Here is a 115,343-nt window from a genome sequence, read left to right on the forward strand (position 1 = left end):
TGACAGGTCGTATTGTTGTCGCAAACTCATCCTGAATATAGAGTTGAGCCACCTCAGTTCCTTTGCGGTCTCCAACGTTCTTGATCTGCGCCGTTACCGTGATCGTCCCATCAACTGAGAAATTGTCGTTTATTTCAATCTGATCATACTCAAACGTTGTGTAACTAAGCCCAAAACCGAAGGGCCACAGTGGCTCATTAGGAGCATCTTGATAGTGAGAATTAAAAACAGTTCCTTCATTATAGTCCTTAGGCCTGCCCGTATTTTTATGGTTGTAATAGATGGGAACCTGACCTACATCGAATGGAAAACTCATGGGTAATTTACCAGATGGGTTGAAATCGCCATGAAGTACTTGTGCAATAGCGTGACCACTTTGAGATCCCAATTGCCATGCTTCAACAATTGCTGGAATATTTTTCTTTGCCCATGGTAATGCTAATGGCCGGCCGTTTGTAAGTACCAGAACTATGTTTTGGTTTACCGCATAAACCTGCTCTAGAAACTGCTGTTGTACACCTGGTAATCCTAGATCAGTCCTGCTACGTGCCTCACCGCTTTGGAGACCATGTTCTCCTAGCAACATGATGACAACATCTGCATTTTTAGCCGCATCTAAAGCTGCCTTAGTGCCTGTAGTATCAGTTTTATTATAGATTAATTCCTGGGAGAATTCTGCTTTGCTGGTGACGAAAGCTGGACCTCTTTCAAAATTAAAGTTACCTTTTGAATAGGTGGATAAGCCTTCCTGCAAACTAACGGCGGTGTTATCAATGGCTCCCAAACGCCAGTTGCCCAAAACACTATTCTTATCAAAAGCCAGATCTCCTAAAACAGCGATTTTTTGATCCCTTTTTAATGGCAATAAGTCACCCTCGTTTTTCAGTAAAACGATAGATTTTAGTGCCATGTCAAGAGCTCCTTCTTTGATCTCATTACTGTCTATGACTTTAGCTTCATCTTCTTCACTGCAATATCTGTAAGGGTCTTCAAAAAGTCCCAGCTCAAATTTGACCTTGAGAATTCGCTTGACTGCATCATCAATAGTCGCCATTGAAACAGTTCCATCTTCTACCAATTGCTCTAGATAATCCAGATAAACATATGATTCCATATCCATATCAATTCCAGCATTTACAGAAAGTCGTGCGGCAGCTATATCGTCTGGAGCATAGTTATGATTGATCATTTCTTTAATGGAAGCCCAATCAGAGACGACAAAACCTTCAAAATTCCATTTGTCTTTTAGTATGTCGCGGAACAAGAAATAATTTGCAGACGCTGGTATGCCGTTCAAGTCATTAAAGCTACTCATAAAAGTTCGTGCACCTGCGTCAACTGCAGCTTTAAAGGGTGGCAGTACGACATTATAAAGAGTTGAAGTACCTATATCAACCGTATTATATTCACGTCCAGATTCAGAAAACCCATAAGCAGCAAAGTGCTTAGCACAAGCAGCGATGGTAAAGCGGTTAGAAAGATCATCTCCTTGAAATCCCTTAACACGTGCCTTGGCAATCAAGCTACCCAAATATGGATCTTCACCAGCACCTTCCATCACACGTCCCCAACGGGCGTCTCGTGATATATCAACCATGGGTGCAAATGTCCAATTAAGTCCTGCGGCAGCTGCTTCTTTTGCCGCTAACCTTGATGAATTCTCAATCGCTTCCATATCCCAGCTTGCAGACTCTGCCAGTGGAATGGGTGCCATAGTCTGGTATCCATGAATCACGTCAAATCCAAAAATTAGTGGAATACCCAATCGAGTCTCCTCAACGGCAATTCTTTGAACTGCTCTAACATTCTTCACTCCGCGAACATTAAGCATGGAACCTACCAATCCATCTCTTATGTCTTGCGTTTTACTTTCTTCATCACTCGCTTTATTCACTGGTCCAGTAAAATCCCTAAAACCTGTATACTGGTTCATTTGACCTATTTTCTCACGTAAAGTCATTAATCCCAGTAGTGAATCTACTTTACGATCTAGGTCACTTTGAATCACTGTCGATTTATTTTCATTTGGTTTGATAGCGGTCTGGTTTGTCTTAGCGCCACAAGAATAAATGGATATAAATACCAGAAGTCCAATAATTATCTTAAAACTATATTTCATAAACATGAGTGGTCATTATATATTTTGGAGGAATAATATCCTTGAAGAACTGGCAAAATATCAATTAAGCCTGACTTGGGAAAGAGTCTCAAAATAAAAGATTTTGATCATTACCAAATCTCTAGTGTAATTCCGCTTTCGCGAAAGCGATATGTTTTAAAGTCAACATCAAATCGAAAGGTTTTCTAATAGTATAAGTTCTGAAACTGATGCAAATAAAAATGGATTGTCTTTTCAGACAATCCATTTTAAAAATTAAATTTTTTAAGATTTAGTTCTTAATCAACTTTATGGTAGTACTACCAGAAGCAGTATTTACTTTTGCTAAATAAACTCCAGTTGATAATGCAGAGTTGTCAATAGTTAAGGAACTACCTTCTACAACCTGACTAAATACTTTGCTACCTAAGATAGAGTAAACATCTACAGATTGAATAGTAACATCACTGGCAACTATATTCCATGAACCGCTTGATGGGTTAGGGAATATTCTGAAGTTATCTCTGTTAACTGAAGGATTGCTTGCGGTTGCCTCTTTTGAAAAATATAGGTTATCTACGAATACCGTTCCTGAACCAGCTGGGTTACCAGAAATAATATATTGAGTAATATTTGTAAAATCAGTCATTCCTTTAGCTTGGAAATCTGAAAGCGGCAAACTGAAATGAACCCACTCTCCTTGAGCTGGAGCTGGTCCAGATGCATTAGAAGCAGGCTCAGTTGTACCGAAAATCAGTTCTGCTTCGGTATCACCATTTGCTCCTGCAAAACCATCACCTTTAAAATCAACTAATTTAAATCTAAAGAGAGTCATATTAGGTGTCCATATATCAAAATTGATAAAATTCATATCAGCTACAGTGGCATTAATAGCGTTTCCACCGACGGTTTCAATACCAACAAAGTCTAAATTGGTGTATTTAAGGGTAGGATTAGACTCTATATTTACTTCCTCAAAATTTGCAGAACTAAAACCTGCTCTAAAAGTATTTACCGTAACGTCATTATAAGCTCCAGAAAATAATGATATTACATCTGCTTGAGCAGCTGTAGGCGTTGGAGCTGGAGTAGTAGGTTCCGTTGGTCCATTTGTACATGGTTGACAAGTTGGACCACCACAATCTACACCAGTTTCTTCACCGTTTTGAATATTATCTGAACAGGTATCTTGCTCTGGGTCAGAAGTTTTGGTAGCGGTAAATGTAATGTTATCAATATGAATCACGGTATTAGGATCTCTCTCAGCGGTATTCGCTTCAGATCTCCAATCTACATAAACTACCATTTGGGAAACGTTTGTAACATCTCCAGTAATCGTTACTTCGTAGGTTAAGGTTTGCCATTCGTCGACAATAGAATTATCTACATTTGGATTACTTGAAGAAATTGTCGCAGCATTACCGTCTGTCGTAAATGAAGTTCCTCCTGGTACAGTTCCCATCTTAATTCCTACCGTACCAACATAATTTTTGTTGATATCCATCGATAGAGTAAAAGTTTGACCTATAGCCGGTAATGACCACGTACCAAACTTAGCATCTGCGGCTACATTATTTACACCTGCATAGAATGCGTTACCAGGACCAACTTGAACCCGTAATACCTTAGATAACGTGGCATTTGTGCCATCAAGATCTGGATTATCGATAATAGTTGCTGGTGGTGGAGTGTTGTCAAAAGTTACCCAATTAGATGCAACTCCATCTGGCCCATCTGGTTCAAAATCAAATAAATATTGCTGCTCCTGAGCAAACCCAAGTTGTACTAGACATAATGCTAATACTAATAAAGTAATTTTTTTCATAATGATCTGTTTTAAATTAATAATTATTGTTATAAATGTAAATAATAAGAAATTAAAATAAGGATTTCACAACACTACAAATAATATACAGTCACAAAACTTTCTTTGAAAGAGAAAGTTCTGTCGAAATGCATGTTATGGCAGATATAAGGATAAATTTTGATAGATGGTTATTTAGCAAATAGATAATGTTGTAGTGATGTTGAGTTATTAATTAAGAGCAGAAACTCAACGCAAACGAAATAGTTCATTGTATTTCTCCATAATATGCTATTAGAACTTTAGATTTTCATGCTTATCCCAAAGACCCCAGAATGCTCCTACTTCACCTTCGTCAGTTTGTTTCCAGGATTCATCGAATGATGAAAAATAAAAGACATCAATTTCATTATCCTTGGACCATTGTTGTGTATCGATGAAGTATTTCATTGCATTAATTTCTGATGGATGTGAATCACGCAAACTCTCACCTCTACTAGGCCATCCTGTTTCTGACACGATGACTCTTTTGCCTTTGGAAACATTTAATACTCGATGGAACATATCATTCATGTGACCCAGAGAATATTCGATCGCTGTTCCTTCCCAAAATGGGTAACAATTCGTCAGTATGACATCAGAGTTCTCCACTAGCTCAGGATGAACCACAAATTCATAGTATGCGTCTACGTATCCCATAGGCACATTGGGGACGGAGTCTTTAAAGCGCTTCATGTATTCTAATAGTTGATCTTTAGAAAGATCATTGCGATACAAAACTTCATTGCCTATGGCAGCGATATCAACGAAACCTTTTTGAGCTAGATCAATGAGAGCTTCCATCTCTAGTTCATTTTTCTCAAGGTCATCACTCAACCAGGCACCTACAAGAGTTTTCATTCCCTGCTCATGCGCGATTTGTGGTACAAACTCGTTACCTTCAATACAAGAGAAAGAACGTACCCATTTAGCATACTTATTCAACTTCTTGATGCGTCGTTCCACTTGTTGCCTTGTTATGTTATGGCCAGGTTCCTGTCCATCTTCATACATACTAAAACATATACCATGCATTCCGCCTTCTAAGGTTTTGCGCCATAGTGCACGTAAAGCTTTGTCGTCATACTTGGCAGAATCTATTCCTTGAGTCTCTGTAAAGTTTCTACTATTCCCTTTTAAAAATTGTTCTTCTCTAAATGACATTTTAGTATTTTAAGTTTTCGTTTTTATCCCATATTCCCCAACGTGCTCCAACTTCTCCTTCTTGACGAGCCTTCCACGATTCATCAAATGAAGAAAAGTAAAAAGTCTCTACAGATTTTTGAGCAGACCAGTTATTCACGTTAATAAAGTATTTCATTGCATTCTCTTTTGAGGGAACAGCATCTTGGTTTGTTTTTCCAAGATTAGGCCATCCAGTCTCTGCTACAATAATAGGTTTACCCTTGGAAACACCAGAGACAGCATTATACATACCATCCAGATATACCGTAGCGGTATCAATATGACAGCCTTCCCAGAAAGGATAGCAATTTGCGAGTATCACATCAATCTCATCGATCAATTCTGGACTTTCTATAAATTTGTAGTAGGCATCTACATAACCTACTGGTATATTAGGAAGTTCATTTTTGACTCTTCGAATATATTCTAAAAGCTCAGCTGGTGAGAGTTCCTCCCTAAGTAAGACTTCATTACCAACAACGGCGATATCGACCATACCGCTTTTAGCTTGTTTAATTAGACCTTCAATTTCAAGTTCGTTGCGATCGCGATTATTACTTATCCATGCTCCAGCAATCGTTTTGATCCCTTTGGCTCTTGCAGACACAGGTATAAGCTCGTTACCTTCAGTACAAGAAAAAGATCGCACCCATTTCGTATAAGGCTCAATAACTTCCATCCTAACATCGATCTGGGTTCCAGAAAGTTGGTCACCAATATTTTGACCTTCCAAGTACGGACTGAAACACAAACCATGAACTCCAGCTTGAAGGCTGTTGTGAAATTTAGTAGTTAATGTGGCTTCATTAATTCTCGTCTCAACATCAGTTGAATACCTGCCATCGCTACTTATTGAAATGAGAGAATTGAGTTTGTTAAGGGCATAAAAGGATGATGTTGGTCGTATTGCCTTTTGAATTCTACGCTTTGCTAATTCTGCACTTATCACTTGAGATTTCTCTTCCGTTAATTCATATTTGCGCATAATCCACATAGCACCTAAAGTTCCCACTATGGGTAGCCCTGAATAGAAAACCCGTATTCCAGTAATAGAAGCTTCTGAATTTACTGCATCTGGTACAAAGCCAACAAGCGTCATAATGGCTCCCGTTAGAAGACCTGCAATTGCAAATCCAAATTTTACCATCCACCAATAAATTGCTCCAAAAACACCTTCTCTGCGCTTACCTGAATTAAGCTCATCCACATCGATTACATCAGAAGTCATTGACATCATTAAAGTAAATAAACTCCCAATACCAAATGAGAAGAAAGGCAATGCAAACAAGAATAAGTATGGCTTGCCTGGAACAAATAGGAACCACAACATGATGTATCCTATAATTGAAATTCCCTGCGATACCAAAAATGCTTTTTTCTTACCCAGCTTCTTAGACATTCTAGCTACAATTGGAATCACCAAAAATGTGGTGACTAACGCACCAACACTACCTAATAATGTAGGCCAGATCCCAGCAGCAGCAGCGTCTCCTGCAAACAAATAGTACACGACGATAAAGAATGAAAAACCTGCAACGGTATTAAATGCATTGAAGATTAAAAAAGTAGAATAACAGAGGCGTTTAAAGTCATCTATTTTAAAAGCTTCTTTAAAATTCTCTACAATTTCCTTCAAACTACCGCCAATCGTTTTGAAAGTCAAAGGTGTCAAGCTTTCATCATCCTTAGTTGATTTGCTATCCACAAAAAAGGCTGGAACCATGGCAAGTATGGCACATATGACCGCTACCCAAATAGCAATAGTTCGTGTAGCTACGGCACCATTTTCAAACCATTCTGGATCATACATAATCACCCAAAACCATGGAGCAATCACCCAGGCCCATTGACCTATCCATTGAGCTACGGCCATGATATCAGTACGCTCATGAAAATCATCGCTCATCTCATAACCCATCGCAACGTAAGGCACGCTAAAAATGGTCAGACCTAAATAAAAGACTAAAGACCACAGCAAAAAGTAAGTGAAATTGTAGCTCAAGCTATCCACTTCATACAGTTGCCACATCATGGCAAACGATACTCCCATAATGATCGCACCTAGAAAAACGTATTGCCTGCGACGACCCCAAACTGATCTTGTATTATCTGATATAAAACCCATTATAGGGTCTGTAATCGAATCAAAAACTCGAGGCAAAAAGAATAAAATTCCCCACATCCAGGTTGGGAATCCTAAGTTCTGTACAAGAACAACCATAAAAATACCTAGTGCTGCAGGAAACATCTGATTGGATAACATACCCAACCCAAATGCAACCTTTTGACCAAAATGAACTTTATTCTTAGCACTAGACATACAGGTGAGTTTTTAGTTAATAGTTGGAATTATCACAGTCTGCAAACTTTGCGGACCTAGTTTTATATTTACCTGGCTTTCGCGAAAGCGTAATACATAATCTTTCTCTTCCATTCCTTCATTGAATACCACAAAAGCGATGCTACCATCTGGATTCTTTGCAGCAGTAGCTACAATATCTGTATCTGGATTGCTCACATCAACGATTTGCGCACCAGGTCTGATGAACTTGCTAAAATGTGCCATCGTATAAAATAGCGGTGTGAAGTATACCTCATCTGCATCTGGATCAACGATAACAGGCGCCGCGCACCAATTCTCGAACCAGTTGGGACCACCTTGACGATCCAGCACCATATTCCAGTCCACCCAACCATCGACCCAGTTGTTGAGACAGCCTATGATATCACGAGCATACCTGTTCACAGGAGCATATTTGGGGTGTAGGTATTTCTCATCTTCTGCTGCCCAATCCCAGCCCCAATCTGTAGCTTCTTTTGACCAATACCAAGCGTCGTCTTTCCAAGCTGGAACTTCAGAGTCCACACAACCTTCTGTTTCAATTAAGAATTTTTCAGGTGCTTTATTATGCGCATATTGAAGCTCTTCAGGAAACACTTCATAAGTACTTTCATACCAGTGTATCGCAGTACCATCAAAGTATTTTGAAGTTTCTTCATTTTCATACATCACATCGACCCATTCTTTCAAACCAGCTCTATTCTGGTCGTAGCCTAAAATGAATTTATCTCCATGACCATCAGCTTCAAGCTTAGGACCTAAGTGAAATTGAACGAAATCTGTCATTTCTTTGGGAGAGAAATGCATGCTTTCCCAATTATTTCCATTACCATGTGGCTCATTTTCAACAGTGAAACCCCAAATTGGAATTCCCTCAGCTTCATAGGCCTCAATATATTTTGAAAAGAATAATGCCCAGGTATCATAGTATTTGGGAAGCAGTTTGCCGCCTACCCATTCATTATTGTCTTTCATCCATGGCGCTGCGGTCCATGGTGAGGCAAAGATTTTAAAACCATCTCCAGATGCTGCCATGGCATCTTTAATCATAGGTATCAAATCTGGCTGATCCTCTTCAATGGTAAAATGATCCAGGTTAACATCATCTGCAACTGGTGAGTACGAATATTGATCCAATGAAAAATCACAACTATTCATATGCGTTCTAGTCAGCGAATAATTTGCACCTTCACGGCCAAAGTAGGCATCAATAATAGTGTCTCTGTTTTTTTTGCTCAATCGATTGAGTAAGTAGGCAGAAGACTCTGTAAATGCGCCACCAAAACCAGTGATGGTCTGATAGGTCTTACTATCATCTATCGTTATCACTAAGTCGCTATTTGACTCAACTGCACCTTCAATTTTAGCTAAGTTGTTCCCAGCTGCAGAGGTTTCATAAATCTCTACTTGTAGTGTTTCCTCTTCTTGTTTCGTTTCCTTGCAGCTCATTGATGTGCTTATTAAAATAGCTACCAACAATCCTTGAAATATCTTTTTCAAATTATTCATAACCTCTAAAATTTATTTTAACTGGTGGTAATTTTACGTGGCTCATCAATTTCTTTTTATCTCCATCAAAGCTTTTTGTGATAGGGTTACCATTCCTGCTCAAGCCGTCAAATACTCCTTTATCCACGAGTTCCCACATGGCATACTTTGCCTCTCCATCAATATTGAACAATCCAAAATGATTTTCAGATCCCTGTGGATTGCCAGCATCTTTCCAATTCTCGTCAAAGGCTTCAAAGTAGAAGCAAGAAATATTGTTTTGAGTGGTCCATTTTCTCATTAAATGGTAAAATCTTCCAGATTTGAATTGGTCTGCAGCATGCGAACCCTCATCACCGTATAGATCGTTTGCATAAGTAGCCCAACCGGTCTCTCCTATGTGTATAGGTTTATCAACACCTATGGATGTCATGTAATCACGAACTCGATTGTATTGATCCTTAGCATAATTGACAGATCTAATCATGGCATTCTCAACCTTTTGCTCCTTAGACAGAAGCATGTTTGTAGCAGAAACTCCCCAAAATACCGGGTTGTAATGCGTATCGTGCATAGGATATGTGTGCATCGAGATGTAGTCAACAGCTTTAATTAATTCATTCAACTCTGGTACGTGATAAACGCCCTCGCCGCCACCCCAAGAAGCAAAATTGTCAGAGCTTGTGATCCACAAATTTTTATCCAGCTCTCCTTCTTTTTTGAGATCCTGCAGGTGGTTTACCCATTTTAGAATCACGTCAGGCTGGACGTAATAGCTCGTTGCCCACTTAACCATCGCCTCGTTCCCTACAGCGATGACCTTAATGATTTCAGGATATTGTTTAGTAAGCGCTACGGCTCGATCGATCTCTGCTTCATTGAACTCGCTTTCTACGTTATGGTCTGGTTCCATACCAGTCCATGCGTTTTTGCAATCAATCCACGCACCTAACATCACGTACATCTCAAAACTTGGTTGTTCTTTCTTAAGTTCTGCTATGGCTTTTACTACGTTAGAAGCATGTGGTAATTGCATATTATAGGTACGCAATATCCTAATTCCCATAGCCGAAAGAATTTTCAAGTCATCCTTGATCTGCTTGACGGTAGGTTGAATATCTCGCGTAGTATCGCGATAGGCACCATACGATATGGATAGGTACTCTGGATTTGATAAGATAGCACTTGCTGTCATTAACTTCTTTTCTGGGGCAGGTATTTGATCTTCATTTACACCTTTGCAAGCGGCCACTACAAGCAGCAACATTGCAATCATGGATGTTATTGAAACTCGCATACCTGATAATGTTTTGGAATGATGTTGAAGTGTTACGCTTTCGCGAAAGCGAACTTCTCTACAAACCCTTATTTTTTATTTAGAAATACCTCAATGTGTTTGATGTCCTGATAACGTTTGAATAGCTGTTCACTAGATTTCTTATCCAGTTTCAATTGATCCATCACCTGCTTGCTTCCATCCTTATGGGTTACTTCAACTTTTTCTTTATCTCCCAATGTGTAAATCACGGGAACTTGACAGTAGGTAAATGCCAAAGAATCTGGTTGAATAGTAATCGACTGATTGGTCTTATCCAGGTCCACATAATCGAAGGTCTGTGACGTTTTCAAAAATTCCTGTTTGCGTAGAAGACTAGGTTTGAAATTCAAAACGCCTTGATCGACTACTAATCCCAATTCTCCAAAGCGGCTCAAAATATCTTCTTTAACCTGACCTGTCATACCTGGCTGTTGGGCTCCTTTTGTGGCAGGTGTGTGCGAATATGGGTCTGTAGGTACCGCACCGTATAATTCAGGTGATTTGTGTGAACCTATTCCTGCTTGTATTTCATAGTAGTGATCCAACATTTTGCCTACAAGTTCATCGTCTGCACCGCTTTGAATTGCTGCTAGGCAACATTCTTGAACGGCAAGCAACAGTTTAGAAACCATGTGCCAATAGATAGAGCCTAATCCTTCATATCCAAAGAAAGTACCAGACCTACCGGTAAATGCCTTATGATTGAATACCGTTTCAAAGGTTTTCTCCAGTTGCTTTTGCTCTTTCTCAATCAACGATCCATAGGTGGATTGTGGTAATTGTTTAAGGGCAGTCTTCAAACTATTTGCATTATTGAAGTTTGCATTGAAATGGTAGTCACCATTGTTGTCTTGTACCACAATTTTATGGTTGCCTTCCTTCAACAATTTTTGCAATAATTCAGATTGCTGGATGTGTTCTTTTGGAATCACGTTCTTTTCCTCAAAACCTGGTAATTGTTTGTTGGGGTAAAGAATGTAACTGTATTGATCTTCTCTAAATAGCGCACTGGACTTTAATCCATCCATCACCTTTAGAGCTTGTTCTGGCTTCAAATATCCAGAACTCAACACAGCAACTTGCCCTTCAAGCATTTCAGATAGATAGGAAATGCTTACACCACCATTCTCTTGAATGGTCATAAGATTGTAAGCGTGATACATTCCATCTTGACGCAAGTTTGCATCAATACTTTGATCTAGATAGACCAAGGTGACCTTTGCAAACTCTAGCAAGCTCTTTTTGGAAACATCCTTTTTATTACCAGAAAAATTATGATCATAGATCTTTGATCGATAATCACTGGCTGGTTGAGCTAGACCATCCAAAATCTGTCTGCGTTGTGCATCACTAACTGATCCATCCAGTACACCTGCATTCTCAGTAAGCGTTTTGTGAACTGCTTGAAAAAATTCAAATAATTCGGTTGAAATGGAGGAGTTTTCAAAGTCAGAATCCTCAATGAATTCCTCGAAATAATCCATGAACCTTCTCAAATAATATAAGGTCACCATGGATACTCCATTACCAACTAACGCATTGTTAGCATCATTCCATTCTGGTCGTTGTGTGTTTAACCAGATACCGCCTTCTGGTATGAAGTTGGAGACTTTGGCAAGCACTGTGGCGAGCAACTTCTCTATCAAGTTGACACGATAAATATCACCCAATTGATTCTTAAGTAAAGCACCATCTGCCCCTAATTCCTTGCGACGCTCCTCTATAGTTTCCTGTAGTTCGTAATCAAAATCTATAGTGTCCTTAGGGTTCTTTTTGATATCATCATATTCCTTGATTTTATAGGGAACATTAGCATAAACAAAAAGATCCTCATTGACAAAACCTTCAAGCTTACCTGGATAATGCGCTTTTATAAATTCTAAAAATTTGAGCAGATAGATAATTTGATGATCGCCCCAATATCCTATGTATGACCACGGGTCATCTTCTTCAATCACTTCCCAGTCAAAACCAGCTTTAGTAACCCTATATGGATTGTATCCATCCAGCGTGGTTGCGTTGAGAAATTTGTGAATCATTCCTTCAATAAATTCTGGATAGGAATGTGCGAGTGCTTCCCAATTCTGGAAAATATCACGCCAGTTACCTTCATAATCCAAAATCTTGGAACCGTCTATCTCACTGCGTGTGTTGATGGAAAATTTATTCCAAGGACGACTAGGATCACCGTGTCTACGACTAAACTTAAGCGGTAGATATTCAATCACCAATCGTTTGAAATGCGGATTGTCGTGTGAGTTTGCGATGGCAACCAATTCCTGTTGATTGAAATCTGCTGGCAAACCTTCCAACCATTCTTTGGTCTGACTAAAGACCTCAACATTAGCTGCCTCTAGATATTCTATAAAATCTTCTTTTTCAACTACATAATTATCATCAAAAATCCCACCTCTCATGATGTTGAACATCGTGTTGGAATAATGACGATTATTAGTCAAAGGATCTGCAGTAAGTTGAAGACCATCTGATGCTGCGATAAGAGCATTTAGTTTTTCTGATCCCAACTCAATATCGTCATTGATCTTTTTGATCAGATCTTTGTCATTCTCAATTTGTGCTGAAATCTCATTGATGGAAACGATGTTCTGATTTACATCTGCCAGATAGTACCATTCTTTTGATTTTCCAGATGCTATGTCCATTTTAGAGACTGTGAAATAGGCACCTTTTTCTGCTTTGACATCAGTTTCCTGTTCAACGCTATATCCTTTTCTAAAGTCATCTAATTGAAGAGAAGAAACCAAATAAATAGGATCGTCTAAACCAAGAGACCATGCTATGTTTGCTTTAAGCGCCTCACTTGGCTCTGCTTTATCAACAATGACGGCACTAAGAGCGATGATACCAATTCCTGTTTCTTCCTTAAGCTCTGTTCTTTTATAAGCATCCACTAGATTGCTGGAAGCTTTTTGAAGATCTTCACCTACTGTTGCTGGCAACATATTCTGCAATCCATCGAGAACGGTCAAATTCACCTTTGCATCACTGTGATTGATTAACTGCGCTCGTTTCACAAATCCATAGACATCACTAGAATTCCAATGATATCTATACGTTAATTGTAAGTCTTCATTGATCTCTTCAAAAATAAGTTTGTCGCCGTGGACATTCTTGTAAAGGTTGCGAGACACTTTATAAATACCCATGTATCTATTAGAAAATGGCTCCCATAACTGATCACGATCAGCGGTATGAATTCTAATGATGGTCTTACTACCTGTTACATCAAAGGATTCTGTAATCTTATCATCTGTGTAATAAGGAAATAATGCGGAATCGCTATTCTTGCGGCCAGCGCTAAGCCCACCATTACTTGATACAAACATCCAGTGATTTGAATCGCTAACGATGCTCATGAAAAAAGGACGCATCGCATCCTGATTGCTTATCTTATAATACTTTTCTCCTTGAAAATCAACAAGTTCCCCTTTTACTTCTTTTTTTGAAAAAGTGGCCTTTTGTTCACCGAGATATGTTTTGCTTTTGGTCATTACTTTGGTTAGATTCTACTTTATTTAATTCACTGATGGAATTGTGGTTTCATGATGATGTGATTACGCTTTCGCGAAAGCGTAATACTTTACCATCCTATTCACAAATTATTTCATTTTTTACTCATAAACACGCACATAATCCACCAATAGTGTTTGTGGGAATACGGTGTTCTCATTAGGAGAGCCCACGAATGAACCTCCAACGGCTAGATTGATCAACAAATAAAACTCATTATCATTGAAAACCCATTCACCATTCACATCTGATGGTGTAATCTGATTGTACAGTACATCATCCACGTAATAGTTTACATAATCTGGACCCCATTCAATACCGAAAATGTGGAAACTGGTATCAAATCGATCATTGATCAGATTGTAGGATTTTGACTGTGCATTTGCTCCAGAATATCCCGGACCGTGAACTGTTCCCAAAACTTCTGTAGGGTTTTGACCACGATACTCCATGATATCGATCTCGCCCAATTGTGGCCAGACCAACGTCCCGTTTTGATCATCACCCAGCATCCAGAATGCTGGCCATATACCTTGGCTATAAGGCAACTTCATTCTTGCCTCAAAGCGACCAAATTTCTTTTGAAATTTACCTTGCGTCAATATTCTGGCAGATGTGTAATTTGAGTTTTCACGTCGCTCTTCTTTAGCAGTGATTTTAAGCATGCCATTTTCTACAACAATATTGTCAGATTCATCTGTATAAAACTGTAACTCGTTATTTCCCCAACCTACTAATCCTCTCACAGATCCATCGCCTAAATCATAACCCCAAAGGTTAGGGTCTGGCGCACCATCTACATCAAAATTATCTTCAAGAACCAGATTGTTAAGTGTTGTTACTGTTTGCTTATCATCTTCAGAACATGCTGATAAAATCAGCATTGCACCAAATAGAACTAAACTACCAAGCTTGTTCATTTTTCTATTTATCATTATCATATTTTTCATAGCAGCAGTATTAATTTAAAATTTTAATGTCATCAAAGTAATAAGTACTACCGTCACCAGGACGGCCATCGATAAACTCAAAGAATATTACAATTCGAACAAGATTGTTTCCTGGATTAAGCGCGGTAAAATCCCACTCTAATTCTTCCCATTCACCAGATGTTGTGGTATTGGCATCTAAAAACTTTCTAGCTCCTGCCGTGTTTCCAGCGTCTTCCAATTGTACTCTAATTGGAATACCTGACTTAGGCGAAAGAACCTTCATTCTAAATTTTCTAGAACCAGAGAAGGTAATAGGAGCGTCTAACTCAAGAACATTACCCGCAAAAAAGGCAGCTCCATTACTTTTCAATGATTCCCCAACATTAGCAGTTGGATTAATACCAGTTGGCATTGGGTTAGCAACTACTGCTGGTACGGCGCCTTCAAAACCAGTTAATCCATAATCAAGCGTTGGTGACTCAAATCCTACAGGTAGCGCTACTTGTGTAGCAGCAACATCATTAACATTGGGCGAAGGCTCTACTACTTCTTTATAATAATAGATATTATCAACAAATATGTTTGAGATTGTTGGAACGTTAGCGCTATTGTTAGATATGAAAAACATAAGTCCTATGGCATCACGTCTGCTTAACCCTGCAAATTCTCCTAGTGGTATATCAAATCCAACCCATTCGTTACTTCTCAAATTTGTACCGCTAATAACTCTACGTCCAGATATTTCATTTGCTGTTTGGACACCATTTAGTAATTGTAGTGTCAATTGATCACCTGGCTGAATCTCTTCTTGAACATTGATATCCACGTGGATATGTGTCATTTGTGAAGCATTTATCGGAGATACATCCATAAAGGTTCCTATACCGACAAAATTTAAATTAGTATAGTTTATTACTTGCTGACCACCTATGTTGATAGGCGGAGCACCACCTAAGGTCGTCTGTCCATCTCCATTAAAAAAGCCGTTGTAGTAATCTACAGGTACATTATTATAGGCATCGCTGAATACTGAAATAACATTTGCTTGATCCCTGTCAGGAGTAGGTGCTTGCTCAAAATCTCCTAAAGATTCTAAAGTGAGTGATCCCGCAGCATCAACACCATTTAATGATGCAGTGATCACTGTCGTCCCAGAACCTATCACATTTACATTTCCTGTTTCATCAATTACAGCCACTGATGAATCAGAGGAACTAAAGGTGAAGTAGGCTGGAGCGGCGATAACTGTGATATCCTCTCCATTTGCAGTATTTAGTGTTTGGGTTAATCCTGTAATAGCCGGCGAGGATCCTACAAACGTTTGTTGAACTACATCCTCACCGTTGAAGATTCTAGGTCTTGGCTGTGCTACTGTTCCTAAACTCTCAAATTGAACTGTGTCCAACCAAAAAGTATATCCATCACCATCTTCAGGTCCTTCTGCGTACCAAAGCAAGCCGCTTTCTTGGGTTAGTTTTGAAGCGTCTGGAATAGGAATTATATATTTTTTCCAATTTGTAGTTAATCGCAAGTTCTGACGAGTCACCAAATATTTTGCATCTCCAAAATCCTGCCCGAAGCCAATCTCATTTATGGTTCCAGCGGTTGTAGCTTTCGCGTAAAATGTTAAGGCATCGTACTTAGTCAAGTTCCTACCGCCATTAAGATCTTGAAATATCGCTCCTGCAAAGGCGCCATCTGGATCTCCAACATTAGGAACATCAAACCTCATGGATGCAGAACCTTCAAACACGGTTTGATTATCCACCGTAAAGGCGTCCAGCTTTGAACCTCCAAAAGGAAAGTATTCAAGGCCGACACTGAATCCATCAATGAATACGTCTGCGTTATCAGAGAAAAGAGCCTCTACGGCATCATCTGAAATCTCACGTTCGCAGGTCACTAAAGTAAAGGCAACCAGACAAATGGCGCTTAAACTTTTCCAATTTATATTATATATCTTTTTCATCATTGCTAATTTATTTTCCAATGTTTATATGAACATAAGTTCTTATTTCCCATTCAGATCCATTTGGGAATCCAACAGGGCTTATAGTAGGTTGATTGGCAAATTCTGCTGAGTTGTTAGGGCTATATCTTGGTGAGAATTGATCCAATGATCTCCAAGTTCCTCTTATACCCATCACTGTACTTGGTAGGATAAACCAGTCTGGTTTGCTTAAAGAATAAGAAAGGTCTAACATTAATTGAAGTGGGAAAGTCAGGTTAAAATCTCTATGATAATCGTATGGTCCCCAATCGTTCACCTTTACCTCAGAAATGAGCTTCATTTTGTTGTAAACGAGTCTCAAGTCACCACCGTATCGATAAATCAATCGTTCGCTATCACCATTAGGTTGACTTTTTCCGTAGTATAGATTTCCTATCAATGCTAACTCTGGAGAAATCTTAGAAACGATTCTACTATTTGCTTCCCATAAATCTTCTGCTGGAACTGAATCTGGGAATGGGAAGAAAGTTCTATTAGCATTAAAACCTATGTGAGCATCCTGCTTAGTTGGTAGGTGCCAAAAAACAAATCCTGCACTAAACGCCAGAGGAGCATCTTCTGTTCTATCATTTTCCCATTCATAAAACCAAGTTCCAGGAGTTGGATCAAATGTTAGCAACAATTCTCCTGCCGTAGTTTCACGGTTACCTCTTACGGCAAATGGATCGTCAATGACGTTTCTCAATCTTCCAGGTGCACCGGTATCACTAGGCATTGCCTCAACTAATGGTTTTTGATACAAAAAGTTGGGAGCTATTTGCCAATCGCCCATGGTGTATGTAAAACCTGTTAGGAAGTTGGACATATTACCGCTACCGATATCCTTAAGTCTCCAGCCTGTAAAGGTTTGAGTTTGATCAGCTCCACCTTGGGCAACTAATCCATTAACGCCACCTTGCGCATACCAATTGATTTTTCCACCTTGATAGGTGACTTTGGCTTTTGCACCCCAATTATCACTTGATTTTACTTTATCCTGAAATACAGTATAGTTTCCTGGCTCTCCTTTTACGTCCTGATAGGTCAATCCGTTTAATGGACTTCCAGCCCAAATACCACCCAACATGAATCCGAATTTTCCAACCTCTTTTTCGAGCACTAATGTTGCTCTTTCAGTAGGGAATGGTGGAATAATACCACTACGTAATTGGTTAGGATTAAGCTCTCTTCTACCATCATCTCCTAGAATAATTTCAGTTTCGACATCTCTGTGATAGATTCCCGTTACATCTATGCCAGATACATTTCTTCTGTATTTAAAGAGTGAGGTTGGATTTCCACCCCACCATAATTGTGGTCCAAAAGCGGCTTTTGCTCCATCCAAAACTCCTTTACCATCAATCTCGACTCCTAAAAACTCACCACCATAAATATCTAAGTTTGGTCCGTAGTTTGCTTCTGGATATAACCCAAAGAAATCCCCTTCATAACCCCAGTGGTAATGGCCTGTTCTGTAAAAACCACGAAGATCAAAGTCCTTTGCATTCCATTCAAACTCGGCATTGTAAACGTTCACTCTATTTACATCGTCAATAACAACGCGTTGGTTGGTATTATCAAGTGTGACAACCGGTCTTGCTCTATTTTCATAGAAGATTTCATTGATTGGGTTTTGAGCAACCCTTCCAATTACGTTGAAGTTTACTTCTGCCCTCATGTTCGCTGAAGGTTTTCCTTCAACTCCAATAAAATAAGATTGCATATGATCAAAACCTAATTCATCTGGGAATGCATTGGAATCAGGATCTGCTGTTTCAGGCGTCGTAATTAAAGAACCTCCTGTCGTAAATGTTGTAAATCTTGCCGACAAATTACTGATCGCCAATTTAGGGCCACTGCCTCCACCACCTAAGGCAGCTGCATCACCACGCGCTCTCAAAACTGCATCCATAATACTTATGCTGTCAAAGTAATTTTGCATCTTCTCTAGATTCATTCCATCAGCATATGGGTCTAATTGATGTACCTCCTTTAAAGCATAGTATGCAGCACGTGGATACAATTCATAAAGACCTCTTTCATTGGAATATCCTTTAGCAGCAATTCCAAACCACTCTTCATTCATATTTTTTGAAGTCCCATCAGTGTCCATGGCATAACCACCACTCAACCAACTGGCCTCTGTATTATGAATATCTAAATCTTCAGTTTGTCCACGTTTCCACCATCCATCGCTAAATTGAAAAGTAAATCCTCCTATGGAGTTTTCAGCTTTACCTAAACCAGCCGCGTTCTCATAAATTTCTTTCCAGTTATTAAACATGTAATAGGCCTGCATCTTTTGATCTTCCTTATTGTCAAGTGCATTGAACGCATCAGAACCAAATTCTGAAAACATCAATGGTTTACCCAACTCATTTTTAACTCTGTCAAAAGCATCTGCAAAAGAAACCCCACGATACATGTTTGTTGCGTATATATCTATGTCTGTACAATATTCTGCCACTAGATCCAGATAAAGTAAGTCACCATTACAAATAGCTACGGGATGTTGAGAATCCAACTTCTTCATTTCAAGAACGGCATCATTAAAAGTTTTGTACATAGCTCTAGCCCTAGTGATTACAGTACCTTCAGTTTCAATTGGAATATCCTCAGTTTCTGCACCACCCCAGGAAAGTCCGTAATTATTTTCATTTCCTAGCATGAATAACAATAATCCAGGGACATTTTTAAAGTCTTCAACCATGCTTTTTGTTTCCCTCATCAACAACTCCCTAGTTGCTGGATCATCATACTCTGTATTTGGGACCCATACTCCATCTATTGTCAATCCATAACGTCCAAAAGAGTGATTGATCATGGTGTAAATACCATAGTTCTCATAAATGTATTGAACCCATTTTGGTTGCATACCCACATAGACACGAATAGTATTTACACCCATGTTTTTGAGAAGACCCATTTCGCTATCTAGGGCTGCTCTTATAAAATCATCAGATTCTGCCCAGAAGTTGTAGGAATAATTTCTACCAATTGGAACATAATCCCAATTCATACCGTTGATAATAAAAGGTTTTCCATCGACTATCAATGTCTGACCATTTAAATCATCCATTATTGACACTTTCTGTACCTGCGAGTAACCCGCAAAAAATGAAAACATCAGTAAAATGCTAAATAGAATATTCTTCATGTGGTAAGTTGTTTTAGCGTTAGTAAAAATTAAATCTCTCAATATTGGTTTTTGAGCAATGAGTTCAATAGTTGAGTTGTATAAAGATAGCTTTAGCATAATTTTAAGAACAAATATGCACCACAACAAAAATCATACAAAAGAAAAATGCTGTAGTGATACTCTAAAAATAGCACACTTTAAATATATATATCGAATAAAGAGCGTAATAAAATTAAAGAGTCTCTAATAAAATTCTAAAAATCTAAATAATGTTGTGGTGATGTTGAGTTGAAATTCAACAGAAGTTCTGGTTTATATCTCAACAATGTAGCTTGTAAGACTTTCTTCTCGCGATAAATCCATTTTTTTACGCAAACGATATCGCTTTATTTCAACGCTTCTAGGAGATATATTTAATAACGGAGCGATTTCTTTTGAAGTTAAATTCAGTCTTAAATACACACACAATCTCAAGTCACCAGAAGTAAGGTTTGGATGTTTATCTTTAATCTTTTTGAAGAAATTCTTGTCAGCGTTATTAAAGGCTTCCTCGAACGCAATCCAATCTTGTTTGCTGTTCAAATTCTTGTCCAGCATTTTTTTCAATGACTTTGACTCGTTGGTAGTAGGCAGCGCTTCTAGCTCTCCTCGCAATTGATTGAGGCTCTCATTTTTCCTAATCATTGCCATTGTTTTGATCGCTAAATCACGATTTCTCGATTCAATGTCAGAATTGAGCTGTTTGTTTTTTAATTCGGCTATATCTTTTTGACTTTGTAATAGATCAAGCTCCATTTGTTGCCGTTGCTTCTCTAGCTCATAATCTCTTTTTCTATTGTAATACCATCTGAAAATCCGGCTTAATAAGAAAACCAAACCAATAATCAGGAATACATAAATTACAATAGCAACTTTAGATAAATAAAAAGGTGGGTTTATAGTGAATTGAAAACTAGATTCATCTTCTGCTTCAATGCCATTAATAACCGCTCTTATTCTAAAATTGTAATCACCATAACCTAAGTTTTCAAATAAAACAGAACCCTTCTCAAAAGGTTGGGACCAATTATCATCGTTGTTACCCTCAAGGATATATTGATATTTTAAATCACTGAATACATCATAGTCAGTAGTGTAAAAGAAAAATTCAATGGTACTTGTTGAGGGTTGTAGGCTATTAGGCTCTTGAAGTTGGAGTAACCTGTCCTCTCTTTTTCTGCTTTTTACCAATACCTTGCTAATTCTAATCTCATTGTTATTTTCTATCAAGTCTTTCCCTTCTAATATCAGGTAGCCTTGAGAAGTTGATATCAAATAATTTTGATTGGGTAACTGGATAAGGCTTTCATAACCTTTTGTTTCTGACCTATTGTAGTGAGGTATAAAAATGTTACTTGATTCATAAGAATCATTAATTGGTTCCTTGCTGAATTGCGTTAAAGACTTGTCAGAAAACATCCAGAATGAATCTTCTTTAGTTTTAATCATCTTGCCAGATGTATATCCATTACTATCAATCTGGGAGGACATAAATTCATTACGTATGAATTTATCAGTGCCTTTTGACTTAACGTAAATCCCTCGAGAATTCGAATAAACAATATCACCACCAAGTTGTATAACATCAGAATTGATTCCAATACCAACTGATTCTATAATTTTAATAGCGTTTACACTTCTAAAGTCGTCATCGACAAGAATTTCATAAAGTCCTTTATACTCATGGCCTACATATATAGTATTGTCGTCAACAACAATATCCTTTGAACTAATATCAAATCCTGCTACTTTATTTCTTTGTATCCATTCACCATTAATATTTTCTAACACATACAACCCAGTGTAATTGCCTTGAATTAAAAGATTGGGTTGATTTACTAAAGGCTGGATATCCCAAGTCCCAGCTTCACCTTCAATTTTGGTAGCAGTAGTACCATTAATAACAAACGTTCCCAAATTGTGAGCGCAAAACAGCGTGCCCTCTATATTCCTTAAATTCCAGACCTGACCATTAGTACCTTCTACAAATTGAAACTGCTCGCTGCCAGGCGGTTTTACATACAAACCTTGATTAGAGCCTAGATACAAATAGTCTTGGTAATAAATCGCATCATAGATAGTTCCCAATTTACCCGTACGATCAATAAAGGTTTTGATAGTGGAAGTAACGTTGATATAATCAATGCCGTTATCAAGTCCTAACCACAAGTTTTGATCTCTATCTAAAAAGACAGATAGAACGGTGTTATTTGACAACCCATTAGATTGATTAATTTGATATTCAATTGCTCCTTGATCATCAATTACAAGTAGTCCATTAGATATAGTTCCTAGTGCAAAACCACCATCCGGTAAAGTCACACTTGAATAAACTGTAACAGATTGTGAGAATTGGTTGGTGGAAATAATTTTTGGAATACCATCTTCTAGTTTATAAAGTGTATTGACATCTGTCACAAATGACAAACCGACATCTGTTTCGCTCATCCCAATAATAGCTCCGTCAATAGCCTCTTGACTTACAATAAGTCTGGGCTCACCACTTATGATCTGGTAAAGACCTTTATCAGATGCGTGAAAGAAAATTTGATTGCCAACCTTAAATAATTTGGTAATGCCTTCCATTTCAACTACCATTTTCAAGGTATTTTGAAGCGGATCGAAAGCGTAAATGCGGCTTAAGGATTGAATTAAAAGAATTGATTCACTGGACACAAGGTTCCAGAATTGCTCATCTTCCATTAGGGAAACTTGCAAATCCTCTACAATGGATTTGTAAGTTAAGGTACCATTCGCCTGTTTTTCCCAATACCCAAAATCCATATAGGCTCCAGAGTAAAGCCTACCGTCGTGCCATGCGACAGATCGCATGATACTCTCATTGGGAGTTGGATACAGATTCCACTGCTCTCCATTGTACTCTAGAAGACCTTGATTATTGGCAAAATACATTTTGCGATCTGCAGATTGCGCGACCATCCAGTTCTGGTTCTCTGCACCGTAGGCAGCAGGCGAGAAATTGCGAATGGGTGGCAATTCTTGACTTTGTACCGTCAAAAAGCTACAGCAAAAACAACATAGAAATAAAAATACCTTCAAGAAACAGTTTTGTCTAAAGCTAAGACAAATCTTAATATTTCAAGGTATTGGCAGATTCTACTGATTAAAACCTCTCAATTTAATGGCGGTCAGTACTTTCTTAGTATAAAGCGGGAAATCTGCATTTTGAATCCAACTATAATAACCTGGTTCAGATTCGAGAACATCGACAATTCGTTTTCCTTTATGCTTGCCAAAATTGAAGCACTCCTCACCTTTTTCATTATAGGCGAGCATTCCTGCAAAATCAACCGGCTTGCGCCTGGTAGAAAATTCGGCTAGGGATTTCATGTCATTGTCAAGTTCTGGATAGCGATCCAATTGCCCTTTTAAAACTTCATAAGTTGCGATTGTATCTGCCTCTGCGCTGTGAGCATCAGTAAGATCTTTGTCGCAATAGAATTTGTAAGCCGCGACGAGTGTGCGCTGCTCCATTTTATGGAATATATTCTGAATGTCGATCGCGTTACGATTTCCCATTTCAAAATCAACACCGGCACGCAGCATCTCTTCAGCGAGTAGTGGTATGTCAAAGCGATTGCTATTAAAACCAGCCAGGTCAGAATCCTTTATAATATTGTTTACCTCACGTGCAAGCTCCTTGAAAGTAGGCTCATCTTTGACCATATCATCTGTGATACCATGAACAGCAGTCGTTTCTGCAGGAATTGGAACCGTAGGATTTACTCTGTAAGTGAACGTTTTTTCAGCTCCATCAGGAAAAACCTTGTGAATGGAAATCTCAACAATTCTATCTTTTGAAATGTTGGTGCCAGTGGTTTCAAGATCAAAAAAACAGATGGGTCGGTTAAGGTTGAGTTTCATTTTGGTTATTTATTTTGGCTACTTTTAAAGGCTTGATGCTATTCAAATGATTTTTAATTGTGAGATCGATTGATAAATAGTTTGCTTTCGCGAAAGCGTACTCCACCAAAACCTCTCACCACTATTCAGGTTTTTAAACCTTTACAAAGATAACGGGTCTATTTGCTATATTGCAGTTAGCGCCAAAAAGATCCACAATGAAAAACATCATCGTCTGTTTTCTATTAATCTCCCAACTCATAGTCGCACAGGAAAAACCAAAAGAAACCGAAACAGCAACGGCAGAAAACACCGTCGAACTTAATACAACTTATTACAGTTTACCTAGCGGCGAGGTACTCACCGACTCTGGCCTGATCTATGTTACTGTTGGAAGTATGACGGGTTATTTGAGTGAATTCGAATTATTTTTTAGAAATCATCTCATCGACACTTATAACATAGGATACAAATTTTACGGTTGTTCCGTTACTGGATCTGAACTTGCGGAAATGACTAAAAGAAACAACGATATAAAAGATGTTTACGGTGAAAATTTTCTGAGCGTAGAGCGATCCAAAGCAAAAGAACTATTTGATAAAGGAATATAATGAGGCTTTTACTACTGACTTTTTTCATGTTATTCGCAACTAGCGATCAAGAACCTGATGGAATTGAAATAAGCGTGCGGCCAGAACATAAGAAAATCGTATACGTGGCTACTAATATTACTGACGAGCCACTTGATTTATTCTTCAAGGTACAAAGTGATGGTTTTAGAAGACGAGCAGATCGCCCTATTATTGCTACTATTCCGGCAAAATCATCCAAGGATCTGTTGACGCTGATTCCTAAAAAGGACGCAGATACTACACACACTTATATTGCAGTCGTCACTAAGCCACAGGATAATATTCAAATAAGAAAAACCGATTCTCTAGGACGTCAGATAAGACGTATTGAGCCTGATAGTTTGAAATCTAATTAATCGGTAAGTAACTCTTTGCGCAACATCACTAGTATAACCGCGAGATAGATCACGTAGCTCGCAAGATGTGCCATAACCACACCTTCACTACCATAGGTTCTAATTAGAAAATAATTGGCTACATAAAAAGATGCCAGGCTTACAACCTCTGCAATGGCATATCTTTTCAAGTCATTGATTGCTATAAAACGGAAGGCCAGCACCGTTGTCACCACTTTCACAAAATCACCAGCAAGTTGCCATTTAAACATAGGCAGCATTCCTGTAAATTCTTCTGAAAAGAGATAAGTCACGATTAGGTCTCTACTTAAATAGATCGCTATAAGTCCCAATGAAACAGGAATCAAAATTGTTTTATAAAAATGGAAAGCTGTGGCGCGATAGTTCTGGTGAGAGGCATCTTTACTCAACCGAGGTAAAACATACAGACTTACTAATGTGGTCACGAACATCATGTAATAGCCAGAGATACGTTGCAAACCTTCCCAATTCCCAGCGGTTACATCACCTAATGTAGAACGTACATCTTGTCTTACCGCAATAAAGGTTACTGGTATGAGCAAGGCGCTCAATAAAGCCATACTACTATAACTCATCAATGGTTTGAAACTGGAAATCGAAAATCCACCAGTCAGCAAACTTTTAAGTGAAATGTCCTTTTTCAATCTCCACCAGATGGTCATAGCAATGATGCATTGAATGACTGGCGTTACAACAATTGCAATCAACGCTCCATCTAACAAATAATTGGTTATCAAAATCACACTGGCTGCAAAAACAATCAGGTTGACTATAATATTGATAATCACAAACCGCTTATACCACTCAAAACCCTGCAACAAAGTACTAATCATGGTAAACAGAACATAAAAGGGCATTGTGATCGCAAGACCTCTGAAAACAAAACTATAGCTGCGGTCCAGGCCTATTAGATAGGCATCAAGTTGTGTTGCAGTGAAGAATACTAAGATCCCGATTATAAGTGTGGTGATCAAGGTAGCGATCCAGGCTGTAGAGAATATAGATTTGAGTTCTGCTGCTTCTGATTTATGCTGTGCCGCATAGCGTACCAGACCATTCTCCATTCCCAAAACGCTGAAGCTCTGTAGACCCTGAAAAAAATTGCGGAAATTCCCCATCACTGCCATTCCCGTGGTACCAAGAAAATTGGCGATAACCCATGACATCACGGCACCAGTTCCTATACGTATGACAATATGAATGGAATTAAATCCAGCTACCTTAAGCAATAGGTTGCGATTGAAGTATCGCAGCAACTGCCTCATGAAAACTCGTTTATGGCAATCACAATTTCTTGCACTTCATGATCTTCCAGCAATGGATGACAAGGTAAACTCACCTCTGTATTATGCAGGTATTGCGTTTGTGGGAAGCTTAGGTGATTGAATTCTTCAAATGCTTGCTGTTGATGCGGTGGTATCGCGTAATGGATGCTGGTTTGTATGCCTCGATCTGCTAGAAAGGTCACAAAAGCGTCCCGATCTTCAAGAAATACAGGGAAAACATGAATGGAATTTGATTCTAAAAAATCCGCAGCAGGAAGTTTTACTTTGGGATTTTCAATTTGTTCCATATAAACTCTGGCGATCTTTTTCCGTTTCTTGTTGTCATTATCGAGAAACAACAATCTGTTGTTGAGAAATGCGGCCTGCAGTGGATCCAGCCTGCTGTTGACTCCTTTGATATCATTCACAAATCTCGAAGTACGACCGTAGTTTGCCATACGCCGCGACATTACGGCAAGCTCTTCATCATTGGTAGTGATGGCGCCAGCATCGCCCAATGCTCCCAGATTTTTGGTTGGGTAAAAGGAAAAAGCGCTAGCCATACCACGGCTTCCAGATTTGTCACCATTTCTGGTGGTGGCACCTTGGGATTGTGCCGCGTCTGTGTAGATGGGTAGATTGTTCGCTTTCGCGAAAGCGTAAACCTCATCATCCACCAGCTTACCATAAATATCTACTACAACAGCAGCATCTATAGACTCCAGGTGGTTTTCAAGTACCTCCTTTGTGATAAGTAAATCGTGCACATCTACCGGCACTGGTTGCATGCCTGCTTCCACAATGCTTAAAAAAGTGGCTATATAGGTATGCGCCGGTACGAGTACACGTGCCTTTTCTGGAAGTCTGCCTAGTTGCTTTTCGGCGCGAAGGATAATAGTAAGGGCATCCATACCGTTACCGGTTCCTATACAGAAGTTGGTGCCGCAATACTGCGCATAATCCATTTCAAATCTCTTGACCGGTTCACCGCCTATGTAGATCCCGGCAGTTTGCAACTCCTGCAAAGCCTCCATGTCTCGCTGGGCAAAACGACTTTGCAAGGCCTTGAGATCCAGATATGGTATTTGAATGTCGATGAAGTATGGAATTAGGTTATCGTAAAAGTAATCAAGTATTTAGGAAAACGCCTGTGCGATACTGGATAGATTTTGTAGGGTATGATACCCTAGAAACAACGCGAGCCCAACATTAACGATCAATCCTATATATTTTTGAGTAGTTGCCGGCTCTCTAATGCTAAGTAAAGCCAAGACAAAACCTATAATCACCGTCACAAAAAATAGGGTGATCAGATACCCAACGATACTGTCAAGATCTGTGCTTCCATTTCTATTAACCACGGAAAGAATTAGAAAAACAACCATCAAAATGATGGAAAACACTGCGAAATGAAAACTACGTTTAGAGAAATTCATGAGCGCAAATCTAAGGTTAACTCGTGAACTGGTGTGGTAACAGCACCCAGCTGTTTTTTGAACCTCAACAATCCTTCATTAAGGCTGCCATCAGGGTGATTAACCGTTCCCAGGTCAACGTATTTCCTGCCTTGTTCTTTTGCTTCTTTAATGATTTCCAGATACAGAAAGTCCATGGCGTTCAACTCAAAACCTTTCTTATTTCCAGCAGCATATTGAATCTTGAGAATATGGTCAAAATCAAATAAGGTGATCCCAGCAACCAATTCTCTATTATACACAACACCGTATTGAAGTATCTTACTATTAAAATAGTCTTGTAACAATTGAATTTCTTCAATGTTATGGGTCGGCTTTGCTTGATGTCTCGACATCAGTTGAGGCTCTAGCAAATCGCTCCAAAAATCCTTTAGACTTAAATATTTGACCAACTTCAACTTTTCAAACTTCCCGTTGCGATAACCAATCGTTTTTTTACGACTAGGTTGCCAGTCATGAGTGAAATCAACCACTAGATCTACAGACTCCAAGCTAGTTTTAAAACCGCTGTTTTTGAGAATGGACCATTCCCAATCAAAATTAGCATTATAAAAGGGTGGCGGAAGTTTGAGTTCTAATGAATCAAACTGCTGCTGTCTTACATAATGGATAAGCTCTGCTAGTATTTGATCGAATTGGGATTCCTCTCTGTCGACCAATAGACTAGCATAGGTCAAACCGCGGTGGCTTTTCAAAACCTTATTTGATATATGTGCTGGGAAACAAGCTACTAATTCATCTTCATTCCAGATCATCAGACTGTGATCTACAAATCGGTCAGCGTGGTATTCCATAAAATCACGCTCATGAAGGAAACAGCCACTTGCCGATTTTCTTATAAAATCATCCCATTGGTTTTTGTAGACAGATGTGTAGCGAGTAATGTTCAACAAATGAGATTTGAAATACGAATATAACGGACTTCATATTAAAGCCCATCGATGCTACTACTTACATCTGATCTGGAACCTCAATACCCAACAATGCGCAACCGCTTTTGATTACACGGGCTGTTTTATAACACAGAAGAAGTCTGAAGTGCTTCAAGTCAGCATCGCTTTCTTCAACGATTTTTGGAACATTTTGATAAAAACTATTGAACTCTTTTACAAGATCGAAAAGATAGTTGGCTACTAGCGCCGGACTATAATTACGCGCTGCAGAGGCCACAGTTTCTGGATACTGCTGTAATAATTTAATCACTGCAAGATCTTTTTCGATCAGCGGCAAGTCCACAGCAGCTTGCAAAGCTTTATCGTTGAAATCTGCTTTCTTTAAAATGGATTGGATTCTGGCATGCGCATATTGAATGAAGGGACCTGTATTTCCTTGAAAATCTACTGATTCTTTAGGATCAAACACCATGCTTTTCTTGGGGTCTATCTTAAGCATGAAGTATTTCAATGCACCCAACCCTATTATGTGATACAATTTTTCTTTTTCCTCAGTAGATAAGCCTTCCAATTTACCTTGTTCCTGAGCAATCTCACGGGCTGTATCTGTCATTTCCTGAATCATATCATCAGCATCCACAACGGTTCCTTCACGGGATTTCATCTTACCAGATGGCAGTTCAATCATTCCGTAACTCAAGTGGTACAGGTTGTCTGCCCATTCGTAGCCCAGTTTCTTCATGATAAGAAACAACACCTTGAAATGATAATCCTGTTCATTTCCAACCGTGTAAACCATACCATCCACATCATGATCTCGCACACGCTGGATGGCAGTACCTATATCTTGCGTCATGTAAACTGCAGTACCATCACTACGTAAAACGATCTTTTCATCTAAACCATCGTCCGTAAGGTCGATCCATACTGATCCATCGTCTTTTCTATAAAATACGCCGGTATTAAGTCCATGAGCAATGACATCCTTGCCTAATAAATAGGTGTCACTCTCATAATACAAACTGTCAAAAGTTACTCCTAGACTGCGATACGTCTTGTCAAATCCAGCATAAACCCAACCGTTCATCATTTTCCAAAGCTTGACAACCTCATCGTCTCCATTCTCCCATTTACGCAACATTTCCTGCGCCTCTAGTATGGAAGGTGCTTGTTTTTTAGCCTCTTCTTCAGGAATGCCATCTTGTAATAATGCCGCTACTTCTTTCTTGTATTCCTGATCAAATTTCACATAATAATCACCCACTAATTTATCGCCTTTTACTCCGGCAGATTCTGGAGTGACTCCTTCACCGTATTTGAGCCATGCCAGCATGGATTTACAGATGTGGATACCTCGATCATTAATGATTTGGGTTTTAACGACATACTTACCTGTAGCTTCTAGAATCAAAGCCGTGGAATATCCCAGAACAATATTTCTAATGTGACCTAAGTGTAGAGGCTTGTTGGTATTGGGAGAACTATATTCTACCATCATACCAGGCACATCGCTATTTACAGGTGTAGTTCCATAATTAGGGTCCAGCAAAATTGTATTGAAATCCTGCAAAAAAGCTTTGTAGGACAAGGTCAGGTTCAAGAATCCTTTGATTACCTCAATATCAGACACCAATTCACTATCAGTTCTCAACCGCTCACCTATTTGCTTTCCTATGACCGCAGGATTACCTTTTATTTGCCGTAGCATTGGAAACACCATAACCGTATAATCGCCCTGCTGATCCTTTCGCGTAAGCGATATATCCACTTTTTCAAGTGTTACATCAAACAGCGATTTGACAATTTCAATCGTACTTTTTTCCAGTTGTTCCGGCAGTGTCATAGGTCAATTATAAGCGCACAAATATAACTATTATGAAAGGCTTGCCCACGCGCACAGACTAAGATTGTAACTTTGCCATATGCTTTACAACGTCTCCTATAACAATCCAAAAATCAATCGTGAAATACGGGAAAAAGTGGGGAATATGCTCACCTTAAAGGAACGCTGGAAAATTAAGGGTTCTGGATCGCCTAAACTGATCATGACCAGTTGTAGCATACAGATCCATAACCTGATGGTACTGGATAACAACGCAAATACCTGCAACGTCGAGATACGCGAGAAGGGAATTATCGTCAGGTTCAGGTCGTTGTTGGAAACCTACGCACTGCCCATTCCTTTTTATAAACTGACGCTATACAAGGGAAAAGCAGAAGAATACAGCATTTATCTGGACAACTATTTTATTAAAGTGCTTGCAAACCGCAAGAGCATTCACAACTACTTCAATAAGATCCAAAACCTCAAAAACGATCAGGGCTTCACCTATGTGGACGACCTCTAGTTCTTAACAGCTCTGAACCCGCTTGCTGGTGAGTCGCCGCGATATTCTGGGGAGGCAAAATAATTGGTCTGGAAGTATTCTAGATATTCAGATTGTGCTGCTGGCAGTGGCACATCGAAAGAACCGTAAAAGAAATCATCGCCTGTGGGATTGTAGTAGTTGATGTTGTTGATTCTCGCTTTCGCGAAAGCGGAATTATATCTACTCTTCTGCGCAGGAACTAACAAATTAGCAAGTTCAAACTTCGGTACATTTTTCATGCGCTGATTATCGGTAGTCGAGCTAATAATTGACGGCAGTACCAGCAATAAAGCACTTGAAATTATACCGACTCTGGCAATTACCAAGCTGTACTTTCTCAAACTTTTAAAACTGTAAATACATAAAGCAATCGCCGCAGGAATAGCCAACGGCAGGAAAAAACGCGCCTGTGGCGAACTGATTGCCAGCGCAACTGCAAAAAATATAAAGACCCAAAACACAGCAGCAAGTCTTGGTTTTCTGAAGTGGTATATCGCTCCTGCTACACAAGCGACGATCACGAGAAGCAAACCTTTGTTCAGCCAGCCTTCCATTCCTGCATGGTTGAACCATAATAATAATCGTTGCGAAATGTTCAGACCGTTAAGTTCATAAAACGAAACACCATAAGCTTGAGCCATTGTGGCGTCTGTGAAAAACTGCAACATCTCCATTGGAACCAACCAGTCAACATTCCATGATATAAAAGTTAAAGGGAATAAAGGATAACCACTTGCGATGCTATTCTTAACCAAAAACAATCCGCCAAAAACCAGACCTATCAAAAAAAGATGAACGATCGATTTCCATTTGTGTTCTTCAAGTTTTAGAATCATGAAAAGCGGAAATAACCCTAGAAAAACCATCGTGATTTTGAAGTAACAGGCCAGAGCTGTTAAGAGCGATATCATAAATATGTTTTTCCAGTCATGAGGCAGAAACAAGAATTTATAAACGATATAATAACTGAGCAAGATGACTGGAACATCTGGTGAAGGAGCTGTTCCAAGTAGTAACAACAGTGGCATTATGATCGCTAGAAAGTTTCTAAATGCTTTCTGGACAAGCGTTTTTTCATCCTGATTAGGAACAAGTGACCAGAGCATCATCACAAGCGTCAGGAAAGATCCTAGATCATTCAAGTTTAGGTTTAAAAATTCCAGATTAAGTCCAGCCTCCAGTATATGAAAACCACTTTGTTGGGCTAGAAAAAGATGCCAGTTAGCAATTCCATAAACAAGTCCATACTCATCCAGCCATTTGATGGTCTGGATATAATAACTATCATTATCCAGAACATAACCCGACAATGTACCAGTCGCGAGCACCAGCAAAATAACAATAATAGACCAGATCCATTTTGAAAAAGTCCAGCCTGAAATGTTTTTTTGAACGTCAGTAAATCGTGATCTAATTTCTGATTGAACCACAAACACCGAAATACTGCTCAATAAAACCACTAAACCAACAAACCAGAAGTCCAGTCCTGAAAATAAGGACCATATTCCCGCCATGATACTTATAGTTGCAACACCGCACCAGATGATGTCCACAAATGAGACATTCGTCATTCTCACTAGCTTGACAAGCATCAACCCAGTAGGAATAATGACAGCTAACAAGAAAATAAAGTAGAGCAATAGAACGGCCAAAGTTGAATTATCAATTACAGTTAACTATCTACAATACTATGATATTTTAAAATTGGGCTCGAACTGAGGTATAAACAATTTCATTTTCATGGCGACAGTGTAACGTTTTAGACTTTCAATAGTCCAACTACAAACCTAAAAAGACTGGAATGATACTTAGTTTACAAAACGTTTCCAAAACATATAACAATGGCGTAAAAGCGCTTGATGATGTAACCATTAATATTAACGCAGGTATGTTTGGTCTACTGGGACCCAATGGTGCTGGTAAATCTTCATTGATGCGTACCATCGCTACGTTACAAGAACCAGATTCTGGAACTGTTGATTTAGATGGTTTGGATATTTTGAAGAACAAAATTGAATTCCGTAAGACGTTAGGTTATTTGCCGCAGGAATTTGGTGTATACCCAAAGATGAGCGCACATGATCTGCTGCATTATTTTGCCAACCTTAAAGGGATCACCAAAAAATCTGACCGCAACGCCATCGTTGACAAGGCTCTTGAGGTGACCAACCTGACCGATGTAAAGCACAAGCATGTCGCTGGTTATTCTGGTGGTATGAAACAACGCTTCGGTATTGCGCAACTATTACTCAACAACCCTAAACTTATCATTGTCGATGAGCCAACCGCAGGACTGGATCCAGCAGAAAGACATCGATTCCTGAACGTACTTAGAGAAATAGGAACCAACCACATCGTGATTTTTTCTACCCACATCGTTGATGATGTAAAAGAATTGTGTACCGATATGGCCATCCTAAACGGTGGCCGCATTCTAGCACAAAGCACGCCTAAAGGAATGGTTAAGTTATTGGAGAACAAAGTATGGATCACGACAGTAGATAGAGACACTGCAGAGCAACTACAGGAAACCCACAATGTTATCTCCTCTAGTTATAATGAAGACAACAATCTTGTGGTAAGAGTTTACGGTGACGTTAGTCCTGGCGAGGGCTTCCATCCTACTCCAGCATCGCTGGAAGATGTGTATTTCACAACACTAAACAACAACAAGCCTGTTGAATCCCTTGAAACCGTATAAGCATGTTCTCTACCATATTTTCCCACGAGCTTAGAACTTGGTTCCGTAAGCCAATATTTTATGTGTTTGCTGCGCTGTTCTTTATTTTGGGCGGCGTTGTAATGGCTGTTGCCACTGGCGTTTTTAGCAGTGATAATGTTACGGTTACCTCTAACTCCTTTATCAATAGTCCTTATGTAATTTCTGGACTGGTGTCACAACTGGCGCTGTTTTGTTATCTGATGATTCCAACTTTCACAGGAACCACGATTCATCGAGATTTTAAAAACAACATGCATCATGTGTTGTATTCTTATCCCATCAAAAAATGGGAATATCTGTTGGCTAAATTCTCTGCAGGAATCACCATAAACCTCATCTTGATATTCATGGTGGTGATAGGTCTGATGATAGGTGGATATTTACCTGGTCACAATGAACTGTTGTTGGGACCATTCTCCTTCTGGAATTATTTACAGCCATTTTTATTGATTATTATACCCAATGTTCTCTTCTATAGTGCGATCGTGTTTGCTATTATCGTCTTCACGCGCAACATGAACATAGGTTTTATGGCCGTGCTTTGTTTGATTATCATTCAGCTCGTGACTTCATCCTACGTTGATCAAGTCGATGATCCTTTCTGGTTATCGCTTGCAGATCCTTTAGGAAACATAGCTATATCTGAAACTGTAGAATATTGGACTCCTGCAGAACAAAATGAGCGCATGTTGCCTTTTGAAGGAATGATCTTCTGGAACCGTGTGGTATGGGCAGCAATTTCCATCTTGATTCTGGGCTGGGTTATCGCCAGATTCAGATTTGCCCAAAATGCGGTAAGCCTTTTTAAGAAGAGGTCTTCTGGTCGAATGATGAAAGAAAATTACAGCCGTTTGAGCCGTGTTGTTCTACCACAAGTCTCAACAGACTTTAGTTTTAAGGGACAACTATCGACACTCTGGAGTTTGACAAAGGCAGATGTACGGTACATCATTTTCGGCTGGCCGTTTATTATCATTAGTTTCCTGGCGATTGCGCTGACGATGGTGATGATGTTCAACTCGGGACTGATTTTCGGTACACCTATATTACCTAAAGCTTGGGTGATGCTTAGTTCAGAAGCTTCTGCATATATTCTGTTATTTACTTTTTTACTCATTTTCCTGTATGCGGGCTTTCTAATGGATCGCTCTCGAGCTGCGCACATCAACCAGATTGTTGATGTCACACCTACAAAAAGTTGGGTGTTCCTAGTAAGCCAGCTTCTTGCACTGGTCATTATGGTTGCCGTTTTACAAACGCTTCTCATCTTGTGTGGTATCACCTACCAGACCATCCAGGGTTTTGCAGATTACCAGCTGGATCTTTATTTATTTCAAGCTTATATGGTGAATGTTTGGAAATATGTACCGTGGATCTTCATGGCGCTTTTCATACACACGTTGATCAAAAACAAATGGTTGGGACTTGCCACACTCTTAATAATAGGCATTGCCATTCCATTGGTAACATCTGCCATAGGTGTTGATCAAGCTATTTTTGATTTTAATTCCATAGGCGAGCCTAGTGCCTCAGACTTTAGTGGTTATGGTGCTTCGCTAGCTCCTTATTACACGTATCGATTGTACTGGATTCTGTTCGGTATCGTGTTATTAAGCCTTGCGTTGGTGTTCTACAGACGTGGCATGGGATTAGGGTTTATGGAACGTTTCGCTTTCGCGAAAGCGAGATTTTCAAAATCCATTATCGCTACAATCGCAGTATGTTCGGTATTATTTCTGTCCATTGGTGGATACATCTGGAAAATCAATAATGTGGATAATGAGCAACTTTCTGGTAAGGAACAGGAAGAGCTACGTGTGAATTATGAGAAGGAATTGAGCAGGTACAATAATATTCCACAACCTAAACTGATTGCTGTCAATACATACATGGATATATTTCCTGACACTAGGGATTTCAAGGCCGGCGCAACCTACACTATGGTGAATCAGTCAAGCGTTGCGATCGACACGCTGCACATGAATGTGCAGGATTATCCTATTGAGATTGAGCTGGATCGTGAGAATGAGCAGGTGTATGATAATGAAGACTTTCAATACCGCATGTATCGTTTTGCAAACGCGCTGCAACCTGGCGACACGCTGGTTATGAAATTTGACATGCATAACGAGCCCAATAAGTTTCTTGACAACAAATCACCTATTCGTTCCAATGGAACATTTCTAAATAATTCCATGTATCCATCAATAGGCTACAGCGAGCAAGGAGAATTGCGTGATCCAAAAGTACGGGCTAAATACAACTTGCCGCCTAAGGATCGCATGCCAGATCCTGATGCGATAGGCGCCACAGATTATAATTACATAGGTGGTGAGAGCGATTGGATTGATTTTGAAGCTACGGTAAGTACCAGTGCAGATCAAATTGCTATCGCACCTGGTTACTTAATCAAGGAATGGGAAGAAGATGGTCGCAAGTATTACCATTATAAAATGGATGCTAAAATCCTCAACTTCTATTCCTTTATGAGTGGTCGTTATGATGTGAAAAAGGAAATGCACGATGGCGTAAGCCTAGAAATCTACCACCATCCAGATCATACCTATAATCTAGATCGTATGATGAAAGGATTGCGTGAAGGTCTGGATTATTACAACGACAACTATACGCCTTACCAGCATCGTCAAGCACGTATCATTGAGTTCCCTAAGGACTACGGTTCTTTTGCACAGGCATTTGCCAACACGATTCCGTTTAGTGAAGGTGTAGGTTTCATAGCAGATGTGGATGATGATAAGAAGGATGCGGTTGATTATCCGCTGGCGATTACTGCTCATGAGCTTGCACACCAATGGTGGGCACACCAGGTGATAGGCGCCAAAGCTAAAGGAGCAACACTATTGTCTGAAAGTATGTCAGAGTACAGTTCCCTCAAGGTTCTGGAAAAAGTTTATGGAAAGAACCAGATGCGCACCTTCTTGAAGGATGCCATGGATCAATACCTTTCTGGTCGTACCAGCGAGCGAATTAGTGAGAACCCATTAATGTATAACGAGAACCAGCCATACATTCATTATAGAAAAGGATCTGTGGTATTATATGCCATGAGTGATTACATAGGCGAGGACAAGTTCAATGGGGTTGCAAAACGTTTTGCAGAGAAATATCAGTTCAAGAGCGCACCCTATCCTACCTCTGAGGAATTTGTAGCAGACCTTAAAGCAGTTACACCAGATTCTCTACAGTATCTGGTTAGGGATATGTTTGAGACCATCACGCTTTATGATAACGAAGTTGGTGATGCATCGTACCGCAAGCTTGATAACGGTAAGTATGCAGTGACCGTAACGGGAACTGTAAGCAAATATCGTTCTGACAACCTAGGAGATAAGAAATATGCCAGCGTTGCTGGTGATAGCTTGAGCTTCACGCCAGAAGGTGCAAAGAAGGCTATCAATTCTTTACCACTTGCTGATTATATTGAAGTAGGCGTTTTTGGTGCTGAAAATGAAGAAACTGGTGAGAACAAACTGCTTTATCTGGAAAAACGTAAGGTAACCAACATTGATAACAGCTTTGAAATCATCGTAGATGAAGAACCTGTGGAAGCAGGAATCGATCCTTACAATAAATTGATTGACCGTTCTACTACTGATAACCGCAGGTCGGTTTCTGAAAAGAAAGAATAGGTTCGTTATTCTTTAATTTTGAAACGCCGTTCTCTTTGAGCGGCGTTTTTGTTATCGGCTTTTAAGTAGTAGTGATTAGTTGCTATGCTCTATATATAAGGAAACTGGCTTTAGCATTAGTACGAAACCAATGAATTTTCCAAAATGATAGTGAAAGTCTTGCGATAGGGATTGAAGTGGAAATCCTTTTTATCACGCCATTAGCGTGATAAAAAGATTGTAGCGTAAAGCCCGACCAACCCGCCAAAAGCGGGATGGTATCGCCCAAATAATTACCGGTAGAGTGTAAGCTACTTTGGATTTAACAAGAAGCGACATACACCGCGCGCTGCGACGGCTTATCTTTAGAACATGAAGGTATTACTTACAGGTGCGAACGGTTACATAGGCGTGCGATTGTTATATGAATTGCTTAAGGAGGATCACGAGGTGGTTTGTGCGGTGCGCAGTGCCAACCGGCTGTCAGTACCAGATGAGATACGGGAACAGGTAGAGATTATTGAGATTGATTTTCTGGATTTACCTGAGCAGAATCCAATTCCTGCAGATATCGATGTGGCGTATTACCTGATCCATTCCATGACGAGCAGCACGGAAAGTTTTGACAAAATGGAAGCCGATAGTGCTACCAACTTTCTGAACCAGCTGGCTCATACGAGTTGCCAACAGATCATTTATCTATCCGGAATCGTGAATCAGGATGTGTTGAGCAAACATTTGCTTTCGCGAAAGCGTGTTGAAGAAATTCTGAGTGCAAGCGACATTCCTACCACGGTATTGCGCGCAGGAATTATCGTGGGTAGTGGTAGTTCTTCCTTTGAGATCATACGCGATCTATGTGAGAAACTACCTGTAATGATCACACCCAAATGGGTGAATACCAAAACGCATCCCATCGCTATACGCAACGTGATGAGTTTCTTGATAGGCGTGCTGGGACGTACTGAAAGTTATGACCAATCCTATGATATAGGAGGAAAAAATGTGCTCACATACAAGCAGATGATGCAGCAATATTCTGAAAACAGAAAGCTGCACCTGACGATTCTCACGGTTCCCATTATGACGCCAAAGCTGAGTTCCTACTGGCTGTATTTTGTAACCAGTACATCCTATAAACTTGCTCGCAATCTTGTGAACAGCATGTCTGTAGAAGTTGTGGCTAAGGAGAACTCATTACCTTCTGATCTAGGCATTCAACTTTATTCATACAAAGAGGCGCTGGATATGGCATTTGCTAAAATTGAGCAGAATCAGGTCGCCAGTAGCTGGAAAGACAGTATGGTGAGCGGTAGGTTCAAATACAACATTAATAAATTCAAACAGGTACCACAATTCGGTTGCCTACGCGATGCGCAAACTTTTAAAACAGAGAATCCAGAAGAAGCCCTCAATCGCATTTGGGCGATAGGCGGCAAGAACGGCTACTATTATGCCGATTTCCTTTGGAAAATTCGCGGTTACCTGGACAAGCTTTTTGGCGGTGTTGGGTTACGTCGTGGACGTACCAATCAGGATAAGATCCATTCTGGAGACTCATTGGATTTTTGGCGTGTGCTGGTAGCAGACCGACAGGAAAAAAGATTATTGCTTTTTGCAGAAATGCGTGTACCTGGCGAAGCTTGGCTAGAATTTGAGATCGATGATGAAAATGTAGTCCATCAAACAGCTACCTTCAGACCTCTAGGACTTTGGGGACGATTATACTGGTACAGTATGTTGCCCTTTCACTATTTTATTTTTGCCGGAATGATCAAGCATATTGCGACTGGGAAGTAGTCTTGTTTTGGTTAATCAAATACTCGTCTCCATCGAGCCTGATTGTAACACGGTTTCAATATAAGCCACACGATCTTTTAGGCGTTCAAAACTGAGTTTTGCATTGGTAATATCTTGATCGCCTAAAGGATGTTCGTCAAGTTCCTGTAAAATACTTTTGAGCTGAAGATTGCAAAAATCGAAACGGTCCTTTAAATTTTGAGGTCGATCGATTGTTTTTTGCTTCAAGATTCCAACCCACGATAGCGGATACAATATAGCAGCGATCAAAAAACAGCTTGGGATGATGATGATAAATGCCATCAAAATAAAAAACCGAGTGACGTAATTGTCAAAGATTTCGCTAGCATCGTTGTGGTACGCTTCATGACAATGGCCTTTTCCATCCACTGGCTCAAAAGTAGTATCAATGACCCATTCCAAAAACTTCCAATAACCAGCTACCTTACGAACTGGAGATTCATGGTGATTGTAAAACCCGATCCTAGCTGATATAGTGTTATCAGAATTTCCACCAGCTAGGGCATTCCCGAACTGGTCGATGGATAAAAACAAATGAGAAATATACTTCCAGACCGGACTGCTTTTAGTCAACATGATTTTGAATTTAGCCTACGAGTTTGCTACTACCTCGCAAATTGAATAGGTTAAATTACTTAAAATCAGCGTAAAAGAGAAAGCTGTGTTAGATTGCTTTAGGCAAAAAGATTTCTGCCATCATGCAACGTACACTGCCGCCACCTAGTTTCTCGATAGTTTGAATATCTGGATGAATGATCTCGTTGAATCGCTCCAGCTTTTTGATCTGCGCATCGGTTAGGGATTCGTAGGCCTGATTGCTCATGACCAAGAACTTTTTACCGTCCTTATTTTTCACCTGAATCATGTTGCCAGCGAAGCTTTCCACTTGAGCTTCGGTGATGTTAATGACTTCTTTATTCGTGCGCTTGAGATGTTTCAGAACATTTTTGACCTCAGCCTTGCTGTCTATTGCGTCAAGGCAAATGACGGCATATTCTTCACCTAGTGCCATCATCACGTTAGTGTGATAGATAGGTAGACGGGCATCTCCTACGCTTTGGTAAGCAGTAAAAACCACCGGTGTATATTCAAAATCCTCGCAGAACTCAATGAATAAATCCTCATCGGCTCGTGGCGAGATGCTGCAATAGGCGGTTTCATTAGCGCGGTCCAGCAGTAGGCTGCCGGTTCCTTCTAAAAATACTTCTTGATCTTCTGCGCTGGTATAATCCATCACATTCTCGATCATAAAACCGTGCTTTTCCAATGCATCCAGCACTTCAGGTCTACGTTCCAGTCTGCGATTGGGTGCAAACATTGGGTATAAAACTGCGGTACCGTTCTCGTGTGTGGACAGCCAGTTATTTGGAAAAACCGAATCTGGCGTATCGTGTTTCTCGTCATCATTGACTATGATGACGTTGATGTTGTTGTCTTGTAACGCTTTCGCGAAAGCGTCAAACTCGCCCTGCGCTCTCTTATTTGCATCAGCATCTTTGATCTCCTTATGGAACTGTTGATCCTGATAATAATTATTCACTGCAGTCTCCTCATTCATACGGAACTGCACGGGACGCACCATTAGAATGGTATCGGTAATTTGTTTCATTAATCTCTGATTAGGGGCAATGTGGAACAACGCAGTAGACCTTCTTGCTTGGCAATTTCTGCATAAGGGACTTCTTCAACAGTAATGCCATGGCTGCGCAACCAGGTATTGAGTCTAGTAAAGTTACGTTCTGAAATGACGACGTCTGGAGCGATGGAGAAAACATTGGAATTCATGTGATACATTTCTTCTTGAGTAATCTCAAAACAATTGTCAGCACCAAATAAATCAACTAAAAATTGATACTCTTCTTCCTGTAGAAAACCGCCTTTATAAATGATACACTTTCCATTACCAACGGGTTGAAAGCAGCAATCTAGATGCAGCGCATTATTGTATGGGTCCAAGTTGTCTTTGCGTAAGTTGAACGAAACGACCTTTTTATTAGGAAAGGTTTCTCGCAACCATTCAACAGCCTCAACGTTAGTGCGGGCAATGATGTAATCTGCATAGTCAGCACCACGATAAGTCCCTACAAAAATATAATCTCGATGCAACATGACATCGCCACCTTCTATATGAACTTCCTGCGGTGGTCTAATGACATTTTCAGGATGGACTAAATCGATAACGTGTTGTATAGCGAGAAGTTCCTCTTCTCGATCTGGTAAAATATTAGCTTTTACAAATTTATTGTCAATGACAAAACCTATATCACGCGTGAATATCTGATTGCAATCCTCTAGGGTTGTTGGGCGAAATACCTCAACTTCATACTTTTCAAAAACTCTCGCTACGGCATCAATCTCTACCACCATATCCTCTACTTTAGGATAGGTGCCTTCCATAATGTGTTGTCTGGATTTAGGGTCGTAGGCTTCTTTTAGATTTGGTGCCGGTCCGTTACTTCTGGCTGTTCCTAGCACAACGGCACGCAATCTCGAGGTCTCATCTTCTACATGTAAATTCAATCGATTCATGCGGCAAATTTACCACATATTGGCTCTGATTTGTACAATAAATGGCTTGAACCTTATCCTTACGAGTCAGTCATTTAGCTAGATAAACACAAGTTTTAAGCAAAAGAAAAATGATCATTTCTGCAAGATGCAAACCAAAATGAATTAAAAGCAAACAGTTTATAAAATTTCATAAATCGTATTTTTGAGCTAGTTAACTTTTGAAATTCTTTCTATGAAAAAGAGCATCCTATTTGTAGCACTTATTTTGCTTCTATGCAGCCACGATATGTATCTCAAATTAGATTCCTATTTCCTGCAACCTAATACCGAGGCACAGATCCAATTATTCAACGGGACCTTTGAAAAAAGCGAAAATGTAATTGACCGTGATCGCATGCTGGACGCGAGCATCGTCTCGAACGGAAATAGAAAAGCCATAAATGATGATCAATGGACAGAAATGGATACTACTACCACGCTTTTAAATTTCAAAACAGGTGAATCAGGTACTTACGTAGTTGGAGTATCTACTAAAGCTAGAAATATTGAAATGGATGCCGAGGCGTTTAATAGCTATCTAGAACATGACGGTGTGAAGGATATGATTGAAATGCGCCGTCAGAATAATCTAAACGATCAAGATGCCGTTGAAAAATATTCCAAGCATGTCAAAGCCATTTTTCAAGTAGGTGATTCTTTAAGTAACGATTGGAGTCAGCCCTTAGGCTATCCCATCGAGTTTATACCGCTGCAGAATCCATACGAAGTACATAGTGGTGAAAGCTTGCAAGTAAAGTTATTGCGTAATGGTCAGCCTCTCGCAAATCAATTAGTATACGCAGATTATAAGCCATCCATGAATGGGCATACTCATGATAACGATGAAGCAATGCACACGCACGATGGTGGAGAACCTCATTCCCATGGAAACGACGATCATGATCATGATGGGAAAGCAACAACTAATGATCATGAACATACACATAAACACGGTGAGACAGAGCATACTCATAGTCATTCACAAGACGATGCTAACCATAATCATGAACACGCTAACGGTGAAATGGAAAACCATGAGCATGAGCACACACACGGCGATGGCGAGCAGCACAGCCATGATCACGAACACGGTGCTGGAGATTCTCAAGAGAATCACGAGCACGATCATGAAGAAATAGCTTCAGGCGATCAACAAGCTTCTGACGAAGCACATACTCATACCACAGGTCAAGAATTGCGTACTAATGAAAACGGAGAAGTTACCGTTGAACTAGAAGCAGATGGTATTTGGTATTTGCGCACCATTAATTTGGTGACTACCGAAGAAGAAGGTCTTACCCATGAATCCAACTGGGCGACGTTGACCTTTGAAATATCACACGATCATGATGAAGATCAAAACCACGGTCACGATCATGAGGAATCTGAATTTCCAGTATGGATATTTATTGTAGCAAGTGTCGTCGTTGTTGGTGGCTTGTTCTTCTTTTTCAATAGAAAAAAAGGGAATGCTTAACGATCGGACTCGGTTAATTTTAGTGATTGTGTTGACAATGCCACTTTTGGCATTAGCTCACGGCGTGAGTTCTGCAGACCAGGTAACCTTGAATAATGGCGGTTTGATATCTTACATTTATGTAGGTGCAAAACACATGTTGACTGGCTATGATCATCTATTATTTTTAGCTGGTGTTGTCTTTTACCTCAAAGGATTTAAGGACATAGTCAAATTCATTACCGTATTTACGATAGGTCACAGTATTACACTCATCGGCGCTACCTATCTAGGCATAAAAGCAGATGAGCATTTGATAGATGCCGTAATTGCTCTGAGCGTTTTATACAAAGGCTTTGAAAACCTAAAAGGTTTTGAAAGGCTCAACATGAAGTCACCCAATCTTCTGATCATGGTATTTCTGTTTGGATTGATTCATGGCTTTGGATTATCTACGCGTTTGCAATCCTTTGAAACTGGTAAGGAAGATTTTCTTGCCAAAATCGTTAGCTTCAACATAGGTGTGGAACTAGGTCAGGTAATTGCTTTGATTCCCATCGTTTTTTTGATCACTCTTTGGCAAAAGAAAAAAAGTTATGGATCCTTTTATAAAGCGGCTAACGCCTATCTCATCATCGCCGGAATTGGACTGTTTGTGTACCAGGCGTATGGTTATCTAAACTCCTAACGAGCTATGGCTTTAGCACATAATAACTAAGAAGTCTAATGGTAAGTTCGCTTTCGCGAAAGCGATATTGGAAAAACCTCAAAACATAAAAAATCCCGTAGATCAACTACGGGATTTTTTTGCTATGACTTATAGACTTATCTCTCAGAAACCTCTTTGAAAGCTCTGTGAGTTTCTCCAGTATATATTTGACGCGGACGGCCTATAGGCTCTTTATTCTCACGCATTTCTTTCCATTGAGCAATCCAGCCTGGTAATCTACCTAGGGCAAACATTACTGTAAACATCTCTGTTGGTATATTCATAGCTCGATAAATGATTCCAGAATAGAAATCTACGTTAGGATACAACTTACGATCTACGAAATAGGAATCTTCAAGAGCTTCCTTTTCAAGTCCTTTAGCTATGTCAAGAATAGGATCCTCTACACCTAAATCCGAAAGTACTTCGTCTGCAGCTTTTTTGATGATCTTAGCTCGTGGATCAAAGTTTTTGTAAACTCTATGTCCAAAGCCCATCAAACGGAAAGGATCTTCCTTATCCTTTGCTTTACCCATGTACTTCTTAGTATCACCGCCATCTTCTTTAATTGCTTCCAGCATTTCAAGAACCGCTTGGTTGGCACCACCATGAAGTGGTCCCCATAGTGCATTAATACCTGCACTTAAACTAGCAAACAAACCGGCATGAGAAGAACCAACGATACGAACTGTACTAGTAGAACAATTCTGTTCGTGGTCTGCATGAAGAATCAATAACTTATCTAGAGCATTTACTACAGTTGGGTTCAGCTTATATTCAGAGTTAGCTTTTTTAAACATCATCTTCAAAATGTTTTCTACATAACCTAAACTCTCATCTCCATAATCTAAGGGCTGACCTGTTCTTTTTCTTAATGTCCAAGCAACCAAAACTGGGAATTTCCCAAGAATCTTTACGATCGCTTTATACATCTCCTCTTCACTATCAACATTGACTGATGAAGGATTGAAAGCAATCAGAGCACTTGTTAAAGATGACAGTACACCCATGGGATGTGCAGATTTAGGGAATCCGTCTAAGATCTTTTTTAAATCCTCATCTACATGAGAATTAGCCTTTATATCTCGGTGAAATTTATCTAATTGACTCGCAGTTGGCAATTCACCAAAGATGAGCAAGTAAGACACCTCGAGAAAACTTGCCTTCTCTGCCAATTCCTCAATTGAATATCCTCTATATCTTAAAATTCCTTCCTCACCATCTAAAAAGGTAATAGCACTCGTACAACTACCAGTATTTTTATAACCTGGATCAATAGTTACAACACCATTAGTGGATCCACGTAAGCTTTTGATATCAATTGCTCTTTCATTCTCTGTTCCTGTGATGATGGGAAATTCATATTTTTCTCCATCTATATCCAGTATTGCTTTATCTGCCATTGTTTTGTCTTTATCGTTCTCTCAAAAATACGACTGGAAATTATCAAATTGAAATTATATCAATTGATGTTTCGCACTTTAATATAACATTTAGAAGAAAACTTGCTCACTGCTGGCAAACCTTGTCATATTTATAATTTATTGAGTTAATTCTTAGTAGTTCGCTTTCGCGAAAGCGTAATAATCACCAAATCTATTTACATTTAAAAAGCTGGGATCAGTAAGATTTAAGGCAATAAAAAAGCCATCTGAATAGATGGCTTTTTGTTTAAGTTTCAAGAGGTTTTAGGATATCCTAAAAGCCTTTCTTCCTGGGAAATATGCTGAAGAATTCAACTCTTCCTCAATACGTAACAACTGATTGTATTTTGCCATACGGTCAGATCTAGAAGCAGATCCAGTTTTTATTTGTCCCGTACTCAAAGCAACTGCAAGGTCTGCAATAGTATTATCCTCAGTCTCACCACTTCGGTGTGACATTACAGATGTGTAACCAGCCTTGTGAGCCATATTTACAGCAGCGATAGTTTCAGTCAATGTACCTATCTGGTTTACCTTGATAAGGATTGAATTAGCAATGTTTTCATTGATCCCACGAGAAAGACGCTCAACATTAGTAACAAATAGATCATCACCAACAAGCTGAACTTTATCACCAGCAATTTCTGTCAACATTTTCCAGCCATCCCAATCGTTCTCATCCATTCCATCCTCTATCGAGATAATTGGATATTTTGAAGCAAGATCTGCAAGGTATATCGCTTGTTCTTTACTGGTTCTTATCACTCCTTTATCACCTTCAAACTTTGTGTAGTCATATTTACCATCCACAAAGAATTCTGCAGCAGCACAATCCAAGGCAATCATGATCTGTTTTCCTGGTGTGTATCCTGCATTTTTGATAGCAAGTAAAATCGTATCTAGAGCATCCTCAGTACCATCTAATGTTGGAGCAAATCCACCTTCATCACCTACAGCGGTACTCAATCCTCTATCGTGTAGCACTTTTTTCAAGTGATGGAAAATTTCCGTTCCCATTTTAAGCGCCTCGCTAAAAGATTCTGCCTCGACTGGCATTACCATAAATTCCTGAAACGCGATGGGCGCATCACTGTGTGATCCACCATTAATAATATTCATCATTGGTACTGGAAGCGTCGATGCACTCATACCACCTATATATTTGTATAGAGGCTGGTTCAATTCATTTGCTGCAGCTTTTGCGACAGCTAACGAAACTCCTAGAATTGCATTGGCACCTAAATTAGCCTTGTTAGCAGTACCATCTAGATCAATCATGGTCTGGTCAATGAAATTTTGCTCAAAAACTGAAACACCGCGCAATTCATCAGCAATAGTTTTATTGACATTGTTTACGGCTTTAGAAACACCTTTACCCATAAAGTCACTACCACCATCACGCAGCTCTACTGCCTCATGTTCACCTGTAGAAGCTCCAGATGGAACTGCTGCTCTACCCAAAACACCGTTTGCTGTAATTACATCTACCTCTACGGTTGGATTCCCACGGGAATCAAAAATTTGTCTTGCGTGAACATCTATTATCGTACTCATATTGCTTGTTTTTTAGTTGATTGAATTAATTCTATAAACTGATCAAAAAGGTAAGTGGCATCATTAGGTCCTGGACCTGCTTCTGGGTGATATTGAACTGAAAAGCAAGGTTTATTCTTAATTCTGATTCCGGCTACGGTTTGATCATTTAAATGTGTGTGTGTGATTTCTATATCAGGATTTGATTCTGCGTCTGATTTGTCGATCGCAAAACCATGGTTTTGGGAGGTGATTTCACCTTTACCAGACTGAAGGTTTTTTATAGGATGATTTATACCACGATGACCATTATGCATCTTATAGGTTTTAATACCATTTGCTAATGCTATAATTTGATGACCTAGACATATGCCGAAAAACGGTTGATTTTGATCTAATACTTTTCGCGCAAGCGTTATAGCATCTTTTAATGGCTCTGGATCACCAGGCCCATTGGAAATAAAATAACCATCCGGTTCAAACGCTGCTAATTCTTCGTAAGAACTATCATAAGGAAACACTTTGATGTAACAATCACGACTAGCTAGGTTTCTTAAGATATTAGTTTTTATTCCCAAATCCAAGGCAGCAATACGATAGGTAGCATCTTCTTTACCGAAGTAATAAGATTCCTTAGTAGAAACCATGGAAGCTAACTCTAAACCTTTCATGGAAGGAGTTTCGGAAAGTTCTTTTTTGAGAGCATCACGATCGTCGACCCTTGAAGAAACAATTGCATTTTGTGAGCCATGTTCCCTAATGTGTGCGACTAATGCTCTAGTATCAACATCAGAAATGATGGTGAGATTTTGTTTCTGCAGAAATTCAGCTAAAGATGAAGTTGCTAGTGGTCGCGAGAAATCGTCAGAGAAGTTTTTACAAACTAAGCAAGCTATCTTAACTGAATTTGATTCTAAGTCTAAATCTGTAGCTCCATAATTTCCTATGTGGGCGTTTGTAGTTACCATGATCTGACCGTAGTAGGATGGATCTGTAAAAATCTCTTGGTAGCCTGTGGTGCCTGTATTGAAACAGATCTCGCCTGTTGCTGTACTTTCTGGACCAACCATTTTGCCATGGAAAACGGTACCGTCATTCAACAGAATGATTGCGTCTTTTTTCTCTAAGTATGCCATATTTCAAAAATAATGATAAAAAAAAAGGATCAATGCCGAAACATTGATCCTTTTATAATTCTTTATGAAGTGTGATTTTTACTCTTCTTCATTTTTTGCTTCAGTAGTTTCCTTTTTAGGCGCTTCAGCTTTTGCTTTTCCACCACGACGACTACGTCTTGTAGTTTTCTTAGCGTCACCACCAGCCTTATATACTTCATTATAATCGACCAACTCGATCAACGCCATATCTGCATTGTCTCCTAGACGGTTACCTAACTTGATGATTCTAGTATATCCACCTGGACGATCACCTACTTTTGAAGCTACATCTCTAAACAATTCAGTTACTGCCTCTTTACTACGCAATTGCGAGAAAGTCAAGCGGCGGTTGTGAGTTGTATCAGATTTTGACTTTGTAATAAGTGGCTCCACAAATTGCTTAAGCGCTTTTGCCTTTGCAACCGTTGTATTAATACGCTTGTGTTCGATAAGGGAACAAGCCATATTTGAAAGCATTGCCTTACGGTGTGCCGTCTTTCTACTTAAATGATTTACTTTTTTTCCGTGTCTCATTGTTTCCTATTTCTACAACTAGGTGAAAACCTAGTCACGGTCTAATTTATATTTTGAGAGATCCATACCGAAGTTTAAACCTTTCACATTTACCAACTCTTCCAATTCAGTCAAAGACTTTTTACCAAAGTTTCTGAACTTCATCAAATCGTTCTTGTTATAAGAAACAAGATCACCAAGAGTTTCAACCTCTGCAGCTTTCAAACAATTTAGTGCACGAACAGAAAGTTCCATGTCAACTAATTTTGTTTTAAGCAACTGACGCATGTGAAGACTTTCTTCATCATAAGTCTCGGTTTGAGCTATCTCATCTGCTTCAAGAGTGATTCTCTCATCAGAGAACAGCATAAAATGGTGAATCAACGTCTTGGCAGCTTCAGTTAAAGCGTGCTTAGGATGAATACTACCATCAGTGATAATTTCAAAAACTAACTTTTCGTAGTCAGTCTTTTGTTCAACACGGTAGTTTTCAATACTGTATTTCACATTCTTGATTGGAGTAAAAATACTATCGATAGCAATAGTACCTAATGCTGCTCCGGTATTTTTATTCTCCTCTGCAGGAACGTAACCCCTACCTTTTTCTATTGTCAACTCAAGATTCAGGTTAATAGAAGATTCTGTGTTACAAATTACCATTTCTGGATTCAAGACTTGGAAGCCTGAAATATATTTTTGCATATCTCCAGCTGTAAATTGATCCTTTCCAGAGAAAGAAACATTAACAACTTCACTATCTACCTCGTCAATCTGACGTCTGAATCTAACTTGTTTGAAGTTTAGGATGATTTCTGTAACATCTTCAACCACTCCTTCGATTGTTGAGAACTCGTGATCAACACCTTCAATTCTGATAGATGTTATTGCGAATCCTTCCAATGAAGAAAGTAATACTCTTCTAAGAGCATTTCCAACGGTCAATCCATATCCTGGTTCTAAAGGTCTGAACTCAAACTTACCTTCAAAATCGGTTGAATCGATCATGATTACTTTATCCGGCTTTTGGAAATTTAATATTGCCATAAGAATAATGTGGTTAAAAATTATTTAGAATACAATTCAACAATCAGTTGTTCCTTAATGTTTTCAGGAATCTGAATTCTTTCTGGAACAGAAACATAAGTACCAGACATACTGGACTTGTTGAATGTAATGAAATCATACACGTGCTCATTGGATGATAATGCATCATCAATGGCTGTAAGAGATTTTGATTTTTCACGAACGGCGACTACATCGCCAGCTTGTAATTGGTAGGATGGAATATTTACCAACTGACCGTTAACGGTAATGTGTCTGTGAGAAACGAGTTGTCTTGCACCTCTTCTGGTACGAGCCATTCCCATTCTGTAAACTACATTATCAAGTCTGGATTCTGCAAGTTGAAGTAGGACTTCACCTGTAATTCCAGAACTACGCACAGCTTTTTCGAACATCAATCGGAATTGCTTTTCTAGAATTCCATAAGTGTACTTAGCTTTTTGCTTTTCCTTAAGTTGTACCGCATATTCAGACTCTTTTCCACGTCTTCTTGCGTTACCATGCATTCCTGGAGGATAATTTTTCTTCTCCAGTGCTTTACTAGGGCCAAAAATTGGTTCTCTGAATCTACGAGCAATTTTTGCCTTAGGACCTCTATATCTTGCCATTATAAAATTGTTTAAAAGTGATGTACTGTGAATTCAGGTCTATATCCTTCAGCAGTCTGATAATCACCAGATATTATTAATTAATTATACTCTTCTTCTCTTTGGAGGACGACATCCATTGTGTGGCAATGGTGTAACATCGATTATCTCTGTTACTTCAATTCCCGCATTGTGGATAGTTCGTATAGCACTCTCACGTCCATTACCTGGACCTTTTACATAAGCCTTAACTTTTCTAAGACCAGCCTCGTGAGCTACTTTAGAAGCATCCTCTGCTGCAAGTTGGGCTGCATAAGGAGTGTTCTTTTTTGAACCTCTAAAGCCCATCTTACCAGCAGAAGACCATGAAATGACTTCTCCTTTTTTATTTGTAAGCGATACAAGTATATTGTTGAAAGAAGATGAAATATGAGCTTCACCGACGCTCTCAACAATTACTTTACGCTTTTTTGCTACTGTTTTAGACTTTGCCATATCAGTTACTTATTATTTAGTTGCTTTCTTCTTGTTAGCAACAGTCTTACGTTTTCCTTTACGAGTACGAGAGTTATTTTTAGTGCGCTGACCTCTTAGTGGAAGTCCAGATCTATGACGAATACCTCTGTAACATCCTATATCCATCAATCGCTTGATGTTAGTTGATGTTTCTGAACGTAATTCACCTTCAATAGTAAACTCACCAATAGCATTACGGATCTTACCGATCTCATCATCATCCCATTCGCTTACTTTTTTATCAACACCTACACCGGTCGACAAAAGTACCTCTTGAGCTCTACTTTTACCTACACCATAGATGTAAGTAAGTGCTATCTCTCCTCTTTTATTTTTAGGTATATCTACCCCTGCAATTCTAGCCATAGCTTAACCTTGTCTTTGTTTAAATTTTGGGTTCTTTTTGTTGATAACGTAAAGACGACCCTTACGGCGTACGATTTTACAATCTGCACTTCTTTTCTTTATCGATGCTCTAACTTTCATATCAATATCTATAAGTAATCCTTGCCTTAGTCAAATCGTAAGGACTCATTTCTAATTTAACTTTATCTCCAGGAAGTAATTTTATATAATGCATGCGCATCTTTCCTGAAATGTGCGCTGTAACAACATGACCATTTTCAAGCTCAACGCGAAACATTGCGTTTGATAAAGCTTCAATTATCGATCCATCTTGTTCTATCGCTGATTGTTTAGCCATAATTATGCTACTGCTTTTCTGTTTTTCCCGGTCTTAATAAGACCATCGTAATGTCTGTTCAATAAATATGAATTGATCTGTTGCATGGTATCTATTGCGACACCAACCATAATCAACATAGATGTTCCACCATAAAACAATGCCCATGATTGCGTAACTCCCATTAGGGAAACAAATGCCGGAACTATTGCTATCAAAGCAAGAAATATAGATCCAGGCAACGTAATCTGCGACATGATTCTATCCAAATATTCTGATGTTTCAGTTCCTGGACGAATTCCTGGAATAAAACCACCATTTCGCTTCAGATCATCTGACATCTTATTAGTAGGTACTGTTATCGCTGTATAGAAATAAGTAAATACAATAATTAATACAGCAAAAACCAAATTATACCAAAAACCAAATATATCACCAAATGCTGTTGCAACTGATGTTGCCCAATCTGACTCCAATTGACCTAAAGCTTGTGGAACAAACATTAAGGCCTGTGCAAAGATGATAGGCATTACACCTGAAGCATTTAATTTCAATGGAATATATTGTCTTGAACCAAATACATTTTTTTCATATCCACCAGAAGCTGTTCTTCTAGCATACTGCACTGGAATTTTTCTCACTGCCATAACGAGCATAATACATGCCAGAATGACCAATAGCCAAATTACTATTTCTATAATGATGACAAACGGTCCACCAACACCTTCCCAACGGGATACAAACTCCTGAGCAAATGCTTGAGGAAGTGTCGCAATGATACCAACCATGATCAATAAGGAGATACCGTTACCGATTCCTTTATCAGTAATTTTTTCACCTAACCACATAGCAAATACACATCCTGTGACTAAGATAATGGTACCTACAACAAGAATTAGTGTTTGATTGTCGATAAGGTAAGCCTCAGGTGGTACACCTAAAGAACCTAAACTCAACAAATAACTAGGAGCCTGAACCAAACAAATACCGATGGTCAACCATCTTGTAATCTGATTAATTTTACGTCTTCCTGATTCACCTTCCTTTTGTAGCTTCTGTAAATAAGGTACCGCTATACCCATTAATTGAACAACAATACTTGCAGATATATAAGGCATAATACCCAAGGCAAATACCGAAGCGTTAGCAAATGCTCCACCTGTAAATGCATTAAGTATTGAACCAATTCCACCACCTTCAAAGTTGGAAGCAAATCCTGCTAATTTGGTGGAATCGATAAAAGGCAAAACAACTTGAGCACCAAAACGGTACACAAGCAGTAAACTGAAAGTCATAAGAATACGATCTTTCAGTTCCTCAATCTTCCAGATATTTTTAATTGTATCAATTAACTTCATTGGGATTGATTATGCAGTTTCTATTTTACCGCCAGCCTTTTCTATGGCAGCTTTCGCGGAAGCGGTAAACTTATGAGCTGTAATATTTAGAGTAGATTTTAGTTCTCCTCTTCCAAGAATCTTCACAAGATCATTCTTATTAACAAGTCTTTCTCTTATCAAATCCTCTACAGTTACGGTGTCGCTTAATCTACCTTCAGAGTGATAGGCTTCTAAGGTATCAAGATTAATACCCTTATAATCCTTACGATTAATATTGGTGAAACCAAACTTAGGTACACGTCTTTGAAGTGGCATTTGACCACCTTCAAAACCAATCTTTTTAGAATAACCAGAACGAGACTTAGCTCCTTTATGACCTCTTGTTGCTGTGCCACCTTTACCAGAACCTTGTCCGCGACCAATAATCTTAGCAGACTTCTTAACTGAACCTTCAGCAGGTTTTAAATTATCTAGACCCATCGTACTTATGCTTTTTCTACAGTAACTAAGTGAGACACCTTTGCAATCATTCCCATGACAGCAGGTGAATCATTATGCTCGACTACTTGATTCATTTTGTGCAAACCTAAGGCTTGCAATGTTTTTTTCTGACGTGCGGTGCGATTAATTGCACTACGCACTTTCTTGACGTGTAATTTTGCCATGATGCTTATCCGTTAAATACTTTATCTATTGAAACACCTCTTTGCTTTGCCACTGTCGCTGCATTACGCAACTGCAATAAGGCATCAAAGGTAGCTTTTACTACGTTGTGAGGATTGGATGAACCTTGATTCTTTGAAAGAACGTCATGTACACCTACCGCTTCCAGTACGGCACGTATTGCACCACCTGCGATAACTCCTGTACCCGTTGCTGCTGGAAGCAATAAAACTCTAGCACCACCAAACTTACCCTTTTGTTCATGAGGTATCGTTCCTTTTTGTAAAGGTATGCGAACAAGGTTTTTCTTAGCGTCTTCAACAGCCTTAGAAATGGCTTCAGAAACCTCTTTAGATTTCCCAAGACCATGACCTACTACTCCGTTTTCATCTCCAACCACTACGATTGCAGAAAAACCAAAGGCGCGACCACCTTTTGTTACTTTAGTAACACGTTGAACACCAACAAGGCGATCCTTAAGATCTAATCCACCTGGTTTAACCGTTTCAATATTTTTATACTTCTGATACATTACGTAAATCTTTCTAATTAAAATTTCAAACCGCCTTCACGAGCTCCTTCAGCTAGAGATAGTACACGACCATGATAAAGATATCCACCTCTATCAAATGATACTGACTCTACACCTGCCGCTTTAGCCTTCTCAGCAATTTTTACTCCAACTTCCTTTGCAGCATCCTTCTTAGGTGCAGCAGATTTCAACTCACGTGAACTTGCTGAAGCAATCGTTATTCCATCTACATCATTAATTACCTGAGCATAAATTTCTTTATTACTACGATAAACTGATAGACGTGGACGGTTTGCAGTACCAGAAACTGTTTTTCTGATTCTACGACGGATCTTTTGTCTTCTAACTGACTTTGAAAATGCCATAATACTATATTCTTATGCTGATTTACCAGCTTTTCTTCTAATTATTTCTCCTACGAACTTGATACCTTTTCCTTTGTACGGTTCAGGCTTTCTGAAAGCTCTAATTTTAGCAGCAACTTGACCAACTAATTGTTTATCAAATGAAGTCAACTTCACAACAGGATTCTTACCTTTTTCTGAAATTGTTTCAACCTTTACCTCAGGAGCAATATCAATAACGATATTATGTGAAAATCCTAACGCCAAGTCAAGTTTTTGACCTTGATTTGATGCTCTATAACCTACACCAACCAATTCTAACTGCTTTGTCCAACCTACTGATACACCTTCAATCATATTATTGACTAAAGATCTGTATAAACCATGCTTTGCTCTATGATCTTTAGAATCAGAAGGACGAGTTACAAAAACTTCGTTATCCTCAACTTTGATATCCACATCAGCAAATGGTTGCATTAGTTTACCTAATTTACCTTCTACATTGATAACACCGTCAGCAACGTTTACTTGAACTCCTGATGGTATTGCTACCGGATTATTTCCTATTCTAGACATAACTCTTTTTTAATAAACGTAACAAAGAACCTCGCCACCAACGTTTTCAGATCTAGCTTGCTTATCAGTCATAACACCCTTAGATGTAGAAATGATAGCAATACCTAAACCATTCAAAATTCTTGGAAGCTCAGTAGAACCTGCATATTTTCTAAGACCGGGCTTAGACAAACGCTGGATATCTTTTATTACGGACTCCTTTGTATCACGATCGTACTTTAGTGCAATTTTGATAATATCCTGAGTGGATTGCTCCATAAATTTATAGCTTAGGATATATCCTTGATCAAAGAGGATTTTAGTAATCTCTTTTTTCAAATTAGATGCTGGTATCTCAACTACTCTATGGTTCGCACGCACAGCGTTACGAATTCTAGTTAAATAATCTGCTATTGGATCTGTATTCATAATCTTATCTTTAGACTAGTTACCAACTAGCTTTTTTAACACCAGGTATTAATCCCTTATTTGCCATTTCTCTAAACATTACTCGAGATAAACCAAATTGTCTCATGTAACCCTTAGGGCGACCCGTTAACTTACATCTATTATGTAATCTTACCGGTGATGAATTTTTAGGCAATTTTTGAAGCTCTTCATAATCTCCAGCTTCTTTTAGAGCCTTACGCTTTTCAGCGTATTTCTCTACAAGTGCCTCTCTTTTGCGCTCACGCGCTTTCATTGATTCTTTTGCCATTCTTAGTTCTTTTTAAAAGGTAAACCTAACTCTGTAAGCAATGATTTAGCCTCTTTATCTGTTTCAGCACTAGTAACGAACGTAATGTCCATACCAGCAATCTTATTTACTTTATCAATATTGATTTCTGGAAAAATAATTTGTTCTGTAATCCCAAGATTATAATTTCCACGTCCATCAAAGCCAGTTGCCTTGATTCCTTGAAAATCTCTTACCCTTGGCAACGCAACGGTAATAAGACGATCCAAAAATTCATACATGCGTTCTCCTCTTAGAGTTACTTTAGCTCCAATAGGCATGCCCTTTCTTAATTTGAAAGAAGCAACATCTTTCTTAGATAAAGTAGCAACCGCTTTCTGGCCTGTAATCATTGTAAGTTCATCAACCGCATAGTCAATTAACTTTTTATCAGCTACAGCAGCACCAACTCCTCTACTCAAAACAATCTTTTGAAGCTTAGGAATTTCCATAACATTGGAATAACCAAACTCATCTTTAAGTGAAGCAGCAATGCGCTCTTTATATTCTTCCTTAAGTCTTGGAACGTATGACATGACTATATATCTTCTTTAGTTGTACGTGCAATACGTACCTTTTTACCATTCTCAATTTTGTAACCTACGCGAGTAGACTTACCATTACCATCAATAAGAGAAAGATTAGAAACCTGTATAGCAGCTTCTTTTTCTTTAATACCTCCCTGTGGGTTAGTTGCACTAGGCTTCTCATGTTTAGAAACCATATTTACACCTTCCACGATGGCTTTATTTTTATCCAAAATTACTTTAGTAACCTTGCCTTCTGAACCTTTGTGCTCACCAGCAATTACTCTTACAGTATCTCCAGATTTTATTTTCAATTTTCCCATAACTTAATTATAATACTTCAGGAGCAAGTGAAACAATCTTCATGAACTGTCTATCACGTAATTCTCTTGCCACTGGTCCAAATACACGCGTGCCGCGCATTTCTGAGTTAGGATTTAAAAGAACACATGCGTTATCGTCAAATCTAATATAAGACCCGTCTGGACGACGAACCTCTTTCTTAGTACGAACAACAACTGCTGTTGATACAGCTCCTTTTTTGATATTTCCATTAGGAGTAGCTTCTTTAACAGAAACAACTATCTTATCTCCTACTGATGCATAACGTCTTTTAGTTCCACCTAATACACGAATACATAGAACCTCTTTAGCTCCAGTATTGTCTGCGACCTTTAATCTTGATTCCTGTTGTAACATTATTTAGCTCTTTCTAAAATTTCGACAAGTCTCCAAGTCTTTGTTTTACTAAGTGGACGAGTTTCCATGATACGAACCGTATCACCTTCATTACACTCATTCTTTTCATCATGAGCTACGTACTTCTTAGTATTCAATACGAATTTACCGTACATAGGGTGCTTCTGTCTTTTTACTTCAGCAACAACTATGGACTTATCCATTTTACTGCTACGGACAACACCGATACGCTCTTTTCTTAAGTTTCTTTCTTCCATTGCAATTCGTATTATGAATTATTAAGTGCTGTTTTAAGTCTTGCAATCGTTTTGCGCATTTTTGTAATCTGCGATGGATTTTCCAATGGAGATACAATATGTGTACGCTTCAAATCAGCATATGCTTTTTGCGACTCTGCGAGTCTATCTTTCAATTCTTCTTGAGAATATCCTTTAACTTCTGATTGTTTCATGCTATGCCTTATTCTTGATAATCGCGAGCGACTATAAACTTAGTTTTCACTGGTAATTTCTGAGCGGCTAATCGTAAAGCCTCCTGAGCAGTTGCCAATGGTACACCAGATACTTCGAACAATATTCTTCCTGGTTTAACGACAGCAGCCCAATATTCAACAGCACCTTTACCTTTACCCATACGAACCTCAAGAGGCTTTTTAGTAATAGGCTTATCTGGAAATATCTTTATCCATAAAGAACCTTCACGTTTCATAAATCTAGTTGCAGCGATACGAGCAGCTTCTATTTGACGTGAATTTATAAATTCTGAGTCCAGAGACTTGATACCAAATGTACCATAAGCTAGCTGGTTACCTCTACCAGAATCTCCTTTCATGCGGCCTTTCTGCTGCTTTCTAAATTTTGTTTTTCTAGGTTGTAACATTTCTAGCTATATTATTTTCTACGACGACGACTGTTTCCACGATCGGCACCACCTGATTTACCTTGTTTCTTTGAAAGACCTGCTAATGGAGAAAGCTCACGCTTACCATAAACTTCACCTTTCATAATCCATACTTTCACACCAATTCTACCATAAGTAGTATGAGCCTCAACTAATGCATAGTCGATATCTGCTCTAAAAGTGGAAAGCGGTATACGTCCATCTTTATAGGATTCACTACGTGCCATTTCAGCACCATTCAATCTACCAGAGATTTGAATCTTAATACCTTCAGCGTTCATTCTCATTGCAGCTGCAATTGCCATCTTGATAGCACGCCTATAAGAAATACGATTCTCTATCTGACGAGCAACGCTAGCGCCTACTAAATGAGCGTCCAACTCTGGACGTTTGATCTCATGGATGTTGATTTGAACATCTTTTCCAGATATCTTCTTCAATTCCTCTTTCAAACGATCAACTTCCTGACCACCTTTACCGATGATAATACCAGGACGTGCAGTCATTATAGTTATAGTAACCAGCTTAAGAGTACGCTCAATAATAATTCTTGAAACGCTAGCCTTAGCTAAACGAGCATGGATATACTTTCTAAGCTTATCATCTTCTGCAAGCTTATCTCCATAATCGTTACCTCCATACCAGTTAGATTCCCACCCACGGATGATTCCTAATCTGTTACCTATTGGATTTGTTTTCTGTCCCATATTTACTAGTTCTTCTCAGTATTGGATTCACCCAACACAAGAGTGACATGGTTAGATCTTTTTCTTATTCTGTGAGCACGACCTTGAGGAGCTGGTCTTAATCTCTTAAGCATTGTCCCACCATCGACTCTTATTTCTTTGATAAACAAACCTGCGTCTGCAACATCACCTTCTTCATTCTTTGCTTGCCAGTTAGAAATCGCAGATAATACTAGCTTATCTAAGCGTCTCGCTGCTTCCTTAGAAGAAAACTTAAGGATATTTAAAGCATCCTCTACTTTCTTCCCGCGAATAATATCAGCAACCAATCTCATTTTGCGAGGAGAGGTTGGGCAATTATTCAATTTTGCAAAAGCTATACTCTTCTTTTCTTCCTTTAACCTTTCGGCCATTTGTCTTTTACGAACTCCCATAGCTTAAGTTATTTTTTTCCCTTATTCTTAGCAGCCGCGTGTCCACGATAAGAGCGAGTAGGAGAAAATTCTCCCAACTTGTGTCCTACCATATTTTCTGTTACATAAACGGGAACAAATTGTCTTCCGTTATGAACTGCTATAGTTTGTCCAACAAAGTCTGGCGTGATCATAGATGCACGAGACCATGTCTTTATTACTGTTTTCTTTCCAGACTCAACATTTTGAGCCACCTTAGATTCCAACTTATGAAATACATAAGGTCCTTTTTTTAATGAACGAGCCATAATTTATTTCTTTCTACGTTCTAAAATATATTGAGTACTAGCCTTGTTCAAGTCACGTGTACGATAACCTTTAGCAGGAACACCATTACGAGATCTTGGGTGACCTCCAGAGGCACGACCTTCACCACCACCCATAGGGTGATCGACTGGGTTCATCGCAACTGGTCTTGTTCTAGGTCTTCTTCCTAACCATCTACTTCTACCAGCTTTACCACCTACTACTAGTTGATGATCACTGTTTGAAATAGCACCTATAGTCGCTAGACACTCTTGAAGTATTAATCTAATTTCTCCAGAAGGCATTTTCACCGTAGCGTATTTACCATCTCTTGCCATAAGTTGAGCAAATGATCCAGCACTACGAGCGATAACCGCTCCTTGTCCAGGTCTCAATTCAATACAGCTAACAATTGACCCCAAAGGTATATTCGCAAGCTTCATTGCGTTTCCAACTTCTGGTGCAACACTATCTCCAGAAACAATATTCTGTCCTACTTGCAAACCGTTTTGTGCAATCACATAACGCTTTTCACCATCCTGATAATTAACTAACGCGATAAACGCAGTTCTATTAGGATCATATTCAATAGTAGCTACAGTAGCAGGTACACCATGACGATTTCTTTTGAAATCAATGATACGGTAGCGACGCTTATGTCCACCACCTAAGTAACGCATGGTCATACGACCTTTTGCATTACGTCCACCAGAGCGTTTGTTCGGAGCGAGAAGACTCTTCTCCGGCTTATCAGTCGTGATGGCGTCATAGCCATTCACAACTCTAAATCGCTGCCCTGGAGTTACAGGTTTTAATTTTCTTACTGACATTACAGTATTTTATTTATAGATTACTATAAAGATCGATGGTATCACCATCCTTGAGTTGTACAAAAGCTTTCTTAACTGCTGATGTTTTACCAACCTGCGTCCCTGTTTTAGTATGTTTAGTCTTGCGAGCTATTCTAGTGTTCATAGTTCTTACTTTAAGAACGGTTACACCATACACCTCTTCAACTTCTTTCTTAATTTGAACTTTATTAGCCTTGGGAGACACCTCAAAACCATATCGATTCAATAGCTCACTATCGCTAGTTGCTTTTTCCGTAATTATGGGTTTTATTAAAATGCTCATGGCTTATTTACTTAAGTTTTCCTGAATTCCGTCTAGAGAACCTTCCAAGACAACCAAATTGTTGGCGTTCATTATCTTGTAAGTGCTTAATTCTGAGTGAGTTATAACTTCAACACCCTTCAAATTTCGCGAAGACAAATATACATTATTATTTGATTCACCCAACACAAACAATGATTTTTTATCAGAAAGACCTAAACCATTCAAAACATTCTTAAAATCACTAGTTTTAGGAGCATCAAATGTAAAGTTCTCAACTACCTGAAGATTACCTTCTGAAGCCTTCAAACTCAAAGCACTTTTACGTGCTAAACGCTTTTGACCTTTATTCAATTTGAAAGAATAATCTCTTGGTACTGGACCAAAAATTCTACCACCACCTCTAAATATTGGTGACTTAATAGATCCTGCACGTGCTGTACCTGTTCCCTTTTGTTTTTTGATCTTACGAGTACTACCTACAATCTCAGCTCTTTGCTTAGCCTTGTGAGTACCCTGACGTTGATTTGCCTGATATTGCTTTACATCTAAATAGATAGCGTGATCATTAGGCTCAATTCCGAACACATCATCTGATAAGTCTATCTGACGACCTGTTTCTTTTCCTTTAATGTCTATAACTGCTACCTTCATTATTTCTGTACAATTACATAAGAATTCTTGTGACCTGGAATAGCACCCTTAACTACAAGGATGTTTTGTTCTGGAACCACTTTAAGAACTCTTAAATTTTCAACTTTTACCTTTTCATTACCCATCTGACCGGCCATGCGCATTCCTTTAAATACACGAGCTGGATAAGATGCAGCACCGATGGAACCAGGAGCTCTCAATCTGTTATGCTGACCGTGAGTCGCTTGACCTACACCGGCAAAACCATGACGTTTTACAACACCTTGGAATCCTTTTCCTTTTGATGTACCGCTTACATCAACAAATTCACCTTCAGTAAACATGTCGACACCTACAGTATCACCTAATTTGTACTCCTTATCAAAACTTTTGAATTCAGCAACTTTTCTTTTGACAGCAGTACCAGCTTTCTTGAAGTGCCCTTGAGCAGCTTTAGAAGCATTTTTGTCTGATTTGTCATCGAAACCTAATTGCAAAGCGGCATAGCCGTCTGTCTCTTCAGTTCTGACTTGGGTAACTATACAAGGGCCAGCTTGGATAACGGTACATGGCATATTTTTACCATTTTCGTCATAGATGCTGGTCATCCCTATTTTTTTTCCTATTAACCCAGACATAATTATTAATTAATTGTTATTGATTTTTTGTTGTGTTCCGCTTTCGCGAAAGCGAGATAACCTAAAAGTTTATCACACTTTAATTTCAACTTCAACTCCACTAGGAAGTTCAAGTTTCATAAGTGCATCAATCGTTTTAGATGAAGAACTATAGATATCCAACAGTCTTTTGTAGGAACTAAGTTCAAACTGCTCACGAGACTTTTTGTTAACGTGAGGAGATCTCAATACGGTAAATATTTTTTTGTGTGTTGGTAATGGAATAGGGCCAGTAACCACTGCTCCAGTACTTTTCACGGTCTTTACAATTTTTTCAGCAGATTTATCTACCAGCATGTAATCGTAAGACTTTAACTTGATTCTGATTTTTTGACTCATCTCTTGAAAATTAGTTATTACCCTTAGTTGCAGCGATTACTTCCTCGCTGATGTTTTTAGGAGTCTCTGCATAGTGAGAGAATTCCATCGTTGAAGTAGCTCTACCTGAAGAAAGTGTTCTCAAGGTAGTTACATAACCGAACATCTCAGAAAGAGGAACTTCAGCCTTTACGACTTTGGCACCTGCTCTATCACCCATATCATTCACTTGACCACGACGACGGTTTAAGTCACCAACAATGTCTCCCATGTTTTCTTCTGGAGTAATAACTTCAACCTTCATGATAGGTTCAAGAATTACCGCACCAGCTGCTTTAGAAGCCGCACGATAACCCATTCTAGCAGCAAGTTCAAATGAAAGAGCATCAGAATCCACCGGGTGGAAAGATCCATCCTTAAGTGTTACTCGCATGCTATCCATTTCAAAACCAGCCAATGGACCGTTTGTCATCGCTTCTCTAAATCCTTTTTCAATCGCAGGGATAAATTCTTTAGGAATGTTACCACCTTTAATTGTATTGATAAATTGTAGACCTTCTTCAATTTTACCATCCTCGTTCTCTTGAGCAGGCTCCATTGTGAAGACAATATCTCCAAATTTACCACGTCCACCAGATTGCTTCTTGTAAGTCTCACGGTGATCTGCAGATCTCGTAATCGCCTCTTTGTACTCTACTTGTGGCGCTCCTTGATTGAGCTCAACCTTAAACTCGCGACGCATACGGTCGACAATAATATCTAAGTGAAGTTCACCCATTCCAGAAATGATGGTCTGGCCAGAGGCCTCATCAGTTCTAACTTGGAATGTTGGATCCTCTTCTGCTAGTTTTGCAAGAGCCATACCCATTTTATCAACGTCTGCCTTAGTTTTGGGCTCAACAGCGATACCAATTACTGGGTCTGGGAAATCCATGGATTCCAATACAATTGGGTGCTTCTCATCAGACATGGTGTCACCAGTCTTAATATCTTTAAATCCTACTGCAGCTCCAATATCTCCAGCCTCGATGAAATCGATGGCATTTTGCTTGTTAGAGTGCATCTGGTATATACGAGAGATACGTTCTTTCTTACCTGAACGATTGTTCAGAATGTAAGAACCAGCATCTAAGTGACCTGAATATGCGCGGAAGAATGCAAGACGACCTACGAACGGGTCAGTAGCAATCTTAAATGCAAGTGCTGCAAAAGGAGCAGTAACATCAGGCTTGCGTAATTCTTTTTCTCCAGTATCTGGATTAGTTCCTATAATACCTTCTTTATCAGTTGGTGCAGGCAAATAACGACAAACAGCGTCTAGCAAGAACTGAACACCTTTATTTTTAAATGCACTACCACAAATCATAGGTATGATCGCCATATCCATTACCGCTGCACGCAATGCTGCATGCACTTCTTCTTCTGTAATAGAATTCTCATCTTCCATGTACTTCTCAAGAAGATTCTCGTCATAAGTAGCTACCTCTTCAATAAGCATACCTCTATACTTACGAGCTTCTGCCTTAAGCTCTTCTGGAATTTCAATAACATCAAAAGTCGCCCCTTGAGTCTCATCATGCCATACAATAGCACGGTTCTTCACTAGATCAACAATTCCTTTAAAGTCGCCTTCTTCACCAATGTTTAAAACAATTGGCACTGCATTAGACTTCAACATATCCTTTACTTGCTGACATACAGCAAGAAAGTTAGATCCTTGACGGTCCATCTTGTTTACAAATCCAATACGTGGTACTTTATAATTATCAGCAAGTCTCCAGTTCGTCTCTGATTGTGGCTCAACACCATCAACAGCACTAAACAAGAATACCAACCCATCAAGTACACGTAATGATCTGTTTACCTCTACGGTAAAGTCAACGTGACCTGGAGTGTCAATAATATTAAAGTGATATGATTTAGTTTCTGGTAAATCCTGAGCGTTCTCCATAGGGAACTTCCAGGTACAAGTAGTTGCAGCAGATGTGATAGTAATACCACGCTCCTGCTCTTGCTCCATCCAGTCCATAGTTGCAGCACCATCGTGCACTTCACCTATTTTATGGCTTACTCCAGTATAAAAAAGAATACGCTCTGTCGTAGTGGTTTTACCGGCATCAATGTGCGCAGCAATTCCAATATTTCTTGTGTATTTTAAGTCTCTTTGTGCCATTTTTAGAATCTAAAGTGTGAGAATGCCTTATTGGCTTCTGCCATTTTATGAGTATCTGTCTTTTTCTTAACAGCTGCACCTTCTTCCTTTGCGGCAGCAAGGACTTCAGCAGCTAGCTTTTGAGAAAAAGATTTCTCGTTACGCTTTCTAGAATAGCTAATCAACCACTTCATGGCAGTAGATATCTTTCTATCTGGACGTATTTGCATAGGAATCTGGAATGTCGCTCCACCTACACGGCGGCTACGAACTTCTACATGAGGCATTACGTTTGATAATGCATCTTTCCAAATTTCAAGTGAATTTTTTTCTTCATCCTGATTTTTCTCTTCAACGATATCCATCGCATCATAGAAAATCTTGAATGCTACTGACTTCTTACCATGCAACATCATCATGTTGACAAATCGAGTCACTAGCTGGTCATTGAAACGTGGATCCGGAAGGATCGGACGTTTTTTTGCCTGTCTTTTTCTCATTTCTTCTCTTTGAGTTTGTTAATAGACGCCCACAAAGTGAGCACTAAAAATTAATTACTTCTTAGGGCGTTTTGCACCATACTTAGACCTACGTTGCGTGCGATCTGCAACACCTGCGGTGTCAAGCGCACCACGAACGATGTGGTATCTAACTCCTGGTAAATCTTTAACCCTTCCACCTCTAACCAATACTATCGAGTGTTCTTGTAGATTGTGTCCTTCTCCTGGAATGTATGCATTCACTTCCTTACCATTGGTAAGTCTTACACGCGCTACCTTTCTCATTGCAGAGTTAGGCTTCTTAGGCGTTGTAGTGTAAACACGAGTACAAACTCCACGACGTTGAGGACAAGAATCTAAAGCAGCCGATTTGCTCTTCTTGGTTATTTTGGATCTTCCTTTACGTACTAATTGTGAAATCGTTGGCATATTGTTTTACGCTAATAAATTAATCCCCTATTTTAGGGTCGGCAAAGGTATGAATATTATTTACTTATTCAAATCTCATTCTCAAGTTTTTACCATAACTTTTTTGAACGATGCTTAAAAAAATTCCTTTTACCATATCTATATTGTCCTTATAAGAGATTTCCAATTGGCAAAGAAAGCTGTCCTTATTATATATATACTTTTCTCCTGGGGCATTTCTGCTCAAAAAAATGCCGTTAGAATTCTAATAAAGCGAGAAATTTCCTCTCTTAAGGCTGCGGACACAGTATTCATCAATCGATCATCGTTAGACGACTTGACCCAAAAGATGGATAGTGTTAAAGGCGATTTGATACGTAAAGGATATCTCAATTTAGTTGCAATCGACACCAATGACGGTTCTACAAATCAAGTTGAAATAATTCTCAACAGAAAATACGAGACTATTATTATTGAGGAAATAGATAGTGGTGTAAAAATGGATAGTTTGAAAGTTCCGCTTTCGCGAAAGCGAACTACCCTAACAACTCCAGAAAATCTAGAAAAGCAGCTTAGTTCGATTCAAGCATTGCGCAATTCCCAGGGATCTCCATTTGCAGAAGTAGTAGTAGACCGATGGAATTTCACAGATCAAGATACCGCACGTGTCTATATTAAAATAATAAATAGCGAAAAACGCAAGATTGATAAAATCGTGGTCAACGGTTATCCCAAGTATCCTGAAAATGTGATTAGAAATTTAATGGGCCAGTCGGCATTATACAATTCTAAAAACATCGAAAGGCTGAAAACTAGGATCTCAAATCTGGCTTACCTTGAAAACATTAAAGAACCTCAAGCTCTTTTTAAAGAAGATAGTACCTTACTATATATCTATGTAAGGAAGAAAAATATCAATAAGGCTGATGGCCTAATCAGTTTCAACACTGACGAGGATGGAAAATTAAGGTTCAATGGGTTTTTAGACGCAAGCCTTGTCAATAATTTCAATTATGGTGAGCAATTTAATTTTGAATATCGCAATGATGACAACTCTCAAACGAACATTGATCTTCAATTAAGTATTCCAGCAATTATTTTAAAAAAAATTGGAGTCGCTGGAGAACTTACTATAACTAGAAGAGACTCTTTATATCAAAACTCGAGCTTGCAAACCGGGCTGAGCTATAATTTCTTAAACAACTTCAGTTCGCAGCTCAACTATTACAGTAAAACATCTGTACAAGAAAGCAATTCAAATTCAATCTCAGATTTTCAAACAAGAGGATTCTCTACACGGCTCAACTATATACAGATTTCTAATAATCTTTTACAACCTGAGTCTTTGAGAGTTCAAATTGGCGCTGGTATATATGAAAGGCAGTTAGGTAATCAAGAGACATTTCAATACACCTTAGAGGCATACATTGAAAAGTTGTGGAACCTTTCAAGAAGTATAAATCTAAAATCCACGTTGAATAACTTCTTACTTAAAACAGACGATTTACAATTTAATGAGCTGCGTCAAATAGGTGGCGTGCGCACGATAAGAGGTTTTAACCAAAATAATATTGATACTGCCGCGTATTCTTTGTTGCAAACTGACGTCAAATATGCTTTTAACGACCGTATTTACGTTAGTGTGATCAGTGATGGAGGCGTGTTTGAGGATTTTACTGAGAGAAAACCGCAATATTTGTACTCCTTTGGTGCGGGATTCGGAATATTAACTAACGCTGGAATCCTAAGATTAGAGGTCGTTAACGGCCGTTTTTTGAACTCTAATCAGGGCATTTCCAGCACTATAGCACATCTAAATTTCAGGATATTATTTTAGTAAAGTTACCTTAATGTTAACCTGTCCTTAAATAAATCTATAAATTACCTCTGAAAAGTTGTTTTATTAACTGTTTTTTGGCACTTTTGGCGCTGGCTAATTCAAATAAATCTAAACATGAAAACAAAATTAAATGGAATTTTAACGCTATTGCTAGCGTTAGTTGTGCAAGTAGCTTTTGCACAGCAAACGGTTACCGGTAAGGTAACTGACCCAGCGGGCGAACCTATTCTAGGGGCTACCGTATTGGTAAGAGGTAGTTCAAACGCTACCACGACAGATTTTGATGGTAATTATACTATACTGGCCAGACCAGGAGAAGTATTGACCTATCAATTCTCTGGTTATGACTCACAAAATATTACATTGGGAACTCAAAGCGTTATTAATATTTCGCTCAAGACTTCTCTTGAAGCTGTTGTTGTTACTAGTTATCGAACTAGTAGTAAAGCTAAAAGCAACGTGGCAGCCTCTACCGTAACCAATGAGACCATTGAAAATAGACCGAATGCATCTTTCGTTCAAACACTTGAAGGTCAAGTTGCAGGTTTAAATATTTTCACGACTTCAGGTCAACCAGGTGGTAACTCTGTGGTTAACCTGAGAGGTATAGGTTCTATCAACGGTAATACTGAGCCATTATTTATTATTGATGGTGCGCCAGTTGATGAAGATAACTTTAGAAGTTTGAATCCACAGGAAATTGCCGAAGTGACAGTACTTAAAGATGCTGGAGCAACTTCCATTTATGGAAATAGAGGTTCAAATGGTGTAATAATCATTAAGACGAAGCGTGGTAGTTTTAATTCACCTTTGAGAATATCTGCTAACACTATCTTGTCTTTCAATACTTTGCAGGATAATGATTACAATAGATTAAATTCTCAACAATTATTAACTCTGGAACGCCAGCAAGGAGTAGGTAGAGGTGCAACATTGAGCGATGCTGAAATTGCAGCAGCTGATAATTTTGATTGGACGGATTACTTTTTTAGAACGGGAGTTTCCAAAAACAACACCCTTAGTTTAACTAGCGGTGGCGAAAATTCGAGTCAATTCACTTCTTTAGGTTATTTTGAACAAGATGGTATTCTTATCAATTCGAATCTTAAAAGATTTAATGTAAGAAGTAATGTGACCGGTAAATCAGAAAATGATCGTTTTCAATACAATACTAATCTATCCATGAACTACTCACGTAGTGATGAACCTAACAACGTTGGAACAGGTGGTATTAACAGAAACTACCTTTTGGGAGCACTACAATCTGTACCTTATATTACTCCAGACGATTATACGAATGGAGGAGATTTAACAAGTCCACTATCGTTCACTAATACACCGTTATTTCTCTTGGATTTAGGAAGAACGTTTGAGCGTTTTGAAGAAGAAATAAAGTTATTGGGTTCTGCTAATTTCTCTTATCAGTTGACTGATAACATAACAGCTCGTTCTGTATCTAGTTTTGATTACCAAAACATTTCTTTAACAAGATCCGAAAGACCTGATAGTTTCAATGCGTTATTATTTGGTGGTGAAGCAAATCCTACTGCTGGTTTTCAAGACCAATCCACAACACGTCAGTTCTCTTTCAACCAGTTGACGTCCTTAGGTTTCAACAAGACTTTCAACGATTTACATACAATTGATGTAGGATTATACACGGAATACTTCAAAGCTCACTTGCGATCCTTTGGATATTTTGCTAACGGTTTAGATGGTAGAACTTTCTCACCAGGAGATGGTAGTGGTTTTGTTGGAGCTCGTTTGAACGAAGATGCTGATGGTATATTATTTAATGATACCGCTAGAGCTAACATCCTTAATTCAGGACTCTTTTCATACTTTGCTAGTGCAGACTATGATTATGATGGTAAGTATGGTTTAGGTGCTACTATTCGTAGAGATGCATCCTCCCGATTTGCCGACACTTTTAGATATGCTACGTTCTATTCTGTTTCTGGTAGATGGAATCTTTCTGAAGAAGATTTTCTAGAAGGAAATGAAACTATTAACTCATTGAAACTTAGAGCGAGTTATGGTACAACGGGTAATCAAAACATTGTAGGTGGTGGATACTTCGGTGGTCTTAACTTAACCAGAGACTTCTTTGTAACTGGTGGTGGTTATTCAAACAACAATGCATTATTCCCAGGACCTATTCCTAACCCATTCTTGAAATGGGAAACAACCTCACAATTTAATGTAGGTGTTGATTACGCTTTATTTGACAATCGATTGAGAGGTTCCTTAGATTTCTATACTAGAACAACAGATGATCTTTATCAATCAACTCCTATCTCAGGTACTGTTGGTACAGGCGGTTTCTTGACTCCTGCAAATTTTGGAAGTTTAACAAATCGTGGTATAGATCTTGAGTTGAGATATGATATAATTCGTGGACAAGAAAGAGGTGACTTTGAATTGGAAGCATTTTTCGTAGGAAACTATAATCAAAATGAATTGGATGAATTACCAGGAGATGACGGTCAAGTAATTGGTGTAGGTCGTGAAGGTGGACCAATTGGTGAATATTTCTCCGTTAGATATGCAGGTGTTAATCCAGCCAATGGAAACTTATTATTTTTGACGGCAGATGGTGATTTAACTGAAAGTCCTAATCCAGATACTGATCGCGTATTTCTAGACAAAAATATCACACCAGAATATCAAGGAAGTTTTGGTTTTAACGCTGACTTCAAAGGATTTTTCTTCCAAAGCCAATTTCAATATGCTGGAGGGATAGACCGTTTTGACAATGATCTTTCTATTGTTCAAGACATTACGAGTTTAGGTCAATTTAATTTGTCAGAAGATTTATTAAGAGCTTGGACTCCAGATAATCGTGTAACTGATATTCCTTCTTTGAATGCTACGAACCTTGATTTCGCAAGTACAAGGTATTTGAGAGAATCAGATTACGTTAGATTACGTTTTGTAACATTAGGTTATAGCTTTAACAGAGATGTTTTACAAAAAATGAACTTAACTAATCTTAAACTTTTCGTGAATGCTGAAAATTTAGTCACCTTTACCAAATGGAGAGGATTTGACGCAGCTGGATATCAAAATGGTTCACGACAATATCCGACGCCGAAAATCGTTTCTTTCGGTGTTGAAATAGGAATTTAAAAAAAAAGAAAACATGAAAAATATAAAGTATTTATTAGTAATGGTGTTCACGGCTGGCTTCTTTAGCAGCTGTGAAGACGCAATAGATATCGAGCAAGTAGGTTTACTTGAAGAAGATATTGCATATCAAACAGCAGCAGACCTTATCGACGGACTACAAGGAGCATATGCGAGTTTAGATACAACTCCAGAAATTCACTTCAATAGTGTTTTTACAGACGAGATAAGAATTGGATATGATAATGGAGGGCAAGGTAGAGCGCTTTACTCTTTTCAATTTAATGCAGCTAGTGCAGGTCCTTCAGCTATATGGACAAGAGGATATCGAGCGATTAATTTATCGAATCGAGTTATTGCTGCGGCAGAAGGGTTTCTCGCACAAAATGAAGATGAAGATTCAGATAATGACTTTTCTGACGATGATGTTGTAAGTATCGGTGATTCTTTGGCACAAGCTTTAGCCATAAGATCCTTTGTTTATCTTCAGATGTTAAGCTATTATAGCCCAGATTTGACAGATCCATCGTCCTTGGGTGTACCACTAATAGATTTTGTTATTGAAGATGAATTTAATTTTGTTCCACCATTGCGTAGCACAACTGGAGAAATTTTTAATTTCATAGAAACAGACCTTTTAAGAGCTAGAGATTTGATAGCAGATGTACAAAATACATTTTTCTTCAGCCTTGATTCTATAGATGCTATACGTGCTAGAGCTTTCTCCTATGCTGGAGACTATGATTCTGCAGAGCCGTTGGCATCAGATCTATTGGACTTTTATCCGTTAGCAACTCAAGCGGAATATCGAGCTCTTTTTACAGATGCTGGAACAGCTGAAGTAATCTTTAAATTACAGCGTGCACTCGACGATCCATATGATGGTCAAGGTGCTACAGGTAGTTCTTTTGCTGGTGGATGGGCAGGTGCTAATTATGCATTTGTAGGTCCAGGAACTGGTGGTTCGCCTTATTATGAGGTAGCTACTGACTTAGCACTAACTGTGCAAGTAGCAGATGTTAGAAGTGAAGTTATATACGAATTCTTTCCTACATTCCCATTGGCAGGTCGAGATGTTTATACCGTTAATAAGTATCGTGGATCAAGTGGTCAACCTTTGATGAATGATTTAAAAATATTTAGATCACCCGAAATGCTATTTATACTAGCAGAGGGAGCCGCGCAAGATGGAGATTTTGATACAGTAGAAGACCTTCTAGATGATCTTAGAGACGCCAGATTTGATTTGGATATCCCAAGAGAAGAATATACTTCAGCACAGGAAGCTTATGGCGCAATTTTGGATGAGAGAAGATTAGAGTTTGCGTTTGAAGGTTACAGGTATAAAGATCTAAGAAGACTAGGTGCCTTAGGTAACAGAAGTATCGACAGAGCCGACCAAGATTGCGAACGATTCAACGCTTGTGATTTACCTATAACCGATTTCAGATTCACTTGGCCAATCCCACAAGCAGAATTCAATGCAAATCCTCCTTTGAGAGATCAACAAAACCCAGGTTATTAATACTTAAAATTTAAGAAAATGAAAAAATTATTAATATTTAGTGTATTAGCTTGTCTATCCTTGATAGGATGTGATAAAGAAGATGAGCTAATCTTTTTAGATGTCGAAAACGGCCAAAATCTTGTTCAATTCATAAATCGCGCGGAAGAACTTCCGATAGTTGAGAATTCGACTGGTTCAGTAAGTGTTCCAGTAGGAGTTACCACAGTTTCAGATGTTGATCGAACTTTCCCAATCTCTGTTGATCCAAGCTCTACAGCTCTACCTGCGTCTTATGAGATAGGAAATACCGTTACTATTCCTGCAGGTGAGTATGTTGGTTTCATTGAAATCAATGGTACAGACAATAATGTTGAAGTTACTCCTAGAGCACTTATTTTGAACCTTGAACCTACTGGGGATATTGTTTTGAATGAGCGAACTTCAACAATAGCCGTCAGTATTTTTCAAGTATGTCCGCTTCCAGATGATTTCGCAGTAGGAGATTATGATCTTGTGGTAACTCAATCGGCTGGAGGTTTTGGCTTCCCGATTTTTAGAAGTCCTGATAGTGAAAGTTCCGCTGACCGTGGTAAAACTAGAGTTACCTTGACAGCAGCTAGCATTTCACAACGAACTTATTTAGCTATTCCTAGGAGTGGTGGAACTGCTCAGGCTAGAACATTTACTTTGAATTTTATTTGTAACAGTTTAAACTTGGCTGATAACGTTGCAGATCCGATAAATCCTCCATTGCTTTATGGTCCAGGTCGCACAGCTTCTTCTTATGCAAATACCACTGATGATTCATTATTTATCGTAAATTTTACTGGAAATGTAAACGGAGCTTTTGGTGGAGCTCCAGCACAAGGTACATTTGAGTTGAGAAAGAGATAAATAAATATTTTAAGCTCATAATTATTACCCGTCTAGAAATTCTAGACGGGTTTTTTATTACCCAAAACTCAAGGAGCAAATGCTATCTTTACACCATGGATACAAAACAACAAATTCACGGACTGCGACCTATTCTAGAAGCCATAGAAAGCGGTGAGGAAATATCTAAGATCTATTTCCTTAAAGAAGGTAATGGAGTCTTATTTAATCAACTGAAGTTCGCTGCTAAGAAAGCTGGAATAGGAACATCCTTTGTTCCTGAAGAGAAGCTATACAAACTCACTAAGGAGAATCACCAAGGAGCAGTGGCTGTATTATCGCCTATCTCCTACTCTAATCTTGAAGAAGTTCTTGAAGAAGCAAATCTTGAGGAAAATCCTCAATTCTTGCTATTGGACGGTGTTACAGATGTGGGTAATTATGGAGCGATCATACGCACCGCAGAATGCACTGGCGTTGCTGCTATCATAGTGTCTGAAAAAGGATCTGCTCCTATAAACGGCGTTGTCGTTAAGACAAGTGCTGGCGCAGTATTCAATATTCCTATTTGCAAGGTCAACCATCTCAAAGATGCTATCTACCTTATGCAGGCCTACGGAATCCAAACTATGGGAGCTTCTGAAAAGGCTGAAAAGTCAATTTACCAAACCGATTTAAATATTCCGCTGGCGTTAGTCATGGGTAGTGAGGATCGCGGGATCAACCCTTCAACTCTCAAAATATTGGACCAGACCTTCAGTTTACCTATGCTAGGTAAGATTGCCTCCTTGAATGTTTCTGTAGCTTGTGGTGCTATGTTGTATGAAGCGGTAAGGCAACGTCAATCTTAATATTGTCATTCTTCTTCATCTATTTGAATAGGAGAAAAATTACCATCTTCATCAAACTGCTGTAAGAACCACTCTTCTTCTGGAGAGATTATTTTAGTTATAGGATTGCTATAGGGTTTCTCTTTTGTAATATTTATTTTCATTACGGTAGCTAATATCAATCCAGCAATAGCACCACTTAAATGTCCTTCCCAGGACATATTTGGTTTTATAGGTAGCATATACCATACAAGGCTTCCATATAAAAAAACAACAATTAAACTAGCTGCTATCTGTCGATAGTTGTTTAGAAAAATCCCTTTGAAGAAAATAAAACTAGCAAGAAAATAAACTACACCGCTAGCACCAATATGATAAGAATCTCTTCCAATAGTCCAAGTGAGTAAACCAGTTAGCAAGATGCCCAATATCAAGATCTTTGAACTCCATTGATTATAAAACAGACTTAAAAAGAATAATAAAACTGCCATGGGTGCTGTATTACTCCACAAGTGTGAAAATCCGGAATGAATAAATGGACTGGTAAGAATTCCCATCGAACCTTTTAAAGTGCGAGGGTACAATCCATATTTAGTAAAATCAGTATAAAACCGCATCTCTAACCAGAATACAAACCACATCCCAAAAACCATGAGTAAAGGCTTGACTAGCCATCGCGGATTAAAGGAAGGTGTACGATTATCCATATCTCATACCATTCAATTACCTAGCCTTAATCATAAGAGCCGTAATTTTGTCATAGTAAAATTTGAATGAAATTAAAAGGCATATGTCACAAGCGCCATTAGCAGAAAGAATTAGACCCAAACATCTCTCTGAGTATTTGAGTCAATCACACCTCGTGGGCGAAAAAGGAGCCTTGAGAAATCACATCCTAAACGGGACAATACCTTCATTCATTTTGTGGGGACCACCAGGAACTGGTAAAACGACCCTTGCTGAAATAATTGCACAAGAGTCTCAACGCCCATTTTATAAATTGAGCGCTATAAATAGTGGTGTCAAGGATATTAGGGAAGTAATAGACAAAGCCAAAAATGCTGGTGGAATTTTCACTCAAAAGAATCCTATTCTCTTCATTGACGAGATTCACAGATTTAGTAAATCCCAGCAAGATTCACTGTTAGGAGCAGTAGAACGTGGCTGGGTGACCCTAATTGGTGCCACTACAGAAAATCCCAGTTTTGAAGTTATCCCAGCGCTTTTAAGTCGTTGTCAGGTGTATGTATTGGAAGCTTTTTCTAAAGAAGAATTAATTCAGCTTCTTCACCGAGCGATAAAAACAGATCAACTTTTCAAGGGGAAAGAAATCGAATTGAAAGAAACCAATGCACTACTTAGAATAAGTGGCGGTGATGCTCGTAAGCTCCTAAATATTTTTGAGCTGGTCGTCAATTCCCAGAACGAAAAAAGTATTTCCATCACAAATGAAATGGTTCTTGATCAGGTTAGCTCTAATCCCGCTAGATATGATAAAACTGGTGAACAGCACTATGATATAATAAGTGCCTTTATAAAATCAATTAGAGGTAGCGACCCAAACGCAGCTGTTTACTGGCTCGCCAGAATGATTGAAGGTGGTGAAGATCTTAAATTTATCGCTAGACGCATGCTTATTCTTGCCAGCGAGGATATAGGTAATGCTAATCCTACTGCGTTGATTATGGCTAACAATACATTCCAAGCAGTAAGCACCATAGGGTATCCAGAATCTAGAATTATATTGAGCCAGTGCGCGGTTTATCTTGCCACTAGTATAAAAAGTAATGCGTCGTATCTAGCGATAGGTAAAGCCCAGCAAATGGTGAAGCAAACGGGCGACCTTTCAGTTCCATTGGGATTGCGTAATTCTCCAACCAAGCTCATGAAGGATCTAGGTTATGGTGATGAGTATAAATATGCTCACGACTTTGATGGCAATTTTGCATTCAATGAATTTCTTCCAACAGAAATTAGTGGTACTACCCTATTCGAACCTGGGGAAAATCCGCGTGAGAAGTCGCAAAGAGAATTTCTTCAAAAACGCTGGGGCAAGCACTACAATTATGGGAGCAACAAAGATTGAATTTCCTTAAGATCTGCAACTATAGATTCCTTACCAGCTTGAGTGGAGTCATTAGTAAACCATATCGTGCGTAAACCTGCATTGCGAGCGCCTAATATGTCAGCTTCATAACTGTCACCTATCATAACGCTGTTATCCGTTCTAGCACCTGTGTCTTTCATCGCACGCTCAAAAATAGCAGGATCTGGTTTTTTGATACCAGCTGTCTCTGCAGTCAGAACATATTTAAAATACGGTAACAAACCAGAGTTTTCCATCTTTCGAGCCTGTACCTCATCAAAGCCGTTGGTAATAATATGAAGTTCAAAATTGTGCTTTAGAGTATCCAGCAGCTCCAAACAATTAGGGAACAAGTGATTGTGATTGGGAAGGTAATCCAGATACAAATCTGCATACCGGTTGATATGATCGTCTGCCACCTTGTAATTACAGGCGTCAAAAGTATCTTTAAGTCGTTGGTACCTCAACTGCTCTTTAGTAATCTCGCTTTCGCGAAAGCGTTTCCAAAATTTAAGATTCAAAGGTTCGTAGATGGCAATAAATTCTTCAAGGTCTAGTTCAAGCTGTTCTTCCTCAAAAATTTGGGAATAAGCCATCTTGCTATTACGATCAAAATCCCAAAGGGTGTGATCAAGGTCAAAAAAGACGTGTTGTATTCCTTTAAAATTACTCATCTATAATGGATTCTAAGATTTCAAGCGCGTGGCTCTTTATGTCGAGATCAAAATGTTCGTAATGAAATTGTACTATAAAATTTCCGCCAACATTGTCCACGGCATTCTGGATTTCTTTTAGAACAGATTGCTGACCGCTGCGCGTTTGTAGTGCCATCGTATTGTAATGCAAACAATAGGGATGGATAAGTAATGGCGTCTGCACCTCATAATCCAAATCATAGAAATAGAAAGGCAGACTTGTGGACGCCCTAAAACCAGGCTCTGCCACGTAACCCATACTGTAATCTTCCATTGTTTTAGTATCTACCAATAACTTATAATGGCCAGGCATGCTAATCTTAGAATTTGCAGCCATGGTGTGCTGCAATGGTCGTTTGACAAGTTCTTCAAAGCGTTTTTCTTCCTGATAAACATCCTCGTTCGAGGTATTGCTAGAGAAACGGAGGCCAACCTTTACATAATCGGCGATATGTTTTATCGCTTCTACATAGCTTTTGCTTTTATAAGTCACGCCTGTGTTGAAGTCATTATAGTTTCCTAAATGAAAGAAAAACACCATTGCAGCGCTGTGTTTTCTTGATTTGTTTCTATCAAATCTAGAGTTTTTGACAGGCCTTAGGATGTTGGTGCTATTGTCATAAGGATCCTCGCGCAAGTTGAGCAGTGTCTGCAACTGCTTCCATGCTCGATTAAGCCTCAAATTGCGTACGTGTCTCACAAACAAAGTCGCATTAACGATAACGCCTCGCTTTCTATACTTATTGAAGCTAGCCACTTCTATGGCAATTGTTTTTTTGGGAATTCGCTTTCGCGAAAGCGAACTTATCTCCAGCTTCAATACCAATTGAGCAAACTTTTTAACCCATAAGTCTATGAGTGGTTCGCGTAAGAAATCATGTTTGTAGGCGATACTCTCATATGGACTATATCTTCCCAAATCATCTTTTACCTGTGGGAAGTATTCTTCATATCTCGTAATCAAGTAAAATGATGCGGCAAAAATATCAAATGGAATATCGCTCCTTTCTGGAGCCTGAAAAAATGCTGGTAACTGATCCCAATCCATGATGTCAATCTCATGATCATCAATACCGTGCTCACTAAGCAATCCATTTGACCAGATAAAAGTTTCCTCGCCTAATGGCTTATCACCATAAGAAAACTTTGTTCCCTCATGACCCACAAATACATTGAGTTCTCCAGTAACCTCATATTTCACCTGCAACATCCTGCGGAATATATGCTTGAAGATATACTGCTTTCTTGAAGTTAGGTCAGGACAATAGATCAGTATCATAAAAGGCTGTTGTCTGCAAAGCTATAGTAGTTTTGCTGGGTAATGATCAAATGATCCAATACTTTAATGTCTAGCGTATCGCCAGCAGTCTTGATCTTTTTGGTAATATCTTGATCTTGTCTGCTGGGTTTTAGTGTGCCGCTAGGATGGTTGTGTGCAATAATTAGTGCCACAGCACCGGCAGCAATAGCTTGTTTAAAAAGTAATCTGTGATCTACATGCGTTGCGGTAATACCGCCTTTACTGATTTGATGTTTTTCCAGAACCTTGTTGCTGTTGTCCAACAATAACACCCAAAATTCTTCATGTGGCAACTCACCCATGATGGGCTGCAATATCTTGAAAGCGTCTTGAGAGCAGGTTATTTTTAAAATTTGAGTTGGTGCTTCCATCGCCCTGCGCCGTCCTAATTCCATGGCAGCTGCAATAGTGATGGCTTTGGCCTCGCCTATTCCTCTATGCACCATCAACTCTTTCAAAGTCTTTTTTCCTAGTTGTTGCAATGATTGACCTGCGTCACTTAGAATATTTCTACTCAACTCAACGGCACTCATTGAAACGGTACCGCTTCCCAAAAGAATGGCGAGAAGCTCTGCATCGCTCAAGCTCCTGCTTCCCTGCTGGAGCAACTTTTCTCTAGGACGATCACTTTCTGACCAATCCTTAATAGAGATATATGAACGAGGCGTTGCCATTTAAATAGTTCTATCGAGTGAATACGGGTTCGTTCTCCTTCACGGTATCTTTCTCACTATACTGATAATCATCACCAGCAAACTTCAAAATATCATTTAGGCTGTTGGCCTTTTGCTCGACAAGATATCTTGCCATTACACCTCTAGCCTTTTTAGCATAGAAAGCAATGATCTTAAGCTTACCATTTTTGTAGTCTTTGAATACGGGACTTATAAGAGTTCCCTTCTGGTTCTTTTTATCAATCGCTTTAAAATATTCATTACTTGCTAGATTGACGAGCAGCTCATCATCTTTCATCTCTTTATTTAGCTCTGGAGTAATTTTATCCTTCCAGAATTCATAGAGATCCTTATTGAGTTCGATGGGTAATTTGGTTCCCATCTCAAGTCTGTAAGGTTGTAAAAGGTCTAGTGGTCTTAGTACACCATACATTCCAGATAGAATTCTGATGCGATCCTGAGCATCATCCAGCAATTCTGTATCCATACTGTAGGCATCAAATCCAGAATAAACGTCTCCAGCAAATGCATAAATAGCAGGCCTTGCTACAGATTTATCGTGCTCTTCTTTGAAATCTTTATATCGCTGATAATTGAGGTCTGCCAGCTTTTCTGAAACACCCATCAATTCTTGAATCTCTTTTTTAGTCTGACGTTCCAGTTTTGCATTAATCTGGATTGCTTCATCTACAAAAGCGGGTTGCGTACCTCTTGAGGTTGGAAGTTTTGTATCGTAATCCAATGTTTTGGCTGGCGAAAGAAGAATTTTCATACTAATAATTTAAACCTCTAAATTAAGGATTGAATATTACAAAATGATCTATAGAACCTAGGTTCTTGACTTAGTCCATTTGGGCATGAGAGGCATAGTTGCGCCATTTCTCAATACAAGCGCTAATATCATCAGGAATATCGCTTGAGAAACTCATCCACTCCTTAGTTGCTGGATGTTCAAAACCTAGCGTTTTTGCATGCAGTGCCTGTCTAGGTAAAATTTTAAAGCAATTGTCTACAAACTGTTTATACTTTGTAAAGTTTGTCCCTTTTAAAATTCGGTCGCCTCCATATCGCTCATCGTTAAATAAGGTATGACCTATATGTTTTAAATGGACACGTATCTGGTGCGTGCGACCTGTCTCCAACTTGCACTTGATCATAGAGACATAACCTAGATCTTCCATCACTTCATAATGCGTGACGGCAGGTTTTCCTTTATCTGCATCATCGCCTTCCCAGACGGTATTTTGCAAACGATTTTTAGGATGTCTTCCTATATTTCCTTCAATGGTTCCGCTGGATTCAGTAAAGTTTCCCCATGCAATGGCGACATACTCACGTTCACTTGTTTTAGCAGCAAATTGGGCTGACAAATAGGACATGGCGTACTCTGTTTTAGCAATCACTAGCAAGCCACTAGTATCCTTATCAATTCTATGAACTAGACCTGGACGTTCACTGGAGTTATTCGGTAGATTTTCAAAATGATAAATGAGTGCATTAATTAATGTTCCAGAATAATTTCCATGACCTGGATGCACTACCATTCCAGCAGGCTTGTTTACCACAACAAGTGTATCGTCTTCATATATTATGTCTAGCGGGATATTTTCTGCTACCAATAAATTCTCGTGTGGTGGATGATTGAGCAGTACTCTAATATCGTCCTCAGGTTTTACCTTGTAGTTGGATTTGACAATATCGCCGTTAACTCTAACTGATCCATCCTTGATGGCACCTTGAATCTTGTTGCGTGTGGAGTTCTCGATAAAGTTCATCAAGAATTTATCGATCCTTAAAGGTTCCTGTCCTGAACTGGCGACAAAATGATAATGTTCATGGAGATTGTCATCATCCATCTCTTCATCATAACTATTAAGCATCATCCTCTACCGCTTCTTGATCAGATTCAGAATTCTCCAACTCAGATTCCTCAGATTCTTCCTCATATTCCTGTCCTAATCTTTTACCATCTCCTAGAACCAAATCAACTGTAGATGCCTTACGCAATTGTGTGCCAGACTCTAGATTTTCTCCATTGTGTCTTAGTTCCAGAACCATGTCTGTTGCGATATTCTGTTTGTAGGTGATGTCTCCTATTTTAAAGCCCAAAGCTTCCAGTGTTGGAATAGCTTGACGTTTTGTTTTGAAAACTACATTAGGCACGAGCACCTTTCCATATCCAGAAGGATTCAACTTGATATAAATCTGTCTGTTTTCCTTTACGTATAAACCAGCTTTTGGATTTTGTTCGATGACAGATCTTGGAGGAAAATCTGGATTGAAGCTGGCACTATCAATAATATGGCGACGCAAGTCCATTTCCTCAAGTATATCATCAGCTTCTGATAAACTCTTGCGAGTAAGATCAGGAACAGTAATTTGTTGACCATGATTGGTATGCCAGTCTAACCAAAAGAGATATCCAAAGCACAACACCACTACCAAAATAACTGCGAGCAACATTTGAACCCAAAAAGTCTTGGTAAACATGAACTGAAAAAAATTCATAAATCAGGCGTTAGTTCTTAAGGCACGAGAGCCTCAAATAGGGATTAAAAATAAGTCTCAAAGATAAGAATGTATGGTCTAACTTAGAACGACACCTTTTGTAACTTTGTTGTACCTCTACAATTCAAGAGAACTTTATGAGAAACATTGCAGTGATCATGGGCGGATATTCCAGTGAGAAAGATATTTCCATTAAAAGTGGGAATGTTATCATGGAAAATTTAGATCCTAAATTGTTTAAGGGATTTCCTATTATCATTGAAAAGAACAAATGGTTTCTTAAGGACGATGCAGGTAATCAAGAAATTGACAAGAATGATTTTACAGTGAATCTAAACGGCGACAAAATCGTTTTTGATGCCGTTTACAACACAATCCATGGAACTCCTGGAGAAGATGGGATTTTCCAGGCTTACCTTGAGTTGCTAGGTATACCTCAAACTTCTTGCGATTCCTATCAAGCTGCCGTTACTTTTAATAAAAGGGACTGCATTGCGGTACTCAAACCGTGGAGCATTCATACGGGTAAGCACCTGTACCTCAATCAAGGTGAAGACATCAGTTTTGACAATATTGTAGAAGCAGTTGGGCTGCCCTGTTTTGTGAAGGCAAATCGTAGCGGCAGTAGCTTTGGAGTCTCTAAAGTTTATGAGGTTTCCGCTTTCGCGAAAGCGTTACAAACCGCATTTGCAGTGGACGACGAGATCATTATTGAATCATTCCTGGACGGTATGGAAGTATCTATAGGCGTTTACCAAATAGGCGACACGATTCTCTCCTTACCACCAACCGAAATAGTCAGTGAAAACGACTTCTTTGATTATGAGGCAAAATACATGGGAAAGGCCCAAGAAATCACACCGGCACGACTATCAGAGTCTGCTACTCTGGCGGTACAGGAATTGAGCAAACGCATCTATTCCATCTTAAAATTAAAGGGTCTAGCACGAGCAGACTTTATTTTTCATAATGGAACACCACATTTTATAGAAATTAATACGAACCCAGGAATGAGCCGCGAGAGTATCGTACCGCAACAAATCAAAGCAGCTGGTAAGAATTTACAAGAAGTACTTACTGCCATAATTGAGGATACCATCTTAAACCACAAAAAATGAAAAGAGCCGTATTTCCAGGAAGTTTTGACCCAATAACTTTGGGGCACAGCGATATCATAAATCGTGGACTGAATCTTTTTGATGAGATCATCATCGCCATAGGTATCAATGCCGACAAAAAATATATGTTCGAATTAGAGCAACGCGTTGCCTTTATTGATGTACTATATAAGGAAGAACCTAAAATCAAGGTGATGACCTATTCTGGATTGACCGTTGATTTCTGTAAACAGCAAGATGCCCAATTCATCCTAAGAGGACTGCGCAATCCTGCAGATTTTGAATTTGAAAAAGCCATAGGTCACACCAACCGATTATTGAGTGAGATCGAGACTGTATTTTTACTTACCAGCGTACGAACCAGTTATATTTCATCTTCTATAGTTAGAGATGTGATGCGCAATGATGGCGACTATAAGTTGCTTGTACCTAAAACTGTCGAGAAATAATGAGAAAGACTTACCTACTTGCCATCGCCTTAATTGTCCTGAGCTGCACAAAAAAAGCAGAAGAAAATAGCTCTGAAGCAGTAATCGACAAAGAATATCTTACACCATTTGAAAAGGGAAACGGTAACCAGACCGCGACTTATAAGGAATGTATAGAATTCTATCAATTACTCGCAGCAGATTTTAGCACCATTACTTTAGAAGAAGTTGGAACTACAGATGCTGGGAAACCGCTTCATTTGGTTCATTATTCTAACAATACTATAGATTGGGGCTCGCCTAATGAGGATCATATAAAAATCATGGTTAACAATGGTATTCATCCTGGTGAGAGCGATGGTATTGATGCCACCATGATGTTAATGCGTGATCTTGCAACGGGAAATTTGAAGGTTGATGACAATGTGATTTTTAGCTCCATCGCTATTTATAATATCGGTGGTTCATTGAATAGAAATTCAGACACTAGAACCAATCAAAACGGTCCAGAATCTTATGGCTTTAGAGGTAATGCGAGAAACTACGACCTCAACCGTGATTTTATAAAAGCAGATAGTCGCAACGCAAGGGCTTTTGCTACCGCATTTCACAAGATCAAACCAGACCTTTTTATCGATAATCACGTGAGCAACGGTGCAGATTATCAATACACGCTTACCCATTTATTTACACAGCACAACCGCTTGGGTGGCGAGGCTGGAAATTATTTACATGATCAATTACAACCAGCTCTAGAAAATGCTCTGGAAAAAAGATCCTTACCCATCACGCCTTATGTAAATGTTTACAATCAATCTCCAGAAGAAGGCTTTAGCCAGTTTGTTGACTACCCTAGATATTCAACGGGTTATACCTCACTATGGAACGTATTGGGAATGATGGTGGAAACACATATGTTGAAGCCATACAAAGATAGGGTTATGGGAACTAAAGCCATCATGGAAGAAATGATTGCGATAGGTAGCATGGATATCAAAAAGATAAAAGAAGTCAGAAAATCCAACTTTAAAACATTTCAGGAAAATCCATTTTACGCATCAAATTTTGAGTTGGATGAAACTAAGGCAGACACTCTAAATTTTTTGGGATATGAAGCCATCAATGAAACAAGCGAGCTAACTGGAAACAAACTACAAACCTATGATAGGGATCAGCCCTTCAATAGAAAAGCCCCTTTCCAAACCTATTTTAAAGCCAGAGATTCCATACGCGTCCCAGAATATTATGTGATTCCGCAAGGTCGATGGGAAATTCTAGAGTTGCTTAGACTTAACGATGTTATTATGAAACCATTGGAAAAAGACAGCACTTTGACCGTGGGAACCTACAAGATTGAGAGTTATGACACTGCGAGTAATGCCTATGAAGGTCATTATCCACACAGCAATGTAAAGGTGAGTGAGAAGATTGGAAAAGTACGCTTTCGCGAAAGCGATATCATCATACCTACAGCACAACCTGGAATAAAATACATTCTGGAAACGCTGGAGCCTACCATGGCAGATTCCTTTTTCAAATGGAACTTTTTTGATACCATCCTTCAGCAAAAAGAAGGCTACTCGGCTTATGTGTTTGAAGCGACCGCAAAAAAAATGCTAGCCGAAAATGAAGAACTAGAAAAAGAATTTGACTCGTTGAAAAAAGCAGACAGGAATTTTGCCAAAAGTAATGGCGCTCAACTATCATGGCTTCATAAGCGATCTCCCAATTATGAATCTGCCTACCTCACCTATCCAATCTATAGATTAAATTAATCGTTGAGAAAAACGTCTTTGATATTAGCATAGCTTTGCTCTAGAGATTCCCGTGCCTGAGCGTCATTGAGCCATACTGCCTGGTCAATACCTTCCTTGTCTTGAGGTACCAACTCACCTTTATAATCCGTATTCATAGCATACCAATGCGTCAGTTTTAGTCGGTACTTGTTGTTACGAGAAAAAACATGATAAGTAGGAGCAATGTAATGATCGATGGATAGATTCTGCACACCAGTTTCCTCTTCAACCTCTCTTAAAGCTGTTTCTTCCATACTCTCATTCTTCTCTGTCTTGCCCTTAGGAAGATCCCATTTTCCATTGCGGTGAATGAATAGATACTCGCCATTTTGATTTTTTACCAAACCACCGGCTGCAAGCACTAACGGTATTTTTTTGTGCAATCGTTTAAGAAGCTTTTCTTCACTTTTAGAATAAAGCAATGGCTTCTCCACCTTGTTTTTTCTTATAGCCTTGATCAACTTTTTGAAATTGACCGTTTTAAGATTGAAGGTATCGTGGTCAGGAAAAAGATCCTTGTCTGAGGTCACGATTACCGCGATGTCTTTGACAAAAACTTTATACATTTGCGGCATGGTCAGAGATAAAAATGTTGGGATAAAAACTGCTGAATTGCTGTTGCAAATAAAGGCAATAAAATTACAACCACAAAAACCATTCACATGGGCCAGTGGTTGGAAATCTCCTATTTATTGTGATAATCGTATCACACTATCCTACCCTACAGTCCGTAATTTTCTCAGAGAACAGTTATCCTCACAAATAGATAATCTATACGGGAAGCCAGACGTTATCGCTGGAGTTGCAACTGGAGCGATAGGTATAGGTATGTTAGTAGCAGATTATATGAACCTACCTTTTGTCTATGTAAGACCTGAAGCAAAAAAGCACGGACGTCAAAATAAGGTAGAAGGGCATCTTGAAAAAGGTCAAAAAGTAGTAATCGTTGAAGATCTTATAAGTACGGGAATGAGCAGCCTCAATGCCGCTATCGCTTTAAAGGAAGCTGGTGCAACCATCAAAGGAATGGTGGCCCTTTTCTCCTACGGTTTTGATTTTGCAGTCCAGAACTTTGAAGATGCAAATGTGGAACTGACTGTTTTGAGTGACTACAATCATCTTATCGAGGTAGCCACAAAGCAAGGACACTTTGACAGTCAAACATTAGAATTACTTACCAGCTGGAGAAAGGATCCCAGCAACTGGAATAACACTACCTCATAATTATGAATCTAGAAAGTCGTGTTGCAAAGACACAAAAATCTCCCGAAGAACTATATAATTTTCTGACACAAGTTGAAAACTTCAAGCACCTTCTACCTGAAGATGCGAAGTTTGAGTTGTTAGGAGATGATAAATTTTTGTTCGGTTTAAAAGGAATGCCTGAGATCAAATTAGCTCTAAGAGAATCGACTCCTTATTCAAAGGTTGTGTTGGGTTCTTTAGGTGATAAACTATCCTTCACTCTAACTGCAGATATTGAAGAAGATCCTAAAGGTGCTGCTGCTCAATTATTTTTTGAAGGTGATTTTAATGCCATGATGGCCATGATGATTAAAGGCCCTATCAATAAATTTCTTGATCAACTCGCAAACGGTATCGAGAAGCTTTAATAAATCCAGGAAACTTCCTTGAGATCAAAAGTTTGCTCTTTACCTTCTACTAATAGCCTCAATTTACCGTCTGTATCAACTCCCAGAACCGTTGCTTCAAAGGTTTGAGCCTCCATTTTAAACTGCGTTTTGCGACCTAGTTTGAACAAAAGCGACTCATATCTCTCAATGGAATCTTGCGGTCTAGTTAACCTATTCTCAAAGAAAGTCATAAAGCTAATAAGCAACTCATCAAGACTCCAGGTCTTCCCAGTGATTTGCGAAATCGAAATTGCCTTTGGGAGATCAATGAATTCAGTTTGATTGATGTTTAGACCTATTCCTATGATTGTGGCTTGGCGCTCGCTTTGCTGATAAATATTCTCGATGAGAATGCCGCCTAGTTTGTGATTGACTGACAGTATGTCGTTGGGCCACTTTATAACTGCTTGAATCTGTAATTTTTGGCGCAACCATTCTACTACAGTGACAGTAACGAATTTATTAATCTCAAAATCGGTTAAACCTTGTAACAAATCAGTTATTAATATGCTGAATGTCAAGTTTTTAAATGGTTCTGAAACCCATTTTGCACCCATTTGACCTTTACCAGCAATTTGATGGTCTGTATGTAGGGTGGTAAGTTGAGGTAGTTCGCTTTCGCGAAAGCGAGATTTCAATTCATCATTAGTGGATTCAGTGGCATGTATTTTGACTAATTGAAAGGACACAAATAGGATAAGTTTGAAGCCGCTAATTTTTAAGGGCGTTCAAAAAAAGAATAAATTTGTGGATACAAAAAATTTTTAATGACTAAAGAAAAAGTTTCTACCGATGATCTCATCTCGCAAATCGTTGCAGGGATTGAAGATGTTAAGGGAAATGATATCACGATACTAGATCTAAGGGATATTGATAACACGGTAACCAGTTATTTTATCATCTGCAATGGTACCTCAAATACCCAGGTCAATGCCATAGTAAATTCAGTTCAAAGAAAGGTAAGCAAGCAACTTCAAGAAAATGCATGGCATGTTGAAGGTGCATCTCAAGGTGAATGGGTGCTTATGGATTATGTAGATGTAGTGGTTCATGTATTTCAAAAGCAGATACGTGAATACTATGATCTGGAAGGATTGTGGGGCGATGCCGTTACCACAAATATTGAGAGTACCTACTAATTACAAACAAACTTAATGTCTCAAGATAAAAATAGTACCCCAAAAAATAAGGCGTCTAAGAAGATGGGATCGCCTCTTAATCAAAAACCAAAATTCAGTATCTGGTGGGTTGTTGTACCTATTATATTATTGTTTCTAGGTTATAATTTAGTTTCTAGCCAGTTAACAGCGCCACAGGTAACCACACCTAACGAATTCTTTGAATATTTAGAAGAAGGTGAAGTCAGCAAAGTAGTCGTGGTTAAAAACCGAAGCATCGCTCGTGTTTTTCTAACGCAAGAAGCTCTCAAATTACAAAAGCATAGCAAAGCCATAAAAGATGGTGTTCTTGCTGGTAGTGATATTCCGCAATACAGCGTAGAATATGGTGATCTTGAAATTTTTGAAAGAAAAATTGATGAGATTATTACAGAAAAGAACCTTCCAACTACACTCAAATTTGACGCAGAAGATGATGGATGGTTGAGCCTATTGGGAACATTTCTTCCCTTTATAATTATCATAGGTATCTGGATATTTTTGATGCGACGTATGTCTGGCGGTGCTGGTGGCGGTGCTGGTGGACAGATTTTCAATATTGGAAAATCAAAAGCCAAATTATTTGACCAAAAAACAGATGTGAAAACCACATTTAAGGATGTTGCAGGTCTGGAAGGAGCAAAAGAGGAAGTTCAAGAAATAGTTGATTTTCTCAAAAATCCTGAGAAGTACACTAGCCTAGGTGGTAAAATTCCTAAAGGAGCCCTTTTGATTGGTTCACCAGGAACAGGAAAGACATTACTTGCACGAGCTGTTGCAGGAGAAGCCAAGGTTCCCTTTTTCTCTTTAAGTGGTTCTGATTTTGTGGAGATGTTTGTAGGTGTAGGTGCAAGTCGTGTACGTGACCTTTTCAAACAGGCTAAGGAAAAAAGCCCAGCCATTATATTTATCGATGAGATTGATGCCATAGGTAGAGCTAGAGGAAAGTCAAATTTCTCTGGATCCAATGATGAACGTGAGAATACACTAAATCAATTGTTGACTGAAATGGATGGTTTTGGAACAGGAACAAATGTTATTGTTCTTGCAGCAACCAACCGTGGAGATGTACTTGATAAAGCATTGATGAGAGCAGGTCGTTTTGACCGTCAGATTTATGTAGACCTTCCAGATGTGCGTGAGAGAGAAGAGATCTTTGAAGTGCACTTGAGACCTATCAAAAAAGTTGCTAATGAGTTAGATACAGAGTTCCTCGCAAGACAAACTCCAGGATTTAGTGGTGCTGATATAGCAAATGTTTGTAACGAAGCAGCTCTTATCGCCGCTCGTAAAGGCAAGAAGGCTGTTGATAAACAAGATTTCCTTGATGCAGTCGATCGTATCGTTGGTGGTTTAGAGAAAAAGAATAAGTTGATTACTCCTAGTGAGAAAAAGACGATTGCATATCATGAGGCTGGACACGCTACGGTAAGCTGGATGACAGAACATGCTGCTCCTCTAGTAAAGGTTACTATCGTTCCTAGAGGTCAATCTTTGGGTGCCGCATGGTATCTTCCTGAAGAACGTCAAATCGTGCGTCCAGAGCAAATGCTGGATGAAATGTGCGCCACAATGGGTGGACGTGCTGCAGAAAAGGTCATCTTCAATAATATATCTACTGGTGCATTAAGTGACCTCGAAAAAGTGACCAAACAGGCAAGAGCCATGGTGACTATTTATGGACTGAATGAAAAAGTTGGAAATATAACCTACTACGATTCTAGCGGTCAACAAGAGTATAATATGACCAAGCCTTACAGTGAGGCCACTGCGGTTACTATTGACGAGGAGATTTCAAAAATTATTGAAGCCCAATATCAACGAGCAATCAGTTTGTTAACAGAACATAAGGATAAGTTGACTGAGCTAGCTGAACTATTGCTTGACAAAGAAGTGATATTCAAAGACGATCTTGAAAAGATATTTGGAAAACGAGCTTTCGTTAAGGAAGAGCCCATAGCTTTAAAATCATCTAGCCGTTCAATAGCTGCACCTGAAACTACCGAAGTAACTGACGTAAGCGAGGAAGAATAGTTTGTCTTCCATAAATAAGTAGCTATATTTACATGAATCTGCGATTATAGGTAAGATTGACAATGGGCATATTTAAAAAAATCTTCAGGAAGGTTTCCGTCACCAGTGAATCTGGGCGGTCAGCTGCTGAACGATCCAAATATATGCCTGAGGAGAAACTACCTCTAGATGAGCAATTTATCCATAACTTTTCTCGCCACGGTGGACGTTTTCTATATGCGATAGATGAGAATGAAGTGCAGCAGCATTTTGAAGATATTCTAGTAGAACATGACTATTTTGAAACGCCTGCATTTTGCTATGATGAGCAATTGATGGAACGCTTTGATGGTTTCAATTTAAATTACAATCAGCACTTACGGGATAGCAGCTTTTTTTTAAGCACTTGTGAATATATCATTGCTGACAATGGTGCTATATTGTTTTCTTCCAACCAGATTAAAGAGAATAAACCGAAAGAACTACCAGACACTTTTGTAGTTCTGGCAAGTACTAGTCAGATTGTAGAATCTATAGGTGAAGGTTTAAGAGGAATTAAACACCACAATAGCCGCGGTTCCATCCCAACCAACATTACTACCCTCAAAAATTTTCAAGATCAAGAGACCACAAAAGAGAAAGAGAAAGATCTTATGAACTACGGTGTACCTAACAAGAGATTATATCTCATTCTATTAGAAGACTTATAGCATGAGAGAATTGTTAGTTCGCTCTATGTCGGGAATAATCTATGTCTCATTGGTTGTCATAAGTGCTCTTTATGCACCTGAATGGGTTTTTATCCTCCTATTTTGTGTGTTTGCATTTATATGCTTAGTAGAGTTAATGCCTATGATTAGACTTAGGCAATGGGTTATTTATCCCATGTTGCCATTAGCCTACTACTTTATTGTCTGGCAAGGAGTGAATGTAAATGTGATCTATCTTTTACTGATTGCGACTCTTTTGGTAAATATCTACTTGATAAGGGATTTAGTGCTTGTCGATAGAATTGCTTTATTCAATACCAAAAAACACATAATTGCACTTCTATATCTGATAGGTTCCAGCTTATTTCTTGCTTTGTTACCCAACATCGTTGAAACATATAGACCTGAATTACTGATTGGTATATTTGCAATCATTTGGACTAACGATAGTTTTGCATACATATCAGGTAGATTGCTAGGAAAACACAAATTGATGAAACGTATCTCACCTAAAAAAACTATTGAAGGCTTTGTAGGTGGATTAGTAATGGCAATCGTTGCTGGAATTTTATTACACTTTTATTTGGCTTCTACAGGGATTGACGATTATTCTGTTTATGACTGGGCCATCATTGCATTTGTGGTAGCATTTTTTGGTACTATAGGAGATTTGATCCAATCAAAAATAAAACGTCAAGCTGCCGTAAAAGACAGTGGTAGTATCATGCCAGGACATGGCGGTATATTTGACCGCATGGACAGTATTATCTTTGCAGCACCGTTTGCATATCTCACATTTTTAATCATCAACCATGTTTCATAAAGAAGGTACACCATCCATAATCATCGCTATTATAGTTTCTGCCATACTGGTAGGAGTGGCTTTTAGCGTTCCTATGCCCATATGGTTACATTTTCTTCTGGTAATACTCGCACTCTTTGTTATCGTGATTATTCTCCAGTTTTTTAGAAATCCAAAAAGACAGACCATACTTGATGATGCTACTATTGTTTCACCAGTTGATGGTAAAGTTGTGGTTATTGAAAAGGTTTCAGAAAATGAATACTTTAAGGACGAGCGTATCATGATATCTGTGTTTATGTCACCTATTAATGTTCACGTTACTAGATATCCCATAGGCGGTAAAGTAGCATTTTCAAAATATCATCCTGGTAAATATCTTGTAGCATGGCACCCTAAAGCCAGTGAAGAAAATGAAAGAACCACTGTGGTAGTTGAACATAAAAATACTGTGAAGATTATGTATCGCCAGATTGCCGGTGCTCTTGCAAAACGCATCGTTAATTATGCTGCTGAAAATGAAGAGGTCGTTCAAGGAACTGACAGCGGATTCATTAAATTTGGATCTAGAGTCGATGTTTTCTTGCCACTGGATGCAAAAATTAAGGTCGAACTTAATCAGAAAGTTCGCGGCGGCGAGTCCATCCTTGCAAACTTTTAATGACAGAAGAAGAATTAGATAAAGAATTTGAAGCCGCTTTCGCGAAAGCGAGTTCACAAGAACAGTCCGAGGTGCCTCTCGAACTGCAGTTACATCTTTATGCCTATTACAAAAGGGTCATTGATGAATCCTATGTCAGCAATCGTAGTTTTGAAACCAACGATTTAAGATCAGGTTTTAAAATGAATGCCTTAATTCAAGTACAACAGCTGTCAAAAAATGAAGCCAAACAGCGCTACATCGAGATCATCGAAGATTTGTATCCCAAACCTTGGTAACAGTCTATTCTATTTTTTTCTCATGATGTAAATCGCGAGCGCGATCAAACACACCATCATGGCTCCAAAAAACACAATTATAAAAGTAAACGGATTCATATTTTAGGACTCTAGTGCTGTGAGGCTGGATTGAATGGTTTCAATTTTAGCCAGGGCATCTGCCTCTTTTTTACGTTCCATAGCAACTACCTGTTCTGGTGCTCCCGCCATAAAACGCTCATTGGAGAGCTTTTTCTGCACACTAATTAAAAATCCTTGTGCGTGTTTGAGTTCAGTAGTCAGCTTTTCGATTTCTGCTTCTGTATCAATGTTTCCTGCTAGTGGTACAAAGTATTCATTGGAACGTACACGATAACTTGCAGCTGCTGCAATTTGCTCATCTGTAGTATTAATAGAAGTAATGTTCCCCATTTTTTTGATGAGCTCATCATAGCGGTCAGATAAGTTTTCATTGTTGATCACAAATAAATCAATCTCATTTTTAAAACTGATCTGCTTTTCCTTACGAACCTTACGTACTCCTGAAATCGCCTCTTGAACCATTTCAAAATCCTGTAAAAGTTCTTTCTCAACAACCCCAGATTCTGGCCAGGTGTTGATACATAGCGCTTCACTAGGCTGACGGTCCTGAATACTTTGCCAGACTTCTTCTGTGATAAAAGGAGTAAATGGATGCATCAACCTCAAGTTATCTTCAAATAGAGAAATAACCTCAGCTAATGTTTGAGCATCAATAGGTTGTTGGTAAGCTGGTTTTACAATCTCTAGCAACCATCCACAGAAATCATCCCATATCAATTTATAACTGGTCATGAGCACATCACTTATTCTATACTTAGAATAATGATCCTCAACCTCTTCCATTGCTTGAGCAAACCTACTGCGATACCAGGCGATACCTTGAGCAGCATAATCTGGTTGTGTTAACTGCTTATTAACTTCCCAACCTTGGGTAAGTCTAAAGGCATTCCACATCTTGTTGACAAAGTTTTTTCCCTGCTGGCATAAATCTTCATCAAACATTAAGTCATTCCCAGCGGCACTACTTAATAGCAAACCAACCCGAACGCCGTCAGCGCTATACTGTTCAAGCAGCTTTAAAGCATCAGGTGAATTCCCAAGCGATTTGGACATCTTACGACGCTGCTTATCTCTAACTAATCCCGTTAAATACACTTTATCAAACGGTTTTTCATCCCTCAATTCATAACCCGCAACAATCATACGTGCCACCCAAAAAAACAAGATGTCTGGCCCAGTGACTAGATCTCTAGTTGGGTAGTAATAATTGATCTCCTCATTTTCAGGCTCCAGAACTCCATTAAAAACACTGATAGGCCACAACCAGCTAGAGAACCATGTATCAAGAACATCACTTTCTTGACGTAGATCTTTTGATGTTATAGAGGTGTTGGTAGTTCGCTTTCGCGAAAGCGTAACAGCCTCATAAACATTGCTAGCAACCACAAAGTCATCCTTTCCATCACCATAATAATAGGCTGGAATGCGCTGACCCCAAACAAGTTGTCTAGAGATATTCCAATCCCGCACATTTTCCATCCAGTGAAAGTAGGTGCTCTTAAATTTTGAAGGTAGTAGCTCAACGATGTCTTCCCTAACCGCTTTGATAGCAGGTTGGGCGAGATCTTCCATCTTGAGAAACCATTGATCAGAAAGTCTAGGCTCGATCACGGCTTTAGTGCGCTCGCTAGTACCTACTTTGTGAAGGTGATTTTCCTTCTTGACTAAATATCCTTTTTCCTCAAGCTCTTGAGAGATTTGTTTGCGCACCTCAAACCGATCCTTGCCTTCATAATGCAGGCCAAAACTATTGAGCGTGGCATCTGCATTAAAGATATCGATCACTTCTAGATGGTGCTTCTCTCCTATTTTATTATCATTCTCATCGTGTGCTGGTGTGATTTTCAAACAACCAGTTCCAAATTCCACATCCACATACTCATCTGCAATAACTGGAATCTCACGATTTACGATAGGAACAACCACCGTTTTACCGATTAAATGCGTGTACCTTTTATCTTCAGGATTCACACAAATAGCAGTATCACCCAGAATAGTCTCAGGTCTTGTAGTGGCAATAGTCACCTTATCTTCAGAGCCCTTAATTGGATACTCTAAATAATAGAGATTTCCATTACGCTCCTCATAGATCACCTCTTCATCACTAAGTGTGGTTTGAGCTTCTGGATCCCAGTTTACCATGCGATAACCACGGTAAATCAAACCCTTATTGTATAGATCTATAAAAACCTTGATAACACTTTGAGACATATCATCGTCCAGTGTAAATTTAGTCCTGGACCAGTCACAACTAGCTCCTAATTTTTTAAGTTGCTCTAAAATTATTCCGCCATACTCGTGTGTCCATTGCCAAGCATGGTCTAGGAACTCTTCCCTAGTAAGATCATTTTTATCTATGCCTTCCTCCTTCAGTTTTTTCACGACTTTTGCCTCAGTGGCAATGGAAGCGTGATCTGTTCCAGGCACCCAACATGCGTTAAATCCTTTGAGCCTCGCCCGACGTATGAGAACATCCTGAATGGTATTATTCAACATGTGACCCATGTGTAAAACACCCGTAACATTAGGTGGCGGAATCACTATCGTGTAACTCTCACGATCATCTGGCACCGACTTGAAAAAGTCGTTTTCCATCCAGTATTTGTACCATTTATCTTCGGCAGTTTTGGAATCGTATTTGGATGCTTGAGACATGTTTGGCTTAATTATTGGAATTAGGTAGCAAAAGTAATTATAACTTAAATCATAAGCCAACAAGCAGGCATTAATGAACAATGATTACTTTTATAAAAATCAAAGGCTATGAAACCTATTTTATTTTTTGTACTTATCGTCTTTTCAGGATTTACGTCGGTTGCACAAACTGCTGGATCCACTTCTATTGAATTTGAGAACAAAGTGATTGATTACGGTTCTATTAAAAAAGGTGAAGATGGAAAACGCACTTTTTTGTTTACGAATACAGGTAACGAACCTTTTGTGATTTCTGATATATTTTCTTCTTGCACTTGTGACATCATCTCTAAACCAGATATGCCTATCGAGCCTGGTGAAAAAGGGAAAATTGTAGTTACCTATGATACTAAAAAATTAGGACCTATTGTAAAGACTCTTACTGTTAAAGGGAATTCTACACCTGGAATTATAGCATTGAAGCTAAAAGGTACGGTAGTCGAATAGATAGAATTTTAGATCAAAGGGATCAATTGGAATTTTACTTTGAAGATTTCTACATCGCGCTTTACTGAAAATTTTATGTTAGAATAAGGTTTACTGTAAAATTTACTCGAGAGTTTATCTATTCTCAAATTAGCCTGAGATGTATTATTTACTTTCAAAATTTCATCGCCAACTTTTAGTCCAGCAATTGCTGCAGGAGAATCAGGTCTTACGTAATTGATAAATATCCTTGGCGCCAACGTTATCACTTTTCTTTTGGAAATTAGATTTGATCCATCATTACTAACATTTCTGTATCCATCATTTATCTCTTTCAATTTGACATCTTCAATGGTTGAGAATACCTGTAAATCACCTTCAATTAATTCAATTCCTGCCATGTTATAATAAAAACCTTTCTTAAGATTTTCTCGAGGTTTTAGATACATCATTTCGTTTTGATAGTCTAGAAAAACTTTGAATCTGCTCAATACTTCACCACCAACGGAACCTTTAAAATCCAATTGCTGATTTGTATCAGTAGAATAGTTGACGAGGCTTTCTAATTCTGGAAGAGAAACTGTTACTCCATTCAGTTGATGCTTTCCTAAAGAAAGCTGATCAACTTTTGATCGCATTCCCTTTACCTTGCCACTTAATCCTGTCCCTAAAAAATCAGGAAATCCCTTTTTCGGTATGATTGATTTTTCTAATGGTGGTAGCATCCACATGGCATCACCATTACCAGTATCAATCAGTGTATTGAGGTTGGCACGACCATCATTATTTTCTATAACAGTAATCGCATAAGGCTTTCGTTTTTCGATTTTGATAGGAATTTTTGTGGATCTTCTAAGTCTTCGTTTGATTTTTGAATTTCCGCCATGTATGTTCACTACACTTTTTTGATAATCTAGCTCCACTAAAAAATTTGATAGAAAATCATACCCCATTAATCCATGAATATCAACACCAAGAAACCCTGAAAGGTTAATATTATCATTTGCCATTATAAAAAGGTTGGCATTGTTAGAATAGTAACCATTGCATTCTAATTGATTTTTACTGCTATAGTAGACTTCAAAAGGGTCTCTCTTTCCGTAGCCAGAAATTTTTAATTTATTCCCTTTTTGGACATTAATTGAATCAACTTTTTCAAGATTAAAAATTATGGAATGTGACGCGCCTGTATCCAAAATGAAGTTTAAAGGTGTGCCATTTACCTTAACTGGGATGATGATCAAGTTATTTGATCGTTTGAAAGGAATGGTGATTTTATCAACATCCTCTGGTAATTGAAAACCTTCCTGCCCCAAGGCACAGAATGCATTCAGAAAAGCTACCAAACAAATTAAATATCGACTCATAGTATTAAATATAAGCTATCGCACTTGAGCGTGCGATACCCTATTCTTACCTTTGTATTGCAAAAATAATTCCATGCCACAGATTTCAGAAAAAGGAAGGTCAATGCCTTCATCTCCAGTTCGTAAACTCGTACCATTTGCAGAGACTGCAAAACTACGAGGAACTCATATATATCAACTCAATATAGGTCAACCAGATATCAAGACACCACCACAGGCGATTGATGCGGTACGACAAAATGATATGACAATTCTTGAATATAGTCATAGTGCAGGAAACTTGAGTTATAGAGAAAAGTTGATATCACATTACAACAAATTGGGTATGAACTTATCCATAGATGATATCATAGTATCTACTGGTGGTAGCGAAGCTTTACTGTTTGCCATGGGAAGTATTTGCGATTACGGTGACGAGGTTATCATTCCAGAACCCTTCTATGCCAACTACAACGGGTTTGCAACAGCTAGTGGCGTGGCGGTAAAACCAATCTCCACATCTATTGAAAATAACTTTTCACTACCATCCATAGCCGAATTTGAAAAATTGATAACCGACAAGACAAAAGCCATTTTGATCTGTAATCCTGGGAACCCAACAGGCTATCTGTATACTCAAGAAGAGATGGATCAGTTGGCTGCGTTAGTACAGAAGCATGATCTATTTCTAGTGGCAGATGAGGTTTATCGTGAGTTCGCCTATGACGGTCGCGAGCATTATTCCGTGCTTAATCAAAAGGGTCTAGAAAATCACGCCATAATGATTGACAGTGTGAGCAAGCGTTACAGCATGTGTGGCGCAAGAATAGGTTGCATGGTTTCAAAAAATAAAGAAGTCATTGCAGCAGCAATGAAATTTGCGCAGGCGCGATTGAGCCCTCCTACTTTTGCACAAATTGCTGCAGAGGCTGCTCTTGACACACCTCAGTCTTATTTTGATGATGTCATTCAAGAATATATAGAACGCCGTGACATCCTTATTTCAAGTTTGAAAAAAATTGATGGTGTTGAAGTGGCAAATCCAGGTGGCGCGTTCTATTGCGTTGCACAATTACCCGTTGAGGATACAGATGTCTTTGCCCAATGGTTGTTGGAATCGTTTGAATTTGAAGGTGAAACTGTTATGGTGGCACCAGCAGCAGGTTTTTATAGTACACCAGGAATGGGTAAGAACCAAATAAGAATTGCCTACGTTTTAGAAAAAGAATCGTTGGTAAAAGCAGTGAATATTTTAGAAAAAGGACTCAAGGAGTATTTATCGTGATTGAGGTTTTCCATCACTATCCTCTTAAGGAGCACAACACATTTGGTATTTCCGCTTTCGCGAAAGCGTATACCTCAATAATCACATTGCAACAACTCAAAGAAGCGTTGGCCTATTTTCATGGCAGCGATAAATTCCTTTTAGGTGGTGGTAGCAACATGCTCATTCTTAACGATATTGAAAAACCTGTTCTCCACATCAATTTGACTGGAATCGAAAGAATTCGAGCTAATGGCAACCTGGTCCAACTAAAAGTTGCCGCAGGTGAGAACTGGCATAAACTCGTCCTTTATTGCGTAGAAAATAATCTAGCAGGAATTGAAAACCTTGCGCTAATTCCCGGCAATACAGGTACCGCACCAATACAGAATATTGGTGCCTATGGCGTCGAATTGAAAGATGTGTTTGTGTCGTGCGAGGTCATGGATTTAGAATCAGGTATGAAGAGGACTTTAACGGCGGCCGAATGCAATTTTGGTTACCGAGATTCTGTTTTTAAAAATGAAGCATTAGGCAAATACGTAATTACCTCAGTTACCTTAGAGCTAACCGATTTGAATGAAACGTCAGATTACGATCTCAAAATTAATTACGGTGCCATCAAGGAAGAAATGGAGCGTCTGGATGGTGAGGCTTCCATCGCCAAAGTAGCTCAAGCCGTTATAAACATTAGATCCAGCAAATTACCAGATCCAAAAGTCATAGGCAACAGCGGTAGCTTTTTCAAAAACCCAGTCATCGAGAAAGGTAAGTATCAGGATTTACTGCAGTCATTCCCTGATATGCCTAGCTATGCTGTGAATGAAGGACACGTAAAGATTCCAGCAGGTTGGTTGATCGATCAATCTGGCTTTAAAGGAAAGCGTTATGGCGATGCAGGAATTCACGACAAGCAGGCATTGGTGCTGGTCAATCATGGTAATGCAACTGGTAACGAAATACTGAATGTCGCAAAGGAAATTCAAAAAATGGTCAAAACCACTTATGGTATCCTTATTGAAACTGAAGTTAATCTGATTGAGAATTAGTGTTAATGCTAGGAACAGTTTGAGGCCTAGTTTGTAAATTTGTATTATGGAATTACTATTGATCACATTCGGTTTGTTAGCATTGGCATTTGCTGGAATCGCGATTAAAATCTGGGGAAAGAAAGACGGTAAATTTGCTGGAACTTGTGCCAGCCAAAATCCTTATCTAAATAAAGATGGTCAAGCCTGCGGCATGTGCGGCAAGCTTCCAGAAGAACAAAGTAATTGCGATACCATCGGTAAAAAAGTATAAATGACTATAGGATTATTCTATGCCATCCTATTGGTATGTGTCATACTCAACATATACTTTTACTTCTATTTTTCTAAAGTAGCTTATTACAAGGAATCTAAACTAAGCGAAAACAAGACTCCAGTTTCCGTAATCGTTTGTGCTAAAAATGAGGAAGAAAACCTCAAAAAATTGGTCCCACTACTTCTTTCTCAAGATCATCCAGATTTTGAAATTATTTTAATTAACGACGCTAGCAGTGATGATACGCGATACGTTATTGAAGATTTTGTCGAGAAACATCCCAAAATTAAAATGGTTGACGTTGTCAACAACGAGACCTTTTGGGGTAATAAAAAATACGCGCTCACTTTAGGTATCAAAAAAGCCGTAAATGAGCACCTTATATTCATAGATGCTGACTGTGAACCAGCAAGCAACCAATGGCTAAAAATGATTAGCCAACCATTGCAAAACGACACGACTATTGTTTTGGGCTATAGTGGCTATCACAAGGTTAAAAACTCCTTGCTCAATGCACTTATCCGGTTTGAAACCGCGCTTGCTGCAATACAATATCTAGGATACGCTTTTAGAGGCAATCCTTATATGGGTGTAGGTCGCAATCTTGCATACACTTCAAAACAGTTTTATGATGTAAGTGGTTTTATGAGTCATATGAAAGTCATGGGTGGCGATGATGATCTATTTGTAAATGAGGCCGCGACAAAGAATAATACCGCTGTAGTGATTGATCCAGATGCTTTTACCATAAGCAATCCTAAAACAAATTGGAAAAAATGGTGGATTCAAAAGAAGCGACATATAAGCACTTCAAAACGCTACAAATTCAAACATAAATTGAGTTTGGGAATCTTTTTCACTTCTCAGTTTTTGTTTTTTATTGCTACGATTCTAGGTTTTGTCTTTGGATTGCAATGGGAAGCTATTCTATCACTGGTCATTATAAGATACGTGATTGTCATGGTGATTTTGGGAAAGGGATTATCTCGCTTTCGCGAAAGCGAACTCATTCCATTCATACCACTACTTGAACTGCTTTTAGTCAGTTTGCAATTAGGGCTTTTTCTATCCAATAAAAAGAGTCAACCCAGTCGCTGGAACTAGTCAGGTTTTAACTCTTTGATCGACTACATAATCCTTAACTTTGTTCTATGAATACAGCAGAAACTAGCGTAGCACCACCCAAGGGAAAACCTAAATGGTTGCGTGTAAAATTGCCGGTAGGTCAAAAATATAAGGAATTGCGCGGTGTCGTTGATAAATACGATCTACACACCATATGTACTTCAGGAAGTTGTCCCAACATGGGAGAATGCTGGACTGAAGGTACCGCGACTTTCATGATATTAGGAAATACCTGTACACGATCATGTGGTTTTTGTGGTGTAAAAACCGGCAGACCGGAAGATGTGGACTGGGCAGAGCCAGAAAAAGTAGCTCGCAGTATCAAATTAATGGAAATTAAACATGCAGTTCTCACCAGTGTGGACCGTGACGATTTAAAAGATATGGGTAGCATTATCTGGAAAGAGACTGTTGCCGCTGTGAGACGCATGAACCCAACCACTACACTAGAAACTTTGATACCAGATTTTCAAGGTGTCACCAGAAATATTGATCGTATTGTAGCGGCAAATCCAGAGGTGGTTTCTCATAATATGGAAACAGTAAAGCGCCTCACTAGGGAAGTTCGTATTCAAGCGAAATATGATCGTAGCCTTGAAGTGTTGCGATACTTAAAGCAAGAAGGAATCAATCGCACTAAATCTGGTATCATGCTAGGTTTAGGCGAACAGGAAGCTGAGGTCATTCAAACAATGGAAGATCTTAGAGATAATAATGTAGACGTTGTAACAATAGGTCAATATCTACAACCTTCAAAAAAACACTTGCCGGTAAAGGAATTTATTACTCCTGAGCAATTCAAGAAATATGAGACCTTAGGTCTTGAAATGGGCTTTAGACATGTAGAAAGCGGCGCACTAGTGCGCAGTTCTTACAAGGCTCACAAGCACATCCTTTAATCCTGATTTAGGAATTTAGAATCTCTTTATGATACGAGTTGCCATCAATGGTTTTGGACGTATAGGACGTACTTTTTTACGATCAACGCTTTCCAATCCAGAAATCGAGGTAGTGGCCATCAATGATCTGGCGTCTATTGAAGTTATGGCACATCTTGTCAAGTATGACTCCATACACGGTGTATTACCTAATGATATCTCACATGATAAGGACCAATTAATCATTGATCATAGACATATTAAGTTTACCCATCAAGCAAAATTGGAAGATTTACAATGGGGCGATATCGACATTGTGATAGAGTCCACTGGTAAATTCAAATCCATAATAGAGCTTAAAAAACATATAAAAGCTGGAGCCTCTAAAGTCATTTTAAGTGCTCCCGCTACTGACGACGATATAAAAACCGTGGTGTTGGGAGTGAATGATCATATCCTTGAAGCTGATGATTTGATTGTGTCAAATGCAAGTTGCACTACTAACAACGCAGCGCCGCTGATTAAGGTTCTAGACGAGCTCTGTGGTGTGGAGCAGGCATATATCACCACCGTTCATAGTTACACCACGGACCAGAGTTTGCATGATCAACCACATAAAGACTTACGCCGCGCGAGAGCAGCTGGGCAGTCGATAGTACCTACAACTACTGGAGCCGCCAAAGCTTTGACTAAAATATTTCCGCATTTAAGCGATGTGATAGGTGGTTGCGGTATTCGTGTGCCGGTTCCCAATGGCAGCCTGACTGATATGACCATTAATGTCAAGAATGAAGTTACCGTAGATGAGGTGAATGATGCATTTTACGCTTTCGCGAAAGCGAATCCTTCCACCTTCAGCTACACTGATGTACCATTGGTTTCTATAGATATTTCTGGATCACCCTTTTCTTGTATTTATGATAGTCAAATGACCTCTGTGATAGGGAAATTGGTTAAAATCATAGGTTGGTACGATAACGAAAGCGGTTATTCTAGCAGATTAATGGACATGGTTTCAAGGCTACATTCCTTAAAATGAGCTCTGCACCACAATTTTTTATCGATTAACGGAGGATTTAAGGCCTAAAAAGCTAGCAGATTCCGCTTCTTTATACATAGCAGTTATATTTGTTACTCAAGTTATTTTGTGAAAAGAGTATTGCTTTTAACTTTTGCCATCCTATTATTAGGGACTAATGGAATGGCGCAGGAACCGGACAGCAGGCTATCCCAGGAAGGCCAGCAGATCGCGGTTGATGCTATGCTTGAACGTGCCAATCTAGAACTACAAAGCAACCGTTTCCCTGAAGCTCAAAGAACACTACAAGCCGCAAAAGAAATAGCGAGCGACTCTCTTATTTATTTAAATACAGAGGTTGTAGAATCAAATTTCTTCATCTACACAGGACAACTTGAGCAGGCTCAAAAAAACATTGACCGACTCAAAAAGCAAATTCCGATAACCTCGGCATCTTATGTAGAGTTATTACTTATACAGGCTGATATTTACATTAGAAATAAAGAATATCTCCAAGCAGATGAGATTCTGAAAACGATAAATATTGCTCTAGACAAATCAAAGGATGCCGTCAACGCTCTAAAAGCACGGTACCTTCTTGCAAATTTATATTTAAGTACTGCCAATTATACTCAAGCACTTTCCATTTATCAGGAAATAATTCCTCAATTAAGGGAACAAAGCTTGTTCTATTTTGAGTCAAAATCGACCTTCAATCTCGCCGAGACTTATTTTGAAAATGGCGAATTTGAAAATGCTAACAGAACCGTTGATCAAGCTCTCGCAAGCGCTGATAATTATGGATTTACTGGCATTACCTTAAGTTGTTATTATCTAAAATCTACCATAGCAAAAGGACTGGGCGATTTTGAACAAGCAATGATTTTTCTAGAAAAATACCAACAGCTTAGAGAAGATCAGTTTACTGACACATCAAGCAATGCAATTTCAATTGGTTCCATTGAAAAAGTCAGCGAACTAGAACAACAGATTCTAGCAAAAAACAAAGTCATCTCTGATCAAGAGATTAAATTAAAAGGACGCGGTTTTCAAAACATTCTGTTTTTTGTTTTGCTCACACTACTATCGCTTCTGACAATGTCATTGTTCAAGAATAACAAACTGCGTGCAAAAAGTAATCAAACATTAGAAGGTAAAAATTCTGCGCTTATTGATGAACGTGACCGTGCACAAGATGCTGCAAAAATTAAAGCAGATTTCTTATCTACTATCACGCATGAATTGCGCACACCTATGTATGCTGTTACTGGGCTTACACATTTACTTTTAGAGACTGAGCCGAGACATGATCAACGTGAACACCTTGAGACACTTCAATCTTCGGGAGAATATTTACTCTCATTAATTGACAATATTCTTGATTTCAATAAGCTAGAGGCAAACAAAGTTGAGTTGGAACAAATACCATTCGATCTTAAGAAAAGAGTGGAAGATATTACGACTTCATTGTCTAATCAATCCAAAGATCAAGGTAATAGCTTGAGCCTCGAGTTTGACAACAGCATTCCAAGTCGTATTAAAGGTGACCCGGTAAAAATGTCACAGATATTAATCAACCTAGTAGGTAATGCGATCAAGTTTACCAAGAATGGAAACGTATGGATTAGAGTTGATCAAGTTAAACAGGTTGAAGATCGATGCCTTATCCATTTTGAAGTAGAAGATAACGGTAAAGGAATTTCTGAAGAGAAACAACAGGACATCTTCAATAACTTCACTCAAGAAGGTTCAAGCACGACTCGAGAATATGGCGGTACAGGATTAGGCCTCGCTATTGTAAAAAATCTAGTCTCCTTAATGGGAAGTCAAATTAATCTAGACAGTAAAATAGGTCGTGGTAGTATCTTCTCATTTGACCTATGGTTTGAATTACCAGACACAAACAAATTCTACGAGGATAAAAATCTGAAGATTTTTGATACCGCTCCAGAAGAAGAATATCCAGAATATAAAAAGCCAGTCAGAACAGCAAAACCTGAAAGCAAGAAAGCTCCAATTGCTCCGATAAATACGGAGAAGCAAGAACCTGAACCTACTTCAATCGTTGATGATGAAAATCAACAAAAAGATAGAGCAAACGCTGAAAATTTAGAACCATCTGACAATAAGAACAAAGATGTTATTGGCCTTAAAAAAGCAACCGCTACAGAGCTTATATCTAAAAAGATCTTAATCGTTGAGGACAACAAAATCAACCAGATGATTACTCGCAAGATTCTGGAAGGAAAGAATTTTGATTGTGATATCGCAAACAATGGTATAGAAGCCTTAGGTAAGATCAAGGACAATACCTACGACCTTATTCTTATGGACATTCATATGCCAGGAATGGATGGAAAGCAGTGTACACGTGAAGTACGCAAATTTGATCGTGAACTACCTATTATAGCGTTAACGGCAGTAACTCTAGACGAGTCTGAAAAAGAATTTTACGAGATAGGTTTTGATGATATCATTCCTAAACCATTCAAGATGGATGAGTTTTTTGATAAAATTCAAAAGGCTTTTACAAACTATCAGATATACTAAGCTTTAGTTTTTCTCCAACAAAGGCAGTTTTAATCCCTACATAATATAAATTTTCGAGCTGGAATTCTTTTAGCCGTACGTAATCCTTTTCGGTAGTTATAATAAGTTCATGATTGGAAAATGCTTCTACATCTTTATCCTGGAAAGCATAATGATCTGGAAACTTGAGATGCTTGACTTGTGTAAAATTCTTTAGAAATTCAACGAAATACGCTGGTTTTGCAATTCCCGTGAGAACTGTGACCGATTTACCTTCTAATTCTGAAAGCGCGATAGAGCTTTTAATCCCAACAGCTTTATCGTCATAAGATATTTTTGAAAAATAAACTTGTTGGTGTGAACGTGCTCCAATTTTATTTCGGATTGCATTCATTTCTTTTAAATCCAGAGAATCTGGGCATTTTGTAACTACGATACTTTGAGCTCGATCAGCACCTGATCTTGCCTCTCTTAAATTACCAGCCGGTAACAAAAAGTCAGAATAATAAGGTTGATGATAGCTGGTCAACAATATATATTGAGATGCCTGCACATATCTATGTTGATAGGCGTCATCCAATAAGATCAGATCTAAATCATGATCCTTCAATAATTGGTGTATTCCATCTAGTCGCTTCTCACATACCGCAATAACAACCTTCTCTTTAAACTTAAGTTTGAATTGTAGAGGCTCATCGCCCACTTGAGCAACATTACTCGTTTCCACAACCTCTCGATAACCCTTTGATGTACGACCATAGCCGCGACTTAAAACAGCCACCTGTTTGTCGCTATATTGTCTTAATAAATACTCGATCATCGGAGTTTTACCAGTGCCGCCAGTACTTAAGTTTCCAACAGCAATAATAGGAATGTCAAAAGAGGTTGACTGAAGCCAGCCCTTGTCAAAGCTATAATTGCGTAAACTTGTAACTCCATCGTATATAATGGAAAAAGGATATAGTAAAAATCGCAAGCCTGCCATGATCTCAAAAGTAGCTTAAATTTTATCTTTACTATTTTAAGACAATTATGAAAATCAAGGATATTACTGATCATATAGAGCAATTGGCTCCATTGCACTACGCTCAAAATTTTGACAATGTAGGACTGCTGGTAGGAGAATCGAACACTCCAGTTACTGGAGTCCTCATTACTCTTGATTGTCTGGAAACAGTGATTGATGAAGCTATAGTAAGAAATTGCAATTTAATCGTCACCTTCCATCCTATTATTTTCTCTGGATTGAAGCATTTAAAGCCAACTGATTATGTAAGACGAGCCGTTTTGAAAGCGATTAAGAATAACATCGCGATCTATGCAACACACACCGCACTAGATATGGCTCACGGTGGTGTGAGCTATCGCATGGCTCATGAGATGGGACTTCAAAACGTAAAAACACTCGTTCCAGAAAAGTCAGTCATCAAAAAACTTCAAATTCATGTACCCAGAGAGAATGTAGATGAGCTGCGAGAGGCTCTTTTTTCGTGTGGTGCTGGACAATTGGGCAATTATACCGACTGTAGTTTTGTTTTAGATGGCAAAGGCACCTTCATGGGTAACGATCATAGCAACCCATCTAGAGGTCAAAAAAACAAAAGAGAAACTGTACAGGAAGCTGTATTAGAAGTAACCTTTTTATCTCATCAAGAATCAAGTGTTCTTCAAGCCATGTGGGAGAACCATCCTTATGAGGAAGTTTCTTATTCCGTTGAAACTTTGGAGAATGAATATTCAAAAATCGGCTTGGGCGCTGTTGGTAATTTGGAAAACCCCATGTCCAGTAATGACTTTTTGAAGTTCACAAAGACGGTATTTAAAAGTGGTGTGGTAAGAAGTTCGCTTTCGCGAAAGCGAGATATCCAAAAAGTTGCCCTACTAGGTGGTTCTGGCTCCTTTGCTATCAAAAACGCAATTAGTTGTGGTGCAGATGCTTATATCACGGCAGATTTGAAATATCACGACTTTTTCCAAGGCGAAGACCTATTACTTTGCGATGTAGGACATTACGAAAGTGAGCAGTTCACAAAAAACCTTTTGCAGGAACATATTAGCGAGAAATTTAGTAGTTTTGCAATCCTTTGCGCACAGACGCAAACAAACCCTGTAAATTACACATAGACAGATGGCAAAAAAGACCGAGGCAACTGTAGAAGACAAGTTAAGAGAACTTTACGACCTACAATTAATCGATTCTAGAATTGATGAGATACGCAACGTTCGTGGGGAATTACCACTAGAAGTTGAAGATCTTGAAGATGAAGTGGAAGGATTGAAAACACGTCTTGCAAAACTGGATACACATCTAGAAGAGCTCAATGAGCAGATCAAAGGCAAGAAAAATTTGATTGAAGAGGCAAAAACTCTTATCAAAAAATATTCTGAGCAACAGAAGAACGTACGTAACAACCGTGAATTCAACTCTTTGTCAAAAGAAATTGAATTTCAGGAATTGGAAATGGAGCTAGCAGAAAAGCACATACGTGAATTCAAGGCTCAGATAGAACAGCAAAATGAGGTTATTGCAGAGAGCAAGGAACGTCTTGACACTCGTGCAGATCACTTAAAGCACAAGCAGGCAGAACTTAAGGAAATCCTTAAGGAAACTGAAAAGGAAGAGCAAGCTCTTTTGAAAATGTCTAGCGATCATGCAGATAGTATTGAGCCACGATTGATGAAGGCTTACGCACGTATTAGAAAGAATGTAAAGAATGGCCTTGCGGTAGTGCCTATTGAAAGAGGTGCTTCAGGTGGATCTTACTTTACGATACCACCACAAGTTCAGGTTGAGATTGCTTCACGCAAAAAAATCATAACTGACGAGCACTCTGGAAGAATATTAGTAGATGCAGCATTAGCTCACGAGCAAGCTGAAAAAATGAGTACTACATTTGACAAAATCTAAATTCTAGAAAATCTAAATGTTATTTTCTAAACCCTTTAAGACTTGTTCTTAAAGGGTTTTTAGTTTTAACTAGGTTTTAGCGGGATAAGCGCTGTACTCCATCTACTTTTGGATAAAATTCAAGATCATGAAATTTATAAGTATCATACTATTGATGTTTGCAGCAAACAGCTGCAATCAACAAAATAAAGACATGGAGCAAAATGATGCTGCCATGAATACAGAACCAGTTGAGGTTGCTGTTAATCAGGAAGGAATGGAGAAGGCCTATTTCGCAAGTGGTTGTTTCTGGTGTGTTGAAGAGATATTTGAAAGTGTCAAAGGAGTGAGCGAAGCGGTATCTGGATACAGTGGTGGTAGTTCCACAAACCCCACGTATCAAAATCACGCTGACCATGCAGAAGCAAACGAGGTTATATATAATCCAGACGTAGTTTCTTTCAAGACTCTTGTAGACGTTTATTTTGCCTCACAAGATGTGGAACAAGTAAACGGACAAGGACCAGATCGCGGAGAATCTTACCGTAGTATCATTTTCTATCAAAACGCAGAACAAAAACAAATTATCGATGCAAAAATTGAAGAATTAGAAGCTGATGGATATGATGTCGCTGCAGAGGTGAAGCCTTTCCAGAAATTCTATGTGGCAGAAGATTACCACCAAGATTATGCAGAGAACAATCCAAATAATGGATACATTCAGAATGTATCGATCCCTAGATGGAGAAGGTTTGCTGCAGCAGTACCTAAAGGTATTATCAAAGATGGCGTGAGCCACTAGTCAAAAAAGCCTAGATAGTATATTATAAATACTATTGAGAATAGGATTAGTACAATAATTCCCAGAAGAGAAATCAACCTCATCAAGAGATTAGGTTGATGTTCTTCTGGGAATTCTTTATTTGTCACCAGTTTATAATTGAGTACGGCTACTATAGGAGCAAATAGGAATGAAAGAATTGTGGCTATATCTACGAGTAGTAGAAACCCTTTTGGATTATCACTAAGAAAATAATTGATTGAGAAACCTCCTAAAGCGGTGACTATTAATGCTCCTATGAACCATCTACCGCTACTTTGCTTGCTTTTATAGAATAGTACCTCGCTAGTTCTTTTGAATGCCCTACTGTAGCCATCTAATACACCTATGCTTGTTCCATACATGATACAAAATGCAGCTATAGCAATTATATAATAGGACCACTCGCCTATCGCGCCTGTGAAAAGACCTATGACCTGATTGAAGAAATCTGCACTTCCTGAAGATGCTACGGTATCAGTTCCATAAACGAGATATGCACCTAAAGTCAAGAACATTATAGCGAGTATCGCGCTAATAAAATATCCTAAACCAAATTCTCTTGTAGCTTGTTTGACGGTTGATTTGTAACCAGAGGACTTTTGCTTTTCCAGTGTCCATAGGCTATTCCATGTACTTAAATCTAGCGCTGTAGGCATCCAACCCATAAGAGCAATAGCAAAAGGTATTGTGGAAAACGACCACATGTCTGGAGAGACAAAGGATGCAGATGCTGTGGACGGACCTTTTAAAAGCACCAATACAAAAGCTACTGTTGTACAAATAATCATCAAGAAACCTACCACCTTAATGATGGTATCCAATAACTGATATTTCCCGAAAGCCAGAATCCCAAAACAAGAAATTATAACTAGGGCCAACGGCAATAGCGTGAAACCAATATCATGAAGTTGGAAAAGCTCCTTCATAAAAACAGCGGTTACATTGAAAACGGCCGCACTCACAAAAAACAAACTGATGATCATCACAAAAAAATAGGACCAGATCGCCCATCGTCCTAACTTTTTATAACCATCAATAAGACTTTCCCCAGAACCTGCCGCATAGCGAGTTCCATATTCAAAAAAGGGGTATTTCAAAATATTGATAACGATAATGGCTATTAAAAACCCAAATCCGTAAATCATTCCAGCCCTAGTGCTTTGTACCAAATGACTTACTCCTATTGCTGTACTAGCAAAAATTAATCCTGGCCCCAGTACTTTAAAATACTTATTCATTACCCTTTGATGATATTAAATTTGTTTACAATATAATTTTAATTATGTTTGTCATGTTATGTTAATTAATAATAATATCAGAACTAATAATAATCCATCACTTACGTGAGGTAGTTCCTGGTATTTAAAACAAATCAAAAAGGTCTACTTCACAGTAGACCTTTTCTCATTTAAAAACCAACCATTATGTGCGGAATCGTAGGAGTATTTGAACTTAAAAAAGATAGCGCAAGCCAGAGACAAGATGTTCTGGAGCTTTCAAAAAAATTGAGACATCGTGGACCAGACTGGTCCGGAATCTATTGTGGAGAAAAAGCTATTCTGGCGCACGAGCGTTTGACTATTGTTGATCCGCAATCTGGAGGACAGCCATTATATAGTCCTGACGGTAAAATAGTACTTGCTGTCAATGGTGAGATTTACAACCATCAAAAAATACGTGAAGAGTATAATGATTATCAATTCAAGACAAAGTCTGATTGTGAAGTGATTCTTGCTTTATATCAAGACAAAGGTGTCAACTTCATGGACGATCTTAATGGAATGTACAGTTTTGCACTTTACGATAGCGAGAAAGACGTTTTCCTTTGCGCTCGTGATCATCAAGGAATCATTCCATTGTATTATGGGACTGATGAAATGGGACAATTTTATGTCGCTAGCGAACTTAAAGCACTGGAAGGAACTTGTAATGAGATTGCACCATTCCCTCCAGGACACTATTATTATAGTGAGGATAAAGAATTTACAAAATGGTACGAGCGTGATTGGAAGGATTATTCTGCGGTAAAGGATAATGAGAGTTCAGTCAAGGAATTACGTAAAGCAATGGAAGACAGTGTGCACAGACACTTGATGAGTGATGTACCCTATGGCGTCTTACTTTCAGGAGGATTGGACAGTTCTATCGTTAGCGCCGTTGCAAAGAAATATGCGGCACGTCGTATTGAGTCAGGTGATTATGCAGATGCTTGGTGGCCACAGCTGCACTCTTTTGCTATAGGTCTAGAAGGAAGTCCAGACCTTGCCGCAGCAGAAACTGTTGCAGAACATATAGGAACGGTTCACCACAGTGTGAACTTTACCATTCAAGAAGGTCTTGATGCCATAAAGGATGTTATTTATTATTTGGAAACTTATGACGTTACCACGGTAAGAGCATCAACTCCCATGTATCTTCTAGCTCGAGTCATAAAATCCATGGGGATCAAAATGGTTCTTTCTGGTGAAGGAAGTGACGAGATCTTTGGTGGCTATCTTTATTTTCACAAAGCTCCCAACCCTGAGGAATTTCATAAAGAAACCGTCCGCAAACTGGATACACTACACCTATACGATAACTTGAGGGCAAACAAATCATTAGCTGCTTGGGGTATTGAAGGTCGAGTACCTTTCCTGGACAAGGAATTTATGGATGTGGCGATGCGTCTCAACCCAAAAGATAAAATGTGTGGAAATGGTAAAATGGAAAAACACATCCTGCGCCAGGCCTTTGAGGATTACCTTCCAAAGAGCGTTGCATGGAGACAAAAAGAGCAGTTCAGTGATGGAGTTGGTTACAGCTGGATCGACACGTTAAAAGAAACGGTAAACGAGTTGGTTACCGACGAAATGATGGAGAGTGCAAAGTTCAAATTCAAGATCAACCCACCACAAAACAAAGAAGAATACTATTACCGCAGCATTTTTGCAGACCACTTCCCTAGCGATGCCGCAGCGAGTTGCGTACCTTCAATTAAATCAGTGGCATGTTCGACTCCTATTGCCCTGGAATGGGATGCGGCATTTAAAAACATGAACGATCCATCTGGTAGAGCGGTTGCTGGTGTTCACGATGATGGATACTAAAATGAGGGTTTAAAAAGTTTGCGCTTTCGCGAAAGCGTAATTATCTTTACACTTCAATGGAAAGAACAAATCATACTTGGTGGTGGAACGACATAGCTCAACAGCCGTGAAGTTGCCCGTATGAATAACTATACAAGGTCTGCTTAACGGCAGGCCTTTTTTGTTTCAAACGTTCGATCTAAAAATTAAATATGAAAATTTACAAACCAAATACTTCTCATCAAGTAATTCTTGCAGATACGATGACTCCTGTAGGAATTTACATGAGGCTGCGTGATAAGTATCCAGGCAGCATTTTGCTGGAGAGTAATGAGTATGGGCAGCGCAGCAACAGCTATTCTTTTATTTGTTGTAATCCTGTAGCAACCTTTGAGATTGATTATGAAAAAGTATCCATCACAACTCCAGACTCAAAAATAGAGGAGCAATCATTTTCTATAGATTATGATTTAGTTAAGGGGTTGGAAGATTTCAAAAATAGATTTGATCCAGGAAACGCAGACTTTCCATTTCCTACAAATGGGCTATTTGGATATTTAAGTTATGATGCTGTCCAGCTATTTGAAAACATTGCTTTTGATCCTGAAAAGCACATAGAAAGCGAGGCAATTCCGTTAGTTCATTATCAAGTATTTCAGAATGTACTGGTATTTGACCATTATCATAATCAGCTATATGTTTTTGATCATGTCTATGAAAATGGAATTGCAAAGATGGAAAACCTGATAAATATTATCCAACATCGTGACATTGCCAAATTCGATTTCTTCACTGACGGGCCAGAGAGTTCTGAAATGACCGATTCAGATTTTAAGGAACTCGTTGAAAAAGGAAAACAACATTGCAAACGTGGTGATGTATTCCAGATCGTACTTTCCAGAAAGTTTACCCAAGCATATACAGGTGATGATTTTAATGTGTATCGCCAGTTGAGAGCAATAAACCCTAGTCCTTATCTCTTTTATTTTGACTACGGTAATTTCAGAATATTCGGTTCCTCGCCAGAAGCGCAGTTGCTTATTAAAGGAGAAAAAGTAAGCATTCAACCCATTGCCGGAACCTACAAACGAACTGGAAACGACGCCGCAGACCTCGCCGCAGCAAAAGAATTGAAAAACGATCCCAAAGAAACCGCTGAACATATCATGCTGGTAGATCTTGCCCGTAACGATTTAAGTCGCCATGCAAGAGAAGTAGAAGTAACCGATTATCAGAATATTCATTTCTACTCACATGTCATTCATATGGTGAGTACCGTTACAGGAGTAATAGATGAAGAAGATCGCATTCCATTAATTGGTGATACGTTCCCTGCTGGAACGTTGAGTGGTGCTCCTAAATTTAGAGCCATGCAGTTGATTGATCAATACGAGAAATCTTCAAGGCAGTTCTATGGAGGCGCTATAGGTTACTTAGGTTTTGATGGTAGTTTCAATCATGCGATCATTATAAGAACCATTCTTTCCAGCAATAACAAAATGCAGTTTAGAGCTGGTGCAGGTGTTGTCGTGGAAAGTGATCTAAATAGCGAGACCCAAGAAGTTTACAATAAAACCAACGCCTTGAGAAAGGCGATTCAACAAGCAAATTCAAAATGAAAATCAAACCATTTTTAATAGCAATAGGATTAATCGCAATAGCATCATGTTCTAACAACAAACCATTATTTGAGGTAACAGTTTTAGATAGTGAAGGAAGCAAAGTTCAATTTGTTCCCAACATGCCATTTGAGATCATAAAAGATAGCGCGTACTATTTTTACTCTAAAGAAGATTACCTAAAAGTGATGTCAGCAGATATATCCAAAGGCAATCAAATTTATAAATCTGATAAGTTTGAAATGAGGGTTATCTTAAGAAATTACACAAAACTCAACGGTAACACTTTTGAATTTATACTACGCACTTTTAGTAATGATTTCAAAATAATTGATTCATATATCATGGCTAGCACGACCAAAAATCTTAATTGCGATGGTGTAATCAACGGCAATTTAGAAATAACAACAACTTGTGCAGATGGATCAACGACCACCGCAACAGTAGATGAATACGGGAAATTCATAGTCAATGAATAACAACCATAACATATTAGTCATTGACAACTATGACTCGTTCACCTACAATCTAGTCCATTACCTGGAAGATCTAGAGGCTAAAGTGACCGTAGTTAGAAACGATAAGATAAATCCAGAAAATTGTCTGAATTATGATGCGATAATTCTGTCGCCAGGTCCAGGAATACCTCGAGAAGCGGGAAAACTGATGGAAATCATCGATACTGTAAAACACTCGGTTCCCATTTTGGGAATCTGTTTGGGACATCAGGCAATTACTGAAGCTTTTGGCGGTACGATCGTCAATCTTGAAAAAGTCTATCATGGCATTGCAACAGTAATGGAACATGATGACAGTGCCTTCTTTGATGGAGTCGACAAGCAATTTGAAGCCGGTCGTTACCATTCCTGGAACGCACAAGAATCTGATTTTCCTGACGTACTTCAAATTACCGCCCGAGATGAACACGGTCAAATAATGGCATTGAAACATAAAGAATTACCTATTTACGGAGTTCAATTTCACCCAGAAAGTGTGATGACACCGCAAGGAAAAACGATGCTTAAGAACTTTTTAGCAACACTCTAGGATGAAGGAAATACTCAACGAATTATTTGAACATAAAACGCTTTCGCGAAAGCGTGCTCACGACATCCTTACAGCCATCACTGCTGGTGAAGTCAACGATTCGCAAATCGCTGCATTCCTTACGGTTTACGGCATGCGCAGCGTTACTGTGGATGAGTTGGCTGGATTCCGCGATGCGATGTTGGAGCAGGCTTTAATTATTAATCTGGATAAATACAACCCTATTGATCTATGTGGTACTGGCGGTGATGGGAAAAACACCTTTAATATCAGCACGCTTGCCAGTTTCGTGACTGCGGGCGCTGGAGTGAAAGTAGCGAAACATGGTAATTATGGAGTAAGTTCTGTGAGTGGTTCCAGCAATGTGATGGAATCCATGGGTTTCAAATTCACCAATGATTTTGAAACGCTAGAAAAGCAAATTGATCAGGCCAATATCTGTTTCCTTCACGCACCACTATTTCACCCAGCAATGAAAGCCGTGGCGCCTATAAGAAGAGCACTTGGTATCAAAACGTTTTTCAATATGTTGGGACCATTGGTAAACCCGGCACGACCTAAATTACAAAGCGTTGGTGTTTTTAATTTACAACTGGCCAGGAATTACGAATACCTTTTCCAAAACGAAAAGGACAAGCGATACGCTATACTGCACGCACATGATGGTTATGATGAAGTGAGTTTGACAGGAAAAACAAGAATCGCTGGTAACAATGGCGTGACCGATGTAAAACCTAGCGATTTCAATTTACCGAAACTTACTCTGGAACAAATTTCAGGCGGAGAAACACTGGAAGAGGCAGCGACTATTTTCAAAAATGTCCTGGAGAACAATGCAACCAATGCTCAAAAATCAGTGGTGCTCGCAAATGCTGCAACGGCAATCGCTGTAGCAACAGAAACACCATTATTAATGGCTGTAGAAAAAGCTAGAGAATCATTAGAATCTGGAAAAGCTTTGGAGTGCTTTGAAAAATTATTAGAAATGCAATAAGCCCTCACCGCCATCATAAGGTGCGGAATTTATTCCGCACCTTATGATGATGATAAAACGTCATAATACTTTGTACTAAAACTGAATACTCTTTTGGAAGATATACTCAAAAAAATAACTGATAAAACCTACGCTGATCTTAAAATCAGAAAAGAAATAAGAACTCTTTCTGATCTCAGAGAAATGCCGCATTATACTCGTGAAACCATATCCATGCACGACGCATTAAAGAACGGTAGCGGCATCATTGCAGAACATAAGAGACAAAGTCCATCTAAAGGATCGTTCAAGTGTCCAGCAACGCTCGAGCAAGTGGTCAAAGGGTACGAAAACGCTGGTGCCAGCGCCATTAGTTGTTTGACAGACGAGCCGTTTTTTGGAGGAACTTTACAAGATCTACTGGATACCAGAGATTGTGTGGATATTCCTATTCTTCGTAAAGATTTTATGGTTGACTTGTATCAAATCCATGAGGCCCGTGCCTTTGGCGCAGATGCAATTTTACTAATCGCTTCTTGTTTGAATGATGAGGAATTGAAAACAATGGCAAACGAAGCCATCAATCTAGATTTAGATATTTTGTTTGAAGTTCACGATCTGGAAGAATTGAACCGAGTAAAAAAGGTAGTTCAGGATTTCAAGACAAGCACGTATCTCATAGGCGTGAACAACCGCGATCTCAAAAAATTCAAGACAGATATTCAAATTAGCAAGGATTTGCTGGAACACTTTCCTAAAAAAGCTTTGGCTATTAGTGAAAGCGGAATTTCAGATCCAGAAGTTGTTAGAGAACTGCAGGATCTGGGCTATCGAGGCTTTTTGATCGGTGAGAATTTTATGAAGACTAATGATCCGGGACGTACTTGCGCTAAATTTATAAAGCAAACAACGCTATGATGATCAAGGTGTGCGGCATGCGAGAAAACAACAATATCAACGCTCTTCAAGAATTGGATATTGACTTTATGGGCATTATACGCTACCCTAAAAGCAAGAGGTTTGTTGATGATCAACAGAAGGCTCAAATAGAGCAATTGACGATGAATAAAGGAACTGTAGGCGTTTATGTGAATGCCACGCTTCAGGAAATCCTGCAAGATATTATTCCATTGCAATTAGATGTTGTGCAGCTGCATGGTGATGAGAATTCCGCTTTCGCGAAAGCGTTACTAGAATTAGACATCAAGGTGTTCAAAGCATTTCAAATGAAGAAAGACTTTGATTTTGACACTTTAAAAGACTGGCTGCAACTAGGAAAAGAGTTTCCAGGAAAACTATTTTTCCTGTTCGATACAGCGACGAAAAATTATGGTGGCAGCGGCAAGAAATTTAATTGGCAAATGCTCGACTCTTATACTGGAAATGTCCCGTTTTTATTAAGTGGTGGTATTTCTAAAACAGACGTCGCAGACATAAAAAAAATAAAACACGATATGTTCCTAGGTGTAGATCTCAACTCACAATTTGAAGACGAGCCCGGATTGAAGAATATCGAAATGATTAAGACATTCATTGAAAAATTGAGAAAATGAGCTATCAAGTAGACGAGAAAGGGTTTTATGGA

The 115,343-nt window shown here is 38.9% G+C and carries 114 protein-coding genes (2 of these 114 running past the window's edge); 44 read left to right on the top strand and 70 right to left on the bottom strand.

Annotated features, from left to right (window positions below; all coding sequences use genetic code 11):
- The 12 genes from bglX to BLO34_RS08170 form a co-directional block, all read right to left on the bottom strand.
- On the bottom strand, window positions 1–2,119 hold the 5' portion of the coding sequence (bglX, locus tag BLO34_RS08115; protein ID WP_090756553.1) for a beta-glucosidase BglX. 194 nt of this gene lie to the left of the window's left edge; 2,119 of the gene's 2,313 nt are visible here — the first part of the coding sequence; it begins with the start codon at window positions 2,117–2,119; its stop codon lies off the left edge, out of view.
- A 271-nt stretch (window positions 2,120–2,390) separates the two neighbouring features.
- On the bottom strand, window positions 2,391–3,923 hold the full coding sequence (locus BLO34_RS08120) for a T9SS type A sorting domain-containing protein (protein WP_090754306.1): 1,533 nt from the start codon (window positions 3,921–3,923) through the stop codon (window positions 2,391–2,393).
- Window positions 3,924–4,196: 273 nt separating this feature from the next.
- Window positions 4,197–5,105: a glycosyl hydrolase family 17 protein gene (locus tag BLO34_RS08125; RefSeq protein ID WP_090754308.1), complete on the bottom strand. Its 909-nt coding sequence runs from the start codon at window positions 5,103–5,105 to the stop codon at window positions 4,197–4,199.
- Between the two features lies 1 nt (window position 5,106).
- Window positions 5,107–7,446: an MFS transporter gene (locus BLO34_RS08130; protein WP_090754310.1), complete on the bottom strand. Its 2,340-nt coding sequence runs from the start codon at window positions 7,444–7,446 to the stop codon at window positions 5,107–5,109.
- Between the two features lie 12 nt (window positions 7,447–7,458).
- Window positions 7,459–8,976, bottom strand: coding sequence for a glycoside hydrolase family 30 protein (locus BLO34_RS08135; protein ID WP_090754312.1), 1,518 nt, complete (start codon window positions 8,974–8,976; stop codon window positions 7,459–7,461).
- Window positions 8,969–10,252, bottom strand: a complete 1,284-nt coding sequence (locus BLO34_RS08140; protein WP_157686736.1) for a glycosyl hydrolase family 17 protein — start codon at window positions 10,250–10,252, stop codon at window positions 8,969–8,971. Before BLO34_RS08140 ends, BLO34_RS08135 begins: the two co-directional genes overlap by 8 nt.
- Before the next feature lie 68 nt (window positions 10,253–10,320).
- Window positions 10,321–13,785: a hypothetical protein gene (locus tag BLO34_RS08145; protein WP_090754315.1), complete on the bottom strand. Its 3,465-nt coding sequence runs from the start codon at window positions 13,783–13,785 to the stop codon at window positions 10,321–10,323.
- 120 nt (window positions 13,786–13,905) lie between these two features.
- Window positions 13,906–14,739, bottom strand: a complete 834-nt coding sequence (locus BLO34_RS08150) for a family 16 glycosylhydrolase (RefSeq protein WP_231959435.1) — start codon at window positions 14,737–14,739, stop codon at window positions 13,906–13,908.
- Window positions 14,740–14,764: 25 nt separating this feature from the next.
- On the bottom strand, window positions 14,765–16,705 hold the full coding sequence (locus BLO34_RS08155) for a carbohydrate-binding protein (protein WP_197672882.1): 1,941 nt from the start codon (window positions 16,703–16,705) through the stop codon (window positions 14,765–14,767).
- Window positions 16,706–16,715: 10 nt separating this feature from the next.
- Entirely contained in the window at window positions 16,716–19,883 is a 3,168-nt protein-coding gene (locus BLO34_RS08160) for a glycoside hydrolase family 2 TIM barrel-domain containing protein (RefSeq protein ID WP_090756556.1), read from the bottom strand.
- A 294-nt stretch (window positions 19,884–20,177) separates the two neighbouring features.
- The gene (locus BLO34_RS08165) at window positions 20,178–22,964 is read right to left on the bottom strand and encodes a triple tyrosine motif-containing protein (RefSeq protein WP_157686738.1); all 2,787 of its coding nucleotides are present in this window, start codon (window positions 22,962–22,964) and stop codon (window positions 20,178–20,180) included.
- 57 nt (window positions 22,965–23,021) lie between these two features.
- Window positions 23,022–23,789 carry a 3'-5' exonuclease gene (locus BLO34_RS08170; RefSeq protein ID WP_090754321.1) on the bottom strand — a complete coding sequence of 256 codons (768 nt, stop codon included), beginning with the start codon at window positions 23,787–23,789 and terminating at the stop codon, window positions 23,022–23,024.
- Window positions 23,790–23,986: 197 nt separating this feature from the next.
- Here BLO34_RS08170 and BLO34_RS08175 point away from each other — a divergent pair, with 197 nt between their 5' ends.
- Window positions 23,987–24,379 (top strand): hypothetical protein, encoded by a 393-nt coding sequence (locus BLO34_RS08175; RefSeq protein WP_090754323.1) that lies wholly within the window; start codon window positions 23,987–23,989, stop codon window positions 24,377–24,379.
- Window positions 24,379–24,756: a hypothetical protein gene (locus BLO34_RS08180; protein ID WP_090754325.1), complete on the top strand. Its 378-nt coding sequence runs from the start codon at window positions 24,379–24,381 to the stop codon at window positions 24,754–24,756. Before BLO34_RS08175 ends, BLO34_RS08180 begins: the two co-directional genes overlap by 1 nt.
- Here BLO34_RS08180 and BLO34_RS08185 read toward each other — a convergent pair.
- From BLO34_RS08185 to argS, 5 genes are all read right to left on the bottom strand, one after another.
- Window positions 24,753–26,042 carry an O-antigen translocase gene (locus BLO34_RS08185; protein WP_090754327.1) on the bottom strand — a complete coding sequence of 430 codons (1,290 nt, stop codon included), beginning with the start codon at window positions 26,040–26,042 and terminating at the stop codon, window positions 24,753–24,755. The genes BLO34_RS08180 and BLO34_RS08185 overlap by 4 nt on opposite strands.
- Window positions 26,039–27,103 carry a DegT/DnrJ/EryC1/StrS family aminotransferase gene (locus tag BLO34_RS08190; RefSeq protein WP_231959437.1) on the bottom strand — a complete coding sequence of 355 codons (1,065 nt, stop codon included), beginning with the start codon at window positions 27,101–27,103 and terminating at the stop codon, window positions 26,039–26,041. The genes BLO34_RS08185 and BLO34_RS08190 overlap by 4 nt, the downstream gene beginning before the upstream one ends.
- A 75-nt stretch (window positions 27,104–27,178) precedes the next feature.
- The gene (locus tag BLO34_RS08195; RefSeq protein WP_090754331.1) at window positions 27,179–27,478 is read right to left on the bottom strand and encodes a hypothetical protein; all 300 of its coding nucleotides are present in this window, start codon (window positions 27,476–27,478) and stop codon (window positions 27,179–27,181) included.
- Window positions 27,475–28,407 (bottom strand): hypothetical protein, encoded by a 933-nt coding sequence (locus BLO34_RS08200; protein WP_157686740.1) that lies wholly within the window; start codon window positions 28,405–28,407, stop codon window positions 27,475–27,477. The genes BLO34_RS08195 and BLO34_RS08200 overlap by 4 nt, the downstream gene beginning before the upstream one ends.
- 61 nt (window positions 28,408–28,468) lie before the next feature.
- A complete protein-coding gene (gene argS / locus BLO34_RS08205) occupies window positions 28,469–30,253 on the bottom strand; it encodes an arginine--tRNA ligase (RefSeq protein WP_090754335.1) in 1,785 nt (594 codons plus the stop codon).
- Window positions 30,254–30,332: 79 nt separating this feature from the next.
- Between argS and BLO34_RS08210 the strand changes: the two genes are divergently transcribed.
- Window positions 30,333–30,758 (top strand): hypothetical protein, encoded by a 426-nt coding sequence (locus tag BLO34_RS08210; RefSeq protein ID WP_090754337.1) that lies wholly within the window; start codon window positions 30,333–30,335, stop codon window positions 30,756–30,758.
- On the opposite strand, the gene BLO34_RS08215 is transcribed toward BLO34_RS08210, so the two are convergent.
- On the bottom strand, window positions 30,755–32,431 hold the full coding sequence (locus BLO34_RS08215; RefSeq protein WP_410503916.1) for an LIC_10190 family membrane protein: 1,677 nt from the start codon (window positions 32,429–32,431) through the stop codon (window positions 30,755–30,757). The two genes, BLO34_RS08210 and BLO34_RS08215, sit on opposite strands and share 4 nt — an antisense overlap.
- A gap of 149 nt (window positions 32,432–32,580) precedes the next feature.
- On the opposite strand from BLO34_RS08215, the gene BLO34_RS08220 reads away from it, so the two are divergent.
- The 3 genes from BLO34_RS08220 to BLO34_RS08230 all read left to right on the top strand — a co-directional run bounded on the left by BLO34_RS08220 (window position 32,581) and on the right by BLO34_RS08230 (window position 38,930).
- Complete coding sequence (locus tag BLO34_RS08220) at window positions 32,581–33,480, top strand: ABC transporter ATP-binding protein (RefSeq protein ID WP_090754340.1); 900 nt, start codon at window positions 32,581–32,583, stop codon at window positions 33,478–33,480.
- A 2-nt stretch (window positions 33,481–33,482) separates the two neighbouring features.
- Window positions 33,483–37,151, top strand: a complete 3,669-nt coding sequence (locus BLO34_RS08225) for an ABC transporter permease/M1 family aminopeptidase (RefSeq protein WP_090754342.1) — start codon at window positions 33,483–33,485, stop codon at window positions 37,149–37,151.
- A gap of 351 nt (window positions 37,152–37,502) precedes the next feature.
- Complete coding sequence (locus tag BLO34_RS08230) at window positions 37,503–38,930, top strand: SDR family oxidoreductase (RefSeq protein ID WP_090754344.1); 1,428 nt, start codon at window positions 37,503–37,505, stop codon at window positions 38,928–38,930.
- A gap of 15 nt (window positions 38,931–38,945) precedes the next feature.
- Here the strand turns inward: BLO34_RS08230 and BLO34_RS08235 are convergent, their stop codons facing one another.
- The 3 genes from BLO34_RS08235 to BLO34_RS08245 all read right to left on the bottom strand — a co-directional run bounded on the left by BLO34_RS08235 (window position 38,946) and on the right by BLO34_RS08245 (window position 41,480).
- The gene (locus tag BLO34_RS08235; RefSeq protein ID WP_090754346.1) at window positions 38,946–39,527 is read right to left on the bottom strand and encodes a hypothetical protein; all 582 of its coding nucleotides are present in this window, start codon (window positions 39,525–39,527) and stop codon (window positions 38,946–38,948) included.
- 88 nt (window positions 39,528–39,615) lie between these two features.
- The gene (gene ctlX, locus BLO34_RS08240; protein WP_090754348.1) at window positions 39,616–40,560 is read right to left on the bottom strand and encodes a citrulline utilization hydrolase CtlX; all 945 of its coding nucleotides are present in this window, start codon (window positions 40,558–40,560) and stop codon (window positions 39,616–39,618) included.
- Entirely contained in the window at window positions 40,560–41,480 is a 921-nt protein-coding gene (locus tag BLO34_RS08245; RefSeq protein ID WP_090754351.1) for a dimethylarginine dimethylaminohydrolase family protein, read from the bottom strand. Before BLO34_RS08245 ends, ctlX begins: the two co-directional genes overlap by 1 nt.
- Window positions 41,481–41,694: 214 nt before the next feature.
- Here BLO34_RS08245 and BLO34_RS08250 point away from each other — a divergent pair, with 214 nt between their 5' ends.
- Window positions 41,695–42,978 (top strand): DUF4198 domain-containing protein, encoded by a 1,284-nt coding sequence (locus tag BLO34_RS08250; RefSeq protein WP_090754353.1) that lies wholly within the window; start codon window positions 41,695–41,697, stop codon window positions 42,976–42,978.
- Entirely contained in the window at window positions 42,971–43,645 is a 675-nt protein-coding gene (locus tag BLO34_RS08255; RefSeq protein WP_090754355.1) for a HupE/UreJ family protein, read from the top strand. Before BLO34_RS08250 ends, BLO34_RS08255 begins: the two co-directional genes overlap by 8 nt.
- A gap of 137 nt (window positions 43,646–43,782) precedes the next feature.
- On the opposite strand, the gene BLO34_RS08260 is transcribed toward BLO34_RS08255, so the two are convergent.
- From BLO34_RS08260 to rpsL, 36 genes are all read right to left on the bottom strand, one after another.
- Window positions 43,783–45,069, bottom strand: coding sequence for a citrate synthase (locus BLO34_RS08260; RefSeq protein ID WP_090754358.1), 1,287 nt, complete (start codon window positions 45,067–45,069; stop codon window positions 43,783–43,785).
- A gap of 153 nt (window positions 45,070–45,222) precedes the next feature.
- The gene (locus tag BLO34_RS14775) at window positions 45,223–45,348 is read right to left on the bottom strand and encodes a hypothetical protein (RefSeq protein WP_262492253.1); all 126 of its coding nucleotides are present in this window, start codon (window positions 45,346–45,348) and stop codon (window positions 45,223–45,225) included.
- A 6-nt stretch (window positions 45,349–45,354) separates the two neighbouring features.
- Complete coding sequence (gene eno, locus BLO34_RS08265; protein ID WP_090754361.1) at window positions 45,355–46,644, bottom strand: phosphopyruvate hydratase; 1,290 nt, start codon at window positions 46,642–46,644, stop codon at window positions 45,355–45,357.
- Complete coding sequence (gene carA / locus BLO34_RS08270; protein ID WP_090754364.1) at window positions 46,641–47,759, bottom strand: glutamine-hydrolyzing carbamoyl-phosphate synthase small subunit; 1,119 nt, start codon at window positions 47,757–47,759, stop codon at window positions 46,641–46,643. The genes eno and carA overlap by 4 nt, the downstream gene beginning before the upstream one ends.
- 78 nt (window positions 47,760–47,837) lie before the next feature.
- Window positions 47,838–48,314: a 50S ribosomal protein L17 gene (gene rplQ / locus BLO34_RS08275; protein ID WP_090754366.1), complete on the bottom strand. Its 477-nt coding sequence runs from the start codon at window positions 48,312–48,314 to the stop codon at window positions 47,838–47,840.
- A 30-nt stretch (window positions 48,315–48,344) separates the two neighbouring features.
- Window positions 48,345–49,337, bottom strand: coding sequence for a DNA-directed RNA polymerase subunit alpha (locus BLO34_RS08280; RefSeq protein ID WP_090754369.1), 993 nt, complete (start codon window positions 49,335–49,337; stop codon window positions 48,345–48,347).
- Window positions 49,338–49,357: 20 nt separating this feature from the next.
- Window positions 49,358–49,963 (bottom strand): 30S ribosomal protein S4, encoded by a 606-nt coding sequence (gene rpsD, locus BLO34_RS08285; protein WP_090754371.1) that lies wholly within the window; start codon window positions 49,961–49,963, stop codon window positions 49,358–49,360.
- 84 nt (window positions 49,964–50,047) lie between these two features.
- On the bottom strand, window positions 50,048–50,437 hold the full coding sequence (rpsK, locus tag BLO34_RS08290; protein WP_055412083.1) for a 30S ribosomal protein S11: 390 nt from the start codon (window positions 50,435–50,437) through the stop codon (window positions 50,048–50,050).
- Between the two features lie 12 nt (window positions 50,438–50,449).
- Window positions 50,450–50,824 (bottom strand): 30S ribosomal protein S13, encoded by a 375-nt coding sequence (gene rpsM, locus BLO34_RS08295; protein WP_090754374.1) that lies wholly within the window; start codon window positions 50,822–50,824, stop codon window positions 50,450–50,452.
- A gap of 3 nt (window positions 50,825–50,827) precedes the next feature.
- Window positions 50,828–50,944, bottom strand: a complete 117-nt coding sequence (gene ykgO / locus BLO34_RS08300; protein ID WP_015361145.1) for a type B 50S ribosomal protein L36 — start codon at window positions 50,942–50,944, stop codon at window positions 50,828–50,830.
- 1 nt (window position 50,945) lies between these two features.
- A complete protein-coding gene (gene infA, locus BLO34_RS08305) occupies window positions 50,946–51,161 on the bottom strand; it encodes a translation initiation factor IF-1 (RefSeq protein ID WP_015361146.1) in 216 nt (71 codons plus the stop codon).
- A 2-nt stretch (window positions 51,162–51,163) separates the two neighbouring features.
- Window positions 51,164–52,498 carry a preprotein translocase subunit SecY gene (gene secY / locus BLO34_RS08310; protein ID WP_090754376.1) on the bottom strand — a complete coding sequence of 445 codons (1,335 nt, stop codon included), beginning with the start codon at window positions 52,496–52,498 and terminating at the stop codon, window positions 51,164–51,166.
- 9 nt (window positions 52,499–52,507) lie between these two features.
- Window positions 52,508–52,960: a 50S ribosomal protein L15 gene (rplO, locus tag BLO34_RS08315; protein ID WP_090754378.1), complete on the bottom strand. Its 453-nt coding sequence runs from the start codon at window positions 52,958–52,960 to the stop codon at window positions 52,508–52,510.
- 5 nt (window positions 52,961–52,965) lie between these two features.
- The gene (gene rpmD / locus BLO34_RS08320) at window positions 52,966–53,145 is read right to left on the bottom strand and encodes a 50S ribosomal protein L30 (protein ID WP_090754380.1); all 180 of its coding nucleotides are present in this window, start codon (window positions 53,143–53,145) and stop codon (window positions 52,966–52,968) included.
- A gap of 5 nt (window positions 53,146–53,150) precedes the next feature.
- A complete protein-coding gene (gene rpsE / locus BLO34_RS08325; protein ID WP_055412078.1) occupies window positions 53,151–53,675 on the bottom strand; it encodes a 30S ribosomal protein S5 in 525 nt (174 codons plus the stop codon).
- Between the two features lie 17 nt (window positions 53,676–53,692).
- Window positions 53,693–54,040: a 50S ribosomal protein L18 gene (gene rplR / locus BLO34_RS08330; RefSeq protein WP_090754383.1), complete on the bottom strand. Its 348-nt coding sequence runs from the start codon at window positions 54,038–54,040 to the stop codon at window positions 53,693–53,695.
- Between the two features lie 12 nt (window positions 54,041–54,052).
- On the bottom strand, window positions 54,053–54,595 hold the full coding sequence (rplF, locus tag BLO34_RS08335; protein WP_090754385.1) for a 50S ribosomal protein L6: 543 nt from the start codon (window positions 54,593–54,595) through the stop codon (window positions 54,053–54,055).
- Between the two features lie 9 nt (window positions 54,596–54,604).
- Window positions 54,605–55,003: a 30S ribosomal protein S8 gene (rpsH, locus tag BLO34_RS08340; RefSeq protein ID WP_090754387.1), complete on the bottom strand. Its 399-nt coding sequence runs from the start codon at window positions 55,001–55,003 to the stop codon at window positions 54,605–54,607.
- A 19-nt stretch (window positions 55,004–55,022) separates the two neighbouring features.
- Window positions 55,023–55,292: a 30S ribosomal protein S14 gene (rpsN, locus tag BLO34_RS08345; protein ID WP_055412074.1), complete on the bottom strand. Its 270-nt coding sequence runs from the start codon at window positions 55,290–55,292 to the stop codon at window positions 55,023–55,025.
- A gap of 2 nt (window positions 55,293–55,294) precedes the next feature.
- Complete coding sequence (gene rplE / locus BLO34_RS08350) at window positions 55,295–55,846, bottom strand: 50S ribosomal protein L5 (RefSeq protein WP_090754390.1); 552 nt, start codon at window positions 55,844–55,846, stop codon at window positions 55,295–55,297.
- A gap of 2 nt (window positions 55,847–55,848) precedes the next feature.
- Window positions 55,849–56,160, bottom strand: coding sequence for a 50S ribosomal protein L24 (gene rplX, locus BLO34_RS08355; RefSeq protein ID WP_090754392.1), 312 nt, complete (start codon window positions 56,158–56,160; stop codon window positions 55,849–55,851).
- 7 nt (window positions 56,161–56,167) lie between these two features.
- Complete coding sequence (rplN, locus tag BLO34_RS08360) at window positions 56,168–56,536, bottom strand: 50S ribosomal protein L14 (RefSeq protein WP_055412071.1); 369 nt, start codon at window positions 56,534–56,536, stop codon at window positions 56,168–56,170.
- On the bottom strand, window positions 56,536–56,793 hold the full coding sequence (gene rpsQ / locus BLO34_RS08365) for a 30S ribosomal protein S17 (protein ID WP_055412070.1): 258 nt from the start codon (window positions 56,791–56,793) through the stop codon (window positions 56,536–56,538). Before rpsQ ends, rplN begins: the two co-directional genes overlap by 1 nt.
- 11 nt (window positions 56,794–56,804) lie before the next feature.
- Window positions 56,805–56,987 (bottom strand): 50S ribosomal protein L29, encoded by a 183-nt coding sequence (rpmC, locus tag BLO34_RS08370; protein WP_090754395.1) that lies wholly within the window; start codon window positions 56,985–56,987, stop codon window positions 56,805–56,807.
- A gap of 8 nt (window positions 56,988–56,995) precedes the next feature.
- The gene (rplP, locus tag BLO34_RS08375; protein WP_090754397.1) at window positions 56,996–57,415 is read right to left on the bottom strand and encodes a 50S ribosomal protein L16; all 420 of its coding nucleotides are present in this window, start codon (window positions 57,413–57,415) and stop codon (window positions 56,996–56,998) included.
- Window positions 57,416–57,426: 11 nt separating this feature from the next.
- The gene (gene rpsC / locus BLO34_RS08380) at window positions 57,427–58,143 is read right to left on the bottom strand and encodes a 30S ribosomal protein S3 (protein ID WP_090754399.1); all 717 of its coding nucleotides are present in this window, start codon (window positions 58,141–58,143) and stop codon (window positions 57,427–57,429) included.
- 5 nt (window positions 58,144–58,148) lie between these two features.
- The gene (rplV, locus tag BLO34_RS08385) at window positions 58,149–58,556 is read right to left on the bottom strand and encodes a 50S ribosomal protein L22 (RefSeq protein WP_090754401.1); all 408 of its coding nucleotides are present in this window, start codon (window positions 58,554–58,556) and stop codon (window positions 58,149–58,151) included.
- Between the two features lie 8 nt (window positions 58,557–58,564).
- The gene (gene rpsS, locus BLO34_RS08390; RefSeq protein ID WP_041494981.1) at window positions 58,565–58,843 is read right to left on the bottom strand and encodes a 30S ribosomal protein S19; all 279 of its coding nucleotides are present in this window, start codon (window positions 58,841–58,843) and stop codon (window positions 58,565–58,567) included.
- Window positions 58,844–58,846: 3 nt separating this feature from the next.
- Window positions 58,847–59,671 carry a 50S ribosomal protein L2 gene (gene rplB / locus BLO34_RS08395; protein ID WP_090754402.1) on the bottom strand — a complete coding sequence of 275 codons (825 nt, stop codon included), beginning with the start codon at window positions 59,669–59,671 and terminating at the stop codon, window positions 58,847–58,849.
- A 13-nt stretch (window positions 59,672–59,684) separates the two neighbouring features.
- Entirely contained in the window at window positions 59,685–59,975 is a 291-nt protein-coding gene (rplW, locus tag BLO34_RS08400) for a 50S ribosomal protein L23 (RefSeq protein WP_055412065.1), read from the bottom strand.
- A gap of 3 nt (window positions 59,976–59,978) precedes the next feature.
- Complete coding sequence (rplD, locus tag BLO34_RS08405) at window positions 59,979–60,608, bottom strand: 50S ribosomal protein L4 (protein ID WP_090754404.1); 630 nt, start codon at window positions 60,606–60,608, stop codon at window positions 59,979–59,981.
- Window positions 60,608–61,225, bottom strand: coding sequence for a 50S ribosomal protein L3 (gene rplC, locus BLO34_RS08410; RefSeq protein WP_090754407.1), 618 nt, complete (start codon window positions 61,223–61,225; stop codon window positions 60,608–60,610). The genes rplD and rplC overlap by 1 nt, the downstream gene beginning before the upstream one ends.
- Before the next feature lie 72 nt (window positions 61,226–61,297).
- Window positions 61,298–61,603, bottom strand: a complete 306-nt coding sequence (gene rpsJ, locus BLO34_RS08415; RefSeq protein ID WP_041494987.1) for a 30S ribosomal protein S10 — start codon at window positions 61,601–61,603, stop codon at window positions 61,298–61,300.
- Between the two features lie 10 nt (window positions 61,604–61,613).
- Window positions 61,614–63,755, bottom strand: coding sequence for an elongation factor G (gene fusA / locus BLO34_RS08420; RefSeq protein ID WP_090754409.1), 2,142 nt, complete (start codon window positions 63,753–63,755; stop codon window positions 61,614–61,616).
- A gap of 2 nt (window positions 63,756–63,757) precedes the next feature.
- Window positions 63,758–64,234, bottom strand: coding sequence for a 30S ribosomal protein S7 (gene rpsG, locus BLO34_RS08425; protein ID WP_090754411.1), 477 nt, complete (start codon window positions 64,232–64,234; stop codon window positions 63,758–63,760).
- 54 nt (window positions 64,235–64,288) lie between these two features.
- Window positions 64,289–64,663, bottom strand: coding sequence for a 30S ribosomal protein S12 (rpsL, locus tag BLO34_RS08430; protein WP_055412060.1), 375 nt, complete (start codon window positions 64,661–64,663; stop codon window positions 64,289–64,291).
- A gap of 328 nt (window positions 64,664–64,991) precedes the next feature.
- Between rpsL and BLO34_RS08435 the strand changes: the two genes are divergently transcribed.
- The 5 genes from BLO34_RS08435 (at window position 64,992) to rlmB (ending at window position 72,839) form a co-directional block, all read left to right on the top strand.
- The gene (locus BLO34_RS08435) at window positions 64,992–66,479 is read left to right on the top strand and encodes a hypothetical protein (protein ID WP_157686744.1); all 1,488 of its coding nucleotides are present in this window, start codon (window positions 64,992–64,994) and stop codon (window positions 66,477–66,479) included.
- A 117-nt stretch (window positions 66,480–66,596) separates the two neighbouring features.
- Complete coding sequence (locus BLO34_RS08440) at window positions 66,597–69,611, top strand: SusC/RagA family TonB-linked outer membrane protein (RefSeq protein WP_090754415.1); 3,015 nt, start codon at window positions 66,597–66,599, stop codon at window positions 69,609–69,611.
- Between the two features lie 13 nt (window positions 69,612–69,624).
- The gene (locus tag BLO34_RS08445) at window positions 69,625–71,133 is read left to right on the top strand and encodes a RagB/SusD family nutrient uptake outer membrane protein (RefSeq protein WP_090754416.1); all 1,509 of its coding nucleotides are present in this window, start codon (window positions 69,625–69,627) and stop codon (window positions 71,131–71,133) included.
- Window positions 71,134–71,151: 18 nt separating this feature from the next.
- Window positions 71,152–72,009, top strand: coding sequence for a DUF1735 domain-containing protein (locus BLO34_RS08450; protein ID WP_090754418.1), 858 nt, complete (start codon window positions 71,152–71,154; stop codon window positions 72,007–72,009).
- A gap of 95 nt (window positions 72,010–72,104) precedes the next feature.
- Window positions 72,105–72,839, top strand: a complete 735-nt coding sequence (gene rlmB, locus BLO34_RS08455; RefSeq protein ID WP_090754420.1) for a 23S rRNA (guanosine(2251)-2'-O)-methyltransferase RlmB — start codon at window positions 72,105–72,107, stop codon at window positions 72,837–72,839.
- 5 nt (window positions 72,840–72,844) lie between these two features.
- Here rlmB and BLO34_RS08460 read toward each other — a convergent pair whose 3' ends face one another.
- The gene (locus BLO34_RS08460; protein WP_090754422.1) at window positions 72,845–73,525 is read right to left on the bottom strand and encodes a rhomboid family intramembrane serine protease; all 681 of its coding nucleotides are present in this window, start codon (window positions 73,523–73,525) and stop codon (window positions 72,845–72,847) included.
- Between the two features lie 83 nt (window positions 73,526–73,608).
- Between BLO34_RS08460 and BLO34_RS08465 the strand changes: the two genes are divergently transcribed.
- Entirely contained in the window at window positions 73,609–74,904 is a 1,296-nt protein-coding gene (locus BLO34_RS08465; protein ID WP_090754424.1) for a replication-associated recombination protein A, read from the top strand.
- Here the strand turns inward: BLO34_RS08465 and BLO34_RS08470 are convergent.
- The 6 genes from BLO34_RS08470 to BLO34_RS08495 form a co-directional block, all read right to left on the bottom strand.
- On the bottom strand, window positions 74,883–75,578 hold the full coding sequence (locus BLO34_RS08470) for a YjjG family noncanonical pyrimidine nucleotidase (protein ID WP_090754426.1): 696 nt from the start codon (window positions 75,576–75,578) through the stop codon (window positions 74,883–74,885). The genes BLO34_RS08465 and BLO34_RS08470 overlap by 22 nt on opposite strands.
- Window positions 75,571–76,878 (bottom strand): DUF7033 domain-containing protein, encoded by a 1,308-nt coding sequence (locus BLO34_RS08475; RefSeq protein WP_231959441.1) that lies wholly within the window; start codon window positions 76,876–76,878, stop codon window positions 75,571–75,573. The genes BLO34_RS08470 and BLO34_RS08475 overlap by 8 nt, the downstream gene beginning before the upstream one ends.
- The gene (gene radC, locus BLO34_RS08480; RefSeq protein WP_090754428.1) at window positions 76,875–77,573 is read right to left on the bottom strand and encodes a RadC family protein; all 699 of its coding nucleotides are present in this window, start codon (window positions 77,571–77,573) and stop codon (window positions 76,875–76,877) included. Before radC ends, BLO34_RS08475 begins: the two co-directional genes overlap by 4 nt.
- Window positions 77,574–77,583: 10 nt before the next feature.
- Window positions 77,584–78,345: a peroxide stress protein YaaA gene (gene yaaA, locus BLO34_RS08485; protein WP_090754430.1), complete on the bottom strand. Its 762-nt coding sequence runs from the start codon at window positions 78,343–78,345 to the stop codon at window positions 77,584–77,586.
- Between the two features lie 70 nt (window positions 78,346–78,415).
- Window positions 78,416–79,456 (bottom strand): RluA family pseudouridine synthase, encoded by a 1,041-nt coding sequence (locus BLO34_RS08490; RefSeq protein ID WP_172823965.1) that lies wholly within the window; start codon window positions 79,454–79,456, stop codon window positions 78,416–78,418.
- Window positions 79,446–80,081, bottom strand: a complete 636-nt coding sequence (locus BLO34_RS08495; RefSeq protein ID WP_090754432.1) for a PASTA domain-containing protein — start codon at window positions 80,079–80,081, stop codon at window positions 79,446–79,448. The genes BLO34_RS08490 and BLO34_RS08495 overlap by 11 nt, the downstream gene beginning before the upstream one ends.
- Window positions 80,082–80,218: 137 nt before the next feature.
- Here BLO34_RS08495 and BLO34_RS08500 point away from each other — a divergent pair, with 137 nt between their 5' ends.
- The 3 genes from BLO34_RS08500 to BLO34_RS08510 are packed head-to-tail and all read left to right on the top strand — an operon-like array spanning window position 80,219 to window position 83,402.
- On the top strand, window positions 80,219–81,199 hold the full coding sequence (locus BLO34_RS08500; RefSeq protein ID WP_090754434.1) for a D-alanine--D-alanine ligase: 981 nt from the start codon (window positions 80,219–80,221) through the stop codon (window positions 81,197–81,199).
- A complete protein-coding gene (gene coaD / locus BLO34_RS08505) occupies window positions 81,196–81,648 on the top strand; it encodes a pantetheine-phosphate adenylyltransferase (RefSeq protein ID WP_090754436.1) in 453 nt (150 codons plus the stop codon). The genes BLO34_RS08500 and coaD overlap by 4 nt, the downstream gene beginning before the upstream one ends.
- Complete coding sequence (locus BLO34_RS08510) at window positions 81,648–83,402, top strand: M14 family metallopeptidase (protein ID WP_090754438.1); 1,755 nt, start codon at window positions 81,648–81,650, stop codon at window positions 83,400–83,402. Before coaD ends, BLO34_RS08510 begins: the two co-directional genes overlap by 1 nt.
- Here the strand turns inward: BLO34_RS08510 and BLO34_RS08515 are convergent.
- On the bottom strand, window positions 83,399–83,989 hold the full coding sequence (locus tag BLO34_RS08515) for an NUDIX hydrolase (RefSeq protein WP_172823966.1): 591 nt from the start codon (window positions 83,987–83,989) through the stop codon (window positions 83,399–83,401). The two genes, BLO34_RS08510 and BLO34_RS08515, sit on opposite strands and share 4 nt — an antisense overlap.
- Window positions 83,990–83,996: 7 nt before the next feature.
- Here BLO34_RS08515 and pyrE point away from each other — a divergent pair, with 7 nt between their 5' ends.
- Complete coding sequence (gene pyrE / locus BLO34_RS08520) at window positions 83,997–84,647, top strand: orotate phosphoribosyltransferase (protein WP_090754443.1); 651 nt, start codon at window positions 83,997–83,999, stop codon at window positions 84,645–84,647.
- 2 nt (window positions 84,648–84,649) lie between these two features.
- Window positions 84,650–85,036, top strand: a complete 387-nt coding sequence (locus tag BLO34_RS08525) for an orotate phosphoribosyltransferase (RefSeq protein WP_090754445.1) — start codon at window positions 84,650–84,652, stop codon at window positions 85,034–85,036.
- Here BLO34_RS08525 and BLO34_RS08530 read toward each other — a convergent pair.
- Window positions 85,033–85,746 (bottom strand): biotin--[acetyl-CoA-carboxylase] ligase, encoded by a 714-nt coding sequence (locus BLO34_RS08530; RefSeq protein WP_090754447.1) that lies wholly within the window; start codon window positions 85,744–85,746, stop codon window positions 85,033–85,035. The genes BLO34_RS08525 and BLO34_RS08530 overlap by 4 nt on opposite strands.
- A 78-nt stretch (window positions 85,747–85,824) precedes the next feature.
- Between BLO34_RS08530 and rsfS the strand changes: the two genes are divergently transcribed.
- The 6 genes from rsfS to BLO34_RS08560 all read left to right on the top strand — a co-directional run bounded on the left by rsfS (window position 85,825) and on the right by BLO34_RS08560 (window position 90,678).
- Window positions 85,825–86,196 carry a ribosome silencing factor gene (rsfS, locus tag BLO34_RS08535; RefSeq protein WP_090754449.1) on the top strand — a complete coding sequence of 124 codons (372 nt, stop codon included), beginning with the start codon at window positions 85,825–85,827 and terminating at the stop codon, window positions 86,194–86,196.
- Between the two features lie 15 nt (window positions 86,197–86,211).
- Entirely contained in the window at window positions 86,212–88,248 is a 2,037-nt protein-coding gene (gene ftsH, locus BLO34_RS08540; protein WP_090754450.1) for an ATP-dependent zinc metalloprotease FtsH, read from the top strand.
- A 143-nt stretch (window positions 88,249–88,391) separates the two neighbouring features.
- Entirely contained in the window at window positions 88,392–88,937 is a 546-nt protein-coding gene (locus tag BLO34_RS08545) for an LUD domain-containing protein (RefSeq protein ID WP_231959443.1), read from the top strand.
- Between the two features lie 25 nt (window positions 88,938–88,962).
- Window positions 88,963–89,760 (top strand): phosphatidate cytidylyltransferase, encoded by a 798-nt coding sequence (locus BLO34_RS08550; RefSeq protein ID WP_231959594.1) that lies wholly within the window; start codon window positions 88,963–88,965, stop codon window positions 89,758–89,760.
- Window positions 89,750–90,400 carry a phosphatidylserine decarboxylase family protein gene (locus BLO34_RS08555; RefSeq protein WP_090754457.1) on the top strand — a complete coding sequence of 217 codons (651 nt, stop codon included), beginning with the start codon at window positions 89,750–89,752 and terminating at the stop codon, window positions 90,398–90,400. Before BLO34_RS08550 ends, BLO34_RS08555 begins: the two co-directional genes overlap by 11 nt.
- The gene (locus BLO34_RS08560; protein WP_090754459.1) at window positions 90,400–90,678 is read left to right on the top strand and encodes an acyl-CoA-binding protein; all 279 of its coding nucleotides are present in this window, start codon (window positions 90,400–90,402) and stop codon (window positions 90,676–90,678) included. Before BLO34_RS08555 ends, BLO34_RS08560 begins: the two co-directional genes overlap by 1 nt.
- 102 nt (window positions 90,679–90,780) lie before the next feature.
- On the opposite strand, the gene BLO34_RS08565 is transcribed toward BLO34_RS08560, so the two are convergent.
- Window positions 90,781–93,414 carry a valine--tRNA ligase gene (locus tag BLO34_RS08565; RefSeq protein WP_090754461.1) on the bottom strand — a complete coding sequence of 878 codons (2,634 nt, stop codon included), beginning with the start codon at window positions 93,412–93,414 and terminating at the stop codon, window positions 90,781–90,783.
- A 108-nt stretch (window positions 93,415–93,522) separates the two neighbouring features.
- Between BLO34_RS08565 and BLO34_RS08570 the strand changes: the two genes are divergently transcribed.
- Window positions 93,523–93,900 carry a DUF1573 domain-containing protein gene (locus tag BLO34_RS08570; RefSeq protein ID WP_090754463.1) on the top strand — a complete coding sequence of 126 codons (378 nt, stop codon included), beginning with the start codon at window positions 93,523–93,525 and terminating at the stop codon, window positions 93,898–93,900.
- Window positions 93,901–93,908: 8 nt separating this feature from the next.
- Here the strand turns inward: BLO34_RS08570 and BLO34_RS08575 are convergent, their stop codons facing one another.
- Window positions 93,909–95,246, bottom strand: coding sequence for an aspartyl protease family protein (locus BLO34_RS08575; protein WP_090754465.1), 1,338 nt, complete (start codon window positions 95,244–95,246; stop codon window positions 93,909–93,911).
- Between the two features lie 73 nt (window positions 95,247–95,319).
- Here BLO34_RS08575 and BLO34_RS08580 point away from each other — a divergent pair, with 73 nt between their 5' ends.
- From BLO34_RS08580 to BLO34_RS08610, 7 genes are all read left to right on the top strand, one after another.
- On the top strand, window positions 95,320–96,510 hold the full coding sequence (locus tag BLO34_RS08580; protein ID WP_090754467.1) for a pyridoxal phosphate-dependent aminotransferase: 1,191 nt from the start codon (window positions 95,320–95,322) through the stop codon (window positions 96,508–96,510).
- The gene (gene murB / locus BLO34_RS08585) at window positions 96,507–97,538 is read left to right on the top strand and encodes a UDP-N-acetylmuramate dehydrogenase (RefSeq protein WP_090754469.1); all 1,032 of its coding nucleotides are present in this window, start codon (window positions 96,507–96,509) and stop codon (window positions 97,536–97,538) included. The genes BLO34_RS08580 and murB overlap by 4 nt, the downstream gene beginning before the upstream one ends.
- 46 nt (window positions 97,539–97,584) lie before the next feature.
- Entirely contained in the window at window positions 97,585–97,791 is a 207-nt protein-coding gene (locus BLO34_RS08590) for a membrane or secreted protein (protein WP_090754471.1), read from the top strand.
- On the top strand, window positions 97,792–98,898 hold the full coding sequence (locus BLO34_RS08595; protein ID WP_090754473.1) for a glycosyltransferase: 1,107 nt from the start codon (window positions 97,792–97,794) through the stop codon (window positions 98,896–98,898).
- 47 nt (window positions 98,899–98,945) lie between these two features.
- Window positions 98,946–99,818 carry a lipoyl synthase gene (gene lipA / locus BLO34_RS08600; protein ID WP_090754475.1) on the top strand — a complete coding sequence of 291 codons (873 nt, stop codon included), beginning with the start codon at window positions 98,946–98,948 and terminating at the stop codon, window positions 99,816–99,818.
- A 28-nt stretch (window positions 99,819–99,846) separates the two neighbouring features.
- Window positions 99,847–100,836 (top strand): type I glyceraldehyde-3-phosphate dehydrogenase, encoded by a 990-nt coding sequence (gap, locus tag BLO34_RS08605; protein ID WP_090754476.1) that lies wholly within the window; start codon window positions 99,847–99,849, stop codon window positions 100,834–100,836.
- Window positions 100,837–100,944: 108 nt separating this feature from the next.
- Window positions 100,945–103,365, top strand: a complete 2,421-nt coding sequence (locus tag BLO34_RS08610) for an ATP-binding protein (RefSeq protein WP_197672883.1) — start codon at window positions 100,945–100,947, stop codon at window positions 103,363–103,365.
- On the opposite strand, the gene lpxK is transcribed toward BLO34_RS08610, so the two are convergent.
- Window positions 103,343–104,329: a tetraacyldisaccharide 4'-kinase gene (gene lpxK, locus BLO34_RS08615; protein ID WP_090754477.1), complete on the bottom strand. Its 987-nt coding sequence runs from the start codon at window positions 104,327–104,329 to the stop codon at window positions 103,343–103,345. The two genes, BLO34_RS08610 and lpxK, sit on opposite strands and share 23 nt — an antisense overlap.
- A 47-nt stretch (window positions 104,330–104,376) precedes the next feature.
- Here lpxK and BLO34_RS08620 point away from each other — a divergent pair, with 47 nt between their 5' ends.
- From BLO34_RS08620 to msrA, 3 genes are all read left to right on the top strand, one after another.
- A complete protein-coding gene (locus tag BLO34_RS08620; RefSeq protein WP_090754479.1) occupies window positions 104,377–105,468 on the top strand; it encodes a Nif3-like dinuclear metal center hexameric protein in 1,092 nt (363 codons plus the stop codon).
- 4 nt (window positions 105,469–105,472) lie between these two features.
- Window positions 105,473–106,252: a zinc ribbon domain-containing protein gene (locus BLO34_RS08625; protein WP_090754480.1), complete on the top strand. Its 780-nt coding sequence runs from the start codon at window positions 105,473–105,475 to the stop codon at window positions 106,250–106,252.
- 127 nt (window positions 106,253–106,379) lie between these two features.
- A complete protein-coding gene (msrA, locus tag BLO34_RS08630; protein ID WP_090754482.1) occupies window positions 106,380–107,033 on the top strand; it encodes a peptide-methionine (S)-S-oxide reductase MsrA in 654 nt (217 codons plus the stop codon).
- Here msrA and BLO34_RS08635 read toward each other — a convergent pair.
- Window positions 107,030–108,292: an NRAMP family divalent metal transporter gene (locus BLO34_RS08635; protein WP_090754484.1), complete on the bottom strand. Its 1,263-nt coding sequence runs from the start codon at window positions 108,290–108,292 to the stop codon at window positions 107,030–107,032. The two genes, msrA and BLO34_RS08635, sit on opposite strands and share 4 nt — an antisense overlap.
- A 186-nt stretch (window positions 108,293–108,478) precedes the next feature.
- Here BLO34_RS08635 and asnB point away from each other — a divergent pair, with 186 nt between their 5' ends.
- The 8 genes from asnB to trpB all read left to right on the top strand — a co-directional run.
- Window positions 108,479–110,140, top strand: coding sequence for an asparagine synthase B (gene asnB, locus BLO34_RS08640; RefSeq protein WP_090754486.1), 1,662 nt, complete (start codon window positions 108,479–108,481; stop codon window positions 110,138–110,140).
- Window positions 110,141–110,331: 191 nt separating this feature from the next.
- Complete coding sequence (locus BLO34_RS08645; RefSeq protein ID WP_090754488.1) at window positions 110,332–111,738, top strand: anthranilate synthase component I family protein; 1,407 nt, start codon at window positions 110,332–110,334, stop codon at window positions 111,736–111,738.
- Window positions 111,735–112,217, top strand: a complete 483-nt coding sequence (locus tag BLO34_RS08650) for a hypothetical protein (RefSeq protein WP_090754490.1) — start codon at window positions 111,735–111,737, stop codon at window positions 112,215–112,217. The genes BLO34_RS08645 and BLO34_RS08650 overlap by 4 nt, the downstream gene beginning before the upstream one ends.
- The gene (locus BLO34_RS08655; RefSeq protein WP_090754492.1) at window positions 112,210–112,785 is read left to right on the top strand and encodes an anthranilate synthase component II; all 576 of its coding nucleotides are present in this window, start codon (window positions 112,210–112,212) and stop codon (window positions 112,783–112,785) included. Before BLO34_RS08650 ends, BLO34_RS08655 begins: the two co-directional genes overlap by 8 nt.
- A gap of 1 nt (window position 112,786) precedes the next feature.
- Complete coding sequence (gene trpD / locus BLO34_RS08660) at window positions 112,787–113,779, top strand: anthranilate phosphoribosyltransferase (protein WP_090754494.1); 993 nt, start codon at window positions 112,787–112,789, stop codon at window positions 113,777–113,779.
- A gap of 93 nt (window positions 113,780–113,872) precedes the next feature.
- Complete coding sequence (gene trpC, locus BLO34_RS08665; protein ID WP_090754496.1) at window positions 113,873–114,676, top strand: indole-3-glycerol phosphate synthase TrpC; 804 nt, start codon at window positions 113,873–113,875, stop codon at window positions 114,674–114,676.
- Window positions 114,673–115,311, top strand: a complete 639-nt coding sequence (locus BLO34_RS08670) for a phosphoribosylanthranilate isomerase (protein WP_090754497.1) — start codon at window positions 114,673–114,675, stop codon at window positions 115,309–115,311. The genes trpC and BLO34_RS08670 overlap by 4 nt, the downstream gene beginning before the upstream one ends.
- On the top strand, window positions 115,308–115,343 hold the start of the coding sequence (trpB, locus tag BLO34_RS08675; RefSeq protein WP_090754498.1) for a tryptophan synthase subunit beta. 1,131 nt of this gene lie beyond the right edge of the window; the window shows 36 of its 1,167 coding nt (coding positions 1–36); the start codon lies at window positions 115,308–115,310; the stop codon falls past the right edge of the window. The genes BLO34_RS08670 and trpB overlap by 4 nt, the downstream gene beginning before the upstream one ends.

It is taken from the genome of Nonlabens sp. Hel1_33_55 (assembly GCF_900101765.1).
In the GTDB taxonomy this organism is placed as follows: domain Bacteria; phylum Bacteroidota; class Bacteroidia; order Flavobacteriales; family Flavobacteriaceae; genus Nonlabens.

Bases quoted from the DNA above. Each gene is read 5' to 3' on its own strand.
- BLO34_RS08120 (WP_090754306.1), bottom strand. From the start codon at position 3,923: ATGAAAAAAATTACTTTATTAGTATTAGCATTATGTCTAGTACAACTT.
- BLO34_RS08125 (WP_090754308.1), bottom strand. From the start codon at position 5,105: ATGTCATTTAGAGAAGAACAATTTTTAAAAGGGAATAGTAGAAACTTT.
- BLO34_RS08130 (WP_090754310.1), bottom strand. From the start codon at position 7,446: ATGTCTAGTGCTAAGAATAAAGTTCATTTTGGTCAAAAGGTTGCATTT.
- BLO34_RS08135 (WP_090754312.1), bottom strand. From the start codon at position 8,976: ATGAATAATTTGAAAAAGATATTTCAAGGATTGTTGGTAGCTATTTTA.
- BLO34_RS08140 (WP_157686736.1), bottom strand. From the start codon at position 10,252: ATGCGAGTTTCAATAACATCCATGATTGCAATGTTGCTGCTTGTAGTG.
- BLO34_RS08145 (WP_090754315.1), bottom strand. From the start codon at position 13,785: ATGACCAAAAGCAAAACATATCTCGGTGAACAAAAGGCCACTTTTTCA.
- BLO34_RS08150 (WP_231959435.1), bottom strand. From the start codon at position 14,739: ATGATAAATAGAAAAATGAACAAGCTTGGTAGTTTAGTTCTATTTGGT.
- BLO34_RS08155 (WP_197672882.1), bottom strand. From the start codon at position 16,705: ATGAAAAAGATATATAATATAAATTGGAAAAGTTTAAGCGCCATTTGT.
- BLO34_RS08160 (WP_090756556.1), bottom strand. From the start codon at position 19,883: ATGAAGAATATTCTATTTAGCATTTTACTGATGTTTTCATTTTTTGCG.
- BLO34_RS08170 (WP_090754321.1), bottom strand. From the start codon at position 23,789: ATGAAACTCAACCTTAACCGACCCATCTGTTTTTTTGATCTTGAAACC.
- BLO34_RS08175 (WP_090754323.1), top strand. From the start codon at position 23,987: ATGAAAAACATCATCGTCTGTTTTCTATTAATCTCCCAACTCATAGTC.
- BLO34_RS08180 (WP_090754325.1), top strand. From the start codon at position 24,379: ATGAGGCTTTTACTACTGACTTTTTTCATGTTATTCGCAACTAGCGAT.
- BLO34_RS08185 (WP_090754327.1), bottom strand. From the start codon at position 26,042: ATGAGGCAGTTGCTGCGATACTTCAATCGCAACCTATTGCTTAAGGTA.
- BLO34_RS08195 (WP_090754331.1), bottom strand. From the start codon at position 27,478: ATGAATTTCTCTAAACGTAGTTTTCATTTCGCAGTGTTTTCCATCATT.
- argS (WP_090754335.1), bottom strand. From the start codon at position 30,253: ATGACACTGCCGGAACAACTGGAAAAAAGTACGATTGAAATTGTCAAA.
- BLO34_RS08210 (WP_090754337.1), top strand. From the start codon at position 30,333: ATGCTTTACAACGTCTCCTATAACAATCCAAAAATCAATCGTGAAATA.
- BLO34_RS08220 (WP_090754340.1), top strand. From the start codon at position 32,581: ATGATACTTAGTTTACAAAACGTTTCCAAAACATATAACAATGGCGTA.
- BLO34_RS08225 (WP_090754342.1), top strand. From the start codon at position 33,483: ATGTTCTCTACCATATTTTCCCACGAGCTTAGAACTTGGTTCCGTAAG.
- BLO34_RS08230 (WP_090754344.1), top strand. From the start codon at position 37,503: ATGAAGGTATTACTTACAGGTGCGAACGGTTACATAGGCGTGCGATTG.
- BLO34_RS08235 (WP_090754346.1), bottom strand. From the start codon at position 39,527: ATGTTGACTAAAAGCAGTCCGGTCTGGAAGTATATTTCTCATTTGTTT.
- ctlX (WP_090754348.1), bottom strand. From the start codon at position 40,560: ATGAAACAAATTACCGATACCATTCTAATGGTGCGTCCCGTGCAGTTC.
- BLO34_RS08245 (WP_090754351.1), bottom strand. From the start codon at position 41,480: ATGAATCGATTGAATTTACATGTAGAAGATGAGACCTCGAGATTGCGT.
- BLO34_RS08250 (WP_090754353.1), top strand. From the start codon at position 41,695: ATGAAAAAGAGCATCCTATTTGTAGCACTTATTTTGCTTCTATGCAGC.
- BLO34_RS08255 (WP_090754355.1), top strand. From the start codon at position 42,971: ATGCTTAACGATCGGACTCGGTTAATTTTAGTGATTGTGTTGACAATG.
- BLO34_RS08260 (WP_090754358.1), bottom strand. From the start codon at position 45,069: ATGGCAGATAAAGCAATACTGGATATAGATGGAGAAAAATATGAATTT.
- eno (WP_090754361.1), bottom strand. From the start codon at position 46,644: ATGAGTACGATAATAGATGTTCACGCAAGACAAATTTTTGATTCCCGT.
- carA (WP_090754364.1), bottom strand. From the start codon at position 47,759: ATGGCATACTTAGAGAAAAAAGACGCAATCATTCTGTTGAATGACGGT.
- rplQ (WP_090754366.1), bottom strand. From the start codon at position 48,314: ATGAGACACGGAAAAAAAGTAAATCATTTAAGTAGAAAGACGGCACAC.
- BLO34_RS08280 (WP_090754369.1), bottom strand. From the start codon at position 49,337: ATGGCAATATTAAATTTCCAAAAGCCGGATAAAGTAATCATGATCGAT.
- rpsD (WP_090754371.1), bottom strand. From the start codon at position 49,963: ATGGCAAGATATAGAGGTCCTAAGGCAAAAATTGCTCGTAGATTCAGA.
- rpsK (WP_055412083.1), bottom strand. From the start codon at position 50,437: ATGGCAAAGTCTAAAACAGTAGCAAAAAAGCGTAAAGTAATTGTTGAG.
- rpsM (WP_090754374.1), bottom strand. From the start codon at position 50,824: ATGGCTAGAATTGCAGGGGTAGATATACCTAAAAATAAAAGAGGAGAG.
- ykgO (WP_015361145.1), bottom strand. From the start codon at position 50,944: ATGAAAGTTAGAGCATCGATAAAGAAAAGAAGTGCAGATTGTAAAATC.
- infA (WP_015361146.1), bottom strand. From the start codon at position 51,161: ATGGCTAAACAATCAGCGATAGAACAAGATGGATCGATAATTGAAGCT.
- secY (WP_090754376.1), bottom strand. From the start codon at position 52,498: ATGAAGTTAATTGATACAATTAAAAATATCTGGAAGATTGAGGAACTG.
- rplO (WP_090754378.1), bottom strand. From the start codon at position 52,960: ATGGGTCTAGATAATTTAAAACCTGCTGAAGGTTCAGTTAAGAAGTCT.
- rpmD (WP_090754380.1), bottom strand. From the start codon at position 53,145: ATGGCAAAATTACACGTCAAGAAAGTGCGTAGTGCAATTAATCGCACC.
- rpsE (WP_055412078.1), bottom strand. From the start codon at position 53,675: ATGTATCAGAAGTATAAAAATATTGAAACGGTTAAACCAGGTGGATTA.
- rplR (WP_090754383.1), bottom strand. From the start codon at position 54,040: ATGGCATTTTCAAAGTCAGTTAGAAGACAAAAGATCCGTCGTAGAATC.
- rplF (WP_090754385.1), bottom strand. From the start codon at position 54,595: ATGTCTAGAATAGGAAATAATCCGGTAGCAATACCATCAGGAGTTCAA.
- rpsH (WP_090754387.1), bottom strand. From the start codon at position 55,003: ATGAATACAGATCCAATAGCAGATTATTTAACTAGAATTCGTAACGCT.
- rpsN (WP_055412074.1), bottom strand. From the start codon at position 55,292: ATGGCAAAAGAATCAATGAAAGCGCGTGAGCGCAAAAGAGAGGCACTT.
- rplE (WP_090754390.1), bottom strand. From the start codon at position 55,846: ATGTCATACGTTCCAAGACTTAAGGAAGAATATAAAGAGCGCATTGCT.
- rplX (WP_090754392.1), bottom strand. From the start codon at position 56,160: ATGGGAAAATTGAAAATAAAATCTGGAGATACTGTAAGAGTAATTGCT.
- rplN (WP_055412071.1), bottom strand. From the start codon at position 56,536: ATGTTACAACAGGAATCAAGATTAAAGGTCGCAGACAATACTGGAGCT.
- rpsQ (WP_055412070.1), bottom strand. From the start codon at position 56,793: ATGGAAGAAAGAAACTTAAGAAAAGAGCGTATCGGTGTTGTCCGTAGC.
- rpmC (WP_090754395.1), bottom strand. From the start codon at position 56,987: ATGAAACAATCAGAAGTTAAAGGATATTCTCAAGAAGAATTGAAAGAT.
- rplP (WP_090754397.1), bottom strand. From the start codon at position 57,415: ATGTTACAACCTAGAAAAACAAAATTTAGAAAGCAGCAGAAAGGCCGC.
- rpsC (WP_090754399.1), bottom strand. From the start codon at position 58,143: ATGGGACAGAAAACAAATCCAATAGGTAACAGATTAGGAATCATCCGT.
- rplV (WP_090754401.1), bottom strand. From the start codon at position 58,556: ATGGGAGTTCGTAAAAGACAAATGGCCGAAAGGTTAAAGGAAGAAAAG.
- rpsS (WP_041494981.1), bottom strand. From the start codon at position 58,843: ATGGCTCGTTCATTAAAAAAAGGACCTTATGTATTTCATAAGTTGGAA.
- rplB (WP_090754402.1), bottom strand. From the start codon at position 59,671: ATGTCAGTAAGAAAATTAAAACCTGTAACTCCAGGGCAGCGATTTAGA.
- rplW (WP_055412065.1), bottom strand. From the start codon at position 59,975: ATGAGCATTTTAATAAAACCCATAATTACGGAAAAAGCAACTAGCGAT.
- rplD (WP_090754404.1), bottom strand. From the start codon at position 60,608: ATGAAGGTAGCAGTTATAGACATTAAAGGAAAAGAAACAGGTCGTCAG.
- rplC (WP_090754407.1), bottom strand. From the start codon at position 61,225: ATGTCTGGGTTAATAGGAAAAAAAATAGGGATGACCAGCATCTATGAC.
- rpsJ (WP_041494987.1), bottom strand. From the start codon at position 61,603: ATGAGTCAAAAAATCAGAATCAAGTTAAAGTCTTACGATTACATGCTG.
- fusA (WP_090754409.1), bottom strand. From the start codon at position 63,755: ATGGCACAAAGAGACTTAAAATACACAAGAAATATTGGAATTGCTGCG.
- rpsG (WP_090754411.1), bottom strand. From the start codon at position 64,234: ATGAGAAAAAGACAGGCAAAAAAACGTCCGATCCTTCCGGATCCACGT.
- rpsL (WP_055412060.1), bottom strand. From the start codon at position 64,663: ATGCCAACGATTTCACAATTAGTACGTAAAGGAAGATCCAAAATAACC.
- BLO34_RS08435 (WP_157686744.1), top strand. From the start codon at position 64,992: ATGGATAGTGTTAAAGGCGATTTGATACGTAAAGGATATCTCAATTTA.
- BLO34_RS08440 (WP_090754415.1), top strand. From the start codon at position 66,597: ATGAAAACAAAATTAAATGGAATTTTAACGCTATTGCTAGCGTTAGTT.
- BLO34_RS08445 (WP_090754416.1), top strand. From the start codon at position 69,625: ATGAAAAATATAAAGTATTTATTAGTAATGGTGTTCACGGCTGGCTTC.
- BLO34_RS08450 (WP_090754418.1), top strand. From the start codon at position 71,152: ATGAAAAAATTATTAATATTTAGTGTATTAGCTTGTCTATCCTTGATA.
- rlmB (WP_090754420.1), top strand. From the start codon at position 72,105: ATGGATACAAAACAACAAATTCACGGACTGCGACCTATTCTAGAAGCC.
- BLO34_RS08460 (WP_090754422.1), bottom strand. From the start codon at position 73,525: ATGGATAATCGTACACCTTCCTTTAATCCGCGATGGCTAGTCAAGCCT.
- BLO34_RS08465 (WP_090754424.1), top strand. From the start codon at position 73,609: ATGTCACAAGCGCCATTAGCAGAAAGAATTAGACCCAAACATCTCTCT.
- BLO34_RS08470 (WP_090754426.1), bottom strand. From the start codon at position 75,578: ATGAGTAATTTTAAAGGAATACAACACGTCTTTTTTGACCTTGATCAC.
- BLO34_RS08475 (WP_231959441.1), bottom strand. From the start codon at position 76,878: ATGATACTGATCTATTGTCCTGACCTAACTTCAAGAAAGCAGTATATC.
- radC (WP_090754428.1), bottom strand. From the start codon at position 77,573: ATGGCAACGCCTCGTTCATATATCTCTATTAAGGATTGGTCAGAAAGT.
- yaaA (WP_090754430.1), bottom strand. From the start codon at position 78,345: ATGAAAATTCTTCTTTCGCCAGCCAAAACATTGGATTACGATACAAAA.
- BLO34_RS08490 (WP_172823965.1), bottom strand. From the start codon at position 79,456: ATGATGCTTAATAGTTATGATGAAGAGATGGATGATGACAATCTCCAT.
- BLO34_RS08495 (WP_090754432.1), bottom strand. From the start codon at position 80,081: ATGAATTTTTTTCAGTTCATGTTTACCAAGACTTTTTGGGTTCAAATG.
- BLO34_RS08500 (WP_090754434.1), top strand. From the start codon at position 80,219: ATGAGAAACATTGCAGTGATCATGGGCGGATATTCCAGTGAGAAAGAT.
- coaD (WP_090754436.1), top strand. From the start codon at position 81,196: ATGAAAAGAGCCGTATTTCCAGGAAGTTTTGACCCAATAACTTTGGGG.
- BLO34_RS08510 (WP_090754438.1), top strand. From the start codon at position 81,648: ATGAGAAAGACTTACCTACTTGCCATCGCCTTAATTGTCCTGAGCTGC.
- BLO34_RS08515 (WP_172823966.1), bottom strand. From the start codon at position 83,989: ATGTATAAAGTTTTTGTCAAAGACATCGCGGTAATCGTGACCTCAGAC.
- pyrE (WP_090754443.1), top strand. From the start codon at position 83,997: ATGGTCAGAGATAAAAATGTTGGGATAAAAACTGCTGAATTGCTGTTG.
- BLO34_RS08525 (WP_090754445.1), top strand. From the start codon at position 84,650: ATGAATCTAGAAAGTCGTGTTGCAAAGACACAAAAATCTCCCGAAGAA.
- rsfS (WP_090754449.1), top strand. From the start codon at position 85,825: ATGACTAAAGAAAAAGTTTCTACCGATGATCTCATCTCGCAAATCGTT.
- ftsH (WP_090754450.1), top strand. From the start codon at position 86,212: ATGTCTCAAGATAAAAATAGTACCCCAAAAAATAAGGCGTCTAAGAAG.
- BLO34_RS08545 (WP_231959443.1), top strand. From the start codon at position 88,392: ATGCCTGAGGAGAAACTACCTCTAGATGAGCAATTTATCCATAACTTT.
- BLO34_RS08550 (WP_231959594.1), top strand. From the start codon at position 88,963: ATGTCGGGAATAATCTATGTCTCATTGGTTGTCATAAGTGCTCTTTAT.
- BLO34_RS08555 (WP_090754457.1), top strand. From the start codon at position 89,750: ATGTTTCATAAAGAAGGTACACCATCCATAATCATCGCTATTATAGTT.
- BLO34_RS08560 (WP_090754459.1), top strand. From the start codon at position 90,400: ATGACAGAAGAAGAATTAGATAAAGAATTTGAAGCCGCTTTCGCGAAA.
- BLO34_RS08565 (WP_090754461.1), bottom strand. From the start codon at position 93,414: ATGTCTCAAGCATCCAAATACGATTCCAAAACTGCCGAAGATAAATGG.
- BLO34_RS08570 (WP_090754463.1), top strand. From the start codon at position 93,523: ATGAAACCTATTTTATTTTTTGTACTTATCGTCTTTTCAGGATTTACG.
- BLO34_RS08575 (WP_090754465.1), bottom strand. From the start codon at position 95,246: ATGAGTCGATATTTAATTTGTTTGGTAGCTTTTCTGAATGCATTCTGT.
- BLO34_RS08580 (WP_090754467.1), top strand. From the start codon at position 95,320: ATGCCACAGATTTCAGAAAAAGGAAGGTCAATGCCTTCATCTCCAGTT.
- BLO34_RS08590 (WP_090754471.1), top strand. From the start codon at position 97,585: ATGGAATTACTATTGATCACATTCGGTTTGTTAGCATTGGCATTTGCT.
- BLO34_RS08595 (WP_090754473.1), top strand. From the start codon at position 97,792: ATGACTATAGGATTATTCTATGCCATCCTATTGGTATGTGTCATACTC.
- lipA (WP_090754475.1), top strand. From the start codon at position 98,946: ATGAATACAGCAGAAACTAGCGTAGCACCACCCAAGGGAAAACCTAAA.
- gap (WP_090754476.1), top strand. From the start codon at position 99,847: ATGATACGAGTTGCCATCAATGGTTTTGGACGTATAGGACGTACTTTT.
- lpxK (WP_090754477.1), bottom strand. From the start codon at position 104,329: ATGGCAGGCTTGCGATTTTTACTATATCCTTTTTCCATTATATACGAT.
- BLO34_RS08620 (WP_090754479.1), top strand. From the start codon at position 104,377: ATGAAAATCAAGGATATTACTGATCATATAGAGCAATTGGCTCCATTG.
- BLO34_RS08625 (WP_090754480.1), top strand. From the start codon at position 105,473: ATGGCAAAAAAGACCGAGGCAACTGTAGAAGACAAGTTAAGAGAACTT.
- msrA (WP_090754482.1), top strand. From the start codon at position 106,380: ATGAAATTTATAAGTATCATACTATTGATGTTTGCAGCAAACAGCTGC.
- BLO34_RS08635 (WP_090754484.1), bottom strand. From the start codon at position 108,292: ATGAATAAGTATTTTAAAGTACTGGGGCCAGGATTAATTTTTGCTAGT.
- asnB (WP_090754486.1), top strand. From the start codon at position 108,479: ATGTGCGGAATCGTAGGAGTATTTGAACTTAAAAAAGATAGCGCAAGC.
- BLO34_RS08645 (WP_090754488.1), top strand. From the start codon at position 110,332: ATGAAAATTTACAAACCAAATACTTCTCATCAAGTAATTCTTGCAGAT.
- BLO34_RS08650 (WP_090754490.1), top strand. From the start codon at position 111,735: ATGAAAATCAAACCATTTTTAATAGCAATAGGATTAATCGCAATAGCA.
- BLO34_RS08655 (WP_090754492.1), top strand. From the start codon at position 112,210: ATGAATAACAACCATAACATATTAGTCATTGACAACTATGACTCGTTC.
- trpD (WP_090754494.1), top strand. From the start codon at position 112,787: ATGAAGGAAATACTCAACGAATTATTTGAACATAAAACGCTTTCGCGA.
- BLO34_RS08670 (WP_090754497.1), top strand. From the start codon at position 114,673: ATGATGATCAAGGTGTGCGGCATGCGAGAAAACAACAATATCAACGCT.